Here is a 113,554-nt window from a genome sequence, read left to right as displayed (position 1 = left end):
GGCGTTCGCCTACGAGATCGCCCACATCATCGACAGCGGGCTGCAGCGGATGTACGGCGAGCACGCCGAGAACATCTTCTTCTACATCACCATCTACAACGAGCCCTACGTCCAACCCGCCGAGCCGCAGAACCTCGACGCCCAGGCGCTGCTACGCGGCATGTACCGCTACCGCGCCGCAGCCGAGCCACGCGCCAACACCGCCCAGATCCTGGCCTCGGGTGTCGCGATGCCCGAAGCCCTGCGGGCGGCCGACCTGCTCGCCGAGCAATGGGATGTGGCGGCCGACGTGTGGTCGGTGACCAGCTGGGGCGAGCTCAACCGCGAAGGTGTGGAGATCGAACGCCACCGGCTGCGCCACCCCGACAAGCCGTCGCTGACCCCGCACGTCACCTCCTCGCTGGCCGACGCGGCGGGCCCGGTCGTGGCGGTGTCGGACTGGATGCGTGCTGTGCCCGAGCAGATCCGGCCCTGGGTGCCCGGCACCTACATCACCCTGGGCGCCGACGGGTTCGGCTTCTCCGACACCCGCCCGGCCGCGCGCCGCTACTTCAACACCGACGCCGAGTCGGTCGTGGTGGCCGTGCTCGAAGGGCTCGCCCGCGACGGCAACATCGACGCCTCGGTAGCCGCCGACGCCGCACGCAAGTACCGCATCGACGACGTGTTCGCCGCCGCGGTGTCCTACACCGACACCGGCAGCGCCTAGCGTTCCCCGGCGAGCAGACACGGCGGTACCCGAAATGCCGCGTGTCGCGTACCCGAGTGTCTGCTCGCCGGAAAGCCGTTTGGAGGAATCCCCCAGAAGTTCGGCGTAGCTTTTAGGGATGCCCGACAATCGGTTCGTCCCGCCGAAGACCACGGTCGAGGTGCTGGAGGCGGTGCCGGACTCGACGCTGCGCCGCCTGAAGCAGTATTCCGGCCGGCTGGCCACCGAGGCTGTGCACGCGATGGAAGACCGTTTGTCGTTCTTCGCCGAGCTCGACGCGTCGCAGCGGGCCAGCGTGCAACTGGTGGTCCAGACCGCCGTCGTCAACTTCGTGGAATGGATGCGCAACCCGCAGAGCGACGTCGGCTACACCGCGCAGGCCTTCGAAGTGGTGCCGCAGGACCTGCGGCGGCGGATCGCCCTGCGGCAGTCGGTGGAGATGGTGCGCACCACCATGGAGTTCTTCGAAGAGGTCGTGCCGCTGCTGGCCCGCTCGGAGGAACAACTGACGGCACTGACGGCAGGCATCCTGCGGTACAGCCGTGACCTGGCCTTCGCGGCTGCCAGCGCGTATGCCGATCAGGCCGAGGCCCGCGGCGCGTGGGACCGGCGGATGGAGGCCAACGTCGTCGACGCCGTGGTGCGCGGCGACGTGGGGCCTGAGTTGCAGTCCCAGGCCGCGGCACTGAACTGGGATGCCACCGCTCCCGCGACGGTGATCGTCGGGCTGCCGCACCCGGACCGCATAGATATGGCCAGCGACGACGTGCGCGACGTCGTGCAGCGCCACGACCGAGCCGCCCTTTCCGACGTGCACGGCACCTGGTTGGTCACCATCGTGTCCGGTCCGCTGTCGCCGACCGACCGGTTCCTGACCGATCTGATGACGGTGTTCGCCGACGGCCCGGTGGTGATCGGCCCGTTGGCGCACACGCTGACGGCCGCGCACCGCAGCGCGACCGAGGCGATCTCAGGGATGAACGCCGTGGCCGGGTGGAGCGGCGCGCCGCGGCCGGTCCCGGCCCGCGAGCTGCTGCCGGAACGTGCACTGCTCGGGGATATGGACGCAATCGCGGCCCTGGCGACGGAGGTCATGCGGCCGCTGTCCGATGCCGGACCCGCGCTGACCGAAACCCTTGACGCCTACCTCGATTCCGGCGGCGCGATCGAGGCCTGCGCCCGCAAATTGTTCGTTCATCCAAATACCGTCCGGTACCGGCTGAAACGGATCGCCGACTTCACCGGGCGCGACCCTGCGGTGCCCCGGGATGCCTACGTGCTGAGGGTGGCGGCGAGCGTCGGGCGGTTGAGCTCGCAGCCGTCTCAGTCGAGCACGTCAAACAGCATCGCCAAGGCGGTTCCCGCCGTCGGACCGGCCGGCGGAAGCGGGCGTCGGGCCTGGTAGCGGCCGTCTTGCCAAAAACCTGTGTCGCGGTCGGGTATCGGCAATGTCGCATAACGTGCACTTTTGTAGACATCCCACAAAAACCTAAGACAAGGTTCATAATCTCTTACACGGCGCAAAACCAACTTCACAGTGTTCTCTTAATGACGTGCCTCAAGGACCCGTGCTCGCATTGCTCGCCCCCGGACAGGGCTCGCAGACACCCGGCATGCTCAACCCGTGGTTGGAGCTGCCCGGTGCCGCCGACCGTCTGTCGGCCTGGTCGCAGATCAGCGGCCTGGATCTGGCCCGCCTGGGCACCACGGCAACCGCCGAGGAGATCACCGACACCGCAGTGACGCAGCCGCTGGTGGTGGCCGCCACCCTGCTCGCCCATGAGGAACTCGTCCGGCGCGGCGTGCTCGACAAGGTCGCTGCCGCCGAGACCATCGTGGCAGGGCATTCCGTCGGTGAGATCGCCGCCTACGCGATCGCCGGCGTGATCTCCGCCGACGACGCGGTCAAGCTCGCCGCCACGCGCGGTGCCGAGATGGCCAAGGCCTGCGCGGTCGAGCCCACCGGCATGTCCGCCGTGCTCGGCGGTGACGAGGCCGAGGTGCTGGCCCGCCTTGAGTCGCTCGACCTGGTCCCGGCCAACCGCAACGCGGCGGGTCAGATCGTGGCCGCAGGCGCCGTGTCGGCGCTGGAGAAGCTGGCCGAGGATCCGCCGGCCAAGGCCCGGGTGCGCCAGCTGGCCACCGCAGGTGCCTTCCACACCCACTACATGGCTTCCGCACTCGACGGCTACGCGGCCGCCGCAGCCTCTGTAACGACAGCCGAGCCCACCGCGACACTGCTGTCGAACGCCGACGGACAACCCGTCAGCTCGGCCGCCGATGCGATGGAGAAGCTCGTCGCTCAGCTGACCAAGCCGGTGCGCTGGGACCTGTGCACCGAAACCATGCGTCAGCGCCAGGTCACCGGGATCGTCGAATTCCCGCCGGCCGGCACGTTGGCCGGCATCGCGAAGCGGGAACTCAAGGGCACCCCGACGCGCGCCATCAAGTCCCCTGAGGATCTCGACTGCCTCACCGAGCTCTAGACCATCTCCATCCCCGAACGTTCCAAAGAGTCCTCCGCACCCGGGGGACGCAAAACACCAATAGAAGGAGCCATAGTGGCCGCCAGTCAGGAAGAAATCATCGCCGGTCTCGCCGAGATCATCGAAGAGGTCACCGGCATCGAGCCGTCTGAGGTGACCCCCGAGAAGTCGTTCGTCGACGACCTGGACATCGACTCGCTGTCCATGGTGGAGATCGCCGTGCAGACCGAGGACAAGTACGGCGTGAAGATCCCCGACGAGGATCTGGCCGGCCTGCGGACCGTCGGTGACGTCGTCGCCTACATCCAGAAGCTCGAGGAAGAGAACCCCGAGGCCGCCGCCGCCCTGCGTGAGAAGTTCTCGGCCGACCAGTGACCAGGCCTTCCACTGCTAATGGCGGTTTCCCCAATGTTGTGGTGACCGCCGTTACGGCGACGACTTCGCTCGCGCCGGACATCGAGAGCACGTGGAAGGGCCTGCTGGCAGGCGAGAGCGGTATCCGCGTCCTCGAAGACGATTTCGTCGAGAAGTGGGATCTTCCGGCCAAGATCGGTGGGCACCTCAAGGAGCCGCTCGATCCGCTGATGACCCGCCTTGAGATGCGTCGCATGTCCTACGTGCAGCGCATGGCCAAGTACCTCGGCAACCAGCTGTGGGAGAACGCCGGTAAGCCGGAGGTCGACCCCGACCGGTTCGCAGTGGTCATCGGCACCGGCCTCGGCGGCGGCGAGAAGATCGTCGAGACCTACGACGCCATGAACGAGGGCGGGCCCCGCAAGGTGTCCCCGCTCGCCGTTCAGATGATCATGCCCAACGGTGCAGCCGCCGTCGTCGGCCTCGAGCTCGGGGCCCGCGCAGGCGTCATCACGCCCGTGTCAGCATGTTCGTCGGGGTCGGAGGGCATCGCCCACGCCTGGCGGCAGATCGTCATGGGCGACGCGGACATCGCCGTCTGCGGCGGCGTCGAGGGTGCCATCGAAGCGCTGCCGATCGCGGCGTTCTCGATGATGCGTGCCATGTCGACCCGGAACGATGACCCTGAGGGTGCATCACGTCCGTTCGACAAGGACCGCGACGGGTTCGTCTTCGGCGAGGCCGGTGCGCTCATGGTCATCGAGACCGAAGAGCATGCCCTGGCCCGCGGCGCCAAGCCGCTGGCTCGCCTGATGGGCGCCGGCATCACCTCCGATGCTTTCCACATGGTGGCTCCGGCCCCCGACGGTCTGCGCGCCGGTGCCGCAATGAAGCGTGCCCTGGAGACCGCCGGTCTGGACGCCAAGGACATCGACCACGTCAACGCTCACGCCACGGCAACGCCGATCGGTGACACCGCGGAGGCCAACGCCATCCGTGTCGCCGGTGTGCAGAACGCCGCGGTGTACGCACCGAAGTCGGCCCTGGGCCACTCCATCGGTGCTGTCGGCGCACTCGAGTCCGTGCTGACAGTGCTGGCACTTCGCGACGGCGTCATCCCGCCGACGTTGAACTACGAAACACCAGATCCTGAGATCGATCTCGATATCGTTGCAGGTGAGCCTCGGTATGGCGACTACCAGTACGCCATCAACAACTCGTTCGGGTTCGGTGGCCACAATGTGGCCCTGACCTTCGGGCGGTACTGAGGCACGAGAGGAAAGAACGCACCAAATATGGCGGGATTGTCCACGGGTAACGGTCTGCCCAACGTGGTTGTCACCGGCGTAGCCATGTCGACGGCGCTGGCAACCGATGCCGAAAGTACCTGGAAGAAGTTGCTGGACGGGCAGAGCGGCATTCGCACGCTCACCGACCCGTTCGTCGAAGAGTACGACCTGCCGGTTCGCATCGGCGGTCACCTCCTCGAGGACTTCGATCATGAGCTGACGCGTGTCGAGCTCCGTCGCCTGTCGTACCTCCAGAAGATGTCGACCGTGATCGGTCGGCGCGTCTGGGAGAACGCGGGCACTCCCGAGGTCGATCCCAAGCGGCTGATGGTGTCCATCGGCACCGGCCTGGGATCTGCCGAGGAGTTGGTGTTCGCCTACGACGGCATGCGGACCAAAGGTCTGCGTGCGGTGTCACCACTCGTTGTGCAGATGTACATGCCCAATGGCGCTGCCGCCGCCGTCGGACTCGAGCGCAAGGCCAAGGCCGGGGTGAGCACCCTGATCTCGGCCTGCGCGTCGGGTTCCGAAGCCATCGCGAATGCGTGGCGCAATATCGTGCTCGGTGAAGCCGATATGGCCATCTGCGGTGGTGTGGAAACCAAGATCGAGGCCGTGCCGATCGCCGGCTTCGCCCAGATGCGCATCGTGCTGTCCAACAGCAACGACGATCCGCAGGGCGCGTGTCGCCCGTTCGACAAGGATCGCAACGGGTTCGTCTTCGGTGAGGCCGGCGCCATGCTGGTCATCGAAACCGAGGAGCACGCCAAGGCCCGCGGCGCCAACATCCTGGCCCGCATCATGGGTGCCAGTGTCACGTCCGACGGCTACCACATCGTGGCGCCCGATCCCAACGGCGAGCAGGCGGGTTACGCCATGACCCGGGCCATCGAGTTGGCCGGCCTGCAGCCCTCCGACATCGACCACGTCAACGCGCATGCCACCGGCACCAGCGTCGGCGACGTGGCCGAGGGCGTTGCCATCAACAACGCGATGCGCGGCCACAAGCCCGCGGTCTACGCGCCCAAGTCCGCGCTCGGCCACTCGGTCGGAGCGGTCGGGGCGGTGGAATCCATCCTCACCGTCTTGGCGCTGCGCGACGGCGTCATCCCACCGACACTTAACCTGCGCAACCTCGATCCGGAGATCGATCTGGACGTCGTCGCCGACGAGCCGAGGCAGGGCAACTACAAGTACGCAATCAACAACTCGTTCGGATTCGGTGGGCACAACGTCGCGCTCACCTTCGGGAAGTACTGAAACCCACCGTATTCCCGTAAGGCTGGCCGGCATCCGACAGCTACAAGGAGGTTTGTATGACCATCATGGCCCCCGAGGCGGCTGCCGAGTCACTCGATCCGCGCGATCCACTGCTCCGGCTCAAGACGTTCTTCGACGACGGCTGCGACATCGAACTGCTGCACGAGCGTGACCGTTCCGGTGTGCTCGCCGCCGCAGGCACCGTCAACGGTGTGCGGACCGTCGCCTTCTGCACCGACGGCACCGTCATGGGCGGCGCGATGGGTGTGGACGGCTGCGCCCACATCGTCAACGCATACGACACCGCCATCGCGGACCAGAGCCCGATCGTGGGCATCTGGCACTCCGGCGGTGCCCGGCTGGCCGAGGGTGTGCGGGCGCTGCACGCCGTCGGCCTGGTGTTCGAGGCGATGATCCGTGCGTCCGGCTACATTCCGCAGATCTCTGTGGTCGTCGGCTTCGCGGCAGGCGGCGCGGCCTACGGCCCGGCCCTGACCGACGTGATCATCATGGCCCCGGACAGCAAGGTGTTCGTCACCGGTCCGGACGTGGTGCGCAGTGTCACCGGCGAGGACGTCGACATGGTGTCGCTGGGCGGCCCCGACGCTCACCACAAGAAGTCCGGCGTGTGCCACATCGTCGCCGACGACGAGCTCGACGCCTACGAGCGCGGCCGCCGCCTGGTCGGATTGTTCTGCCAGCAGGGTCATTTCGACCGCACCAAGGCCGAGTCGGGTGACACCGACCTGCACGCGCTGCTGCCGGAGTCGGCCCGCCGCGCCTACGACGTGCACCCGCTGATCACCGCGCTGCTCGACGAGGGTGTGCCGTTCGAAGAGTTCCAGGGCAAATGGGCCCCGTCGATCGTCGTGGGCCTGGGCCGGCTGGCCGGGCGTTCGGTCGGCGTGATCGCGAACAACCCGCTGCGTCTGGGCGGCTGCCTGAACTCCGAAAGTGCCGAGAAGTCAGCACGTTTCGTGCGGCTGTGCGACGCCTTCGGCATCCCGCTGGTGGTTCTTGTCGACGTGCCCGGCTACCTGCCCGGTGTGGATCAGGAATGGGGCGGTGTCGTGCGACGCGGCGCCAAGCTGCTGCACGCCTTCGGCGAGTCGACGGTCCCCCGCGTCACGCTGGTGACCCGCAAGATCTACGGCGGCGCCTACATCGCGATGAACTCGCGGTCGCTCAACGCCACCAAGGTGTTCGCATGGCCGGACGCCGAGGTCGCCGTGATGGGCGCCAAGGCCGCAGTCGGCATCCTGCACAAGAAGAAGCTGGCCGCCGTCGAGGACCTCGCCGAGCGCGAGGCCCTGCACGAGGAGCTGGCGGTCGAGCACGAGCGCATCGCCGGTGGTGTCGATTCGGCCATCGAGATCGGCGTGGTCGACGAGAAGATCGACCCGGCCCATACCCGCAGCAAGATCACGCAGGCATTGGCTGAGGCGCCGCACCGCCGCGGTCGCCACAAGAACATCCCGCTGTAACTCGCGTTTCTCCGCGAGCAGACGCAGAATAGCCCATTATCCGCGGGAAATGGGCGATTGTGCGTCTGCTCCGCACTCAACGCGTGGTGTAACCGCCGTTGGCGAAGATGGTCTGCCCGTTGATCCAGTGCCCCTCATCGGCAAGGAACACCACCAGCGGCGCGATGTCGGTGATTTCGGTCAACCGGTTGCCCATGGCCTGCGACTTGTGGAACTCGACGCGCTCAGGGGTCTCCTGCGGGTAGAAGAACGGCGTGTCCATCGGCCCGGGGGCGACGTTGTTGACGTTGATGCCGCGGACCCCGAACTCCTTGGACGCCGCGCGGGTGAAGTGTTCGACCGGGCTCTTCGAGCCCGCGTAGGTCGAGTAGCCGTCGGTGTAGGCCGCCAGCAGTGCGGTGACGATGGTGACCACCGAACCGTTGTCGGCCAGGCGCTTGCCGGCCTGCTGCAGGAAGAAGTAGGCCGCCTTGGCGTTGATGTCGAACATCGAATCATATTCGGCCTCAGTCGTTTCCACGAACGGTTTGCGCAGCACCTTGCCCACGGTGTTGATCGCGATGTCGACGCCGCCGAACGCGTCGACGGCCGCATCGAAGAGCTTCTCGACATTGGCGGGCACGGTCAGATCGCCTTGCACCTTGATGGCCTTCACGCCTGCGTCCTGCACCGCCGCCACCGTCTTGTCGGCGTCGGCCTCGGTGGACGCGCTGTTGTAGTGGACGGCGACATTGACGCCGCGCTCGGCGAGTGTGGTGCTGATCAGACCGCCCAGGTTCTTGGCGCCTGCGGCAACGATCGCGGATTTACCTTCGAGTTTGCTCATGGTTCCGAGGCTAGCCAGCAAACCCACAAATGGGTAAAGCAAAAATTCGGTCTTTCAACAAGCATCACTTGTGAATAGGCTCTGCGTGATGAGCGAGCGGATCCCCGACCTGCGGCGTTTGCGCCATTTCATCGCCGTCGCCGACGCCGGGGGCTTCACCCGGGCCGCCGATGAGCTGCACCTGAGCCAGCAGGCGCTCAGCAGCTCGGTTGCTCAGCTGGAAAGAGAGCTCGCCACCACGCTGTTCGTCCGCGAGGGCCGGCGGGTCACCCTCACCCGTGCCGGCGAGTTGCTGCACAGCGAGGGCCGCGTTCTGCTGGCCGCCGCCCGCACGGTCTCCGAGCGGGTACGGCACGCTGCAGGCACCGACGAGGTCTACGTCGTCGGGCATACCCCGGCCCTCAGCGGCGCCGAGGTGTACACGAGGCTCGAACGGGCCATCACAGCCTACGGCGACACGTCGTTCACGTTCCGGCAGCTCTACCCCGATCAACTGGTCGACGCGGTGCTCGACGGCACGGTGGCACTGGGCCTGCGCCGCGCCGTGGTGCCGACGAGCGAATTGGCCACCGCCGTCGTGGGTTACGACCAGGTGCGACTGGCGGTGCCGGCCGAGCACCCGCTGGCAGTCCGCGCGGCTGCCGACATCGCCGAGGTGGCCGGCGAGCGGATCGCCCTGTGGGCACCGCCGGGCGCGTCCTATTACAGCGACTTTCTGATGGGCGCCTGCCGCCGCGCCGGATTCGAACCCGACTACGTGGTGAGCAGAGTCCAGGGAGCCGCCACGGTCGCCGCGCCGCTCACCACCGGCGCGGTCGCGTTCGTGACGACACCGGCCGGTCCCGCCATGGGAGGACGAGTCGCGGTCATCGACCTGGACCCACCGCTGCTGGTGCCCATCCAGGCGCTGTGGCAGCGTCACACCACCTCGGAGGTGCGCGACGCCATCCTGGCCGACGAACCGCGATCAACGGTCGAGAATCGCGGAAAGTGATTGCTGTAAAGCGGTTTTCGGATCCGAGGGCAGGGTCTCGGTACGCCAACCGACGAAGTCGTCGGGCCGCACCAACAGCGCACCGCCGGCACCGAGTCCGGTGTGCGCCACGCCGTCGTCGCCCAGCGCATACACCGTGACCTCCACACCGAATCTGGCCGCCGCGTGCGCGGCCGCGGCTGTCCATGCCGCCGGATCCCCCGCGGTGAACAAGGCGAAACCCGAGCCGATCACGTCCAGCGTGGATACCCGGCTCCCGTCACGGGATAGCCAGATGTGCGGCATGCGGGTGCCCGGTTGGCCGGTCAGCTCATCGACGAATGTCACCGCGCCGGCCGGCGCATCGCCGGAAGCCACTGCGGCCGAGTGGTATTGGTAGCCGAGCACCATGGTGAACAGCGGCGCCTCCTCCCCCTTGTCCAGGCCGGGTGACGCACCCTGCAGCTTGAGCAGGGCCAGCGGTGGCCCGATGAGCGACTGGCGGGCGGCGAACCGGCCGATCGGATACCGCTCGTCGTGATAGGTCGCGAGCAGGCCGGGGCCCGCGATGCCGTGATGGACGGCCGCCAGCTTCCACGCGAGGTTGTGTGCACTCTGGATCGCGGTGTTCGCGCCTCCGGCCTTGAACGGCGGCATGGTATGCGCGGCGTCGCCCACGAGATATGTTCGTCCCGTGCGGAATTGATCGGCCACCCGTTCATAGGGCTGCCAGGGCGCCACTTCGATGATCTCCACCTCGATCGGTTCGCCGATCGCCGCGATGAGAACGTCCCGGCAGTGCTCGGGCGTGAACTGCTCGGCGGATTCCCCGCGCTCGGGCAGATAGGTGGTGATGAACATGCCGCGGTCGCCCTCGACGACCAGGAAGATGCCGTCCGCCTCGGAGTTGCGCACCTGGATCGCGTCGCCTTCACCCAGCTCGGGCACGATCGACCGCCACGGAGCCCGAAAGTAGATGAACACCACGAAGATCGGCAGTGCCCCGTATCCCGTGGTGCCGGTGCCGAGCATGCTCCGGACCGGGCTGTGCACACCGTCGGCACCGATCAGGTACTCGGCGCGCACCGTCTGGGTGCCGGCCTCCGAGCTCAGCTCGGCAATGATCCCGTCCACCTCCTGGGTGAAGCCCACCAGGCTGGTACCGTACCGGACCTCACTACCGCGCCGACGAATGTCGTTGAGCAGCATCGGTTCCAGGTGACTCTGCGGGCAGTACTGGGCCACCGGTTCTGGGCTCAGTCCATCGAATACCGCGAAGATCGCGTCGACGTCCATCGCAGGCTCGGCCAACGGACTGTTCAGTGTCGGTTTGAGCACCACACCGGTGACGCCGTCGGCCACCGCGTGCACCTGGTCACTCAAGCCCAGCGACCGCAGGATCTCGAGCGTGCGGAAGGTGATGTTGCGGGCCTTCGGGTAGACGAACGCTTCCCGCCGCTTTTCCACCAGCATCGATTCGACGCCGTGCTGAGCCAGCAGATCCGCACAGGCGAGCCCCGCCACCCCCGCGCCGACGATCAGCACCGGAACTCGAACGTCGTTCATGGCCTCACCTCCACACGGAACTATTCAGTTCCGTATAGATTCACTGTGGCACTGCGGGCCGCGCACCGCAACCACTAAAGCGTCGGTGCACCGGCGAGCGGCAGGATCACGTCTTCGAGCACGCGTCGCACAAAGACCCGGTCGATGGGCCGTCCGGTGATCACCCGCACCACGTTGAGGCCAAGCGCCACGTCGGGTATCAGGCTCAGGTCGCGGCCGGGTGGGATCTCCCCACGTGCCTGCGCATGGTCGAGCAACAGCCGGATCATCTGCCGCGGCGGGGAGAGCACGAGGTCGTCGAGGGCAGCGGCGAGGACAGGATCGTGCATCGCGGCCGTCGCGACCCCGACGATCACTTGAATGGTGCTCAGTCCAGCATCGTCGAATTCGGGCACCGCAGCGACAATCGCTTCGATGTCGCCGCGCAGGCTTCCCGTGTCGGGCGGTTCGACCGAACCCTGACGGCGCCGCCAATGCGCGATCGCATCGGCGATCACGACGGGCTTGGACGGCCATCGCCGATAGATCGCAGCCTTACCCACGCCGGCCCGCGCCGCAATGTCGTCCATGGTGAGCCGGTCGTACCCCAGTTCGGCCACGCCCCGCAGGGCCGCATCGAGGATCTGCGGGTCACGCGAGCGGTCCAGGCGTCCCGGACTGCGCCGCGGGTTCGATGTCGACGCGGCACCTGCCATGACGGACCATCCTGTCGATACGGATCAGTTCCGCCTCAATATACCTGCGGTCACAGCCGCGCGAGGAACTCCGCGGCAACCTCGGCGGCCCGGGCCCGGTCGTCGGCGACCAGTCCGATGCGGGTGCGACGATCCAGGATGTCGTCGACGGTCAGCGCGCCTTCGTGCGTCACCGCGTATTCGAACTCCGCTCGCGTCACGTCGATTCCGTCGGCCACGCGCTCGGTCGGGCGGTCGCATCCGGCTTGCGCGACGACGTTGGGCGCCTCGGCTCCATAGCGGGCCACCAGGGACAGCGGCAGCTCCATCGGCGCTCGCAAGGTGGAGACCGGATTGGCCGGGGCGCCGACGAGAGGCAGGTTGCGGGTGCGGCAGGCAGTGGCGGGCAAGCCGCGCAGCGCGACCGCGCGGTCGAGGACGTCCTGGGCCATGTATCGGTATTCGGTGAGCTTGCCGCCGATGACACTCACAACACCAGTGGGCGATTCGACGACGGCGTGCTCGCGAGACACGTCGGCGGTCCGGCTGGCGTTCCCCGCGTCCGCGGTACCCTCGATGAGTGGCCGCAGCCCGGCATAGGCACCGCGCACGTCGCCAGGGGTCAGTGCCGTGGCCAATGCGCCGTTCACTGTGTCCAGCAGGAAGTTGACCTCACTCGGAGTCGGTTGCGGCACATCGGGTATGGGGCCAGGGGCGTCTTCATCGGTGAGTCCCAGGTACACCCTGCCGAGTTGTTCGGGCATCGCGAACACAAACCGGTTCAGCTCCCCCGGAATCGGAACGGTCAGCGCCGCAGTCGGATTGCCGAAGACCGAGGAATCGAACACCAGATGCGTGCCGCGGCTCGGCCGCAGCGTGATGGACGGGTCCACCTCGCCCGCCCAGACGCCGGCGGCGTTGATCACGGCACGGGCCTTCACGTCGAACGTCTCACCCGTGACCTGCTCGGTGAGGATGACCGAATCACCTTGCGCGCCAGTCGCGGCCAGCCGCGTCAGGATCTTGGCACCGTGTTGGGCAGCCGTGCGCGCGACGGCGACCACCAGCCTGGCGTCGTCGATGAGCTGACCGTCGTACGCCAGGAATGCGCCGTCCAGACCTTCGGTGCGCACGGTGGGCGCCAATTCGATCGCGCGGGCGGCGTCCACGCGCCGCGACCGGGGCAATACGGTGGCGGGAGTTCCGGCGAGCCTGCGCAACCCGTCCCCGGCGACGAACCCGGTGCGGACCAGCGCCCGCGACGGGCGGCTCATCGAAGGCAGCAGCGGCACCAGCTGCGGCATGGCCGTGACGAGGTGAGGAGCGTTGCGGGTCATGAGGATTCCGCGTTCGATGGCACTGCGCCGCGCGATCCCGACGTTTCCGGTCGCGAGGTAGCGCAGCCCGCCGTGCACCAGTTTGGAGCTCCACCTGCTGGTGCCGAAGGCGAGATCGTGTTTTTCCACCAGGGCCACGCTCAAGCCGCGGGTGGCGGCATCCAGTGCGATGCCTGCGCCGGTGATGCCACCACCGATGACGAGCACATCGAGCTGTTCACCTTCGGCCAGCGCGGCGAGTTCGTTCACGCGACGGGCGCGGTTGAGTGCAGCGGAGCGGCTCATGGTGCAAGGTATCCGTTCAGTGCGAGGGTCAGTTCACGCGCGAGCGCGTCGGCGTCCAGGATCGGCTCGACCATCTGCGCCGACTGGATCGCCGACTGCGTGATCAGCAGGCACATGGTGGCGAGTTGGCGTGGGTCGCCTCCGCGTACGCTGCCGTCTTCTTGTGCGAGTTTGAGCTCTCCGGCCACCGCGTCGATCAGGATCTGTTGACTGGTGCCCAGTCGCTCGGCGATGTACACCATGGCCAGCTCCGGTGCGGTGTGCAGCACCGCCATGATCACCTCGTCGTGCCGCAGACGCTGCGCGACCTGCACGATCCGCGCCACCAACGGCTCTCGCCCGGGTCCCGTGCTGTCGACGTCGTCGAGCACGTGCACGATCCGCGCGGTGAGCAGGGCAGCCAGGATCGAGCGGGTATCAGGGAAGCGGCGGTAGACGGTCGGTCGGCTGACGCCGGCGCGGCGGGCGATTTCGGCCAAGGTGACCCGGTCGATGCCGTAAGCGAGTACGCAGCTGGCGGCCGCATCGAGGATCCGGTCCCCGAGAGCCCCGCCCGCTCCGTCGTTACTGATTGACATCATGTGTAATACTGTAACGCATGACGCGCCCGGCTGAGCAGCTCCTGCCCCCGATGAAATGGAATGCCTGGGGCGACCCCCAGGCGGCCAAACCGCTGTCCGACGGAATCCGGGCACTGTTGCACCAGGCCCTCGGCGTCGCCGAGACCCAGGTCGCCGAGGTCACCGCCGAGCAGGTCCGGCTCCGGCCGTCGACGCTCGACGAGGCGCACCGCGCCGCGCTGGCGGCGATCGTCGGCGCGGCGTACTGCACCACCGAAGACACGTCACGGCTGCTGCACGCCGGCGGAAAGTCAACTCTGGATCTGTTGCGGCGCAAGGATTCCGAAGCCCAGGACGCCCCCGACGCTGTGCTGCTGCCCGGCTCCGAGGACGAAATCGCCGAGCTTCTCGCCTACTGTTCAACCCAGCGCATCGCGGTCGTCCCGTTCGGCGGCGGCACCAGCGTGGTCGGCGGGCTGGATCCGATCCGCGGTGATTTCACCGCCGTCATCACACTCGATCTGCGCCGCCTGAACCGGTTGATCAGCCTCGACGAAGTGTCCGGCGAGGCCGAGTTGGAAGCCGGCGTCACCGGCCCGGATGCGGAGCGACTGCTCGGCGCACAGGGCTTCTCGCTCGGCCACTTTCCCCAGAGCTTCCAGTTCGCGAGCATCGGCGGGTTCGCCGCGACCCGCTCCTCGGGTCAGGACTCGGCCGGCTACGGCCGATTCGACGACATGGTCCGCGGGGTGCGGGCGGTGACGCCGGTCGGCGTGCTCGACCTCGGGCGTGCCCCCGCGTCTGCAGCCGGACCGGATCTGCGCCAACTCATCGTCGGCTCGGAAGGCGTGTTCGGGATCATCACCAGGGTGCGGGTGCGGGTCCACCCTGTTCCCGAGTCCACCCGCTATGAGGCGTGGTCGTTTCCCGATTTCGCCGCAGGAGCGGCCGCGCTGCGCGCCGTCACCCAGACCGGAACCGGTCCGACCGTGATCCGGTTGTCCGACGAAGTGGAGACGGGCGTCAACCTGGCCACCACGGGAAGCATTGGCGAGCAGAGCATTACCGGCGGCTGCCTGGCCATCACGGTGTTCGAGGGCACCGCGGCCCATGCCGAGAGCCGTCATGCCGAGACCCGCGCACTGTTGGCACAACACGGCGGGACGTCACTGGGCGAGGCGCCGGCCCGAGCCTGGGAGCACGGCCGGTTCGGCGCGCCATACCTGCGGGATTCCCTGCTGTCCGCCGGTGCGCTGTGCGAGACGCTGGAGACCGCGACCAACTGGTCGAATGTCGCGGCGTTGAAAGCCGCAGTCACCGAAGCCTTGACGACCGCGCTGGCGCCGGCTCTGGTGATGTGCCACATATCGCACGTCTACCCCACCGGAGCCTCCCTGTATTTCACGGTCGTCGCCGCCCAGCACGACGATCCGATCGAACAGTGGCGGGCCGCGAAAGCCGCGGCCAGTGATGCCATGGTGCGTACCGGCGGCACCATCACCCACCATCACGCGGTCGGTGCTGATCACCGGCCGTGGATGGGAGCCGAGATCGGCGGTCTCGGCGTCGAGGTGCTGCGGGCCGTGAAGAGCACGCTGGATCCGGACGGAATCCTCAACCCGGGCAAGCTGATTCCGTGATGCGCACGCTGGCCCACGTCACGGTGCTGACCAATCCGCTGTCCGGGCATGGCAACGCGCCGCATGCCGCGGAACGTGCCGTCGCCCGGTTTCAGCGGCAAGGCCTTGATGTGTGCGCCATCGTGGGCACCGATGCCGATCACGCCCGCCGCCTGGTCCGCGACGCGCTCGATACCGGCACCGACGCGCTCGTGGTGGTCGGCGGGGACGGCGTGATCTCGCTGGCTCTGCAGGAGTTGGCCCAGGGCAGCGTGCCGCTCGGCATTGTCCCGGCCGGCACCGGGAACGATCACGCCCGCGAATTCGGCCTGCCCACAGGCGATCCCGAAGCCGCTGCCGATGTGATCGTCGCCGGCCGCACCGAGACCGTCGACCTGGGCCGCATCGTCGACGGGTCCGGCGTCGTGAAGTGGTTCGGCACCGTGATGGCTGCCGGGTTCGACTCGCTGGTCAGCGATCGCACCAACCGCATGAGCTGGCCACACGGCCGGATGCGCTACAACGTGGCCATGGTCGCCGAATTGTCGAAACTGCGGCTGCTGCCGTTCCGGTTGGCGTTCGACGACGGGCCCGAGGTCACCACCGATCTGACCCTGGCGGCGTTCGGCAATACCCGCAGTTACGGCGGCGGCATGCTGATCTGCCCGGGCGCCGACCACTCCGACGGCTTGCTCGACATCACCATGGCCCATTCGGCCTCGCGTACCAAGCTGATTCGCTTGTTTCCCACGGTATTCAAGGGCACGCACGTCAACCTGCCCGAGATCACCACCAAGCGGGCCGCGACGGTGCACGTCGACTGCCCCGGCATCAACGCCTACGCCGACGGGGATTTCGCGGCGGCGCTACCGGTCACGGTATCCGCGGTACCGCAGGCACTGCAGATTCTCGTGCCCTAGTCCGCGCCCTGCGACGAGCCCATCACGGCCAGCAGTTTGGCGAGGTGACCGAACGCGTCGGTCATGGGCCGCGTCGGGACGGACGGATCGACAGCACGCTGAATCCCCAGCCCGATACCGGCACTGAGCAGAAGATTGCCGAGGTCCTCGAGGCTGGCCGCTACGTCGCTGCCCGCCAGCTGCTCCTCGGTGAATCCGAGCTTGGCCGACATCGATTGCAGCACTTCGACGATCATCGTCGCCGCTTCGTTGCGCAGCGCCGTGATCATCTCCCCGAGTTCGGGGTTGTTGCGTGAGAGCACCACGAATTCGAGTTCGAGCATGGTCCAGCCGACATCACCGGCGGTCCGCTCCAGCCACGCGCTGACAGCGGCTACCCGAGCGTCCAGTTCGTCGTCGGAGGTGGCGAGTTGGGCCATCTCGTCGAACTTCTCGCGGTGAATGAGCTCAAGCACCTCGCGGCAGAGGTTGGGCTTGCTGCCGAAGTTCGAATACACCGCGCCCTTCGAGAAGCCCGCATCGTCGGCGATGTCGTCGAGGCTGGTGGCGGCGTACCCGTGGCGCAGGAAGCGATGCTTGGCGGCCTGCAACAGCTCGGCCCGCGTCCGTTCCTGGCGTTGCGCCCTGGTCAGCCGCGGCATGCGCTGATGATAGTTCGAGGTGAACTCCGGGTATTGAATTTACTCAGAGTATTCGGATACCGTCAGTATTTGAATGCTCGTGAGGTGACCCATCGGGAGGCATGACGTGCAGTTTTCCTGGAAGAACCCATCGGTGGCCGGATCCGTGGCCGTCATCACCGGCGGTGCGCGCGGTATCGGCGCCAAGACCGCCGAACTGTTCTCGGCCGCCGGCGCCACGGTGTGGATCGGCGACGTGGATGCCGACGTCGCCGCGGCGACGGCCGCGGGCATGCGGCGCTGTCGCAGTGCCCACCTCGATGTCACCGACCGCTCGTCGTGGGACCGGTTCATCGCCGAGGTGCTCGACGCCGAAGGCCGCATCGACATCCTGGTCAACAACGCGGGCGTGATGCCGCTGGGCGCGTTCGAAGCCGAACCCGAGCCCACCACCGACCTGATTCTCGACGTGAACGTTCGCGGCGTGCTCAACGGTCTGCGCGCGGTGGTGCCGACCATGATCGGCCAGGGCGCCGGGCACATCGTGAACGTCGCATCGATGGCAGGCATGATCCCGATCCCCGGCATGGTGACCTACAACGCCAGCAAGTTCGCCGCGCTCGGCGCCTCGCTCGCCGCGCGTCGCGAGTACGCGGGAACCGGCGTCACGGTGTCGGCGGTGCTGCCCTCGGCCGTACGCACCGAGTTGTCCTCGGGCGTCCAACTCGGCGGCGGGTTGCCGACAGTGGATCCCGACGACGTCGCCCGCGCCATCCTGCGCACGCTGCGCACGCGGGCCGCACGTACGTCGGTGCCCGCCTGGGTGGCCCCCGGGTGGGCACTCGTCGACGCATTGGTCCCCGAATTCATCGAACGCGCAGTACGTTCCAGGATCGACGACCGCCGCGCCCTCACGGCGATCGACGCAGCCGGACGCGCAGATTATCTGCAGCGACTCGACCGACAGACGAAAGCTCATGCCGGCCAAGCAGATTCGAAGGTGGCACGATGAGCACCGCACTGGTCATCGGCTGCGGCGGCACCATCGGCGGGGCCTGGACTGTCGCCGCTCTGCACGCGCTCGTCGAGCAGACCGGCTGGGATCCCGCCACCGCCTCGGTGTTGCAGGGCACGTCGGCGGGCGCCGAGCTCGTCACGATGCTCGGCGGCGGCGCATCGGTGGACGACCTCGTTGCGATGCACCTGGGCACCAGCACCGACGAGCGATTGCGCCGCCACATCGCCGACACCCCGGGCAGCTTCCCGCCGATCCCGTTGCCGGGGTTCCTCAATCCGCGACTGCTCCGCACCCAGCGGGGGCTCGCCGCGGCGACAGGCGTGGCGCCAGTTGGGCGCGGCGACGCGAGCTGGCTGCAACGCCTGGCCGACGGCTTCACCGGCACGTCCGGGTGGCCGCATCCGGGGGTACGCATGGTCGCCTTCGACTACCGACGGGGGGAACGTGTCGCGTTCGGCTCCCCTGGCGCAACACACGCAGAACCTGGCGAGGCGCTGCGCGCATCCTGGGCCATCCCGGGCTGGATGCCGCCGGTCACCATCGGCGGCCGGCACTTCGTCGACGGCGGTGCCGCGTCGACCGCATCGGTCGACCTGATCGGCCGCGACGAGGCCGACCTCATCTACGTCATCGCCCCGATGTCCTCCGAGCGTGGCTGCCGGGCACCGGGTTTCGGCGGATTCTTGGAGGAATTGCTGTTGCGCAGGCCGATGTCGCAAGGGCTCGACCGCGAGGTCGCTGCCGTGCGGGCACGCGGCACACAGGTGGTGGTCATTCGCCCAGATCATGCCGACCTCGCCGGGCTGGGCGCACACTTCATGCGGCGCGACCGTCGCCGTGCGGCTTTCGACGCGGCACTGCGCACCGCGCCGGCCACGGTCGAACGGGCGCTGGCCGTCAGTGAGGAGGTCCGATGAACCGCGAGCTTCGGATCGTCATCGTGGGCGCGGGGATGGCCGGGATCGCCACGGCGTACACGTTCACCCAAGCAGGCTTCACCAATTTGACGATTCTGGAAAAAGGATCTGACGTCGGCGGGGTCTGGCACTGGAACCGCTATCCCGGCCTCACCTGTGACGTCCCGTCGCAGATCTACCAGTTCTCGTTCGCCCCCAAGCCTGACTGGGGCCATCTCTGGGCCAGCGGCACGGAGATTCAGCAATACCACCGCGACGTCGTCGAGCGCTTCGGGTTCCAGCGATATCTCCGCTTCGACACCGAGGTCACCGAGATGCGCTATGACACAGCCGATTGCACCTGGTCGGTGACCACCGGCGCGGGTGACACACTGACCGCCGATGTCGTGGTCTGCGCGACCGGGGTGCTGCATCATCCGTTCGTGCCCGATTTCGCGGGCATGGACAGCTTCCAAGGCCCGATCGTGCACACTGCCCGTTGGGACCCCGACGTGGTCACCGCGGGACGACGCATCGCGGTCATCGGCACGGGATCGACCGGCGTGCAGGTGGTTTCGGCCCTGCAGCCCGATGCCGAGGCGATCACCCATTTCGCCAGATCTCCGCAGTGGATCCTGTGGGCTCCGATGGGGCTGCGGCAGCCGAAGGTGCTCGCCCGGATGATGCGTCGCTGGCCTGCCCTGCACGACGCCGCGTATCGAAGGTTGCTGTGGGCATCGGGCATCCTGGCTGACATCGTCACCACGCCGTCCTGGCGCCGTACCCTCGTGCAGTCCTACGCGAGATGGAGTCTGCGGGCCCAAATCCGGGATCCGCGGTTGCGCGCCGAGCTCACTCCGGACTACCAGCCGCTGTGCAAGCGGCAGGTGGTGTCGGGCAGTTACTACCGCGCCATCACCCGGCCCAACGCGAGACTGGTCACCGATCGCATCGACGCGTTCACCGCGACCGGTATCCGTACCACCTCCGGCGAACACCATGACATCGATGTCGTGGTCCTGGCCACCGGATTTCAAGCCCACAACTACATGCGGCCGATGCGGATCGTCGGCCGCGACGCAATGACGCTCGACGACGCCTGGGTCAAGGGCCCGCGGGCCTACCGGATGACCGCAATCCCGGGATTTCCCAACCTGTTCACCGTCCTCGGTCCGAACTCGCCGACCGGCTCCATCCCACTGCAGTATTCGGCAGAGTTGACCGCGCGCTACATCGTGAAGTGGCTACGCCGGCTCGCCGCCGGTGAGGTGACCGAAGTGGAGGTCACCGAGTCGGCGACCGACGAGTTCAATGCCGCAGTGGCGGAAGCGCTCGGGCCCACCGTGTGGAACACCGGCTGCAACTCGTGGTACTTCACCGACAACGGCACCATCGATCTGTGGCCGTTCGACCGTGCCACGCTCACCGACATGCTCTCCGAACCCGATCCGGCGCATTACCGGACGGCCTGACTTTCGCGCGTTCTCGGCGGTGCACTCGATCGCACACGGTACGTTTCGACGGGTTGGCGGATCGATTCGTCTGGAGCCTCATGGATGTAAGCAAGCACATCGGGCGTGCCGGTGCGCTGGCCACCGCGCTCGGCGTGGTCGTCGTCCTCGGCACAGGCTCCCAGGCCCGCGCCGATCCGGAGCCCGGCCCGCCACCGCCGCAGGCCGGCTCGGCGTGCGCCGACAATCTCGACGGTGCGCTGACGGCCCTGCCCCAGCCTGCCGCAGATACCGGGACCGCCAAGGATCTCCTGCAGTGCACTGGTGGCGCGTGGCAGCCGTACCTCGATCCGTATCCCACATCCGATCGCTGGCTGACCACCGGGTCCGAGCTGATCCTGCACGGTCAGGGCCGACGGAATCCGGAAGTGCACGCCGGTGTGTGGACCGGAACTCCGCAGATCGGTGAAACAGCGTGCCGCGCCGAGGTTGTCGATGTCCTGGCCCCCGGCGAGACGTCATCGCCCGAGTTCCATGCCGCCGACCCGGGCGTGCCCCTGACACTCGAGGTCGGCGACCACCTGTTCATGGCCAAGCTCACCGGCTACTGCCTGTGGCAGCGCGGCTGACGACCGCCTGCCTCAGCCGACTCCCCTGTTGAGCCAGCTGACCTCGCCGGTCTCGCCACCGTCGCGGTAAGGCTCCAGCGATTCGTCCCAGGCCGTGCCGAGCACGGAGTCCAGTTCGGCGGCGAGCATGTCAGCGCCACCGGCCATGAGGGTGCGCAGCCTCTGCTCGCCGACCATGACATCACCGTTGGCGCTCATCGCCCCGCTCCAAAGACCGAGTTGCGGGGTGTGGCACCACCGGTGGCCGTCGACGCCGGCGCTGGGGTCCTCGGTCACCTCGAATCGCAGCACAGACCAGGAGCGCAGGGCGTTGGCCAGCTGCGCTCCGGTGCCGACCGGGCCGACCCAATTGGTGACGGCACGTAGCTGCCCCGGCATTGCCGGCTGGGGCGTCCACTTGAGGTTCGCCCGCGCCGACAAGGTCGACGACAACGCCCACTCGACATGCGGGCAGACCGCCGCGGGTGAGGCGTGGATGTACACCACACCCGTCGCCGCGTCGGCGAACTGGTTCGACGCACGCATCTGCTTCTCCTTCGGCTTCACGAGGGACGTCTTCCCCAACGACCTAGCGATACCGATCGAGTAATGCAGTTGTGTCGCGCGTGTCTATTGTGCCTTGTGTGGCCTATGTTGCGCTAGTCTGGCCCGATTTCTCTCAGGACACCATCAGATATTGCGGGCCACAGCGGATACGTCCACTCCCCGAAGTTGCGGTCGGTCAGCACCACCAACGCCACATCCGCATCGGGATCCACCCACACAAACGTTCCTGACTGGCCGAAATGACCGAACGTCGACGGCGAGTTGGCAGCGCCGGTCCAATGCGGCGATTTGCTGTCGCGAATCTCGAAACCCAGTCCCCAGTCATTGGGCCGCTGCGCGCCGAATCCCGGTAACACGCCGGAGAGACCGGGAAACTGCACCTCGGTCGCGGCCCTGTGCATCTCCGGCGAAACCAGCGCCGGTCGCAGCAGCTCACGAGCGAACTTCGCCAGGTCGGCGACCGTCGACGTGCCCCCGAATCCGGCGGCCTCGGCCCCTCCCGACAGCGTCGACGCCGACATCCCCAGTGGTTCGAACACCGACTCGGCGAGGTACTGACCGAACTCGATCCCCGACTCCTTCTCGATCGCCTGCGCCAACAACGCGAATCCGGTGTTGGAGTAGATGCGCCGGGTACCGGGCTTGGCGAGGATCTCGGTCGACAACATGGCCACACCGGACGTGTGCGCGAGCAGATGGCGGATCGTCGAGCCCGGCGGCCCGGCCGGTGTGTCGAGTTCGACGACGCCTTCCTCGATGGCGATCTGCGCAGCCCGCGCCGCCAGTGGTTTGGTCACCGACGCCAGCGCGAACGGCTTGGCCGTGTCGCCGTGCGTGGCGCGCACTCCGGACAGCCCGACCACCGCGGCGGCCGCGGTCGGCACCGGCCAGTCGTCAAGGACCTGCAGAACATCCGCAACGCTCACAGAGCGCCAATCTAGCCGGTCCGCCCCATCCCACGGGCGAGCAATCCGTCGGCCAAACCGGCCGCGACGGCGTCCACTTCGGCGACCAGCCGGCGCAAGTCGACACCGCGCCGCATCAACTCGGCGGTGTCGGCGCTCGACTCCACCGAGAGCTGGTACACATCGCAGATTGCGCGGTAGGCCGATGGCGAGGCCTGCGTGGATTCGCACCACTGTTGCATCGACCGAGCCCAGGACCGCAGCCGCTCCCGGTCGGCACGACGTTGCGCCAGGCTCAGCACCCGCCGGTAGACGTCACCGGCCCACTCGATCGGCACCCGCTCGTCGAGCATCGGCACCAGGACGTCGTCGAGCGTCTCCATACCGGCGGCGTCGCCTGCCGCAACGGCGCTCAGCCCCTCGAGCACGCGCGCCAGCGTCGTCACGGCCACGTCGTCGATGCGCTCGGCGATACCCGTCAAGGTCCGCGCTGCCTCGCCGAGCTGACTCGTTTCGTCGGCATCGGCCGCCATCACCCCGATGAGATACGTCACATAACCGTGTGCGCCGACCTCGGGAACACCGCGCAGCAGCACCTCGGCGCGCTGAGCCCAATTCCGGGCCAGCGCGAGATGGCCGCGAGCCAGCCAGGCGAGGCCGAGCTCGGCCGCCTTCATGGCAGCTTGAACCGGGTCTGTGCGCAACAAGCGGGTGTGGACACGTTCGTTGATTCGCACGGCTTCTCCGCCGTGGCCCTGCCGCCAGGCCACCGCGGCGAAAACCGCGAGATCGTCCGTGTCGAGCGTTTGCACACCCTCCACACGACTGAAGGACTCGTAGCTGGTGCGCCAGTCGTTTCGCCGGTACGCCGACCGCGCGACGACGAGGAGTTCGGTTCGATCGTCGACCACAACCAACGGTATCGCGAAGGTGCGCATGCGGCCGACGGTTCGGTTCCCTAAGTACTACGTTATGGGCATGAGCCAGACTGTCCGTGGCGTCATCGCCCGTAGCGCCAAAGCTCCCGTCGAGTTGGTCGACATCGTCATACCGGATCCCGGTCCTGGCGAGGTCGTGGTGGCCATCCAGGCCTGTGGGGTCTGTCACACCGATCTGACGTACCGGGAAGGCGGTATCAACGACGAATTCCCTTTTCTGCTCGGACACGAGGCCGCAGGCGTCGTCGAGTCGGTGGGTGAGGGAGTCACCCACGTCGCCGCCGGCGACTTCGTGATACTCAACTGGCGCGCGGTGTGCGGGGAATGCCGCGCGTGCAAGCGCGGCCGCCCCCATCTGTGTTTCGACACCCACAATGCGAAGCAAAAGATGACACTCACCGATGGCACCGAACTCACGCCCGCCCTGGGCATCGGCGCCTTCGCCGACAAGACTCTGGTGGCCGAAGGTCAATGCACCAAGGTGGACCCTGCCGCTGACCCTGCTGTCGCCGGGCTGCTCGGCTGCGGTGTCATGGCAGGCATCGGCGCCGCCATCAACACCGGGGCGGTCACGCGCAACGACACCGTCGCCGTCATCGGGTGCGGCGGAGTGGGCGATGCCGCCATCGCCGGCGCAAACCTCGTCGGCGCCAAGACCATCATCGCCGTCGACACCGACAACGCGAAGTTGAACTGGGCCCGCGACTTCGGCGCAACCCACACCATCAACGCCCGAGAACTCGACCCAGTCGAAACCATCCAGGACCTCACCGACGGCTTCGGCGTCGACGTCGTGATCGACGCGGTCGGCCGCCCCGAAACCTGGAAGCAGGCGTTCTACGCCCGCGATCTTGCCGGCACCGTGGTGCTGGTCGGTGTCCCGACGCCCGACATGAGGCTCGATATGCCGATGATCGACTTCTTCTCCCACGGTGGATCATTGAAGTCCTCGTGGTATGGCGATTGCCTACCCGAGCGCGACTTCCCCACCCTGATATCCCTCTATCTGCAGGGCCGCCTGCCCTTGGAGAAGTTCGTCACCGAACGCATAAGCCTCGACGCCGTCGAAGAATCCTTCGCAAAGATGCACGGCGGTCAGGTGCTGCGATCGGTGGTCGTACTATGAGCGCCATGAGCGCGATCCAGCGAGTGGTCACCTCCGGTACCTTCTCCCTCGACGGCGGCACCTGGGACGTCGACAACAACATCTGGCTCGTCGGCGACGACACCGACGTCGTGGTCTTCGATGCCGCCCACACCGCCGCCCCCATCATCGACGCCGTCAACGGACGCAACGTGGTCGCGGTCGTGTGCACCCACGGGCACAACGACCACATCACCGTCGCACCCGAACTGTCCAAGGCCCTGGACGCGCCGGTGCTGCTGCACCCCGCTGACGAGATGCTGTGGCGAGAAATCCACCCGGACAACGAGTTCCGTCCCGTCGCCGACAATCAGGTACTGCGAGTCGGCGGTATCGAACTGCATGCCCTGCACACCCCCGGACACTCCCCCGGCTCGGTCTGCTGGTCTGCACCCGAGCTGGGCGCCGTGATCTCCGGCGACACGCTGTTCCAGGGCGGCCCCGGTGCCACCGGGCGCTCCTACTCCGATTTTCCGACCATCCTGGAGTCCATCAGCACAAGGCTCGGCGCACTGCCCGGAGAGACCGTGGTCTACACCGGACACGGTGACACCACCACCATCGGCGGTGAGATCGTGAATTATGACGACTGGGTGGCGCGCGGCCACTGACGATGCACCGGCGAGGGACGAGCCGGTGAGGCTTTGCGATCACGCTGAGCCTGTTGCTTAACGCCGAGCGGCGGTGCGCCCATAGTCGGTGCCATGACGACATCGAGCGGGCGCTCCGCTGCCATCATCGGAGCCGGCCAGACCGGGGTTACTGCCGCACTGGGTTTGTTGGACAACGGGTTTGACGTCACGTTGTACAGCGACCGGGATCAGCGCAGCCTTCGCGACGCCGTGCCGGCGACCGGGACGGCGCTGATCTTCGGCACAGCCCAGCGCGCCGAGGAGAGCCTTGGCCTCAACACTTACCTGGCCACCGCTCCGACCTCGACCGGCCAGAGCGTGCGGGTGGTCAACGGTTCTGATCCGGCTCGTCCCGAGGAGGTCGCGTTCGATGCGTCGTTCGACGGCTTCGTCGGGGTCGCAGTCGACACCCGACTCAAGGCCGACGACCGGCTCACCCTGTTCCAGCAGCGCGGTGGGAGGTTCGTCGTCGACACGATCGACCCGGCCCGCCTCGACGGCATCGCTGCCGGCGCCGACCTCACCCTGGTGGCGACGGGCCGCGGTGGACTCTCGTCACTGTTCCCGATCAATCCCGAGCGGACGGTGTACGACCGTCCGCAGCGCAGGCTGCTGGCCCTGACGGTAACCGGACTGCCCTACGGGCCAGAGGTTTTCGCGCACCGCAGCGCTGCAGGCGGCAGACACAGCGCCTTCACCGTCATCAGCGATCAAGGCGACTCGTGGTTGGGTCCGTATCTGCACAAGGACGCTGGTCCGTCCTGGGCTTTCCTCGGTTGGGCCCAGCCGGACAGCGACTGGGACCGCCGGTTCGCCGGGGTTGACAGCGCCAAATCAGCACTGCGAACCATCACCGAGTTGCACCGCGACTACATCGACTGGGATCTGCCCGAGGTCAGCGAATTGACGGTGATCGACGACGACCCGCATTCGTGGTTGACCGGCGGGGTCACCCAGGTGGTGCGCTCGGGGGTCGGCCACACGGCCGGCGGGCATGCGGTCGCGGCGCTGGGCGACACCGCGGTGGCGTACGACCCGATCGCCGGGCAGGGCGCGCAGGGCGGCCTCGTGCAGGCCGCGGCACTGGTACGCAAGGCCGCGGCACACGACGGCCCGTTCGACACCGCATGGCTGACAACAGCGTTCGAGGACTTCTACCGACACCGTGCTCGCGCTGCCCAGCTGGTCACTCGGCTCTTCCTGTCGGATCCCGAGTTCGCGGAGTACGGCAACCTGTTCTTCGCAGCGGCGAGCTCCAGCGACCGGTTCGCGTCGAAACTCTTTGGTCTGCTGGATGATCCGACGCCGGTGGAGCGACTCACCTCCCAGCAAGCGGCGTACGAGTTGATCGCCGATTTCGCCGGAGAACCTGCCGAAGCGGTGCTCGGCCGGTTCGTGCCTGCGGGTCGGTTCGACCGGTCGCGGTTGGCGTCGCGGGCGGCGTGACGGTCAGCTGTCGAGGATGCGGCGCTTCTCGGCCTTGAACTCGGCGTCGGTCAGCGCACCCGAATCACGCAGCGCCGCCAGCGTCTTCAGCTGTTCGAGGCGCACGCCCTGATCGGTGGGTGGATAGCTCGGCGGTGCGGGAACATAGCTCTGCGACGTGTACGTCGGCGCATCCGCCGTTCCGAAGACCGGGAATTCCTGCGGTCCGACGGGGCGGGGCCGCTTCGCTGTCCGCGCCGACCACCAGAGGGCGACCACGAGTTCGACGAGGCCAAGCACGAACAACCCGACGAACAACCACACCACCCAGCCGTACTGACTGCCGTGACCGAACGCCAGCCGCGGACTGATGTAACCGTTCACGTCGCCGTCGGTGACCACGTGATAGCTTCCGGCCTCGGCCACCTGAGCCACCCATACCCGGACCCGAGCGTCATTGTTCACCGTCGTTGTGCCGCCGGGACTTTCGGTGACGACCGGCTCGGGCGACCCTTCCGGGGGAACGAGCTGTAGTTTCAAACTCGGCACAGGCACGCCCCCGCCCGACCCCGTGGTGAGCGTGTGGAAGCTGATGGTGACCTCACCGGCGGGCAACTGGACCGTGCCCGATCCTGGGATCGGCACCTCTCCGTACGCGTCGTACTCGTCGAGTACGAACGCGTTGAGGACCAGGGCCACGATGAACCCGATGACCCCGACCACCAGGGACACGATCGCGGCGGCCACCATCGGTGCCGCGATTCGCCGGCTGCTCATAGCGGGAAGTGTGCCATGGTCGCCGCAGCAACGACTACCGTCGTGGCATGCCTCGCGACGAGACCGAAGCGAACCCGTCGGTCGGGCCGGTGCGCCGGTTGGCGATGCGGTACTGGGTGGCGCTGATCCTCGTGGCGCTGGCCGCGCTCTTCGTCGCGCAGAACCGTGACCGGGTCCGGGTGCACGTGCTGTGGGTGACCGTCGAGTCGCCGATGTGGTCGATCTTGGTCATCATTTTCGTCGTGGGACTACTCATCGGACTGTTGCTGCGGTGGCGACGGAGTTAGACATGCCGGAATCCAGCTTCGTCGTGCGCCCGGATCCCGGCGATGATCGAAAGCAGCCACCGAGTTCCCGGTTGCAGGCAGCCGGATTGAGTTCGGCGATCGCACTTTTCGCGGAGGCCGCTCGCACCGTGCCGCTGCCGAGCCCGCCGCAGCCGATCGTCGTCGCCGATTACGGTGCGGGTACCGGGCACAATGGCCTGCTCGCGCTCGCGAACGCGGTCAGCGTGCTGCGGGGGCGCACCCGCCCCGAACATTCGGTGCTGGTGACGCACACCGACACCCCGGACAACGATTTCACCACGCTGTTCCGCACGCTCGCGGATGACCCGGCCTCCTATCTGCGTACCGACGCGGCGGCGTTCAGCTCCGCGGTGGGCCGGTCGTACTACAGCCAGATCCTGCCGTCCAACAGCATCAACCTGGGCTGGTCGGCGTGGTCGATTCAGTGGCTGGGGCGGGTCCCGATGCCAGTGGGCGATCACATCGCGGTCGCCTACAGCGCCGACAGCCACGTGCGCGCCGCCTATACGCGGCAGGCGGCGTTCGACTGGCACGAGTTCGTGGCCTTCCGGGGTCGCGAGCTGTGTCCCGGCGGCAAACTCGTGGTGCTGACGATGGGACTCGCCGAGGACGGCGACTTCGGTTATCGCCCACTGCTGTCCGCCCTCACCGACACGCTGCGGGAGCTCGTCGCCGACGCAGTCATCAGCAGCGACGAGCAGCATCGGATGTCGCTGCCCGTCATGGGCCGCGCCGCAGCGGATTTCGCGGCCCCGTTCGCACCCTCCGGCCGTCTCGAACGGCTCTCCATCGAGCATCTCGAGGTGTTCGACGCCGAGGACCGATTCTTCAATCAGTACCGCACCGACCATGACGCAAGGGCTTTCGGCGCCCAGTGGGCCGCGTTCTGCCGGTTCGCCTTGTTCGGCGCGCTGGCCAAAGCGCTCGACGACGCACGCCGCCACGCGGTGTTCTTCGACCGGCTCGAGGCCGGCGTGGCTGCCCGGCTGGCCGCCGCCCCGCAACAGATGCGGATCCCGCTGGCCGAGGTGGTCCTGCACAAACGACTGAAGAGCTAGCCCGACAAGCCTGGCACCGCAGCGTCGATCAGGTGCGGGCCCGGCTCGGCGAGCGCGGCGCGGAACTGCTCGGCGAGCTCCTCGGCGGTGGTCGCCCGCGTGGCAGGAACCCCGAATCCCTGTGCGATGGCGACAAAGTCGATGTCCGGGCGGCCGAGGTCGAGCAGCGAGCGGGACTGCTCACCGGCTGCTGCCGCGCCGACGCGCTGCAGTTCCAGTTGCAGGATCGCGTAGGCATGGTTGTTGAGGATGACGACGGTGACGTCGAGCCGCTCGCGGGCCATGGTCCACAGCGCCGAGATGGTGTAGAGCGCACTGCCGTCGGCCTGCAGCGCGATCACGGGCCGGTGCGGCGCGGCAACGGCGGCACCGACAGCGACCGGGAGTCCTTGGCCGATCGCACCACCGGTCAGCGTCAGCAGGTCGTGGGATGCCGAACCCGCAGTCGCGGTGGGCAGGAAGAAGCCGCTGGTGTTCGCCTCGTCGGAGATGATCGCGTCCTCGGGTAGCAGCGTGGCGATCACCTGGGCCCAGTTCTGCGCGTTGAGCGGACCACTGGGCAGTGCGGCGAGCTCAGCGGGGTTGTCGACATAGGGCGCGGCTCCGAGGTGATCGGCCAGCTTCTCCAGGTCACTGGGGGCCACGGCATGCACGGTCGTCCCGGGCGGTACGAGGTCGCCCGGCTTGCCCGGATATGCGAAGAACGTGACGGGCGAACGTGCCCCGACGAGAATCAGATCCGTTGTGCCCGAGAGTTGTTCGGCCGCCTGCTCGCCGAGGTAGGCCAACCGGTCGAAATGCGGCACGCCGCGTCCACGGGCCACGCGGGCCGGGAAGGTCTCGACGAGCGCCCGCGCTCCGGTCGTGGCCGCAATGCGCGCCGCCGCGATCAGCCCTTCCGCGGAGTTGGCCGCGCCTCCGAGCAGCAACAGCGCGTGCGCGCCGCGTTCACGTAGCAGCGCCGCTGCGGCCTCGATCGGCATCGCAGCGGCCGCAGGTTGCCGTTGTGCCGGCACCGGCACGCCGGCCTCCGCTGGGCCCCACGAGAAATCCGCGGGCAGGATCACCGTGGCCACGCGGCCGGGTTCACCGGTCGCGCTGTGGACAGCGCTGTCGACGGCTGCGGCAATCTCGTCGGGCGTCGCGGGCCGGTGCACAGATCCGTTGGTCCATTCGGCCAACGCCTCGATGTCGGATTCCAGTGGGGCGTCGAGGGTTTTGTGGTACGTCGCATGGTCGCCGACGATGTTGACGACCGGACTGAAGGCGCGTCGCGCGTTGTGCAGATTGGCCAGACCGTTCGCCATGCCCGGTCCGAGGTGCAGCAGCGTGGCGGCCGGCCGCGCAGCGATGCGCGCATAGCCGTCGGCCGCCCCTGTGGCCACGCCTTCGAACAGGCACAGCACGGGCCGCATCTCCGGCGCCGAGTCGAGTGCCGCGACAAAGTGCATCTCCGAGGTGCCCGGATTGGCGAAGCACACGTCGACTCCCGCGGCGAGCAACCGCGCGATGACCACCTGCGCACCGGTGCTCGTGCTCATCGGCCGGCCCGCATCAGCATCAGACCGTCGACTCCGATTTCGTGTTGATGCCCGTTGTGCCGCACGCACCCATAGTGGTCGGCAATCGGGCCGGACGCCAGAGCAGGCCCGGCTGAGACGACCGGATGTCTTGACTGATTATCAATCAATGTGCGACGGTGAAAGTGGCGGCAAGCGGAAGTGGACCGACAGCAAGAACGGCGACACTCATGCGAAGGCAACGAATGAACCTGCGCGGCAAGCGAATTATTGTGACAGGCGCATCGAGCGGCATCGGTCGAGAACTGAGCCTGGCACTGGCAGCCCGGGGTGCCACACTCGTGCTGGCGGCCCGACGCCACGATCTGCTCGACGAGCTCGCCGATCAGATCGCCCCGTCAGGGCAGCCCCGGCCGATCGTGATGCCGACCGATCTGGCCGAACCCGGTGCTGCCGCCACCCTCGGTCGCGACGCCATCGCCGCGCTCGACGGCGTGGTCGACGTCGTGATCAACAACGCGGGTGCCAACCTGACCGGCGCACAGTCCGTGGTGGCCGATACGGCTGCGGCCCGCGCAATCTTCGAAGTGAACCTGTGGTCCCCGCTCGCGCTGACCGCCGCAGTGCTGCCGGCGATGCACGCCGCGGGGCGCGGCACGATCGTCAACGTCACCTCGACAGTGCAAGCCGTGCCACTGCCGCTGCTCGGGTACTACGCCGCATCCAAAGCCGCCCTCGCCCAGGCCACGCGATCCCTGCGACTGGAACTCGCCGAAACTCCACTTCGGGTGCTCGAAGTGGTACCCGGCGCCACCGACACCGCGCTCCGGGATATCGACGAACTCCCTTGGAAGACAACGGCTCCCACAACCCTGCCGCCGGTACCCCCGGAGGCCACGGCAGCGGCCGTCGTCCGCGCGCTGCAACAGGGCGACGCCCGGGTGGTGTATCCCCGGTACTCGCTGCTGCCACTGGAGATCCCGGCCATCGGCCGCCTGGTCGCAGCGATCGCCGGCAGACGCGTGAACACCCGCGGAGCCCTCGAACTGCAAACCCAAGCCGAACAACCCCGTTAGCCTGAACCGATGTCTGCCAAACCGGCCGTCGCCGACCGGCGTCAGGCGATCATCGACGCGGCCCGACACCTGTTCGCCACCCGCCCATACGACCGGGTCACCACATCGGAGGTGGCCAAGAACGCCGGCGTGGCCTACGGGCTGATCGCGCACCATTTCGAGAACAAGCGTGGGCTCTACCTCGCGGTCATGAACGAGATCGCAGAGGAGATCGCAGCTGTCCAGCTGAGCCTGCCGCCGGCGGATGGCACGCTCGTGGACCAGCTGCGCCACGCATTGCGCAGCCATATCGCCTATATCGACTCGTACTCCGGCAGTTTCGTCGCGCTGCTGCGCGGCGCGTTGGGCGCCGACACCGAACACCAAGAGGCCGTCGAGCGCCTGCGCTGGATCGGTGCGCAACGAATCCTGTTGGCGCTGGGCATCGCTGACCCGATCCCGCCGGTTCTGCGCGCGGCCATGCACGGCTGGGTCGGATATCTCGACGAGATGATGATCGATCGCATCACCCATCGGGACATCGACGCCGACGCTCTCGTCGAACTCGCGGCAGCCGCGCTGGTGACGACTCTCAAGACGACCGCGGCGATCGAGCCGTCGATCGTCTACTCCCCCGAAGTCCTCGACGCGTTCGAGTCCTTCGGTTGATCGCTAGCCGCCGTGGCCGTGCCCGCCGCCGGGAGCAGGCACCCACGGCAGACCCGGGATGGTCGGGTACGGCGCCGCGGGGGTCCACGGCGTCTGGGTCGGCGTCGACGGAGCCGCACTGGTCGGCGTGTCGGTCGTCGCAGGCGCTGCGGTCGTGGGGGTGTCGGTCGCGGGCGGTGGCGCGTCGGGCGTCTGAGGCGGGGGTGGCGCATCCGCGGGGGGCGGTGGCGCGGTCTGCGTCACCGTCTGCGCCGGGGCCTGCTCGATGACCGTCTGCGGAGCCTGCTGCTGTTGCTGCTCAGGTGCCGACGCGCCGGCGGGCGCTCCTGGCGCCGGTGCCTGCGCGGGCGCCGACGTGGTGGTCATCCCCGTCGACGTTGATGCCGGTGCCGGGCTCTTGTCCGAGCCTTGGTGGGTCAGCAGGAGCACGGCCACGACGGCGACGAGTGCCACCGCGCCTCCGGCGCCCGCCAGCAGCGCGGGTTTGCGGTACCACGGCAGTGCGGCGACCCGGTCGTGGTCGGTGAGCTCGGCCTCGCCGAATTCCAGCTGCGGCCGCGCGCTGGTGAGCCCGATGCGGGCGGGCTCGGGTTCGGCATAGCCCAGCTCGGTGGCCGGGGCGACATCGGGCACGTCGGCGGCGTCCGACCAGGCCAGCGCTTGCGGGGCCGGCGGCGGTTCGGGGGCCACCACCGCGGCCGCCTGCGTGAGCGGCGCGGCTGCCGACGCGGGTGCCAGCGCGGTCATGCTTTCCTCGACCGTGCCGCGCACCGCTGTGATGCCCGATCCGATGGCCGCGGTCAGCTCGGGTTGAGCCCCGGTGATCACCGGCACCCGCAAACTCTGCGACAGCGCGGTAGTGATGGCCGGGATCCTGGCCCCTCCGCCGATGGTGGCGACAGCGACGAGATCCCCGGGCCGCAATCCGGCGCGGTCCACGGTGTCCTGCAGAACCGCGACGAATTCGTTCAGCGGCGCCTGCATGGCGTCGTCGAGCTCACGGCGGTTCAGCCTGACGTCACTGCGATGGCCCGGCAGTTCGGCGGTCAACGAGGTCACCGACTCGGTGGACAACCGTTCCTTGGCGCGGCGGCACTCACTGCGCAACCGGCCGAGTGAGCCGATCGCCGACGTGCTCGCCAGGTCGATGGTGCCCGCCGACGACAGTTCGTTGACGATGTGCGTGAGCAACGCCTGGTCGATGAGGTCACCCGACAGATCGGAATGCCGGACCGTCGGGGCGATCGGCTGGTAGCCGTTACCGGCGTCGGCGAGCGTGATGCTGGTGCCCGTACCGCCGAAATCGCACAGCGCGATCACGCCGCGGGTAGGCACCCCGGGCTTGTCCTGCAGAGCGGTCAGCGCCGCCGTTGCGTCCGAGAGCACCGTGGGTGAGGCCGCGCCCTGGAACTCCGGGACCGCATCAAGGGCGGTGCGCAGCGCCGCGACCTGGTTGGGCCGCCAGTGTGCGGGGTGCGTGATGGCGATCGGGTCAGCCGCGGGCCCGCCGCGGGTGAGGGTGTGCAGCAGCGCGCCCAGCGCGTCGGCGACGAGCACCTCGCCGCGATGGGACGAGCCGTCGGGGGCCAGGATGCCCACCGGGTCCCCGACGCGGTCGACGAAGTCGGTGAGGATCAGCCCCCGTTCGTTGAGGTTGGGGTTCTCGCTGGGCACCCCGACCTCGGATGGGCGATGCGGATAGAGCGTCAGCACAGGTGAGCGCGTCACCGCGGTCCTGCCCACCACCACCGCCGTCAGGTTGGTCGCACCAACCGACAGCCCAATTCCGTCAGCCATGTCACCCCGTCTCGAGAGAGCACTATCCGGTAGTGCATCTCAGTTAACGGGGCGAATGTTACTCAGCGAATATTGCCGCAACCTGTGATGAGCGGTAAGTCCAGCGGTGTCACCCATCCTGGCAAATGATCATTGACTGCGGGGACAGCATTTAGCGCACGTAGGCCGGTGGCCAGGCAGCCCGCCGCGGCCGCATCGCGACCCGAACCGTCGGTGAACCGGAACGCGGTTTCCTGGGAAATGCTGGGTGTGCCGTCGATGTCGACGCGGTACACGTCGTTGTCGTTGCCCGACGGCCAGTCCGGCGCGGCGTCCAGGCCGATGCGGTTGACGTGCTCGAGTTGGATGCGGGTCTCGCCGCGGTACACACCGTTGATGGTGAACCGAACCGCGGCCACGTTGCCGGGCGCGATGATCCCCTTGGCGGTCTTGCGTTCATCGGGGGTGATCCACTTGTCCCAGGTTGTGGTGATGGCGTCGAGTTCGATGCCCGCTGCGTAGGCGATCATCGGAACGGTTGCGCCCCAAGCGAATACGAGGATGTCGGGAGTTTCCAGCAACGCCCGGTGTTCGGGCGGCCTGCCGATGCCCATCTCGAACTCGTAGTCGCCGGTGTAGTTGGTGTAGTCCAACAGTTCCGACGCCCGGACCCGTCGGATCTCCGAGCACAGACCCATCAGCGTCATCGGAAACAGGTCGTTGGCGAACCCGGGGTCTATCCCGGTGGTGAAGCATGACGACCCACCCGCCTCACAGGCCTCGGTGACAGGCTCGATCCAGTTCGGTGGGTTGAGGTGCATCTTCGGCCACACCCAGGGCGTCATCGCCGTCGAGCAGACGTCGATGCCTGCCCGCAGGAACCGGGTGATCAGGTCGATGTTGGCGTCGGCATGCGCGGCGGTCGGGCCGTAGTGGACCAGCGCGTCAGGCCTCAGCGCGATGAGCGCATCGACATCGTCGGTCGCGGCCACTCCGATCGGGGCGCCGAGCCCGCAGATGTCGCCGACGTCGCGGCCGACCTTGTCGGGGTTGCTGACCCCGACACCGACCAGTTCGAACAGTGGATGCTTGACGATCTCGGCGATCACCATGCTGCCCACAAAACCGGTGCCCCAGACCACCACTCGCTTCGTCACCGCATCACCATATGCACAGATATCATGTGCGCGGGCCGGTTCCGGGCCAGCCGGCCAGCGCCAAATCCGCCACCGCATGCAACTCGGCCCGGCTCGCGCCGCTGCGCGCCTGCACCGAAATCCCTTGACACACAGCCGAGATCCACCGGGCCAGCAACATGGTGTCAACGTCTGCCAGTTCGCCGGTGGCCACCGCGGCGTCGAATCGCCTGGCGATGTCTTGCACGTCGGCACAGCGCCGCTCGGCGAGCCCCTCACCGTTCCCGACCAGCAGGCAACCTCGGGGCTCGCCGGTGGTCGCGTCCGCGGCACCGTGGACCATCGCCTCGGCAACGTCGCGGGCAGTCGCGCGGGTCAAGGCCTCGGCGGCGTAACCGCCGGGGCCGGTGACGTAGCGCTGCAGTGCCCGTTCGAAAAGTTGTTCCTTGGAGCCGAATTCGGCGTAGATGCTGCGGCGGTTCACACCGGTGGCTGCGGTCAGATCGCTGATGGACACCGAGTCGTAGCCGTGTTCCCAGAACAGTTTCATCGCGGCGTCCTCGACCTGCTCGGGATCGAACTCCCGGGGCCTGCCTATCGCCATCGCGAACCTGCCTCCCGCCCTGCTGTGATACCGGTCACAGCGGGAATCATTACCCGCACCTGCGCCTTGACCTCAGCGTACTTAGTAACCAACCGGTTCGAAAAACATTCCGGAAGGAAAATCCCATGAGCTCAGCACCCCTGACCGGCCGCCGCGCACTGGTAACCGGCGGTTCCCGCGGAATCGGCGCACAGATCGTGCGCAGACTGGCCGCCGACGGCGCCGACGTGGGCTTCACCTACGCGGCCTCGGCAGCCGAGGCCGACAAGCTGGTCGCCGAAGTGACCGCGGACGGCGGCAAGGTGGTGGCCATCCAGGCCGACAGCGCCGATCCTGTACAGGTCGCCGCATCGGTCGAGCAGACAGTGGCAGCTCTCGGCGGTCTCGACGTCCTGGTCAACAATGCCGGTACCGCCTACATCGCACCGATCGAAGAATTTCCGCAGGAGCAGTTCGACCGGCTGGTCGCGATCAACATCGGCGGTGTCTATGCCGCGATCCGCAGCGCGGTCGGCCATCTCGGCGAGGGCTCGCGAATCATCAACATCGGCAGCATCAACGCCGACCGGGTGCCCGTGGCGGGACTTTCGGTGTACGCGATGACCAAGGGCGCGGTGTCCTCACTGACCCGGGCGCTGGCCCGCGATCTCGGTCCGCGCGGTATCACCGTCAACAACGTGCAGCCCGGCCCGATAGCCACCGACCTGAACCCCGACGAGGGCGAATTCGCCGATTCCATAAGGCAGTCCACCGCACTCGGCCGCTACGGCGACACGTCCGACATCGGAGCGGTGGTGAGCTTCCTGGCGGGCTCCGAATCCGGCTTCGTGACCGGGGCGAACTGGAACGTCGACGGCGGGTTCACCGCCTGAGCTAAAGGTTGATCGGATCCGCCGGCCGGGGTGCCTGGCTGGTATCCCTGAGCTGGGCCTTGAATTGCATTGCCCGGTAAGGCCATCCGGTATCGGTGCGCCACTGGGACACCACCAGGCCGACGCCGCCCTGCACGTCGAAGCGGGAGCCCGGCAGCAGGTAGCCACCGTAGAGCTGGGCCACCCTGCTGTCGGCGGGGTCCTCGTCGGCCCACGATGAGCCGACGACCGGGATCTGCAGCGGCGTGGTGTACATGTTGGCCACCGGCGAGTTGACGACGCGGTAGCCCAGCGCGTACTGCGACGCCAAAAACCCGCCGAGAACCCATGTTCCGGCTGCCACCCGGCGGAATGTCAACTCGCCCCACTGTTCTGCGGGCGGCGTGATCGGCGTGCTCTGTTGACCCCAGCCCCAGCTGCCGTTCGTGAAACCCCAGCAGCTGTACTGCGAACGCTGCCCGATCTGGTCGGGACGCACCCGCATCAGGATGATGCCCTTGTTGCGCTGAAACCCGGTGGCCACCACGTAAACCCAGCCGTCGTCGGGATCGTAATCCCACGACCAGCACTGCGCGTAGCCGCCCTGCAGATCGCCCGGGAACTTGGCCTGCTCCCCCATGTGGGTCCACGAGACACCGCTGTCGTCCGAGCGCCAGATCTCGGTCCACATCACATTGCCGAAGCCATGGTTGACGATGGCGTGCAGATAGATCGAATCCCCTACCCGCAGCAGATCCGACGGGATCACGGTACTGATGCCGCCACGGCTCCATCCGCTCGACGCGTCGTCGTGGATGTAGAACCACAGCTGATGCGCATAGTTGGGATCCGGTCCGGCCGCGCGCTCGTAGACGATCTCGTGATCGGCGTCGCCGCTGCCGATCAGCGCCACCGGGGAACGCCAATCACCCTGCCCCACCATGGGGCCCGAGAAGGTATCACCGAACACCGAGACCAACTTGCCGTTGGGGGCCACCACCGAGGCACCGAGATCGGTTGCCGTCACCCCGAATTGGTCGGTGCGGCCCGGACCCGTCAGGTCGACGGCCTTGCCGTTGAGCATCGGCAGTGCCGGAGTCTGGTCGCCTTGCAACGGGCGACCGGCACCCCCGCCGACACTCACGTGCACAACCGCAAGCCCCAGGGCTCGCAGTCCAGCGGATAGACCTTGACCGGCATGGGCAACGGCTCTTTGTACGCCAGCTTGAACGGCACGCTCTGCTCGCCGGGCTGCAGTCCGCAGACCGCATTGTGGAACACCGATCGCGTACCCGTCATCGCCACGTCATCGAATTTGTAGACCTCGGTGGTCGGGGCCCAGCTGCCATCGGGACACTGCATGCCCTCGGCCGTCGTCGTCGAATATGTCCACAGCCCGCCCGTCAACCGGGCATCTCCGCCCTTGAGCTCGGAGCTCGTCGCGACGTGCAACCGGCACGCCACCGCCAGCTCCAGCGGCTCGCGCAGATCCCCGACCACCGGCACGCACGACGGGTACACCGTGAAGGTCTGCGGGTCGAGTCCGTCCTGGGTGTAGGTGTAGACACCCTGCATCACGGGGTCCGCCTGAGCCGGGCCGGCAAACCCCAGGCTGAGTCCGATTCCGAGGGTCCAGGCCAGGGCGGTCGCGGCAGCCGTGCGCTTGAAGGTCACAATGGGTGAGTATCGCAGTCTTCATCAGCGTCGTCACCGGTATGGTCCACCGACGTTTCGGTCGGGCCCGGCGACGGCCCCAGCGGGTGAGCGTACTGACGGATCGCCCGCGGTGATCCTGGAGAGATCGTGACCACACGACCAGTGGTGAGAACGTTGAGCGCGGTGACAGCCGTCCTGGCGCTCGTACTGTCGGCCTGCTCGGCCGGCAGCCGCGTCGACCTCGGCGGCGAGGCGTCGGGCTATCTGATCGCCGCCATCGCCGGTGAGCCCGACCAACTCGACCCGCAGCGGACCAGTGCGTACTTCTCGTTCGAGGTGCTGGAGAACGTGTTCGACACGCTGGTCGAACCGGACGCGAATCTGCAGATGGGACCGGCGCTGGCAACGTCGTGGGAGGTCAGCCCCGACCAGTTGACCTGGACGTTTCACCTGCGCCCCGAGGTGACCTGGCACGACGGCAGCCCACTGACCGCCGAGGACGTCGTGTACTCGTATCGGCGCATCATCGACCAGAAGCTGACCAACGCGGACAAGTTCAGCGCGGTCGCCGCAGTCGGCGCGGTGGATCCCGCGACCGTGCGGATCACCGTCAAACATCCGACGCCCAATCTGCTGACCAATCTCGGTGGCTTCAAGGGCATGGCGATCGTGCAACGCAACAACGTCGAAAGCGGGCAGATCGCCACGCATCCGATCGGCACCGGGCCGTTCTCGTTCGTGTCACGCAAGAGCGGCGACTCCATCACGTTGAAGGCCAACCCGCGCTACTGGGCCGGAGCACCCCCGGTGGCCGGGGTGACGTTCCGGTTCATCTCCGAACCGTCGACCGCACTCTCGGCACTGCAGGCCGGTGAAGTCGACTGGACCGATTCGATTCCCCCGCAACGCGTCAGCGAACTGCGCGAAGACGATTCGCTGCATCTCGCGGTCACACCCAGCAATGATTACTGGTACCTGGCGCTCAACGAAGCCCGCAAGCCGTGGAACGATGTCCGGGTCAGGCAGGCCATCGCCTATGCGATCGACCGGGATTCGATCACCGCGGCCACCACGTACCGCACCGCGACCACCAACCAGCTCGCCATCCCGCAGGGCAACGCGTGGTACACCGACTATCACCGCTACCGCCACGATCTCGATGAAGCGAAACGTCTGCTGCAGGAGGCGGGTGGCGCACCGAAGGACCTCGACATGCTGGTCACCAGCGAGTATCCCGAGACCGTGACTGCCGCCCAGATCATCGCGGACAACCTTGCCCCGCTTGGTATCACAGTGCACATCCGCCCGGTCGACTTCGCCACCTGGCTCGACGAACAGAACAACGGGCATTTCGACATGTTGATGATGGGCTGGCTCGGCAACATCGACCCTGACGACTTCTACTACGCCCAGCACCATTCCGGCGGCACCAGCAATGCGCAGAAGTTCTCCGATCCCGAGGTCGACCAACTCCTCGACGCCGGGCGGGTCGAGACCGATGTCGCCACCCGAAAATCCATCTACGCCAGGGCGGCAACCCGCATCGCCGACGAGGTCAGCTACATCTACCTGTACAACCCGTCGGTGATCGAGGCGTGGGCAACGAATCTGTCGGGGTACGACGCGCGGCGCGACGGAGCCGTCCGGTTCCGCAGCGCAAGCCTGAATCGGGGTGGGACGACATGAATGTGGGCAAGTTGGCAGCCGATCATCCGGTCGTGGTGTTCCTGGCACGGCGTCTGTTGCACTCCGCGGTGGTGCTCGTCGGCGTGCTGATCGTGGTGTTCGCGTTGGCGCACCTGGTGCCCGGTGATCCGGTCCGGATCGCGCTGGGCACGCGCTACACCCCTGAGGCCTATGCGGCGCTGCGCTCGGCCAGTGGGATGGACCGGCCGATCGTCGAGCAGTTCTTCACCTACCTCGGCTCGGCATTCACCGGGAACCTGGGGGTCAGTTTCCGCAACGGTGACCCGGTGACCGTCACACTGCTGGAACGACTTCCGGCCACGGTGTCACTTGGCCTGGTCGGCATCGGCATCGCCCTGCTGATCGCCTTGCCTGCCGGCATCTGGTCGGCCCTGCACGAAGGCAGGGCCAGCGACGCGATCGTGCGCATAGCCAGCCAGTTCGGCGTGTCCATTCCCGATTTCTGGATGGGCATCCTGCTGATCGGGGTCTTCGCGTCGACGCTGGGCTGGCTGCCGACGTCGGGATACCGCCCGCTGTTCAGCGACCCGGGTGGCTGGCTGCGGCACATCATCCTGCCCGGGCTCACGGTGGGACTGGTCGCCGCCGCGATCATGACCCGCTACGTGCGGTCGGCGGTCCTGGAGGTCACGGCCATGGGGTACGTGCGCACCGCGAAATCGAAAGGCCTTGCGCCACCGGTGATCACGTTTCGCCACATCGTGCGCAATGCGCTGCTACCGGTGCTGACCATCACCGGTATCCAGCTGGCCACCATCCTCGGCGGGGTCATCGTCGTCGAGGTGGTGTTCGCCTGGCCGGGGCTGGGTCGGCTCGTGTTCAATTCCGTTGCGGCCCGCGACTATCCGGTCATCCAGGGTGCGGTGCTGCTCATCGCGGTGTTGTTCCTGCTGATCAACCTGATTGTCGACGTGTTGTACGCGGTGGTCGACCCGAGGATCCGGCTGTCATGACAGTCACCGAGGGTCGGGTCTCCTCCTGGCGGCTGCTGCTGTCCAATCCTGTGACCGCGATCAGTGCCGTCGTGCTGCTGGCCGTCGTGGTCATCGCGGTCGCCGCGCAGTGGATCACCCCGTTCGGCATCAACGACATCGACGTGCCCGATGCGCTGCAGCCGCCCAGCGGATCGCACTGGTTCGGCACCGACGAGCTCGGCCGTGACGTGTTGTCGCGCGTGCTGGTGGCGGTGCAGGCATCGATGCGGGTCGCGGTGGTGAGCGTGGCGTTCGCCGCAGTCGTCGGGGTGACGATCGGGGTGGTCGCCGGCTATCGCAGCGGCTGGGTGGACGCTGTCGTGATGCGGGTCGTCGACGTGATGTTCGCATTCCCCGTGTTGTTGCTCGCGCTGGCCATCGTGGCGATCCTGGGGCCGGGCATCACCACCACCATGCTCGCCATCGGTGTCGTCTACACGCCGATCTTCGCGCGCGTCGCGCGGGCCAGCACACTGAGCGTGCGCGTCGAACCATTCGTCGCGGTATCCCGGACCATGGGCACGGGCGACGGCTACATTCTGACCCGCCACATCGTGCCGAACATCGCCGGGCCGCTGATCGTTCAGCTCTCGCTGTCCCTGGCCTTCGCGATCCTCGCCGAGGCGTCATTGTCGTTCCTGGGCTTGGGCATCCAGCCACCGCAACCGTCTCTGGGCCGGATGATCTTCGACGCTCAGGGCTTCGTCACGCTGGCTTGGTGGATGGCGGTGTTCCCCGGTGCCGCCATCTTCGTGACGGTGCTTGCGTTCAACCTGTTCGGCGACGGGCTTCGGGATGTGCTGGATCCCAAGCAGCGCACCATGATCGAGGCCAGAAGGGCGGGCAGGCAGTGACCCCTGCGGTATTGAGCGTGACGGATCTACGCGTGACGATCGGCCGCCGCGAGATCGTGCGCGGGGTGTCGTTCGACGTGGCACGCGAGCAGACCGTCGGAATCGTCGGCGAATCCGGATCCGGCAAGTCGATGACGGTACTGGCCGCCACCGGGCTGCTCGACGCGCCGGGCGCTGTGGTGACCGGCAGCACCACCTTGGCCGACGGCACCCAACTCGTCGGGGCATCCGCCCGCACGTTGCGCCAAGTCCATGGTGGCCGAATCGGATTCGTGTTCCAGGATCCGGGCACGTCGCTCAACCCACTGCTGACGTTGGCGCGCCAGATCACCGAAACACTCGAAACCCACCGCAACATGACCCGGCGGCAAGCCCGGGCCCGGGCCGGCGAGCTGCTCGACGCCGTCGGCCTGCCGACCGAGCGGCTGGACGCCTATCCCCACCAGCTCTCGGGCGGCCAACGGCAGCGCGTGATGATCGCCATCGCGCTGGCGTGCGATCCCGAACTGCTGATCGCCGACGAACCGACCACGGCACTCGATGTCACCACCCAGGCCCAGATCATCGATCTGGTGGCCGACCTGCAACGCGACTTCGGCGCCGCGGTGGTGTGGATCAGCCACGATCTCGGGGTCATCGGCCAGGTCGCCGACGACGTGACGGTGCTGCGTGAGGGCGAGGCGGTGGAACAGTCGCCCGTCCTCGACGTCTTCGACCACCCACAGCACCCGTACACCCGCGAGCTCCTCGAGGCCCGGCCCCGCATCGACGGCGACGGTCCCACCGAGGTCGAGGACACCCCGGTGTTGTTGGATGTCAACGGACTTGACGTCCGCTACGGCGACGTCACCGCGGTAGAGAATGTGTCGTTTCGGATTCGGCGCGGCACCACGCTGGGACTGGTCGGCGAGTCCGGTTCGGGAAAATCCACGGTGGCCGCCGCGCTGACCGGTCTGGCCGAACCGGCGGCGGGGACGGCAACCCTGGACGGGGTCGACGTCTTCGGTGCCGGCCGGGACCTGCGGCGGCGGATCAGCCTGGTGTTCCAGGATCCGTTCGCGTCGCTGAACCCGCGCGCTCGGGTGGGCGCGGCGATCGGCGAACCCCTGCGGGTGCACCGGCTGGTCAGAGGCCGCCGAGCCAGGGCGGAGCGCGTGGCAGAACTCCTCGAGCGGGTCGGGCTGCCTGCGGAGTTCGCGTCCAGATATCCGCACGAACTCTCGGGCGGACAGCGCCAGCGCGTCAGCATCGCCCGGGCCCTGGCCACCGAGCCCGACCTGCTCATCCTCGACGAATCCACGGCTTCCCTTGATGTTTCGATCCAGTCGCGGGTGCTGGACCTGTTGACCGAGCTACAGCGGGACCTCGGCCTGTCCTACCTGTTCATCGCGCATGACCTGGCTGTGGTGCACCGCATGTGTCACGACGTGATGGTGATGCGATCGGGCGAAGTCGTGGAGTACCGCCCGGCGGCGCAGCTGTTCGCCGCGCCCGAGCAGGATTACACCCGCACGCTGCTCGCCGCGATCCCTCCCAGCCGGCCACGCGCCGGGATCTGACAAGGTCTACGGCATGAGTCAGCTGAGCGGCAAGGTCGCATTGGTCACGGGTGCATCGTCGGGATTGGGCGCCGCAGTATCGCGGTTGTTCGCCGAGCGGGGAGCTTCGGTGTTCGGCGTCGCCCGCGACGCCGCGCGGATGACCGAGGTGTTCACCGAGGTACCCGGCGGCACGTACGCGTCGGTGGACATCGCCTCCGCCGAGGCTTGCAACCAGGCCGTCGCCCGCTGTGTCGAGGAATTCGGCAGGCTCGACGCACTGATCAACGTCGCGGGTTTTCACCAGATGCGCCACACCATCTCGATGACCGACGAGGACTGGGCCAAGGATCTGGCCGTCAACCTCAACGGCCCGTTCTTTCTCTGTCGGGCGGCCCTGCCGCATCTGCTGGAGACCGGCGGCAACATCGTCAACGTCGCGTCGATCGCCGGGATCGAGGGCGAGGTCTATTCGGCGGGCTACTGCGCTGCCAAGCACGGCCTGGTCGGGCTGACCCGTGCGCTCGCGATCGAGTTCACCTCCGAGCGCCTGCGCGTCAATGCGGTCTGCCCCGGCGGCATGCTGACCCCGCAGACCACCGAATTCGCCGCACCCGAGGACGCCGACTGGAATCTGATCATGCGCATCGCCGCGCCCCGCGGAATGATGGATGTCGCCGACGTCGCCAAGACCATCGCATTTCTCGCCAGTGACGACGCCGCTGCCGTGCACGGCGCGGTGTACATCGTCGACGCCGGAAAGACCGCGGGATAAGGGTTCCGCATCGCCATCGGTGCGCGCACGATGGAAGAGTCCGCCGAGTAGGCGAAGGGAGCGGACGATGAAAGCGCATGTCGGCGATTTCCTGGTTGTGAAAGGCACAACCACCGACCAGCACGAGCAGCACGCCGAGATCATCGGGGTCCGCGCCGAGGACGGCTCTCCCCCGTACGAAGTCCGGTGGCTCGGAAACGGACACGAAGCGACGATCTATCCCGGCACCGATGCGTTGGTCGTATCGGCGGCTGAACACGCGCGGGCGGCCGACCGCGCGAAACACTAGGTACTCGATGTGCCCAGCGAGGTGCGCATCAACATCACGCTGTAGTCAGACCAGCGCGACAGCGTGAAGTACAGGTCGCTGCCGGTGGACCACGGGTGGATATAGGGCGCGTAGATGCCGCCGGGCACCGCGGTCGAGCTGACGATCGTCTTCGCCTGGCTCCACGGCCCTTCCGGCTTGTCGGCGGTGCGCATCACCACGGCCGAGGTCGTGTTGGTGTACAGCATGACGAACTTCTTCAGGTAGTCGTTCCACGCCACCGACATCTCGCTGCCGGGTGCCCACACCACCTGCACGGCCAGGAACGGGAAACCTCTGAGCCAGCCGAACGGCGTGTAGTACTCGTAGGCGGACTTGTCGGCGACCGCGCTCTCCACCACCCGCGACAGGAACGGCATCCCGCCGCGCCCCGCCCCGGTGCCGTAGGCGTAGACGTACCCACCGCTGCGCAGGTAGGCGCCCATCTGGAAGTTCTGGTCACCCCAGGTGAACGCGACACCGGGGACGGTGTTGAACCAGCTCGGCCGGATACTCGTCACCGGCACCGTCCACGTTTCGCCGTTGTCGTTCGACACCGCCACGGCAGAGAAGTTCGTCGACCACTGTCCGGGAGAACCCCACTGGCTGACGGACATGAAGTTCACGTACTGCGTTGTGCCGACCGAGATTCCGGCGGTCGGAATGATGGTCACCTCGGTGGCCGCGAGGCCGAGGCTCTGGATCACCTGGCGCGAGAAGTTGGGGCGGGCGGCGTCGACGGGTGAGCCGGCATACACGTTGCCGGGCACCGGGTTCGGGATCGTCATGCCGTCGGCGAGGTTGCGGTCGAAGCTGCGAAACAGCGTGTTCTTGCGCCACTCCTGATCTGGCACACTGCAATTGCCGAAGGTGTCACCGAATGCCATCAACACTTGATTGCCTGCGCCGGATTGCCCGTTGTCCCACATGATTCCGAGGTCGGCACCGGAGATTCCGAACCGGCTGTAACTGTCGCTGCTCGGCCCGGTGATCCACCCCACGGTGGCTGCGGGCGACGCCGACGGGGCGGCCGCGGCGCGGGCAGCGGTGTTCGGGGCGACGGCGGTGTCCTTCGCTGCTTCCGGGGTGCTGGCCGTGCTGACCGGTTTGCGGCCGATCGGCAGATGCAGGATCGGCAACGACGGCAGTGCCGGGGCCGCGGAGCGTGCCGATGGCGTCGAGGTCGGCATGGAGCACGGGTCGGCAACCGCGCGCGGAAGCGGTACGGCGAGAGTGATTGTCGCGGCCGAGGCAGCCGCCATCGCCGCCAGCCGACGTGGTGTCGTCATGTCCTACCTTCCGGCTAACGCCTAACGCCTGTGACAATAGTTGCTACAGCGGCGCGCGTGGTTTGCCGTCAAACGTTCCGGTATCCATCTGTAACCGAGTCGAGACCGTGCCAGAAATTCAGATGCGCTGGCGGGCGGCCGTGGTTACCGTGCCCGAATGAGAATCGTCTCCGGCAAGAAGATCCGCGATGTCGACGTCGGGTGATTCGCCGACCTGACGACCGGGTACCAGAAGCTACTGATCGATCTCGGGACGGGTGACGGCAAGGCCGTGCTGGCCGCGGCCGCGGCCGACGACAAGTGTTTGGCGGTCGGCATCGACGCCAACGCCGCAGGCATGGCGGAGGCGTCCCGCCGCGCCGCGCGACCTGGCCCCCGCGGCGTGTCGAACGCATTGTTCGTCACCGCCGCGGTGGAGCGATTGCCCTCCGAGCTGACCGCTACCGCCGACGACGTGACGGTCAATTTTCCCTGGGGTTCGTTGCTACGTGGATTGCTGGTACCCGACCCGACGGTGCTTCAGATGGTGGCACGCATCATGAAATCGGGCGCACGACTCCAGATGGTGTTCTCGGTGATCGACCACGACGGCGCCTCCGGCCTGCGTGCTGTCGGGCGTGCCGATGACGTCGCGCATCTGGCGAAACCGTATGCCGCTGCGGGACTGCGGATCGATGGGGTGCGCCCTGCCGAGGAGGCCGCCATCGCATCGTCGAGTTGGGGCAGGAGATTGCGAGCCGGCTCTCAGCGGCCCATGTGGCTGCTGAGAGCCGAACGCACATGAGATCGGGCGGCTACGCACCGTTGCGTACCCGCCCGATCGTATTTCGCCGCGATCAGCTCGGTTCGAGCGCGGCGGGCACCTCCTGGGCCGAGGGGTTGCGCCCCGGGATATGTTGGGGGCCATAGACTTCTGCGCGGTCCGGCCAGATCCGATGGATGATCGGGCAGCCGATCAGCGCGACCAGGCCCGACGCGACCAGGCCGCCGTCGATACCGCCGATCATCGGCGCCAGTGGGCCGGTATATGCGTCGTTGACCGAGAACAGCATGCCGACCACCGCCGCGATGCACCAAAGGGTCAGCGTCGGGGGATTCAATCCTCCTATGTACCAGTAGATCCCACCACGAAGCCGACGATTGAACACCTGCAGATCGTCGACGTCGTAGTAGCCGCGCCGTTTCACGTGCCCGTAGACCACGATCACGACCCACGGAATGGAGAAGCAGACCAGCAGCTGTAGGTAGATCGACATGCCGCTTTCGATCTTGTCGTAGAAGTGGCCGATGTAGACCAGCACAGTCGCGAGCCCACAGGCCAGCAACGTCGCCTGAACCCGGTTGAACCGCGGGATGATCGCACTGGTGTCAAGCCCTGTGCCATAGGTGTTGATGACGGCCTGTGTGGTGCCCGAGGCCAGGCCAAGGTACAGCAACGCCGGGATGTACCACAGCGGCACCACGTTGACGATGCCGAACACAAACGGGGTATCCGCGCCGGCCGCTCCGGTATTGAAGGCCGCCGCCGAGGTGAAGGCACCCCACAGGAAACATGCCGCCATTCCGAACGTGCCACCGAGGAACAGGGTGAGCACGATCCGGCGGTCGGAGTACTTCGACGCCGGGATGTGCCGGGTCCAGTCCCCCGCGTAGGCCGCATACGACGACACGGTGGCTGCACACAGCAACGCCGACACCAGCCAGGTGCTCGATTGCGAGCCGAACGCATAGTGTCCGGTTCCGGCGTAGGAAGCGCTGAAATCCCCGCTGTAGACGAACAATCCAACAACCATGCACAATCCGGCGGTCGGCAGAATGAACTTCAGCGACGCCATCATGCTGTGATGCCCATAGACGGAAATGACGGTGACGATGATGCTCAGCACGGCATAGGCGACCAGCCGGACCATCTCGTTGTCGGGCATGTCGAAGAACCGGATCAGCGCCGAGGCGAGTGCGTCGCCGCCGGTCCATATCGAGATGGCGGCAAACGCCAGGCTCGCCGTTCCTTCGAGGATTGATCCGATCAACCGGCCGGCCACCCCGAAGTACGCGCCACTGGACACCGGATTGTTGGTACCCGAATGCGGCCCCATCAGACCGGAAAGGCCCAGGAACACGGCACCGACGGCGGATCCGGCCACGATAGAGGTCGCCGCCGACCACCAGCCGAGACCAAAGGCGATCGGGTACCAGCCGATGATGAACAACCCGAACGTCATGCTGCCGCCCAGCAACAGAATGAAGAGGTTGCTCGGCCTGGAACGCCTTTCGTTCTCGGGGATGTAATCGATACCGTGTTGCTCCACACGCGGGAACGCACGACGGGAAGCGCCGGCCAGGTGCTTGTCGAAGTCCTTGTCTACCATGCGGTTTGTCACTTTCGGACGAGCCATTCGAACGGCTTGAGATGTGCTGGGTCTTCGGTGTAGATGAGCTCCGGATGCCATTGGACCCCGAAGCAGTTCTCACCTTCGATTGCCTCGACGACTCCGTCGGGGCTCCACGCGGTCGCGGTGAGCGATCCGGTGTCGGAAACAGCCTGATGATGTTGGGAATTCACTTCGGTCAGGTGGCCGAACAACTCGCCTGCCAGTGAGCCTTCCTTGATCTCGACGCCGTGCCGGATCGAGGCGTAGCCACCGTCGACGGTGTCGGCCATGTGCTTGCGCACACCGTAGGCGACCAGATCCTGGTGCAGCGCGCCGCCGTGCGCCACCGCGAGCATCTGCGCACCGCGGCAGACCCCGAAGGTCTTGACGCCACGCCGGATCGACCGCTCGAGGATCGCGAGTTCGACCTGATCGCGCGCTTCGTCGACCCCCATGAGCGTGGCTTTGGTGGGCTCGCCGTAGCGGCGGGGATGGATGTCCCCGCCGCTCAGCAACAACAGCGCGTCGATCCGGTCGGCCAGCCGCAGGGCCCGCGCCGGGTCGAGCGTGGCGGGGATCAGCACCGGTACACCCTCGGCCCGCGCGATCGCGTCGATGTAGTTCCGGTGGCTCGCCAGAAAGCCATCGGAACCCAATCCACAGACAACGCCGACGACTGTCATAGCTCCAGCAGGTACCTTCTGCGTTCGGCATCGGAGACCAACAGGTGATCAGACTCCCACTCCTTGAGTTTCATCTCGGTGTACTCACTGACGAACGCCGGAGAAAACGTCTTGTGCACCAAGGGATCCGCGTGGAACGCCTCGATGGCCTCCAACAGCGTGCGCGGCAGCACCGGCGCATCCGAGTCATGCGAAGCCCGTTCGAGAGGCTGCCCCGGATCCAGGCCCTCGCGGATGCCTTCCAGGCCGGCGGCGATCATCAGCGCCGACGCGAAGTAGTAGTTCGCAGCGCTGTCCGCGGCCCGGTACTCGATGCAGGCTCGGTTCTGGGGCAACCGCACCGTGCACGAGCGGTTGTTCGAGCCGTAGCTCACCCGTGTCGGGGCCCATGAGATCTGGCCGTCGGCCAACCGTGGCGTGAGCCTGCGGTACGAGTTCGTGGTGGGGTTCCCGAGCGCGGTGAAGGCCGGCGCATGCTTGAGAACGCCCGCGATGAACTGGTAGGTGGTCTGCGTCCACTCCCCCGCGGCATCGCCGACGCGGAACGCGTTACGCCCGGTCTCCAGGTCCACCAGGCTCATGTTCAGGTGTGCGCCCGAACCCCACATGCTGGCGTACGGCTTGGGCATGAAGCTCGCGAGCAGGCCGCATTCCTTGGCGATCTGCTTGACCGCGAAGCGGAACAGCGTCATCCGGTCGGCCATCTCCAGTACCGGAGCGTGCCCGATGCTGAGTTCGTACTGGCCGTCGCCGCCCTCGTGGCCGAACGCGTAGACGCCGAAATCCAGTTCGCCGAGGTAGCCCACGAGCTTGTCGAGGAATTCCGAAGCATCCAGGGTTGCCTCGACGTCGTAGGCAGGCGACGGCTTGAGCGATCCGCTGCGCGCGACGGGAACCAGCCGGTCACGCTCGCCCGCGAGGAATTCGGGCCGGAACACATAGAACTCGGGTTCCACCCCAAGGTGCACCGAATAGCCCTGCGCCGCAGCGGCTTCGACCTGCGTGCGCAGCGCGTTGCGGGGACACAGCGCGAACGGTTCGCGGCCGCCGTAACTCATGTCGGCGATCATCCACGCATACCGGCGATCCCACGGCAGGATCTTGAGAGTGCTCAGGTCGGGAACCCCGACCACCTCATCCTCGGTGGGGTTCATGTTGCCGATCCCGCCGAAGCCGCGGGGGGTGTACCGCTCGGCGCCCGCCACCAGGTCGGCGAAGTGCGTCATCGGGACGACCTTCGATTTGGGTCTGCCGAGGACATCGATCCAGTTCGCCATTGCGTACTTGACGCCTTGGGCGCCAAGCTCTTTCGCGACGCGCGTGTGCTCGGGGTCGAGGCTGTACAGCGTGTCGTTGCGTTCGAAGATGGTGTCGGTCATGCGTTTCTCTCCTTTGTGAGGTGGGTGAGTTCTTCGGCGGCGCGCAGGAACGGTTCGAGCGGTGCGCGGGCCACCCCGCCGCCGATCTGCCCGCCGCCCACACCGGCGATGCCGATGTCGAGGTAGGGTGCGATTCCGGTGGCGGCGATCCGGTGCACGTCGAACCCCACCGGGGTGCCGCGGTAGTCCAGGGCCGGAATGCGCAGGTCCGGGTGTTCACCTGCGCAGATCTGGTACATCTGCACGGTGCGGGCGATCATGGTCGCGGCATTGCCCCCGCTGGACCTCTGTAACGGCAGCGCCGCGGCCTGCGCCACTCCCCCGAGTCCGACGACTTCGGTGATGACGCTCTCACCGCCCATGAACTCGATGTCGCTCTCGGTGAAGCCCGGGTAGAGGCGTACCGACTCGAACGTCGGCAGCGGGCCACAGATCCAGCTGTCTCCCAGCCCTGCGACCTGAATGCCGAACTCCTTGCAGGAGAACGCCATCGACGTCACGAGGCTGCTGCCGCCGAAACCACGCATGCCGTCGGCCATGACCTTGGCGGCGGCCATCGCCAGCCGCAGGAAGAAGTAATCGCCCCCGGACAGATAGTCGGCCAGGGTCCCGGCGTCGTCCCCGTTCGTCTTGGTGATCGCGGGCAGTAACGCACGGGTGAACAGCGTGGTCGCCGCGGTGTTGCGACTGTGCAACTCGTCGCCCATCGTCAGTGCCCGCTGAATGATCGGCTTGAGCGGCACCCCGCCGTGGCTGTGCACGGCCCGGTCGAGTGCCGGACCCACGCGGTCGCGCAGGAAGTCGAGGTTGACGCGGGTCGCGTCGGTGTAGGTGCCGTAGTTCAGGCGGTCGGCGGTGTCGCCCTCGTAGAGCGTGCAGTAGGCCCGGGCACCGGTGTGCGGATCCTCGACGACGAGGACGGGCATCGACGCCGTCGTCACGCCGGCCAACGAACCCACCACACCGAGCGTCTGGCAGCCGGCCACGGTGACTTCACCACGCTCGAAGGCCCGCTCGGCGCCGGCTCGATCGGTGGCGAACCCTTCGTAGATCGCGGCCCCGAGCAGGCCGTCTCGCTGTCCGCCGGTGTACGCCGGGAACGGCAGGGACGGCCCCGACGTCAGGATGAGATCCCGGCGCATTCCCGCGACCGCGTCGATCGCCGGCGCGACCCCCACAAGGCGTGGTTCAACGGCGAACAGGTTCTCCAACGCGGCCGTGTTCGCATCGCTGCGGGTCACCGGCGGTTGCGCGGTCTGGCTCATTCGGTTGTCCTTTCTGGATAGGAAGCAACTGCAAAAAGGTTTTGGCATATGATGGCCAGCGTGAGCCGAACAAACAGACTTTCCCGAGTGAGATGCGGGACATGAGTGGGAAGTCGGTTTGACAAAACGTTTTGGCGTATGCTGGTATGGAACCGTAGCGCAGTGGCTCGCGACGGGTCAAGGGTCAAAGTGATCGCTTGGCACAGCAGGGCTTTCGGGCCGGGAGATGGAGCAGCGCAGTGGCAAACATCAAGGACGTGGCGCGCTACGCCAACGTGTCCCCGACGACGGTGTCGCACGTCCTCAACGGGCGCGGGCGCGTCGCCCAGGAGACCCGGGACCGGGTGCTGGAGGTCGCCGAGCGGCTCGGCTACACCGCGAGCGCGCAGGCCCAGCAGCTGGTCACGCGCCGCAGCCGCATCATCGCCATCCAGATGCCAGACCTCGACGCAAGCGGCCACGGCACCGCACTGGTGCCCAAGTCCGAGTCGGAGTACTTCTTGGAATTGATCAACGGTGCCGCAGCCGCGGCAACCGATGCGAAGTACGCCCTCATCGTGGTGTCGCCGGGGGTCGACGAGTCGTCGATGCGCAGCTTCGGCGTGGATGGCATGATCATCGTCGACCCGAAGGGCTCCGAGCAGTTCCTCCAGTCATCGTTTGCCGACCAGTATCCCGTGGTGACCACGGGCGAACCGGTCGTCGCGGCGGGCCGCCCCTGCTTCGTCGTCGACAACGATCACGAGGCGGCCGCCCGCGAGATCTTCGATCACTTTGCCGCCCAAGGCTGTTCACAGCCGGCGATCATCACCGACACCACGTCGCGGTCCTATATCCGCGACATCCAGCACGCATACGGAGAATGGTGCAGCGCCAACGACGTTCGGCCCGCCGCAGTCGCAGTGGCCGAGGCCTCGCCCGCCGAGATGGGCAAGGCGCTGGCCTCACTACGCACCGGCCCCTCCCCTGCCGACGCCATCTACACCAGCTCGGATGAATGCGCTATCGCGCTGCTCGATGCGGCACGTGACGCCGGGGTCTCGGTGCCGGGCGAGCTGGCGCTGGCAAGCGCAGTAGACAGCTCGATCCTGCGCGTCACCAATCCACCGGTGACCGGAGTCTTCCTGCACCCCAGAGATATCGGGGCGCGGGCAGTGGAAAGTCTGACCGATCTGATCGCACGGAAAGATCCCGATTGCCAACTGCCACCGTTGGAGAGCACACGAACCCTGATCCCGACGCGTGTGGTGGTGCGCGCGTCAACAGCCACGGAAGAGAATCGATGAAAGTTCTGGTGATCAGCGCGAGCCCGCGTGAGGATGGCAATTCCCACCTGCTTGCCGAAGCTGCTTGTGCGGGTGCACAATCGGCCGGCCACGACGTGGAGCATGTGTTCCTCGACGAGTACGTGGACCGCATGCTCGACAATTGCAGGCGCTGCCGCATGGCCACCGGCTTCTGCTCACTCGACGATCGCTACGAAACCCTGCTGCTCGACAAGATGCTGCCCGCTGACGGCATCGTGTACGCGATGCCGCTGTACTTCTACGGCATGCCGGCCCGGCTCAAGACGGTGTTCGACCGGCTGTTCTGCTACACCGCCAACAGCGCCCCGCAGCAAGAGCAGGTAGTCGGCGGTATCACCGACAAGACCGTGGGCGTGCTGATCTCGTGTGAGGAGAGCTATGTCGGTGCCACGGCGGGTGTCATCGCTCAATTCCAGGAACTGACCCGGTATCTCGACCAGTGCCTGGCCGGAGTCGTCGTGGGCAACGCCAACAGCCGCGGCGAGATCACCTGCGACCCAAGCGATCCGATTTCCCGAGCCCAAGATCTGGGGGCACGGTTGTTCGACATCAGGGTTACCGATTACCGGTTGACCACAATGCGCTCGAACAAGGTGTGGGATCCGGTGGGCTGCTGACGGCGCCGATGCGCTTCAGCCGCGCGGCAGTGGCACCATGATCGCGACCTCGGTACCCGCGTCTGTCGCGTGCGCATCGAACCGCCCGCACGAGGCGAGGACCTTGGTGCGGATCGAGGCCATGCCGATGTGGCCTTCGGCGATGCTCTTCGCCAGCCGCGCATCGGAGATGCCGACACCGTCGTCGATGATCCGCAGTTGCGCCTCCCCGTCCTCACGGCGCAGCTCGATGCGCAGCGTGGTGGCGTGAGCATGTTTGATGACGTTGGTGGTGAACTCGCGCGCGGCGCTGTAGAGCAGGTGGTCGGCATCGGTGCGGAGATCGGCAGGCCAGGTCGAGGAATCCAGGTCGACCGCGAGATCGTCACGCGCAGAGATACTCTCGGCCAATGCCTCGATCGCGGCCTTCAGGCCGGCCCGGTTGAGGATCTCGGGATGCAACTCGCGCACCGCGTCGCGCAGCAACCCCGAACATTCTTTGAGAGCGGTCTCCACCAGATCCAGCGCCGCGACCGATCCGGCCCGCACATCCTCGAGATCGCCTCGCGCGACGAGGACGTACTGCAACGGCCCGTCATGGAGGCGCTCCGAGAGCGCTTGTCGCTCGCGCTTCTCCAAACCCAGCACGTCGTCGAGCAATTGCGTTCGCTGCCTGGCCAGTTCCTCGATCGTCTCGACCTTCGACCGCTGGATCCGCGACAGTGCGACCGAACCGGCGGCCAGCCCGGACAACACCGTGGCGTTCAACAGAATCGACGACCACGGCTCTTCGTTGCTGTTCTGCCCGATCCAGCTGACCACGACGTACGCCGCGACGGTCGGAATGGCCGTGACGCCGCTGAGGAACGGATCCAGCTGTGCCGCTGCGATCACCGGAATCAGAAACAGCCCGGTGCGCAACACATCCGACGTCCAGTTGTCGGGTGAGTGCAGTCCCGTGAGCACCGACAGCAGCGATACCAACGCGACGTCTGCGGCGAGCATGAACAATGCGGGCCGCCGGCTGGTGATGTCTTTCGACGCGGGCCCTGTCCGCAAGACCCACCAAGTCCACGCGGCGAACGCGGCCAGGTAGCCGGCCAGCGTCAGAATGCAGAACCACAAGTCGCGGTCCGGCGGCTGCAGCAACAGCGTGATGGCGATGTAGCCCACCAGCACCAGACGTAGTGCCCACTGCAGGACGAGGCCGTAGAAAGCCGGGCGCCGAGTCGAATCCGGCGGCAACTGCAGCTCAGGTGCGTTCGCCGCGCGCTCGTCGTGTCCGGCCATGAGGGCTCCTGTCCCCGCAAATGCGTGGACAGAGTATAGGGCGGCAACCGATGTCGCCGTCGCTGCTCAGCAGGTCACCGTCACGGTTTGGCGCCGGACACGACCTTCTTCACGGCATTCTGCACACCGTTCGTCACGCCGCTCACCGTCGAATTGAGGGCGCCCGCCACCTTCTGTACAGGGTTTGACCCACCGGTCGACTTCAGCGACTTCCCCGGATTGGGCACCACCTTGTTGCCCGAGGTCAACGCGGACAGACCGGATGCTCCGGGCACGCCGGTCGACGACAACGACGACGTCGGCAGGTTGCCCGTGACGATCTTGGCGGTGCTGCCTGCCTCGTCGAGCGGCCCGGTCACCAGGGTGGTCGGCGCGGAGATGTCCTGGCCGGCGGTCGCCGCAGCCTTTGTCACCCCGGCCTGCACATCGCCGGGCAGAGCGCCGACGGTCTCGGTCATGTCGGATGCCGGCGGCAACAGACCGACCGGACGGGTCTTGGAGGGATCCGTCGGAATGGGCTGGTTGTCCTGATAGCCCGCGTTGACGATGTCGGTGAGCGCTGGTTCGACGGCGTCGGCCACGATGTTGCCGCCGGGCACCAGCAGCAGCGGCCGCACCAACGGGAGCCGGTCGGTCGTGAACGTCACGTAGGTGACATTGGTACCGGACAACGGAATCGCGGTATACGAGCCGTCCGGATTCACGATGTAGTGGTAGCCCGGTTTCAAGTTGACCGGATCATCCGGCAGCTTCGCACTCGACTGCGCGCCATACCCATAGGCGTAGGCCGCCAACGAATTCGCGTCGGCGACGAGGTTGAGCGGATAGGTCGGGGCATCGGAATTGATGTTGTATTCGTAGGCGGTGTCGATCACCGGCATCGACAGGTCACTGGGTTCCGGCGCCGCCGACGTCCCCAGTAACGGCGCGAACATCCAGTAGGTGGTCCAGAATCCGCCACCGGCGCGGTTGGTGTTGTTGTCCAGGATGACCAGTTTGACGTTGTTCAGCGCCGGGTCGTGGTTCGCTTCCATCTGGGCCAGCGCGAGGCCGGTCTGCCCGGCTCCCCACCCCGACGACACCACGACGAGGTTCGGGTCGGCGCTGTTCTGGTCGATCGCGTCGACAATGCCTTGTGGCCCTAGGAAAAACGGGACCACCTGCTGCGGCGGATTCGACTTCGCGTAGTCGGTCCCGTAGTAGGTCGAGCCGGCGAAGATCTGCGCCGTCGAGTTCGCCGGGGTGACGGCCGCCGCCAGGGCCACGGCGGGCGCGGCGAACGTCGTCGTCGTTCCCGTGACCACCGCGGTCGACAGCCCCGTGACACTGACCGCGGCCGCGGTCAGTCCGGGTACCCAGCGCCTGCTCGCGGATCGCGTACGCGACAGCTTGCGATGTCTACCGGACATGAAGGCCCTCCACCCTCGTCATGCGCACGACACCGCCCCGCAGATGCGCACGAAACCTCAAACTTGGCAAAAGCTAGCATGCCCGGTCAGCCGGGATAACCCGGTTGAAAGCAAAACTCCGGTGAAATCATCCGAACGGCCGACACCGACCAAATCAGGGCTTTGCAGCGATCGAGTAGCGCACTACGCTAGTCGGCCCCCGTCGGTGTCAGCAGGCTTTCGGTATGGACGTGATCGCTGCGGACGCCGGTGAGGCACTCCGCTGCACCACGTTCAAACGGTGGGTGTGGGGAGCGGCCGCCGTCAGCATCTCCGGCGGGGTGACCGTCGGGGCATTCCTGGCGTTCGCCGCCCCGATCGTGCTGAGCCCGATGGCCACCGAGCGGTTGCTCATTCGCGGCGGTACCGCACTGGTCGCATTCCTCGTCGTCGCGATCCCGGTGATGTTGCGGGTACGGCGGCACCGGTTCGCCGCGAGTACCGCGTGGCTGCGGGAGAACCGACTCCCGACCGCCGCCGAACAACGGATGACACTGGGTGCACCCGGCGAGGCGGTGCGGATGTCGGTCATCGTGTGGGGTGTCGGAGCGGTGGTCTTCGGTTCACTGGCCGTGCCTGATGCATTGTCCACCGCGCTCTACATCTTCTGTGTGGTGACGTTGGGCGGAATGTCCACCAGCGCAGTGTGGTACCTGATTTCCGAACGCGTCATGCGGCCCATCTCGGCCCGCGCGCTCAGTGGCGGTGCGCCCGAACGCCGCGTCGGCCCGACGATCCAACGCAGGCTCACGATGGCCTGGACGTTGGCCACGGGTGTGCCACTGCTGGGCGTCGCGATGTTGGCGCTCGGGTATCTCGCCGACACCGACTACCGAACCCAGCGCACCATCGGAGCCATCCTGGTGCTCGTGGCGGTGGCATTCGTGGTGGGGCTCTTCGCGATTCTGGTGGCGGTGCGCTCGGTGGCCGAACGCGTGCGGGCACTGCGCCACGCACTGGCACGAATCCAGAACGGCGACTTCGAAGCTCGCGTCGAGGTCGACGACGCGAGCGAAATCGGCCGACTGCAAGCCGGTTTCAACACCATGGCAGCGGGTTTGGCCGAGCGCGAACGCATTCGGGCCGCATTCGGCACATACGTGGATCGGGATGTGGCCGAACACATCCTGTGCGCGGGCGGACCGCTACAGGGCCAGGAGGTCGACGTCACCCTGATGTTCGTCGATGTCCGCGGTTTCACCACCTTCGCCGAGCAGCTTCCGCCCGCCGATGTGGTCGCCACACTCAACCGCCTGTTCGAGCGGATCGTCCCGCTCGTGCATCAACACCACGGGCACGTCGACAAGTACGCCGGTGACGGTCTGATGGCGGTGTTCGGCGCGCCCAGGCACCGGGCCCGTCACGCCGACGAGGCGCTCGCGGCCGCCCTGCAGATCGCCGATGCCGTGCACGTCGAGTTCGGTGGACGGCTGTCGGTGGGCGTCGGGCTCAACTCCGGTCCGGTGGTGGCCGGAAATGTCGGCGGCGCCGGACGTTTCGAGTTCTCGGTCATCGGCGACACGGTCAACGTGGCCGCCCGGGTGGAGGCAGCCACCCGGCAGACCGGCGACGCCGTCCTGCTCACGGCCGACACCCTGGAACTCCTCACCGACCACCGCGTCGCGTTCGCCGAACGTCCGGGCCTGACACTCAAGGGCAAGACCACTCCCGTGCAGCTCTACGCGCCCGCGTGACGCGCGCGGCTAACCCGCCGAGTACTGCTGCGCCGGCTCCTCGGAATCGACGTGGCCGTTGCTGATGATGGTGAGGCTGTCGGGGCGGATCTCGTACTGGGCGCCGTCGGCTGGGTTGGTGGCGTTGAACCCGTCACCGGATCGTTGAGCCGAGGCGATTTCTAGGTGGGCACCGTCGCTGAGGCGTTCGCCGCGGTAGTAGTAGCTGTCCGGCCCGCTCTGGCAGATCACCGCGATGGACGACGCCGTCTTGATCATCGCCGCCGGCGTGCTGCCCGAGTCGCAGCGGGCGGTATGGCCCACGAAGCCCTGGGCGTCGGCCCCGGAGATGGGCGCCGCGGCCGATCGCGACGTGGATGTCTTCGTCGTCGTCGTTGTGGTGGTGTCGGTCGTCGACTCGCTCGTCGAATCGTCGGGTGCACTCGTACTGGTCGCCGAGGGCGGCACTGCCAACGGCGTCTTGGGCGTCGTCGCACCACGGTCGTTTCCGCTGAGCGCCAAGATCGCCGCCAGGATCCCGGCGACACCGAGCAGCAGCACCGTCGCAATCACCAACCGCACCTGCCCTGGTGTCCAGCGCCGGCGCCGGACCTGAGCCACAGGGGCATGGACCGGGGGTGGCGGCGGATACGGCGCCTCGCCGCTCACGGTGGGCGTCGGGTAGACCGACGAGAACTCCCGCGTGCTCGGCGGCGGCGTGGGGCGGGGAGCGACCGCCGGTTCCGGAACCGGCGGCGGGGGCGGAGCGAGGGCCGGCGTCCCCGAGAGCGCATCCCGGGCTGCTCTGGCCAGCTCCCCGGCCGATGCGTACCGGTGGGTGGGGTCCTTGGCCATGCCGCGGGCAATGACGTCGTCGAATGCGCGCGGTATGCCGCGGCGCATGATGCTCGGCCGCGGCGGAGCGGAGAACATGTGGGCGCTCATGAGCTGGCGGAGATCGCCGGTCTCGAACGGCGGGCGACCGATGAGGCATTCGAAAAGCAGGCAGGTCAGCGCGTAGATGTCGGCAGGTGGCCCCACCGTAGCGCCGGAGAACCGCTCCGGCGCCATGTAGGCACTGGACCCGATCAGCACGCCCGTCATGGTCACGGTCGCCTCGCCGCCGATGTGGGCGATGCCGAAGTCCACCAGGTAGGCGAAATCGTCGCCAGTGAGAAGGACGTTCTCCGGTTTGATGTCGCGGTGCACCAGACCGTCGGTGTGTGCGGCGTCCAGGGCCGACGCCACCTGTGTGACGATCGACACGGTCCGCGCGGGATCGAGCGGACCGTCGGTCCTCAGCACTTCTTTGACGCTGGCGCCTTCGACCAGGCGCATGTCGATGTAGAGGACACCATCGATGTCGCCGAAGTCGTGCACCGGGATCACATGCGGTTCCTGCAGCCGTGCGGCTGCCCGCGACTCGCGTCGAAACCGCGCCTGATAACTCCGGTCGGCGGCCACCTCGGTACGGAGCAGTTTCACCGCGACCATCCGGTCCCTGACCGTGTCGTAGGCGCGGTACACCTCGCCCATCCCCCCGACGCCTATCAGCGACCTCAGTTCATACGGCCCGAACCGGGTGCCGACGCGCGAGGCGTCGTGGGGGGATGCCATTCCACGATCCTTTCGGCCGCCTGGACACGGTCTGCGACCACCATCCAGGCACACGACCGAAAGGTCGCCGGTGCACCAGGCGTCGCGGTATCCAGGCGGAGCGGTCGCGCGACGCGGTTTCACCGAGCCCGGGCGGGACGCGGTGGTCTCGGGAACGAGGATAGCCGGAGGTCGTCAGTTGAACGACGAGTGCGGCGCTCCGATGCCCGGGTCGATCGTGACGGGCCCCGATGCCGAGGGCGTAACCGGGAAGTCGAAGATGGCCGTCGGGATATACACCGTCGCACAGGCATTCGGGATGTCCACCACGCCCGATAGCCGACCCTCGATGGGCGCGGCGCCCAGCAGCAGATACGCCTGCTCAGGGCTGTAGCCGAACTTCGACAGATAGTCGATGGCGTGCAGGCAGGCGCGCTGGTAGGACAGATGCGAGTCCAGGTAGCGCTGCTCGCCGTCGAGGGTGACCGAGGTGCCGGAGAACGCCAGCCACTCGGAGTACTGCGGATCGGTGTTGCCGGGCATGAATATGGCGTTCTCCCCGACGCCGTAGGTTTCCATGCCGCCCGGGATCACGTCGACGCGCAGATCGATGAAGCCGCCCATCTCGATGGCGCCGCAGAAGGTGATCTCGCCGTCGCCCTGGGAGAAGTGCAGATCGCCGACCGACAAGTTGGCTCCGTCGACGTATACGGGATAAAAGACCCGGCTGCCCTTGGTGAGGTTCTTGATGTCCTGGTTGCCGCCGTTCTCCCGCGGCGGGGCGGTGCGGGCGGCCTCGGCGGCGGCCTTGCTAAAGGCGTCGCCGGTGAGGCCGCCGAGGATCGCATCACGCGGCTCGGGTGGCAGCGCCAGCGGCGGAACCCGGTCGGGGTCGGTGGCGATCAGCGCAGCCTCGCGGGTGTTCCACTTCGCCAGCAGGCCGCTCGACGGCGCGGTACCCATCAGGCCCGGGTGCACGATGCCGGTGAACTCGACGTGGGGCACGTGGCGCGAGGTGGCCTTCTGCCCGGAGAAATCCCAGATGGCCTTGTAGGCATCGGGGAACTGGTCGGTGAGAAAACCGCCGCCGTTGAGCTTGGGGAAGATGCCCGTGTAGCCCCACCCCTGACCGGCCAGTGGACCCGAATCCTCCTGCGGGATGGGTCCCACGTCGAGGATGTCGACGATCAGCAGATCCCCGGGCTTGGCACCTTCGACCGCGATCGGACCGGACAGCACGTGCACCGTGGTCAACGGCGCGTTGAGGATGTCGTCGGCGGAATCGTCGTTGACGATCGCGCCGTCGAACCACTCACGACAGTGCACGCGGAACGAATCACCCTTCTTGACCGTGACCGCGGCCGGAATGTCCGGGTGCCACCGGTTGTGCCCCAGCTTCTCCTGATCGGTGAACTTCTTGGTCGAATCGAGCGGGAACACAACTTCGGGCATTGATCCTCCTTCAGGGGCGGGGCAATTTTTGGTGAAGCGGGTTGCGCGAGACCTTCTGCCGCCGAAGCGACGGTGAGGGCGAGCTGACGACGGCAGGGCGGTCGGCGGTGGCGCGCGTCGAGTCCTGCAACGCCATCGCAGCCTTGTCGGCGCGGCCGAGGTTGGGTGACGACATCATCCGGCGGGCCGCACCGCTGCAGCTCGGGCAGTCGATCACGTCGGGTCGTGCGTTCATCGCAAACCGTCGTTCGGTGGTGCCGCAACCGGAGTCGCATCGAAACACGTACAGAACCAACGGCTTTCCTCACCATCTCCGGAACTGCGATCGAGTCATGAGCCACCCTACCCACGGATGGCACTGTGCGCGCGACACTTTGACAAAAAAATTTCCATCTGGAATTGATTTGGGCGCGAGCCGACGGCTGCGCCGAAACTCAGGTGCCCGGTGTCCTCTTATCCGTAAAGATGGCCGTCATGGACCACATCACCTTCGTGCCGACCGTCGAGCAGATGAACTACACCTTCGGCGGCGCCGAACCCGTCATGCGGATCAAGCCCGGGACCGTGTTGACGCTGTGGGCCGAGGACGCCTTCGGCGGACGCATCACCAGCCTCGACTCTGTGGCCACCGTCGCGCTGGACACCGAGGACCTCAATCCGCAGACCGGTCCGTTCTGGATCGAGGGCGCCGAGCCCGGTGACACCCTGGCGGTCCATCTGGTCGATCTCACGCCGGCCCGCAGCTGGGGTGCGTCGACCCTGATCCCGTTCTTCGGCGGGCTGACCAGCATCCCGGTCAGCCCCACCCTGCAGGACCCGCTGCGGGAGCGCACCTGGATCTACGAATACGACTCCGCCGCACGCACAGTCGGCTTCTCGGCCCGGGGCAGCGATTTCGAGGTGACGTTGCCGGCCAACCCGATGCTGGGCACCGTCGGAGTTGCTCCCGCGCGCCGCGAGGTCCGCAGCTCTCTGGTGCCCGACGCGTTCGGCGGCAACATGGACTCGCCGGACATGACCGCTGGCGCCACCTGTTATCTACGCGTCAACGTCGAAGGCGCGCTGTTCTCTCTCGGTGACGGGCACTACCGCCAGGGCGAAGGCGAAGCATGCGGCACCGCCGTCGAGGGCGCCATGAACATCACGGCCATCGTCGACCTCATCAAAGGTGGCGGCGGCCCGGCGTGGCCGCGGCTGGAGACTGACACCCATCTGCTGGCGATCGGTTCCGGGCGGCCACTGGAAGAGGCGTGGCGGGCCGGTCAGGTGGAGATGATCACGTGGCTCGGCGAGCTCTACGGACTCGACCGGCTCGACGCCTACCAGCTTCTGACGCAGATCGCGCTCGCACCGATCGCCAATGTCGTCGACGTCAACTACAGCTCGGCGACCAAGATCGACAAGCGGCTGCTGCCGCCGGCGGCTGCCTACGGCGGGATTCATGCGGAGCTGCGCAGCGCCGCACGGGCACTGGGCGCGATCTCCTACTCGTAGGGGGCTCACTAAACGACCGCTCAACCGGATAGGGTCGGCGCAGCCCTGCCCGCATCCGATACCAAGGTTTTCTCCAGATGGCCGAGCCCAGCAAATCCACGACGACCCACACCGGGATCGCACGTTGGATTCGCCGACTCGCCATTCCGATCATCCTCGGGTGGATCGGCCTGGTCGTGGTGCTCAACATGACCGTGCCTCAGCTCGAGGCCGTGGCCCAGATGCGCTCGGTGTCGATGAGTCCGGACGAGGCGCCGTCGGTGATCGCGATGAAACGCGTCGGGGTGGTGTTCGACGAGTTCCACTCCGACAGCTCCGCGATGATCGTGCTCGAAGGTGACAAACCGCTCGGCGACGATGCGCACTACTTCTACAACGACATGGTCGCCAAGCTGAAGGCCGACACCAAGCATGTCGAACACGTCCAGGATTTCTGGGGCGATCCGCTGACCAAGGCCGGGGCCCAGAGCAACGATCTCAGAGCCGCCTACGTACAGGTCTATCTCGTCGGCAACATGGGTGAGACGTTGGCCAACGAGTCGGTGGAGTCGGTCCAGAAGCTGGTCAAAGGGCTGTCCCCGCCGCCCGGGGTGCAGGTGTATGTGACCGGCCCGACGGCCCTGGCTGCCGATCAGCAGATCTCCGCCGATCGCAGTGTCCAGTTGATCGAGATGGTCACGTTCGCCGTGATCATCACGATGCTGCTCCTGGTCTACCGGTCGGTGATCACCGTGATCATCGTGCTGGCCATGGTGGTCCTGGAGTTGTCGGCGGCGCGCGGCGTGGTCGCGTTCCTCGGCTATCACAATCTGATCGGGCTGACACCCTTCGCCACTCAGCTTTTGGTGACCCTGGCGATCGCCGCCGCCACGGACTACGCGATCTTTCTCATCGGCCGCTATCAGGAAGCCCGCGGCAACGGCGAGGACCGAGAACAGGCCTACTACACGATGTTCCACGGCACCGCGCACGTGGTGCTGGGCTCGGGTATGACGATCGCGGGCGCGACGTTCTGTCTGCATTTCACCCGCTTGCCGTATTTCCAGTCGCTGGGCATCCCGATGGCGGTCGGCATGGTGGTCGCGGTGTTCGCGGCACTGACTCTCGGGCCTGCACTGGTCACGGTCACGAGCCGGTTCGGGCGCACACTCGAGCCACGGCGGGCCATGCGGATCCGGGGTTGGCGACGCCTGGGAGCATTCGTCGTGCGCTGGCCGGGTCCGGTGCTGCTCGGCACCATCCTGCTGTCGTTGGTCGGGCTGCTCACGCTGCCGGGCTACCGGACCAATTACAACGACCGCAACTATCTGCCCGCCGATCTGCCCGCCAACGCGGGATACGCCGCTGCCGAACGCCACTTCTCGCCGGCCAAGATGAACCCCGAGTTGCTGCTCATCGAAACCGACCACGACGTCCGCAACTCGGCCGACTTCCTGGTGATCGACAAGATCGCCAAGGCCATCTTCCAGGTGCCCGGCATCGGCAGCGTGCAGGCCATCACCCGTCCGGACGGCAAACCGTTGAAGTTCAGCACGATTCCGGCCCAGATGAGCATGGGCGGGGTCATGCAGACCATGAACCGCAAGTATCTGACCGACCGCGCCGACGACATGCTGCTGCAGGCCGACGACATGCAGAAGACCATCGACATCATGGACCGGATGATCACCCTCATGGAGGAGATGAGCGCGACGACGCACAGCATGGTCGGCAAGACCCACGACATGGTCACCGACGTCGCCGAATTGCGGGACAGCATCTCCGATTTCGACGACTTCCTGCGACCGCTGCGCAACTACCTGTACTGGGAACCGCACTGCTACGACATCCCGATGTGCTGGTCGATGCGGTCGGTGTTCGACGGACTTGACGGCGTCGACACGATGACGGCGGCCATTCAGGAGTTGCTGCCCGACATGGACCGGCTCGACGCGCTCATGCCGCAGATGGCGGCGATGATGCAGCCGCAGATCGAGACCATGAAGAGCACCAAGACGATGATGCTCACCATGTACCAGACCCAGAAGGGTCTGCAGGATCAGATGGCGGCCATGCAGGACGGCCAATCCGCCATGGGTGACGCGTTCAACGATTCCAAGAACGACGACACCTTCTATCTGCCACCAGAGACCTTCAACAACAGCGACTTCAAGCGCGGCATGAAGAGTTTCATCTCCCCCGACGGAAAAGCCGTGCGGTTCATGATCTCCCACGAGGGCGACCCGCTGACGGCCGACGGCATCAAGCTGATCGACGGGATCAAGCAGGCAGCCAGGGAAGCCATGAAGAACACCCCGTTCGAGGGGTCCAAGATCTACCTTGGCGGCACCGCGGCGACCTTCAAGGACATGCAGGAAGGCAACAACTACGACCTGATCATCGCAGGCATCTCGGCACTGTCGCTGATCTTCATCATCATGCTGCTCATCACCCGAAGCCTGGTGGCCGCGGCCGTGATCGTCGGGACGGTGCTGGTCTCGCTCGGTACCTCGTTCGGCTTGTCCGTGCTGGTGTGGCAACACCTGATCGGGATCGAACTGCACTTCATGGTGATGGCGATGGCGGTCATCGTGCTGCTGGCCGTAGGCGCCGACTACAACCTGCTGCTCGTCGCGCGGCTCAAGGAGGAGTTACCGGCCGGCATCAACACCGGGATCATTCGCGCCATGGGCGGCAGCGGGTCGGTGGTCACCGCGGCGGGCCTGGTGTTCGCGTTCACCATGATGTCGATGGTGGTCAGTGAGATGACCGTGGTGGCGCAGGTCGGTTCGACGATCGGGTTGGGTCTGCTGTTCGACACCCTGGTGATCCGGTCGTTCATGACCCCGTCCATCGCCGCGCTGATGGGTCGCTGGTTCTGGTGGCCGCAGATGGTGCGGCAACGTCCGGCGCAGGGCGTGGTGGCGCGAGCACTGGAACGCTCGCCCTCCGCGAGCTGACGTTCGCGAGTGTGCGTTCGCTGCGAAATTCTGCCCGATTTTTCGCAGCCGATTCACAGTCGCGGCGCGTCCACGACCGACGCGGCGATCAGGAGTTCGGCGGCGGCGTCGACGCGTGACCGGTCCTTGGTGACCAGCATGTCCTGGCACAGCCCGCGTAGCCCGGAGACCACCAAAGTGGCACGCGCGCAAGCGTCCTCGTCGACGTACCCGATGGTGCTCAGCGCAGCGGTGATCGGTCCGATCATCACGTCGACTGCCGTGCGGGCCGATTCGCCGTAGGTCTCTGGATCCGTCACGGCCAGGCTGAGGACCTGCAGGAGCAGTCGGACGTTTCGGCGCTCACCCCCGCGGGTCAGCTCACGCCACATCGTGCGGGCCGCGTCGGCGAACTGCTCCGGGGTGGTGACGTCACTGAACATCTCCCCCAGCTGCGGGCGGCTGGCGTCGAGGGCCTGGGTGAGCAACTCTGCACGGTCGCCGAAGTAATACAGCAGCATGCGTTTACTCGTGCCCAGCGCCTGCGCCATGGGGGCCAGCGACATGTCGCCGATGCCACGCTGTTCGAGATAGGCCACGACCGCCTTCAACAGCTCTTCACGTTTGACGGGATCTGCGGTGCGGGCCACCCCTTGACTGTACCGATCGGTACGTTTATAGTCAATCTTGTATCGATCGGTACACATATTGCGGACGAAGGAGAATCATGACCGGCCTGAGAGTCGCCGTCATCGGCGCAGGTATCGGCGGACTGACCACCGCGATCGCGCTGCGCGCCAACGGCATCGATGCGAACGTGTACGAACAGGCACATGAGCTCAAGGCGCTCGGCGCCGGCGTCGCCATCGCGACCAACGGATCGCGCGTTCTCAACCACCTCGGCGTGGGTGACGCACTGGCGAAGGTCGCCGGTCCCGTGACGCACTACCGCTTCCGCACCTGGCAGGCCGAGCCCATTGCGGGCGAACCCTCCACGCTGTCCTTCGGGGATCCGACCCGCACCTGGTTTCTGCACCGCGGGGAATTCCAGCAGGTTCTCGCCGACGCACTACCCTCCGACGCGCTGCGTCTGGGCCGAACCTGCGTCGGCGCCACCGAGCACGCCGACGGAGTGCGTGTCGAGTTCGCCGACGGCACAACGGTCGACGCCGATCTGCTCGTCGGCGCCGACGGTATCCATTCGCGCCTGCAAGGCAAGGTGACCACGCCTGCTGCACCTGTCAGCGAGGGAATCATGGCCTACCGCGGGCTGATTCCCGCCGAACGGGTAGCCGGGATCGCCGACATGCGCGCAAGTTCCATGTGGCTCGGGCCCCGGCAGAGCTTTCTCGCCTACCCCGTCTCGGCCGGCCGGCTGCTCAACATCGTGGCGTTCGTGCCGACCAATCTCACAGTCGCCGAATCCTGGACCGCGCCAGGCGATGTCGCCGAGCTCGCAGCAGCCTACCGCGGTTGGGATCCCCAGGTGAGTGCGATCATCGCTGCAATGGACTCGACCTTCCGGTGGGGCATCTACGATCGTGAACCACTCGACCGCTGGTCGTCCGAGCGCATCACCCTGCTGGGCGATAGTGCCCACGCAGTCACCCCGCACCTCGGGCAGGGCGCCAACCAGGCCATCGAAGATGCCGCGACCTTGGCGGTGCTGCTGCGTGGCGGACAACCCCACGAATTACCAGAGCGGTTGCGCCGCTATGAAAATCTGCGGATGACGCGCACCGGCCGGGTCCGCTCGCAGGCTCGCGCCGCCGGGCGTATCTACCGGTCCACGGAGCTGGCGCCGCGCGCACAGGCCGAACAACTGCAGGCCATTCTCGACAGTGTCGCGATCAACACCTACGACGCCCAACAGGTGGCCGAGACCGCGCTCGCCACCGCGTGAGGCACTATCTGCGGACCAGTTCGAAGACGGGGATGACCCGATCGGTACGCGCCTCGTACTCGGCGAATCCCGGTGCCCGCTGCTTGACGATCTCGTAGACGGCGTCGCGCTCCTCGCGGGGCAGTTCGCGCGCGGTGACCGCCGCAGGGCCAGCGGTGCCGATCTCCACAGTGACGTCAGGGTGCGCGCGAATGTTGAAGGCCCACGAGGGATCCCGGTCCCGGCCTGCTGACGAGCCGACGATGTAGATTGCCCCGTCGATATCGAAGTAGGCAACCGGATTGACCCGCTGGGCCCCGCTCTTGGCGCCCGTGGAGGTGAGCAGCAAGAGCGGAAACCCCTCGAACTGCCCACCTACCTTGCCGCCGTTGGCTCGGAACTCCTCGATGTTGCGTTGGTTGAAGTCGCGTTCGCCCTGATCCGTCATGGCTTCATGGTGGCACGCGTGCGCGCCTACCGGCCCAGAGCGGCGAGTTCCTGTGGGGTGACCAGACGTTCCTGCTCTGCGGGATAGCGCCGGCTCATGACGGGGCGACGGATCAGCAGGAGGGCGATCCGCGCGGTGCGCGTGTCGAACGTTCGGCTCATGTTCACGGTTTCACTCCATCCCTCTGATCGTCCGTCGAATACACGACGTGTGGGACCGCCAGGTTCACCAGGAAGGTGACATCGCGCCCTTCGTGCACTCATATCACTCTGATAACACTGAACCTCTTCTGTCACTTTTTGAACACGACTCCGTCACGACTCGCACCCTATGGCGCGCCTTGAGCCTTTCCGGTAAGCAACTGTGAGAAAGTGCCGGACCCACCGAAGCCCACAGCTTCGGCGCGCACGCTTCAACACCGGCCGAATAGGCCGCAGACTGCTGAAAGCGTTACGGCAATACCGTTTTCATGAGCATCACGTTGTACGCCGACCACAGCGACAGGTTGAAGTACAACTCCTTGCCCGTCGACCACGGGTGCAGGAAGGGCGCATAGATGCCGCCTGGGAACTGCATCGAGGACACCAGCATCTGCTCCGGGCTCCACGGCCCTTGCGGTGCAGGCGCAGTGCGCGCGACGACGTCGTTGGCGCCGTTGCAGTACAGCACCAGATACTGCTTGAGATAGGTGTTGTACTGGGCCGACATTTCCCCGACCGGGCCGGGGATCACCGGGGTGGCGGCGGCGGGATTACCGGGGACCCAGGAATTGCTGTCGCCGTTCCAGTACTCGTAGCGTCGTTGATCCGGCACAGCGCCCTGGGGAACCCGGGCGATGTAGGCCGATCCCCCACGCCCTGACGGCGTGCCGAACGTGTAGAGGTACGGGTCACCCGGGCCTGGCTTGAGGAATGCCCCCATCTGGAAGTTCTCGTTGCCCGGCACAGCGGCAAGCCTCGGCACGGAGTCACCGACGGCGCGGATGCTGCTGGGATACACCCCCCAGTTCTCGCCGTTGTCCTGGGACACCGCGATGCCCGAGAAATTGGTGTCCCAGAAGCCGTTGTCGCCCCAGCGCTTGATGGACATGAAGTTCAAGTACTGGTTTCTGCCGACGGAGACGCCGGACGTCGGGATGATCCCGACTTCGGTAGGCGCCCACTTGATGCTGTTGACGATCTGCTTGGAAAGCCCCGGCGCCCACACCGGCGAGCCCGAATACCGGTTGGCCTTCACGCCATTGGGCACGGAGACGGTCTGCGACAGCGAACCGTCCTGACTGCGGAACAAGGTGTTGTAGCGCCATTGCTGTCCACGGACGCTGCAGTAACCGTAGGTGTCGCCGAATGCCATCAGCACCTGATGCGCGCCGGGATCACCGTTGTCCCACATGATCCCGAGGTCTGTGCCCGAGATCGCGAACCGCTGGATGGTGTTGTTGGGGCTGTCCGGCCCGGTGACCCATCCCACGAGCGAGGTCCCGGGCGGAGCGGGTGCAGGCGCGGCCTCCGGCGCCGGGGCCGGCGCCGCGTTGGGCACGGGCTGAGCCACATTCGGCGGGGCGGGGTTGTTCGGAACGACGGGTCGCGGTGGGGGCTCTACCGCGGCCTGCTGGCGCACCGGCGCGGAATGCTGGGTCAACGGCGAGAGCGCGTTGAGGAGCATCTTGGGTAGCTGTCCCAACCTGGGCAGCGGCGCACTGTCATTCGCCCCGGCGGGCCGGTGACCTGTTGGCGGACGGTTGAGCCCGGGCAACGCCGGAGTTGCCACGGCGTTGGCGGGCGGCTGGGCAGCAGCGGCGGCTCCGGTGCACGGTTCGGCGGCCGCGGGAGGTGCGGCGCCGATTGCGACGACGAGCCCCATAGCGGCCGCCGACGCCACCGACAACGATGCGATTCGAGGACGCGGCGACATCTCACCCCTTCCAGAGGGCACGACGTCCCATTGACGTCACTAGCTGACTGATGTGACGATAGTGACCGAAGTGAAGGTTGCTGCTCCTGATGCATTGATAGGTATGCTTCTGTGACCGTGTCGCAACCGTCAGCGTCCGGGCCCAAGGCCTCCGGTGTGGTATTTCGGTCCATTTCCGGGCGCATGGCGAATTCGCGACAGGTGTGCGTATTGTGCTGCCCGCAAACAGGATTCACCGCCCCAGAAAGCAGCGTCCGGGGGTTCTCAACAGGTGAACACCAATAAAATGTCGTTCAACTGGCGCGCGCACATCGTCGCGATGTGTCAGCATGTGTGCGTGGAGGCACGCCACGTTGTTGTTCTGATCGGCGCCGCGACAGCGGTGCCGACCATATTGTTCGGCGCACCAACGTTATCCGCGCAGGCGGCCAACTGCCCCGACGCCGAGGTGATCTTCGCCCGCGGAACCACTGAAGACCCGGGCCTCGGCCCCACGGGCGAAGCATTCGTCAATTCCGTGCGGTCGCGCCTCCCCGGCAAAACCGTTGGCGTATACGCCGTCGACTATCCGGCCACGATGGACTTCCCGACCGCTGTCGACGGCATCTCGGACGCCCGCGCACACGTCCTGGCAACCGCGTCGAACTGTCCGCGCACCAAGATGGTGCTCGGCGGGTTCTCCCAAGGCGCCGCCATCGCAGGTTTCGTCACCGCCAGTGTGATTCCCGACGGCGTTCACGCCACGGATGTGCCGACCCCGCTGCCACCCGACATCTCCGATCATGTCGCGGCCGTGGCGCTCTTCGGCAAACCGTCGACACGGTTCATGAAAGCCATCAGCGAGCCACCGATCGCCATCGGCCCGCTGTACGCGGCCAAGACCATCGACCTGTGCGTCGACAACGACCTCGTCTGTGCATCCGACGGTCGAAGCTTCTCCGCGCACAATCAGTACGAAGAAGCCGGCATGGTCGACAAGGGCGCTACATTCGTCGCCAACCAGCTCCAGTCGAGCTGGGCCGCCGACGCCATCGCGAATCCTCCGGCGACCGGTCCCGCACCAGGCCCGGCCCCGGCGCCCGCCGCGCCCGCGACCTTGACACCGTTGCCTGCCGCACCCGGCCCCTCGCAGCATCTTCCGGCGACGGGCGCAGCACCGGGTCCGGCACCCGCGGCGACGCCCTCCCCTGCACAGCGACCGGCTCCGGCACCTATTGAGCCGCTCACTTAGCCGGTAACGCGCATCAGCGCTGACGTACTGTAGGCGCGCAATGCGCTGTTGATTGGGCCGCAGCGGATCCGGGCGGCATCACGGCCGCCCCCCAGGCCCACGGCGCCAGGTTGCGGAATGGGTCGCCTGCACGGATTTCCTGCAACTCGGCCAGGTCGGATTCGAGTGTCGACTTGGTCTTCGCCCGGATCGTGGCCACCCAGTCGTCGGCCGCGACATCCGCCGGACGTGTGGTGTCGATGGGCGCGGAGAACCGGGCGTACAGGCGCTGCGGCCGCGGCACCAGGGTGGGACCGATACCGCGCATCAGCTGGATCGCCATATCCGTTCGCCCACTGAGCAATTCGCTGGCACGCCCGCTGACGCGCGACCACACTCCGTCTCGCGTTGTCAGGATCTTGTACACGTCGTCGCCACCCACCACGGCCGCCGTCACGATCGGGTAGTCGTGCTCGGCCGCGAGCCGGGCGAATCCGGCGCGGTCTCCCCACAGCAGTGTGTAGAGCTCGTCTTTGGCCTTGGCGATCTCGCGGCCACCACCGGGGAACACCAGGATGGGCTCGTTGGCCGACATCAACTCTCCCGCGGCGCGCGGTTCACCCACGATGCCGCCACCGGCCGCGACGAACTCGGCGGGAAGTCCCTTGAGCTTGCCGAACTGTCGATCCATCAGCGCCCGGACACGAATACCCAGATGGCGTTGCACCTCATAGAGAATCAGCCCGATTTCCGTCGACGCCACGGCGGTGTGGTTGCCCACGATGAGGAATCTCCCATCGGCAGGCAGGTTTTCGAGCCCGTCGACATAGGGTTTATACACCGGCCGGACGTGGTCCCACTTTCGCGCGGCCGCCAGGATGCCATTTTCGAGCAGGTCGACCCGGGCCTGTCTGTCGTTGAGCCACTTCATGATTGACCTTCCATGACGGCGTGCATCCGCACGGCGATGTGATGGACGTGCGGTGCCGGGGAATCCGCCCCCTCGGGCCCGGGTGACGTGGCCATCCACCGGTCCATACCGAGGCGGACAGCGGTGACGGCCAACGCGGCAATCACCGTGGGGTCGTCGACGTCGTCGATGCGGTCCCCGGCCCGTTCGGCGATGGTGTCGGCGATCTGTTGCGCGAGATGGTCGACCCGTGCGAGGAACGCTGCCAGGACGCTGGGATGCCCGGAGGCCACCGTCAGCGCCTCCTTCATCACCTCACGCTGAGGCGGCAACTCAGCCATGTTCTCCATCAGCAGGTCGATGACATCGGTGAGCATCTGCCGGGGGCTGCAGGGTCCGGCGGCGACGAACGTGAGCACTCGATCGGCCGCGAGCTCGAACGGCCCGTGTACGAGCGCCGCTTCCTTGCTGGAGAAGTAATTGAAGAAGGTGCGCTGCGAGATCCCGGCGCGGGCACTGATCGCGTCCACAGTCACCTTGTCGAAGCCCTCATCGCGGGCCAGTTCCAAGGTGGCGCGGTGGATCTCCGTCGCCGTCTCACGGCGCCGTCGTTGACGTAGTCCTTCGGCTTCCACATCAGAATTATTGCACAGTCTGCAAATTTTGCACATTCCGCAGACATGCTGGCGGCCGCTTTCCTTGACTGCAGCTGTTTGCTCAGTCAACGACAACCTCGTCCACCGCCTGCGATTTTCGGGTGGTTTCCTCGTTTGCCCAGATCAATTGCTCACACGTTGCTACCGTGCGGCCAGACGAGAGGAACACTCATGCGTGTCACCCCGAACACCTGTGCTCTTGCAGCCCTCGCGGTTGCCGTCGGCCTCACGGCCTCCGCGTGTAGCGGCTCGACGGAATCGGCAGCCCAGACCACGACTCCTGCCGCGGCTCCCGCAGGTGTGGACTTGCAGTCGCTCATCCCGGCGCCTGCTGACACCCAGCAGACCAAGGGTCCCAATCAAATCGCCGACAACGGCATCCACATGTTCTACCAAGTCAACGGCGCACCCAACGACGTCCTCAACGCCTATAAGTCGGCGCTCGAAGGCAAAGGCTGGCAAGTGACGACCATCGTGACCTCCGCCGGCGGCAGCTCTGGTGGCGGCGCCACCTACACCGGAACGCACGGTGACGCATACGGCGTTTTCGACGGCGGCGGGTTCAACACCAGCACCTTCATCGACGTCTGCACATGGCCGTCCAAGCCGGCGAACCCGAATTGCAGCCGTAGCGACCGGTAATCGCCGCGCCCATTTTGCCCACCGATCCCACCGCCGGCGACACCGGTGCGAGCGCTACTTGCGCCCAACAGGTTTGGAACTGACGAAACTGGCAATTCCTCCTCGCGACAGATTTTCCGTTGCTACCTAGAGGATCGGACTGACCATGATTGTGCTCGGCATCATTCTTCTCTTGATCGGCTACTTCACCGGGTTGTCGATCCTGTACACGATCGGCGGCATCCTCGTGGTGATCGGCGTCATCCTGTGGATTCTCGGCGCCGTCGGCCGCCCCGTCGGCGGTCGCAAAGTCTGGTATTAGGCACGCGCGACGGCCTACTCGGCCAGCAGCGGAATCACTCCGCCTGCAAGCACGGCCATGACCTGGCGCTGTGACAGTCGGTGAGACAACGCGACGTCGCAGCGCCGGGTTTGGTCGTGGGCCACAAGGGGTGTCCCCGCCCGCAGCGCGTCACGTACGCCGTCGATGCGCAGCACGTCCCCTTGCGCGATCTGGTCGTAGTCGTCCGGGCTTTCGAACTCGAGCGCGAGAATGCCGAAATTCGCCAGGTTCTGCCAGTGAATGCGGGCGAACGACTTGGCGATGACCACCCGGAGACCCAGATATCGCGGGGTGATGGCGGCGTGCTCACGCGACGACCCCTGACCGTAGTTCTCTCCACCGACGATCACATGCCCGGCGCCCGAGGCGTTTTCAGCCGCGCGAGCCGGGTACGTCTCATCGATCTGGGTGAAGGTGAACTCGGCGAGCTTGGGGATGTTCGACCGAAATGGCAAAGCACGACCGGCCGGGGAGATTTCGTCGGTGGAGATGTTGTCGCCGACCTTCAACAACACCGGTGCCTCGATGAGGTCGGGAATCGGGTCGAAGTCGGGTAGGCCGGAGATGTTGGGTCCCTTGACCAACTCCACCTGCTGCGCTTCGGATTCGGGCAATGGCGCCACGAGCATGGCGGTGTTCACCGATGCGTGGGCAGGCAGATTCAACTCCGGGTAGGCCATACCAAGCTCGTCGGCCAGATCACGGGGGTCGGTGATCCGGCCTGTCAGTGCCGCGGCCGCGGCCGTCTCCGGTGAACACAACCACACCGCATCTTCGCGGGTGCCGGATCGACCAGGGAAGTTTCGGGGCATGGTGCGCAACGAGTTTCGGCCCACCGCGGGCGCCTGTCCCATCCCGATGCAGCCCATGCACCCGGATTGGTGGATCCGCGCCCCGGCACGGATCAATTCGAACGTCGCCCCCATCTTCGTCAAGTCCTCCAGGATTTCCCGCGACGACGGGTTGACGTCAAAGCTCACCGCGCTGTCCGTTTGGCGACCGGTGACCATGGCGGCAACGATGGCGAAGTCGCGCAGCCCTGGGTTCGCCGATGATCCCACCACCACTTGGGCAACCGGTTCCCCGGCAACGTCGCGGACCGGCACCACGTTGTCCGGTGACGTCGGTTTGGCGATCAGCGGCTCGAGCGTCGACAAGTCGATCTGTTCGGCTACGTCATAACGCGCGCCCTCGTCGGCCAGCAACTCGGTGTAGTCGTCCTCGCGGTCCTCTGCGCGCAGGAACTGCCGGACCGCGTCGTCAGCGGGGAACACCGAGGTGGTGGCACCGAGTTCAGCGCCCATGTTGGCGATCACGTGGCGGTCCATTGCGCTCAGCGTGGCGACGCCCGGCCCGTGGTACTCGATGATGCGGTGCACCCCACCTTTGACTCCGTGCCGGCGCAGCATGTCCAGGATGACGTCCTTGGCCGAACACCACTGCCGCAGTTCGCCGGTCAACTCGACACCCCAGATCTCGGGCATCCGGATGTAGAGCGGCCGACCGGCCATGGCGAGCGCAACCTCCAACCCTCCGACGCCGATGGCCAGCATGCCCAACGCTCCGCCTGCCGGCGTATGCGAATCCGAGCCCACCATGGTCACGCCCGGTTTGCCGAACCGCTGCATGTGGGTCGGATGTGAGACGCCGTTACCGGGTTTGGAGAACCACACGCCGTACCGCCGACACGCGGACAACAGGAATTCGTGATCCTGTGCGTTCTTCTCGTCGGTCTGCAGCAGGTTGTGATCGATGTACTGGGCGCTGAGCTCGGTGCGCACGCGGTCCAGCCCGAGGGCTTCCAGCTCCTGCATCACCAGGGTGCCGGTGGCGTCCTGCGTCAACGTCTGATCGATCCGCAACCCGATCTCCTCGCCGGGGCGCATCTGCCCGTCGACGAGGTGCGATCCGATCAATTTGTCTGCGAGGGTGTAGGGCCCTTCCTTACCGGGAAATTCTGTCGGCATCTCAACTCCTGCCAGGTACCTGTCCGCCGGTCGACGGACGCTACCTGTAGGGATTCCCATTCAGCCGCGCGGCTAATAGCGCTTGGCGCGATTACCGGGGCCCCCACGCAGGAATCCGCACGAGCGATCGGCGGGGCCAGGGCCACATGCCCGCCACCCGTGCCGAACTCCTGTCAGCCCGAGCCTACGGTTTCTGCCACGGCGGCTTCTCGACCCGTGCGGCAATCTGCTGGGCGATCTTGACCGCCGTATCTCCCGGGTTCGCACTGCACGTGTTCACGTCGACCACGACGTTGTTGTGCGCGGTCAGCGCCCGACCACAGGCCCACCCACCCGCCTGCGCGTTGGACTGGGTGCTGACGGTGCTCAGCATGCCGTCCTTGTCCGATATGGGTGCCACGTCCCACTGGGTGCCGGACTGCGTGTGGCTGTAATGCGTGCACGCCGGCCACTGTTTGGCCGAAGCGTCGTAGAACGCCTTGGCCTGGTCGGCGTTGCCGTAGAGAACCACCGCCTGGTGCGCGTAATGGACGAAGGTGTCGGGCTCCCTCATGGTCACATCGAGCACGTTGGTGTAACCGCTGTCCGCATATATGGGCGCCTGCACCGCACCATCGATGGCGAGACAGTTGCGAGGCTCCATCGTCGCGCTGTCATCGGACATTTCGGTGTTGGTCGCCGTGACGACCATCCCCCCTGCCGCCATGGTCGCGTTGATCTCCTCCGGCGAAAGCAGCAAGGCGGGCAGTATCTTTGGGGCGAGCGGCAGCGGAGCGAACGACGTGATCATCGGCGTGGTCGGCGTTTTCGCGGCCGGTTGCTCCTGTGACTGGCCACAGCCCGCCGCAAGAATGCACACAGCACTGACGGTGATCGCGGTTGCCACAAAGCGCATATGTCGTCCCCTATGTCTGCGCCAGCACATCTGAGTCGCGGTGACTATTTTCCTACCCTGGATGACTCCAGGGAAACAGCAAAGCCGTTTTCACCGCGGGACATCCCACCCGCCATGTGAAGACTTTGCCAAACCGTTACCGAATCACCATCACCCGGCGCGTGCCGGGTGTGCTCGTGCAGCCGCCAGTTCACTGCTCGTAAAGGCGCGCTTCGGACATCGGACTGCGACACCCGACGAACGGAAACCGTTCCGGCTCCTCGCCTTTACGGTTCGCAAACGAACGTTGGCGAGGACGTCCAGGTAGCGGTGGAGCCAGGGTGCGTCGTGTCATAGGTTGTGCCTGACGCGGTGCCGTCGCCTCTCACATTGCCCTCATAGTGTCCGACCGAGCCGTTGTCCCAGTACACGTCCATGAAGATAAAGTTCCCATCGATGCGGCCTTTGGGGGAACCGTGCATCCTGGGCACAGGGTCATTTGACGGCCGACCGATCGCTGTCCCAGAGGGAGTTCGGGGGAAATTGACCGGGGCACCGCTGAAACTCATCGTCCAACCGTTGGACTGGTAGAAGTCGTTGCCCTGACCGAAATCCCACTGTGCGCAATCGTCGGCATGGGCGAACGGACCGCTTGTAGTCAACGCAAGAACACTTGCTCCCATCGTGCAGGCGGCCCGCGCCGCGGTGGCCAGCTTCTTGCGGGTAGGGGTATTCATGATGTGTTCCTCCGTTGAGTCTCAGACTCGCTCGCATCCAGGAGCAGGACCCCGCGGGGTGTCCTACAGCAAGACTGGCACCGACAAGGCCGTCTTGATATCGGTTCGGACAGAAGTTCTGGGTTGGCTCAGCGGTGAGAGGCGGGACGCCTGCACAGGCAGGCATCGACCGCGCGGCCCAGCACCCCTACGACTAAAGTGCGTGCCGTGTCCGATGACCTCTGGGCTGCCGCAACCCAACACGTTTTTCTGGAGGCCGTCCGCGACGGCACCGTTTCCAACTCGGCATTCGATCGATGGCTCGCGCAGGACGCGTTGTTCGTCGCTGATCTGCTGGCCTTTCAGGCTCGGCTGCTGGCGCGGGCGCCCCGGTCGGCGCAGGCGGTCTTGGTCGGCGGGTGCGCGGCATTGGTTGCCGAACTGGACTGGTTCGAAAACCAGGCCTCGCGGCGCCACATCGACCTGCCGGCCAAGCCACTGCCTGCGACATTGGCCTACCGGGAGCTGCTGCAACGGCTCGACAACCAACCCTTCGACGCGGCAGTCACCGCGCTGTGGGTCATCGAGCGGGTTTATCTGCTGGCCTGGACGCACGCGGCATCGCCGACCTCGCCGTTCGGAGAGTTTGTGGAGCACTGGACGGTGCCGGAATTCGCCGCCTACGTCGAAGGTCTCGCCGCGCTCAAGGCCGACGGGCACGACTCGCTGGTGGCCGAGGTCCTCCAGCTCGAAGTGTGGTTCTGGGATATGGCGTTGGAAACGCCGTGACGAGGCTACGGCTTACGGAGAGTTGGCGCGTCGTCTGACTCGGGCATCTCGGGCGGCGGTGATTTGTCTGTCAGCGGACCCATGGGCTCGGTTGCCGGCTGTTTCGAGTCCGGGCCGTCCCGCAAGGTCGGCGCCTGATCGGACGCAGGACCCGAAGGAAGCTCTGATGGTTCAGCACCTTGCGCCCCGCGCCCCTGTCGGACCGTTGGAGGCCCGGAGTCAGGCGCGGTGAGCACCGCAGCATCGGCCCTGGCTCGAAGGGCGTCTGATTCTGCGTTCACTTGCTTCATGACAGGGTCGAACCGCGCCTGCACCGCGTAGGCGTCTCTCTCTTCCGGCAGGGTCTTGTAGCGCTGCTCCCAACCGAATGCTGCATCGCGGGCGTCGTTCATCTCTTTCTCAGCGATCTCGACAAGTTGTTTGGAGGCAGGAGGTTTGCGGCCCAGTATCTCGTCGAGTTGCGCGTTGAGCTTTTGCCACCGCGCTGTGGCGTCGTCCATCTCCTGGTAGATGCGCTTGCGTTCCCCGGCTCCCGCACCGAAGATGCTCTCGTACCATTCCCGCGCTGCCTTCGACTCGGCACTGCCCGCTGCCAGTGGCTCGTTCACTGCCTGGTCCGCCACCATCCTGGGAATCCGGAGTTCGTTCACGAGCTCGATGGGCTCCAATCCCTCGGCGGCCTTCATGCGCGCCATCATCCAGAACTGCTCGGCGTGGCGAGCCTCGTGATAGACACAGCTCACCACGTCCTCGAATTCGGCATCGGTCAGTCTTTCCTTGGCCAGCAGCTTGCCGAGAACCTCAACGTTCCAGGGGCCCTTGTCAAATGCCATGTATCCCTTGTTGTCGAAGATGGCCATCGCGGCGGGGATACCCTTCTCTTCCAAGACCGGATTAACGATGCCCACCAATGCGTTCAGCCGTGTTCGCGCGTCGGCCGGTTCGAGGAAGAATTTCTTGACGCCAACGGCAAGTCGGGCCGTCTTCTCCATCGTGGCCATCTCACCGAGTGCAAGTCCCAGGATCTCGTCGGCCGCCCCGCCCCCGATGCCTGCGCGGCTTCCCAGGAAGTTGCGCGCCGCCTCGACGTCCTCGGCTGCCGTCGACGACGCTGCCGACGCCCGTCGTTGGCGCATGAAGCCCTGTAGGTCGTCCACGACGTCAGAACGCCAATTCTCCAGCCGCCGAACGCTGGCCGTGTTGACCGCCTTCGATTCGACTGTTGCCCAACCGCCTGCCCGCTCAATGGTTTTCGCCGGTCCGAGAACCTCGATGCCTTGCGACAGCGCCTGGTCGGCGTCAGTGGGGGCCAGCGTCGCCAGCTTCGCGAGGGTGGCACCGACGTCATCTGCACTCTTTGCACCGCCGGCGGCGATGAACGCGTTGATGCTGCGGCCGGCGGCCGTATCCTTGCCCACGATGGTCAGCAAGTCCTCGGCCTTCTGCCCGGAGCGAGCCACGACGGAGCCGACGCCGTCGCGCTCGATCGCCTGGCCCACCACGGTGACGCGCTCCTCGGCCGACAGTGCCGAAAGCCTCGTCAACTTCGCGGTGATCTCTTCTGCGGCCATGAGCCCGGCGACGCGCGCTGCCGCCACCCCCGACATCGCGGCGTGCCCGAGCATGAACACGTCCAGAAGTGCTGCGGCGGTGTCCAGCGCGGCCGTGGTCTCTGCGTCATTCGCTTCCTCTTTGCTCACCACCGCGCTGTCGTCGTTGAACCCGGTCTTGCTGGCGGCGCCCTGCTGAAGCGCCTGATCCCACGAGTTGGCGGCGACGGCGCCCGACGATGCAGCGCCGATCAGCGCTCCGATGACGGGTGTGGCGGCGCCGCCGGTGCCGATCTCCACGGCGATGATCAGGGCCATCGTGGCGAAGCCAAGCGCCGCTTTCATCGACTCCTCGGAGCCCTTTTCATCGACGACGTATGCCTTCAGGAACTCGCGGTCGAACGCGTTCGGATACTTGGAGCCGTAGAGCTTTTCGTGGACCGGCAGAAGGTGTTGAAATCCGAGCGATTGAGTCGTGATGTTTGCGCGGGTCTCTTTGATGTTGTCCAAGATCTTCGTGAAAGCTCCGTGGATCTGTACGCGGGCCTCCTCGAGGCTGTGACCTTGCGTCGCGGGCTGGCCCTGGGCTGCGGGTGCTCCAGAGCTCACTCCGCTGACATCGCCTCCGATCGAAGCGAGGGCGTACAGCGCCGGATTCTGGTTGAGGATGCGGTTGATCGCCTTCTCCAGGCCGTTGTACGCCGCCTGCACCTGCTCATTGTTGGCCATCGGTGACTGTTCGTTACCGTCCGGCGTAAACGGTGGCTTCTCGCCCGGCTTGAAGGTGAAGTGCTTTCGCAACTGCTCCTGAGTTCCGGGAGCCCCGGCCGGAGGGGCACTGTCCGTCGGCGTCTCCGGGGCCGGTACCGGCACCGGGCCCTCGGCGTAACCGACATCCAATTTGAGCAGGTTCTGCATCGACTCCTTCAGGTCGGTGACACGCTTGGCCAGTTGTTGTTGCTCAGCCATCGCGGCGTCCTGCGCGGCGGTGGACTGACCAGGAGGACCACCGTCGACGGCGACGCCAAGCCGCCCCGCCTCGTCGGAGATGTGCTTGGCGTTGTTCTCCAGATTTCGGTCAGCAAGATCTCGTGTCGCCCACGCGAAATCGGACTCCATGATCTTCATCCATGGGACATTGTTGATTTCAGCGCCGCGGTCTTCGCATCGTTTCCACATGTCGTAATCGGCTTGCGTCATCGCCGGTTGGTGACCGTAGGCCTTCCACGCTTCTTCGAGTGTTCTCTCGTCGTCTGGGCCAACCCATGCGTTGGTGAGGACGATGTTGCAGATCGACAGCAGTTGTTGGGAATTGATCGGCGGGAACGGCCGGAAAGGCTTGAGGCTGTCGGAGTCTCCTGTCTTGATAGCCTCGTCGAGCGTCTTGGGATCCCCTTCGGCGCGCTGGACCGCCTGAGTCTCGTTATGGCCGGCCAACATCCGACTGACAGCCAGATTGCCCGCAGTGCGCTGCAACGCCATCAAGCTGGCCGGCACCGTCCTTGGGTATCCCGTGGAAAGACTCGACGTCTCCTGCTTGCGAGTCGGCCTCGCGGTGCTCGCGCCGGCCGCTTCTGCCTGTGGCAGGTGGTGTTCCACCGGTTGATCGTATGTCGACCCAGAGTGCCCAAAGGCGCAGTCTTTTGTTCCCTGTCAGCCGCTCGTACAACGAAAACCGTTCAGCTGGAGTCGGTTCAAATATCCCACAGCTTCCACCATCATTCGCAGTGCTCTGCAACTCACCGTCATGACCAACGCGCTCGGCGCCGATCCGGCGCGAGACGTCCTTGCATCGGCGAGCAGACGGTGATCTTCCCATCGTCAGGTGACAAGCTCCGCGATCCGGACACCTTCGGCAAGAGGTCGCCGACTTCCGTCGACTCACAACCCTTGATCTTGAAAAATAGGCTCTGAAGTGGGGCGGGCGGGGCTCGAACCCGCGACCAATGGATTATGAGTCCACGGCTCTAACCGACTGAGCTACCGCCCCGGGCGCAGCTGCGCGGTACCTATGGTCGCATACCGTCGGTAGGCGGCGCCCAGAGGCCAGACCCGAGGGTTCAAATCGCCGTTCCCGCGCCCCGGACGCCACGACGGGCGACCATGATGCATGACCGCATTGCGGCTCGTCCTGGCGGCGTGCCTGACCGTGGCAATCGCCGGGTGCTCGGCGGCGCACACCACGGCGCTCAAGACCATCGACCCGGCCCAGTTCCAACGGGTCGTGCAAGACGCGGCGGCCAAGCTTCAGGTGCCCGGTGCACTGGTGCTGGCGCAGACTCCGCAGGGCACCTTCACCGCGACGGTCGGCACCACCGAACTCGGCGCGCAGACACCACCGCAACCCGATACGCATTTCCGGATCGCCTCCAACACCAAGACCATGACGGCCGCGCTGATCGTGCTGCTTGCGCAGGACGGCAAGCTCACCCTCGACGCGCCGGTATCGACCTACGTCGCGGGTGTGCCCGCCGGCGAGAAGATCACGCTCGCAGACCTGTTGACGATGCGCAGCGGGCTCTACTGCTACACCGACGCGCCTGAGCTCTCGACAGCGCTCGACACCGACCCGGCGAAGGCGTGGACACCGCAGGAGGTGCTGGCGATCGCGTTTGCGCACCCGCCGAGCGCACCGCCGGACAGCACCTACGAGTACTGCAACACCAACTACGCCCTGCTAGGTCTGGTTGCCGAGAAGGCCGGCGGGCGCCCGCTGGCAGAGCAGTTGCATGACCGCCTGTTCGCTCCGTTCGGTATGCCGGGCACCACACTGCCCGCCACAAACGACACGACGCTTCCCGAACCGTATGCACACGGCTACATGTACGGAACGACGCGCTACGCCATGGTCGATGAGGATTACCCGGCCGACGTGGTCGCCGCAGCACGGGCCGGCAGCCTCAAGCCCGTCGATTACACGCAACAGAATCCGTCGTACGCCGAGGCGGCCGGCGGTGCCATCTCCACCGCCGCCGATCTCGCGACCTGGATGCGTGCCTTGGTGACCGGCAAGGTCTTCGATGCCGACTACCACCAGCAGTGGCTGAACAGCCTGCGGCCCGAGGACCCGGCCAAACCGGACGGTCAGCGGTACGGCTACGGCATCAGCCACCAACGCTACGGACCGCACGCCGCGATGTACTACCACGGCGGGGAGATGCCCGGCTTCAACTCGTTCATGGGGTTCGACCCGGACAACGATGTGGCGCTGGTCATTTGGACGAACCTGACGCTGTCCCCGGATGGCAGGACGACCGCCAACGCTCTGGTACCCACCGCGCTGAACGAGATCTACGCGGGCCTCGATCTCGGCTGAACACCTGGCTGCGCCGACACTACGGTTTGTGGCGCGAAATCGTCGAAATCGCGCCACAAACCGTAGTGTCGCCGGGCCCGTAGTGTCGGGGGGCCTCAACCGTAGATCGGTTGTCCGTCGTCGCCGAGCCGATACTGCTCGGTGCCCTCGGCCACGCGGGCCCCGTCCGCGCCGAGCGCCACGGCCACCTTGTTGTATCCGTTGCGCATCACGTCGAGGGTGAGCTCGATGGCCTCCTCGCGGGAGAAGTGTTGCCGCAGTTCGTCTCCCGATACCTTCGAGGGTGTCCAGATCAGCGCGTCGACATATCGCAACGCGGCCTTGTGTCGGGCGGACAGATCGGATTGCTCGTAGTGGTCGATCTCGTCGTACACCGACTCGCTTCCGCCGGCCTGCAGCGCGACGGTATCGCGCAAGGACCGGCACAGCCGGCAGTTGTGCTGGCGGGCCCCCCGTAACCGAACGATCTCTGAAGTCACCGGGTCGACCGCGCGCATCCGCCCCACGGCGGGCAGGAAGACGTTCATCACGAAGTCGGCCGGTTGGGTGTCGTGGTCCCAACTTGCCGGCTCAAGCGGCACGTCGACGCCGAACGAGCGCAGCCCGGCGTGCACCCGCGGCACGAAGTCCGCGATGTAGATCAGGGTGGTCACGGTGAAGACCTCGGAGCCCAGCAGGTCCACGATCGCAGCCCGCTGGGCGTTGCTGATCCCGGTCACGTCCACGCTGAACTGCTCGGCGAACTCACTCACCATGGGATCGACTGCACCGCCGGTGGTTTCCGCGGGCAAGGGCGCCAGCCCGACAGTCATGGCGCACACATCGCGAATATCGGCGTTGATGTCGGCCAGTCCCGGCGGCGACAGCGCCACCAGACGTGTCAATTCACTGCACACACCGGCAGTATCCATCACCGGTGCCGCCGCCACGCCGGAATTACTGAGCCTGGCTTACTGACGACATGTGGAAGTCGGGGATCCGCAGTGTCGGCATCGCTGCCCGAGTGGCCCAATCGCCCCATTCGCGTGGCAGTGTCACCTCGCTGACGCCGGCCTCGGTGGCCCGCCGCAGCAGGTCCAGCGGACTCTCGTTGAACCGGAAGTTGTTGACCGCCGCGGTGACCTCGCCGTCCTCGATCAGGTAGACGCCGTCCCGGGTCAGCCCCGTCAACAGCAGCACGGTCGGGTCCACCTCGCGGATGTACCACAGCGTGCTGAGCAACAGCCCACGCTCGGTGCCGGCGATCATGTCGGCCAATTCCGCCGATCCCCCGGTCATGAGCAGGTTGTCGGCGGGTGCGGCCACCGGGGCACCGTATTCGGCGGCGACGGCACGCGGATACGCCAGCGCGTCGATCACCCCGTCGCGGATCCAGTCGACCCGTTCGATGTCCATCCCGTTGTCGAAGATCGACGTCCGCTCCGATGAGCTGGGGACTGCCACAAACGGTTGGCACGCCAGCGATTCGGCGTACGGGTCGGAGTAGAGCGTCAAACCCAGGTCGGTGAGCCGCTCCCCCACCCGGGTGCCACCGGGCGCCGAGAGCGCGGTGCGGCCTTCCTGCGCGCCACGGCCGTCCATGGTCCAGGTCAGGTAGATCATCATGTCCGCGACCGTGGACGGCGGCATAATGGTCTCGTAGCGCCCGGCAGGCAGTTCAACGGTTCGTGATGCCCAGCCGAGCCGCAACGCCAGGTCATCGAGCAGCGAATCGACCGGGACCGCAGCGAAATCCGGCGTGCTGAGGCCGGCCCAGGCACTGGCCCCGTCCCGCTTGGCGTTGATCTCCACCGAGCCGGTCGGCTGGGTGTAGCGACGACGCAACCCGCCGGAGGTCGCCACGAACGTCGTCTCCACGACGTGCCGGGCGTAGCCGTAGAGCCGATCGGACCTGCCGAAGCCACGCGCCAGGTCGACGGCAACGCCGGCGAAGACCTGTGCGCCGGTTCCCGGGACGGGCTCATCCCAATCGGCGGGCCCGCCGTCGGGTGGCAATGGAGGCGCCGCGTCGCGAGCTGGGGGCGCGGCCTGCGCGGCGGCCTTGGCCGCCGAGACCAGATCCGGGATCACCGCCGGATCCACCTCGCTGGACTGCACAGATCCGACATGCGCCTTGTCCCCTTGGCGCACAATCGATATCACGGTGGTGGTGCGGCTGATCGACTCCCCGTTGGTGGTCATCGAGTTACCCGCCCAGCGCAGCGCCGCGTCGGCGCGGTCGGTGACCAGCACGACGGTTTCGTTGTCCTGCCCCGCGGCGGCAAGCGCGATGTCGACGACCTGTTGTGCGCCGATCATCGGCCTGCCTCCGTCCGGGTGTTGAGTACGTTGATGCCACGGAACAACGCGCTGGGGCAGCCGTGACTGACTGGCGCGACCTGACCGGGTTGGGCCTTGCCGCAGTTGAACGCCCCGCCCAGGCGCCAGGTCGACGGTCCCCCAACGGCTTCCATCGAACCCCAGAAGTCGGTCGTGGTGGCCTGGTAGGCCACGTCCCGCAGCTGTCCGTCCAGCCGGCCGTCGCGGATTCGGTAGAACCGCTGCCCGGTGAACTGGAAGTTGTACCGCTGCATGTCGATTGACCAACTCTTGTCGCCGACGACGTAGATGCCGTCGGACACCCGGGCGATCAGGTCGTCGGTGCTGAGGTCTTCGGCGCCGGGCTGCAGTGACACGTTGGCCATCCGCTGGATCGGCACGTGGTGCGGCGAGTCGGCATACGAGCATCCGTTGGACCGCGCCTGGCCGAGCCTCGGTGCGAACACGCGGTCCAGCTGGTAGCCGACGAAGATGCCGTCGCGCACCAGATCCCAGGATTGCGCTCGCACCCCCTCGTCGTCGAAACCGACCGTCGCCAAACCGAATTCCACGGTGCGGTCGGCGGTCACGGTCATCACCTCCGAGCCGTAGCGCATGGTGCCGAGCTTGTCAGGGGTGGCGAACGAGGTCCCGGCGTAGGCGGCCTCATAGCCGATCGCCCGGTCGTATTCGGTGGCGTGCCCAATGGATTCGTGAATGGTCAGCCACAGATTGGACGGGTCGATCACCAGGTCGGTGGGACCGGCGACCACCGACGGCGCCTTGGTCTTCTCGGCCAGCAGGGCCGGAAGCTCGGCCAGTTCACCGGTCCAGTCCCACACCTCGTCGCCGGCGACCGCTTCCCACCCACGCGCGGTGGGCGGTGCGAGCGTGCGCATGGTTTCGAAGGAGCCCACGGCAGCGTCGACGGCGATGGCTTCCAGGCTGGGCAGCACCCGCACCCGCTGCTGGGTGATGGACGAACCGAAGGTGTCGGCATAGAAGGTCTGTTCCTTGACCGCGTGCACGCCCGCGGACACGTGATCGACGCCGTCGGCGGCCAGCAACCGCCCGGAGTACTCGTCGAGCAGGGCGATCTTCTCGGCGGACGGCACGAGGAACGGATCGACTCCGTAGCTGGACACCCACGTCACGTCGCTGTAGACGGGTTCGGGCGCCAGCTCGATGCGTTCGGCGTTCAGCGGCGCGAGCGTCGTCGCCACGGAGACCGCCCGCCGCGCCGTCTCCGCCGCCACCGCCGGATCCAGTTCGGCGTGCGACGCGAATCCCCAGGTACCGTCCACGATCACCCGCACGGCCAGGCCGACCTCACGGTTGACCACCGCCGTCTCCAGCTCTGCGTCGCGGAGCTGGATGATCTCGGTGGTGATGCGGTGGATCCGCAGATCCGCATAGGTAGCACCGGCGGCCAGCGCCGCTGACAGGGCGGCATCGGCCAGGGCGAACCGGGGCAACTCCAGAAAGTCGGCATCGACACGTCGCTGAGCTGTCACCGCTCCACGGTATCGACCCACTCCGCCGCCCAGGATCGGCCCCTAATGTGGCCTCTATGACACAAGTCAGTCGGCGGGCGGTTCTGGGTGGCGCAGCGGTGGCCGGTGTGGCCGCGGCAGGACTGGGAGGTTACGAATTGCTGCGCAGGCCGGAAGCCGCGTCGGGCAGCCGGCCCAACATCTTGGTCATCCTGGTCGACCAGATGCGAGCACCGCAGTGGTTCCCCGACACTGCACAGCTCGCTGCAATGCTGCCGAACCTCGATGCCCTGCGGGTCCGTAGCACGTCCTTCGCCTCGCACTACACCGCGTCCAACATGTGCACCCCATCGCGGGGAGTGCTGACCACCGGGCTGTACTCACACCAGACCGGTTGTCTGTACACCGGTGAAGGTCCCACCGAGTCGACTCTGGCGGCCCGGTTCCCGACTTGGGGAACCATGCTGCGCGACGCGGGATACCGCACGTGGTGGTGGGGCAAGTGGCACCTCGGTCACGAGGCCGACAACACTCCCGACGGGTTGGACGTGCACGGATTCTCCGGCGGCACATACCCGTCGCCCAACGGCGCGCCGAATCAGGGTCTGCAGCAGGACCCCTCGATCGTCGACCAGTTCGCCGGCTGGTTCGACGCCAACGCCACCGACGGCCCGTGGTGCACGACGGTGTCGCTGGTGAATCCGCATGACATCTGTTGGTGGCCGAAAAACCCTCTGCCCGAGGATGTCCCGCACTTTTTCAGCGCCAAGCCGCTCAATTTCGAGACCGCCGACGATCTGCGGCGCCGCGGTAAGCCCCAGTTGCAGATCGACTACATGAACTTCATGTCGCCGTTGATGACCGGTGCGCTGGACTACTCGGGGCCCGACGCGGCCGCGCAGTGGGCCAGGTGCCTGGACATGTACCTGTGGCTGCACCAGCAGGTGGACATCCAGATCGGCCGGGTGCTCGACACGCTCGCGGCCCGGCCGGACATCGACAGCAACACCGTCGTCGTGTTCACCTCCGACCACGGCGAGTACGCCGGCTCGCACGGTCTGCGCGGCAAGGGCGCCGCCGTCTACGACGAGAGCATCCGGGTGCCGCTCTATGTCAGGGATCCGTCCGGGCACCTGACTCCGACTGCGGGCCAGGTGCGGACGCAGCTCACGTCCAGCGCGGACCTCGCGCCGCTGCTGCTGACCATCGCGCACGGTGGTGCGGGCTGGCGCTCCGATTCCCGGTACTCGTACCTGTCGAGTCGTGCGGACATCGCACGCATCGCCGCCGACGCCACCGCACCCGGCCGACCGTGGGTCGCACACGCCACTGACGACATGTCGGTCGAGGAGATGGCAGCGCTGCTGAAATCTCCGCTCGCACAGAAGGTTTTCGGTGCCGGCGGTCCCCCGACGAACATTCCCACCTCGGCACCCAGCCACATCGTCGCCGTGCGCACGCCCGACGCGAAACTCGGCATGTACACGTACTGGAAGCCCGGCAGCATGGACCTCGACACGTCGCGGCCCGTCCATCACGAGTTGTACGACTACGCAACGCCTTCGGGTGTTCAGGAGCTCGACAACCTGGCCGGACACAGCCCCAAGCAGGCCGCGCTGCAGGGCCTGCTCGACCATGAGGTGCTGCCCGAACTGCGAGCGCCGTTGCCTGACTTCCTCGACGACGCGCAACAGCAGGGATTGGCGAACATGAAGGAACTTGCTGCCCTGCGCGGAGGCTGACGCGCAAAGCGCTTCCCGGCGGCGTCGGACGTACTAGCGTCGTTGCGACGATCGTTGCTCGCTAGGAGGTTGGCGCATGCGCGTGTTGGTCACCGGCGGCACCGGATTCGTGGGCGGGTGGAGCGCGAAGGCGATCGCCGACGCCGGACATTCCGTGCGATTTCTGGTGCGAAAGCCCGAGCGCCTGCACACCAGTGTCGCCCGACTCGGCGTCGACGTTTCCGACCACGCCGTCGGCGACATCACCGATCGCGACTCGGTCCTGCGCGCGCTCGACGGCTGCGATGCCGTCCTACACAGTGCCGCCCTGGTCGCCACCGACCCCGGCCAGACCGACCGCATGCTCAGTACCAACATGGCCGGCGCCCGCAATGTGCTGGGCGGGGCCGCGGAACTCGGTTTGGACCCGATCATCCACGTGTCGAGCATCACCGCGCTGTTCAACCCCGATGTGGACACCCTGCATGCCGACCTGCCGGTGTTCGGCGGGAGCGACGGCTACGGCCGGTCAAAGGCCCAGGTCGAGATCTATGCCCGCGGCATGCAGGACGGCGGCGCACCGGTGAACATCACCTACCCCGGCATGGTGATGGGTCCGCCGGTCGGCGACCAGTTCGGCGAAGCCGGCGAGGGCGTGGCCGCCGCCCTGCAACTCGGAGCGATTCCGGGACGCAGCGCAGCCTGGACAATCGTCGACGGCCGAGACCTGGCCGCCCTGCACGTCGCACTCCTGCAACCCGGGCGTGGGCCGCGCCGCTACATGGCCGGCGGCCATCGAATCCCGGTGGACCGACTCGCGAAACTGCTGACCGAGGTCAGTGGCAAGACGATGCTCGCCGTGCCGGTTCCCGACACTGTGCTGCGGGCCGCGGGCCAGGTGCTCGACCGACTCGGCCCGTTCCTGCCGTTCGACAGCCCCATCACCGAGGCCGGCATGCAGTACTACACCCAGATGCCTGCGTCGGACGATTCGCCGAGCCGACGCGACCTCGGCATCACCTACCGCGATCCACGAATCACCCTCGCCGACACCGTCGCCGGGCTCCGCCAACTCGGCCGGTGAGGCGCCGCTGCAGCGGCCAGAATATTGCTGGCCAGGAGCCATTGAGCGATAGCAACGCAGGCAGCACGTATGCAGTGGCTCCATTCGGCGTTTGCCACGGCATATTCGACCGCAGGCCACCGCCGGCAGGCGATTGGCGCTCGTTGCCTCGTCACAATATGTTTCTGGGGTGATTTCCTCTGCTGCCGGTGCAGTCGCGCGTTGGATAGTCCCTTCCCTGGCAGTTGCGGCCGTAGCCTGCGCGGCTCTGGCAGCCGAGACGGCTCCCGTCGGCAGCCCCGCCGTGCGCCTGGCCAGCGACGGCAACCCGCTGGCCGGGCAGACCTTCTACGTCAACCCCGACTCCAAGGCCATGCGGGCCGCCAAGGGCGCGGGCAGTCCTGAGCTCGACGCCGTCGCCAACACCCCGACGGCCTACTGGATGGACAACGTGTCGAGCCTCGCGGTCGACTCGAAGTACATCGCAACGGCGCAGGCGGCGGGCACCATGCCGATCCTGGCTCTCTACGGCATCCCGCATCGCGACTGCGGCAGCTACGCCGCGGGCGGGTTCGGCTCGGCGGACGCCTACAAGGGCTGGATCGACGGCGTCGCCGCCGCGATCGGCAGCGGACCCGCCGCAGTCATCCTCGAACCCGATGCGCTGGCCATGGCCGACTGCCTGTCCGGTGCCCAGCGCCAGGAACGCTTCGACCTGATGGGCTACGCCGTCGATACCCTGACCCGCAACCCGGCCACCGCGCTGTACATCGACGCCGGGCACTCGCGCTGGGTGAGCGCCCCTGAGATGGCCAACCGGCTCAACCAGGTCGGTGTTGCCAAGGCGCGGGGCTTCAGCCTCAACACCGCGAACTTCTTCACCACTGACGAGGAAATCGGCTACGGCGACGCGATTTCCGGGGCTGTCGGCGGCAAGCCCTACGTCATCGACACCTCGCGCAACGGCGCCGGACCCGCCGGCGGCGACATGTACTGGTGCAACCCCAGCGGTCGTGCGCTGGGTGTCGCACCCACCACGGCAACCGGAAACGGAAACGTCGACGCCTTCCTGTGGGTGAAGCGGCCCGGTGAATCCGACGGCTCGTGCGGCACAGGCGAACCGTCCGCGGGCACCTTCGTCAACCAGTTCGCCGTCGACCTGGTGCGCAACGCGGGGCACTGAGAACGCGAACAGGAAACCCATGCTCTGGGTTACCCGTCGACGAAGGTAACCGTCTCGTCGAGCGGCGCCCGGCCGGTCCGGATGTAGTCGACGCCGACATCCTCGTATCCGATCGACATCCCGCAGAACAGCATGAGTTCGGCTGGGGGCGAGACGATTTCGGCGACCGTTTGGTGAACCTGCGACCAAGCCATCTGAGGGCAACTGTGCAGCCCCTCGGCGCGCAGCAATAGCATGACGCTCTGCAGGTACATCCCGACGTCCGCCCACTGCGCCAGGCCAAGGTCGCGGTCGATTAGCAGAACAGTGCGGCGGGCGCGCCGAAACAATCCCAGTTGGCAATGGCGGCTCGCTGACGTGCCTCCCAATCCTCCCGGGCGATCCCAAGTGCGCTGTAGCGCTCGTTGCCGAACGCCGATCGGCGGTCCCGGTACGGCGACTTCATTGCCGGCGGGTACATCACGTATTCGCGGTCGTCCCACAGAACGCCGTCGGCCACCCGCCCGGTGGCGCGCTTCTTGAGTTCCGCCAGCGGCTCGCCAGTCACCACGAAGTTGTTCCACGGCTGGATGTTCGATCCGGACGGTGCCCACGATGCGGCGCTCAGCACTCGCTCCAGCGTCTCGCGCGGGACCTCTTTGCCAAGGAAGCCCCGTACCGCCCGTCGGCTCGTCACCGCCTCATAGACATCCACGATCGGCCGCCTTCCTACCGAGATCGCCTCCTCCGAGCCTTCTCGCTCACGGCCGGTATGCGCACCCTTGACTGTTCGTAGTCGCTCGTCGTCGGCACGGCATGGCACCATCGGTGAGCGTGACGTCGATGCAGCGGCCCATGCCGCCACTGAACGCTGATGAGCGCACGACGCTGGAGAGTTGGCTGGACTTCTACCGCGCGACGTTGGCCGCCAAATGCGAAGGCCTCGACGACGAGCAGTTGCGGGTCGCCTCGGCGCCACCGTCAGCGTTGACCCTCATGGGCTTGGTGCAGCACGCCGCGGAGGTGGAACGCAATTGGTTTCGCCGCGTGCTCACCGCAGAGCACGTGCCTCCGATCTTCGGCCCACGGGATCACCCCGAGGGCCACGACGGCGGGTTCGACGTATCTCCGGAGTCGTCTTACCGCGCGGCATTTGAGATCTGGCAGGACGAGATTCGGCACGCGCGCAGCAACTGCGCGACGCGCGCGCTCGGCGACACCAGCCCATTCATGGGCGGCGAGGTGAGCCTGCGCTGGATCTACACCCACATGATCGCCGAGTACGCCCGGCACTGTGGGCATGCGGACCTGATCCGGGAACGTATCGATGGAGCGGCCGGGGTCTGAGCCCGCCGCGCTCAGCCGATCGCCGGGTGCACGAGCGCGACGCACTCGCCGAAACCGATGGTGACGAAGCCCGGCCGGCGGGCGTGTGCGGTCAACGTGATCTCGTCACCGTCTTCGAGGAAGGCGCGAGTTTCCCCGTTGGGTAGGGTGACCGGATCTTTGCCGCCATGGCTGAGTTCCATCAGGCTGCCCTCCGAGCCGGGGTGCGGACCGGACAGTGTGCCGCTGCCGAGCAGGTCACCGGGCCGCAGGTCGCATCCGTTGCTGGTGTGATGGGTGATCATTTGTCCCACGGCCCAATACATGTGCCGACTGGACGACCGTGCGAGCACGGCAGGCGCATCTCCCCTCTCGCGCATCCGCGCGGTGCGGATCCAGACCTCGAGGTCGACATCGAGGCCGCCGTGGTCACGGTAGTTTGGGCTGTCGAGATACGCCAGCGGCTGCGGATCATCGGCGGGCCGGCTCAGCGGAATCCGGAACGGCGCCAACGCTTCCGGCGTGATCACCCACGGTGAGACTGTGGTGCCGAAGTTCTTCGCCAGGAAGGGGCCCAGCGGCTGGTACTCCCAGGCTTGGATGTCGCGCGCCGACCAGTCGTTGAGCAGGCAGTAGCCGGCGACATGGGTTTCGGCGTCATCGAGCGGCACCGGCTCGCCGAGACAGTTGCCCGGCCCTACCCACACCCCGAGTTCCAGTTCGAAATCGAGACGACGGGTCGGGGCGAATGTGGGCGTCTCGGACAGCTTGAGCTGACCGCGCGGGCGGATGACCGGGGTGCCACTGACGCGGACGCTGGATGCCCGGCCGTGATAGGCGATCGGGATCCACTTGTAGTTGGGCAGCAGCGGCGCGTCGGGCCGGAACTGCGCACCGATGTTGCGCGCGTGGTGGATACCGACATAGAAGTCCGTGTAATCCCCGATGCGGGCCGGTAGCAGGACGTCTATTTCCGTTATCGGCGTGAGAAACTCGGCAACGGTCCGCTGGTGTGGAGAGCCTTCGACGAGCAGTGACCGGAGGTCGTCGCGCAGCGCGATGCGCGGTGCGGCACCGAGGGCGAACAACTCGTTGAGCGTGCCGCTCGCCGCGGCGCGGGCGGCGTCGCGGGCCGGCTCGGTGAGCAGTCCCGACGCCCCGAGGGCGCGCAGGTCGAGCACGGCGTCGCCGATGCGGACCACACCGTGAGGTTCGTCGCCCGCGCTCACCACCCCGAACGGGAGGTTCTGCAGCGGGAAATCACTGTCGGGCCCCGCGGAGGGAACCCAGCTTCTCGGCGGCGTCACGGCCGGCTGGGGTCGAATCGCTTGGTCAGGCCGCTCCAGCAGTCCGCATAATCCAGCTGACGTTGCGGAACATCGGCCGCATAACGCGTAACCCTCTGGGGGAAGCGGGTTTCGAACATGAACGCCAGCGTGTTCTCCTGTTTCACCGGCTTGAGCGTGGCAGTGCTGGCGGCTTCGAAGGCTTGGGAATCGGGCCCGTGCGGCATCATGCCGTTGTGCAGGCTGAAGCCGCCCGGCACAAAGCCATCCGGTTTAGCGTCGTACACACCGTGGACGAGTCCCATGAACTCACTCATGACGTTCATGTGGTACCACGGTGGCCGGAAGGTGTCCTCGGCGACCATCCACCGTTCCGGGAAACATACGAAGTCGACATTGGCGGTTCCGGGGGTCTCGCTCGGCGAGGTCAGGACCGTGAAGATGGACGGGTCGGCGTGGTCGAACAGCACCGGACCGACGGGCGAGAACCGCCGCATGTCGTACTTGTACGGCGCGTAATTCCCATGCCAGGCAACAACATCGAGCGGGCTATGGTCCAATTCGGTCTGCCACAGCGCGCCGCCCCACTTGACGTAGAGGATCGTCGGCACGTCGCGGTCCTCGTAGGCCGCAACGGGGGTCAGAAAATCGCGGGAATTGGCCAGGCAATTCGCACCGATCGGGCCCCGTTCCGGCAGGGTGAACGACCCGCCGTAGTTCTCACACAGGTAGCCCCGGGCCGGGCCGTCGGGCACCTCGACGCGCAGTTTCACACCGCGCGGGATGACGACGATCTCGGCGGGCTCGGCATCGATGATGCCGAATTCGGTCCAGAACCGGACACTCCCGTGCTCGAGGACGAACAGCATCTCTGCGTCACCGTTGTAGAAGCAGCTGTCCACCATCGAGCTGGTGATGCAGTAGATGCTGCAGGCGAAACCCGTACGCGTGCCGACGTCGCCACCGGTGGTGATCGTCCGCACCCCGGTGATGAACGTCGTGGTCTCATCGGGTATCGGCAATGCGTTCCAACGCATTTGGGCGATGGGCACGGGCGGGGCGTCATCGGGTGCGGTACGCCAGCGAGCGACTCCTTCGGTGGGGCTTCCGAGGTCGGTCGCCACCGCGGTGAACCGGCCCGAGTGGGCGACGCTGGGCCGGATCCGATACAGCCAGGACCGCTCGTTGTGAGCGCGCGGCGCGGTGAACGGTGAACCGCTGAGCTGCTCGGCGTACAGGCCGTAGGCGCAACGCTGCGGCGAGTTGCGGCCGACCGGTAGTGCCCCGGGTAATGCTTCGCTCTCGAAGGCGTTGCCGAAGCCGGACTGGTAGTCGGTCATCACAGATTGCCGCGCTTTTCCTGCTCACGCTCGATCGACTCGAACAGGGCCTTGAAGTTGCCCTTCCCGAAGCCGAGTGACCCGTGGCGTTCGATGAGCTCGAAGAAGACCGTCGGCCGGTCCCCCAGCGGCTTGGTGAAAATCTGCAGCAGATAGCCGTCCTCGTCCCGGTCGACGAGGATGCCACGCTTGTGCAGTTCCTCCACCGGGACCCGTACCTCGCCGATGCGGGCACGCAGCTGCGGATCCTCGTAGTAGGCGTCGGGGGTATCGAGGAATTGCACGCCGCGCTTGCGCAGCACATCGACGCTGTGCACGATGTCGTCGGTCGCCAGCGCCAGGTGCTGCGCCCCGGGCCCGCGATAGAACTCCAGGTACTCGTCGATCTGCGACTTGCGTTTGGCGACTGCCGGTTCATTGAGTGGGAACTTGACGCGGTGGTTACCGTTGGCGACGACTTTCGACATCAGCGCCGAGTAATCGGTGGCGATGTCATCGCCGATGAACTCGGCCATGTTCACAAACCCCATGACCCGGCGGTAGAAATCGACCCATTCGTCCATCTTGCCGAGTTCGACATTGCCGACGATGTGGTCCAGCGCCTGGAACAGCCGCTCGGAAGCGGCGCCGCCCTCGACGTGGGTGCTCGTGGCCGGTTGGTATCCCGGCAGGTAGGGACCGCTGTACCGAGCGCCGTCCACCTCGCGCTGGACGAGGGTGTGCCGGGTTTCCCCGTACGCCGCGATGGCCGCGACCCGCACGGCGCCGTGTTCGTCGGACAGATCGTGCGGTTCCTCCAGCACCGTCGCACCGGCCCTTCGGGCCTGTCCGATGCACTTGTCGACGTCCGGGACCTCGAGCGCGATGTCGACGACGCCGTCACCGTGCTTGGCTTGGTGGGCCACCAGCGGACTGTCGGGACTGACCGCCCCCTTCAGCACGAACCGGATGGAACCCGACCGCAGGACGAACGCCTTGTGGTCGCGGTTGCCGGTCTCAGGGCCCCAGTAGGCGACCAACTCCATGCCCCAGGTGGACTGGTAGTAGCTGGCTGCCTGGGTGGCGTTGCCGACGACGAAAACGATGGCGTCCCAGCCGTTGACGGGGAAAGGGTCATTGCTCTGGTCGTACTCGACGAGGCCCACGAGCTGTCTGAGCTGGTTGAGGTCGAGCTCAGCCTGCTTTTCCTGCTCACTCAAATCGATCTGGTCGGTCATGATGGCATCCGTTCCATGCACCATGGTAGTTCCGGAACAACCAGGGTGGGCGCAGGCGCGGCCGGGGCCGACGGTAGGCCGCCTCACCCGAGCGGCAGTCTCCACATCGGATAAAGCGCGGGGCTGTCGGAGACGATCAACTCGCCCATGGTTTCGTAGCCGTGCCGTTCGTAGAGCTTCCGATTCTGCGGCGATGACGCCTCGAGATACGCGGGCATCCCCTCCTGATCCGCCTGCCCGAGTGCCGATGCCAGTAGCGCTGACCCGAGCCCCTGTCCCTGCGCCGCGGGATCGATTCCCATGAAGTTCAGATACCAGCATGGTTCGGTGGGGTGGTGCGCGTCCAACGCCGCGAACAGCTCGGCCATTCTCGCCGTCGACTCCGCACCCCCCGTCGTCGCAAGCAGCCGTGCGGCGAGCGTCTCGGCGTCAGCAGGCGGAACCAAGGACACGCCGGGCGGAAGCCACAGTGCCGCCCCTTTGCCGGCACCGGCCACCCATATCTCTCCGTTACGCCAGAACGCCTCCACGAGCACCTCATAGAACAGGTAGCCGCAGCGGCGTCGTTGTTCGTCGTCGGGGATGATCCAGCGGAAGATCCGGTCGGCGAAGAATGCCTCGGACAAGACTCCCACGACAGTCGGGAGCTGGTCCTGCGTCGCCCGGTGTGTTTGGGTCGGATCCTTCGGCGTCACATCTGATCCTCCGACCCGCGGGCCCCGGTCCCGTGCGCTACCAGCGTATCGACCGACCGCGCTCAGGGGCGAGGATTCACCGCGGCTTCCTCCGGTGTCGACGCGAGCTCGCCACTGATCGGGTCGGGTTCGACGAGGGGCGGTACATGCTCGCCGGCGAGGACACGGCGCATCCGGTCCTTGTCCAGCTGGCCCTCCCAATTGGCGACGACGAAGGTGGCCACACAGTTGCCCAGCAGGTTCACCGATACGCGCATCGAGTCCATGATGCGGTCGGCGCCGAGCAACAGCGCCACCGCGCCAACCGGGATGGCGCCGTGCCCGATCGCCGCGACCGTCGCTGACAGCGCCAGGAACGACGAACCGGGAACCCCCGCCATCCCTTTGGAGGTGAGCATCAGGACCAGTACCGCGGTGATCTGCTCACCCAGGCTCAGGTCTACGCCGAGTGCCTGAGCCAGGAACAGCACGCAGATCGACAGGTACAGAGTCGCGCCGTCCAGATTGAACGAATATCCGGTCGGCACAACCAGACCCGTGGTGGTGCGCGAGCAACCGGCGTTCGTGAGCTTGGTCATGATCCGGGGTAGCACCACCTCGGTGGAGGCGGTACCCAACGCGAGGAAGAACTCATCTTTGATGTAGACGAGAAATCGCCACAGGTTCACGCCGGCGAACACCTTCGCGATCACCGCGAGTATGACGATGAACAGCACCGCCGCCAGGTAGCAGGCGGCGATCAGCTTGCCGTAGCTCGCCAGCGAGGCGATGCCGTACTGCCCGATGATGTAGGCCATCGCACCGAAGGCGCCGAGCGGGGCCAGCCGCATCACCCAACCGATGATGGTGAAGAAGATGTGGCTCATGTGATCGACGAATTCGAGGATCACCGGCGGACCGGACTCGCCGAACTTGGCCAGTGCGAGGCCGAACAGCACTGCGAAGAACAGCACCTGCAGCAGCGCGTTCTCGGCGAAGGCTGATACGACCGATGTCGGGATGATGTTGAGCAGGAATTCGACGGTGTGCGGCAGCTCGCCGTTGCTCGTCTTTTTGGCGACCGCTTCGGCGCCGGTCACCAAGGTCTGCGGATCGATACTGAAACCGGCGCCTGGTTTGACGAGATTACCGACAACCAAGCCGAACAGAAGCGCGAAGGTCGTCACCGCCTCGAAGTAGACGAGCGCCTTCACTCCGATCCGGCCCACCGACTTCAGATCTCCGACGTGCGCGATGCCGAGCACCACCGTGCAGAAGATGATCGGCGCGATGAGCATCTTGATCAGCTTGATGAATCCGTCGGCCAGTGGCTTCAGCGCGCCGCCGGCGTCGGGCCACAACCAGCCGATGAGGACACCTGCGACGATCGCAACCAGCAGCTGGAAGAACAGCGATGTGTACCACGGCGGCCTGTTTGCCAGCCGGACCATCTCACTGTTCGGCGGATCGATCGTATGTGTCATTCGCGAAAAGCTAGATTTGCGTTGTTATCCCGACGTTAAGCCGTCGCTACCCCGCTGTACCGATCAAGAGATATTCCGCATCGGAGACAATCAGACTGAAACATCGGCGACCCCTTGCCGCAACACCGCGGATCTACCCTCGCGGTCATGCGGCCTCGACGGCGTTCGGCCCTGCTCGAACACTTGGCGGCTTTACAAGGTGGCCCGTCGCAGCAGGCCGTCCTCGATGAGCTGCGCCGCACGATCGTCTCCGGCGGGGTACCGCCAGGAACGTCGATACCGCTGGCCGAGGTCGCCAATCTGTTTGGGATCAGCCAGATCCCGGTGCGCGAGGCGCTGAAGACCCTGATGGGCGAAGGTCTCGTCGCCCATAGGCGAAACTCCGGATACACAGTGGCCCTGCTGACAGCCCAGGAGTTGCACGAGATGTACATCGTGCGCGAAACGCTGGAGTCCGCGGCACTGCTGGCCGCGATGGCCAACGCGAGCGACACGGATCGAGCAGTTGCTGTCGCGGTGAACCACCTGCTCGCGCAGGCAGTCGCCGACAACGACGCGGTCGCCTATCACCGACAGAGCCGGCACTTTCATGCCGCGCTGACCCGTCCCTCTCGCATGCACCGATTGCTACATATGCTCGAAACGGCGTGGAACGTAACCGAACCCGTGCAGTCGATGGTCCACGTCAGCCCCGCAGCCCGAAAGCAACTCCACGCCGACCACGGCGCGATGCTGGACGCGTTTCTCGCCGGGGACGCCGAGCGCTTGGTGGCCGCCGCTGAGGTGCATGCCGCGCGCCTCAACGCCGTCATCTCGACCCTGCCGTCGAACTCCGGGCTGCTGGCCTGAGTGCCGAATATATCTTTCCCGCAATTGCGGCATAGCCCAGTGGAAACAGCAGGGAAACAGTTCATTCCTACCGTCGGTCCATGACTGAAACCGCTGTACCTCAGACGACAGGCGCAGTACCGCCCGGCACTGCGGTGGGATCCGGGGATCTCGTTGAGGCGGCCGGGCATCCGGTCGGCAGCGGTGAGATCAAACCGGGGTACGACCCACGGCTCACCAACGAGGACCTCGCACCGCTACGCAAGCAGACCTGGGGTTCTTACAACATCTTCGCGTTCTGGATGTCCGACGTGCACAGCGTCGGCGGATATGTCACCGCCGGCAGCCTGTTTGCTCTGGGACTGGCCAGCTGGCAGGTCCTCGTGGCACTGCTGATCGGCATCACGATCGTCTACTTGCTGTGCAACCTGGTCGCCAAGCCAAGCCAAGCCGCGGGCGTTCCCTACCCGGTCATCTGCCGGACGGTATTCGGCGTGCTGGGGGCCAACATCCCGGCCGTCATCCGTGGCCTGATCGCCGTGGCCTGGTACGGCATTCAAACGTTCCTGGCCTCGGCTGCGCTCGACATCGTTCTGATCAAGCTGTTCCCGGCGCTCGCGCCGTACGCCGTGGTCTCCGACCATGGATTCGCCGGACTGTCGTTGCTCGGCTGGGGCAGCTTTCTGCTGCTGTGGGTGCTGCAGGCCTGCGTGTTCTGGCGCGGCATGGAGTCGATCCGCAAGTTCATCGACTTCTGCGGCCCGGCCGTCTACGTGGTGATGTTTCTGCTGTGCGGCTACCTGATCTATCACGCCGGTTGGGGCGCAATCGATCTGAACCTCGGTGGGGTCACCTACACGGGCTGGTCCGCGGTGCCGGTCATGCTGGGTGCCATCGCACTGGTGGTGTCGTACTTCTCCGGCCCGATGCTCAACTTCGGCGACTTCTCCCGCTACGGGCGGTCGTTCGCGGCGGTGAAGAAGGGCAACCTGTTGGGTCTGCCGGTCAACTTCCTGGTGTTCTCGGTGCTGGTGGTGGTGACCGCATCGCTGACGCTGCCGGTGTTCGGCGAGCTGATCACCGACCCGGTCCAGACCGTGGCCCGCATCGACTCCACGTTCGCAATCATCTTGGGCGCGTTGACGTTCACGATCGCCACCATCGGCATCAACATCGTCGCCAACTTCATCAGCCCCGCGTTCGACTTCTCGAACCTCAGCCCACAGCGCATCAGCTGGCGCGCCGGTGGCATGATCGCGGCCGTCGGTTCGGTGTTGATCACACCGTGGAACCTCTACAACAACCCCGAGGTCATCCACTACACGCTGGAGACCCTCGGTGCGTTCATCGGCCCGCTGTTCGGTGTCCTCATCGCTGACTACTACCTGGTGCGCAAGCAGAAGGTGGTAGTCGACGACCTGTTCACCATGGACACGTCCGGAAAGTACTGGTACCGGCGCGGTTACAACAGAGCCGCAGTGATCGCCACGGTGGTCGGCGCCGTGTTGGCCGTCATCCCCGTGCTGCTCGGCGGATCGGTTGCCGGCATGCACACGGCGGCGCAGTACAGCTGGTTTATCGGCTGCGGTGTGGCGTTCGGACTGTACTACGTGTTGGCCAAGCGGGACCGTATGGTCGACGCGTCGCTGTAGGCGAGTGAGATTGCCTCACATGGTGCGGCTCTTGAGGGCTCCCAGCACCTCGAGAGTCGCGCCGGGCGCCAGGGCCACCACGTCGGCAGCGGTGAAGGCGCCGCAGTCCAGTCCGCGCAGCACCACTGCGGCCAGTGCCTCGGCGGTCGCCGGCTCGTCGACGATCGACCCGCCGCGACGGTCCAGATAGGCCTGCAACCGCGGTGCCGCCGCCGTCATCGCGGCGCGGAAAAACGTGAATGTCGCGAGCCATCGGGTGACCAGGTGACCGGGATGCATGTCCCAGCCCTGGTAGAAGCCGCGCGCCAGCGACCGGGTGACCAGGCGGTGATGACGCCGGATCGCCTGGGCCACTTGGTCGTCGGAGCCGACCGGGGCGACCTGTGTCGAGCCGTCGCATACCCACACGCCAGTCTGTGCCGCCGCGACCTGCATGACGGCCTTGGCATGGTCGGCCACCGGATGGTCGAGCGCCTGATGCTGTGGCGCGATACCACAGGCCGCGCTGTAGTCATAGGTGCCGTAATGCAATGCGGTGCAGCGGCCGTCAGCACGATGGATCGCCTGGGCCACGGTGGCGGTGCCGTCGGGGCCGAGCACAGCCTGTGGGCTCTCGATCTGCAATTCGAAGCGCAACGTGCGCTCCGGCAGGCCATGGGCTGATTCCAGGGCCTCGCACAGCCATACCGCCGCGGTAACCTGCTCGGCCGCACGAAGTTTGGGGATCGTGAATACGAACCCGTCCGGCATGCCGCCGTCGAGCACACGCTCCAAGGTCCGCACAGAGCGCGGTCGCTCGGTGACGGTCAGCCCCTTGATCCGGATTCCCGCGCTGTCCAGGCCGAGCGCGTGCAGCGTCTGACCGGCCCGCACCGCGTCGGCGTCCTCGATGTCGTCGGGGCGGCGGCCGTAGCCGTCCTCGAAGTCCAGCCTCAGGTCCGCGATGGGCGCCTCAGTGAGCCGCTGCCGCACCAGGGCCAGTTCGTCGGGGTCGCCCAGTTCGGCGAATACCGCGGCGTGACGGTCCAACAATTCGAGCGCGGCCGTCCCCCACTGGCGTGGGGTGTCCGGTGAGGCGTCGGATGCGCTCAGGTAGACGGTGTGCACGGGCTGGATGTCACCGCGGTCACCGGGAAACCGGCTCGCCAGCTCCGCGTCGACCGTGGTGAGCAGCGCGTCGACGCGGGACAGCGTGTCCTGGTCAATCCGTGGACGGTGTTGTGCCGGCATCGTCATATCGTTGCGCGTCGACGCGTTCGGAGATACGAGAACACGCCGTATCTCCGCAGACCACTTGTCAGGCAGTTACTGCAGTACGCCGACCGAGACGACGGGCGGGCGGGCGATACTGTACGTCTGGCCTATAGCTCGACAGCAAAGGAGCGTGAAACCGATGTCGTTCACCCATATCGTGACGTTCAAATGGCAGGCGGATGAGTTCGATGATCAACCGGTTGCCGATGCACTCAACGGGCTGGTCCCCAGTCTCCCGGGCGTGCAACGCTACGTGTGCGGGGCGGATATCGGCCTCTCCCCCGGCAGCTACGATTTCGCGGTCGTCGGCACCTTCGACAGTCGTGAACACTTCATCGCATACCGGGATCATCCGGAACACCGGCGCATCATCGACGAACTGATCGCGCCGAACGTTGAGACGAGAACTGTTGTGCAGCTGGAGGACTGATGCGTGTGGTACGCCGTCTGCCGAGTAACCGGGGCACCAGCATCGGCACCGTCTCACGGTAGGCGGCGTAGCGCGCGCCCAGCGACCCCACCAGGTCGCGTTCCTCCAGTTGTATCGCCAGCAGAATCCAGCCAGTCGTGACGGTGGCGAAGAGCAGGTGCGCCACCGTCATCGTGGGCGCCGCCCAGAATGCGACGATGAAGCCCAGGTTCAACGGATGCCGTACGACGCGATAGAAGAGCGTCGTCCGGAAGCCCGTCTCGGACTGTGATCGCGCAGTGTTGAAAACCTGTCGCAGCCCGAACAATTCAAAGTGGTTGATCATGAACGTCGACGCCAGCACGATTCCCCAGCCCAGCCAGAACAGCGCCCACACCGTGATGCGGGCCGGCGGCCAGTCTATGTCCCACGCCACCGCCGGTATCGACCGCCACTGCCACATCAGCAACGCCAGCGCCGAACTGGCCAAGAGCACATAGGTGCTGCGTTCCACCGCCGTGGGTACGTAGCGGGTCCACCACTTTTTGAATCCAGGGCGTGCCATCACGCTGTGCTGGGCGGCGAACAGCGTCATCAGGAGCACATCGACGACGACCGCGACAACTACCGGCGCTGCGACGGCGTCATCGACGCTGCGCGGGGTCAAGCCACCCACGAAGCCGATTGCGTAGACGAACACGGCCAAGAACAGTGCGTAGCTGATCGCGCCGTACAACATTGCGAAATAACGGTTCATGACCACAAGCGTGACGCCGGCGGCGCACCCCGAAATGGGGCATTTGCCTCAACTTCCGAGTCCGTCGACCAGCCCGCGCTCCAGCGCGTACATGCTGGCGCCGATCCGGTTCGAGACGCCGATCTTGGCATACGTGCGCTCGACGTGATTGCGTGCGGTCTTCTCGCTGATCACCAGTTTTGCGGCGATCTCCTTGTTGCTTGCCCCTCGGGCGACCAGTCGCAGCACGTCGATTTCGCGCGCGGTCAGCCCACCGGGACGCAGCGCGGCGCGTCGGCCCCGGTGCCCCGCCGCATGCAGGACCGCGTCGACGGCGACCTGGTCGAGTTCACCGTCGCGCACCCGGCTGTGCAGGCGGCGCACAGCGCCCTGCGTCGACAGCGGCTCGCGATACGGCCTGGGCTCGACGGCTGACTGATACGCCACCGCGGCAGCGACCAGCCGATCGGGCATGGTCAGCTGCCGCGCGGTCAACCCCCGCGGATAGCCGCGTCCGTTGAGGTACTCGTGATGGTTGGCGGCCACGGAGGCTACGCGCTGCAGGCCGGGGATGCGGTACAGGATCCGCTCGGTCAAATACGGGTGCAGACGTACCCGCTCGAATTCGGCCAGCGTCAAAGCGCCTGGCTTGGACCAGATTTGATTTGACACTCCGATCCGTCCGATGTCGTGGATGTGCGCCGCCCGGCGGGCGAGCGTGACCTCGCCGGTGTCGAGCCCCACTGTCGTGGCGGCTTCCGTCGCCAGTTGTGCGGTGGCACGCGAATGACCAAGGGTGAAAGGGCATTTCAGGTCGACGAAGTCGCCGAGCGCCGTCAGCAGCTCATCGAGTGCGGCCGCATCGAGCCAGGCTTTCCGATCGGGCGCCTGGTGCAGCGCCATCGCCCAGATGTCGCCGTTCGTCGGGATGCCCAGCAGCGCATCCGCGTCGGCAACGAACGCGTCGACCACCGCCGGGTCGAACTGGCCCCCGCGGCGGCTCCGCGCCATCGCCACCGCGCCGCCTGTGCCGTACTCGCGGTCGTGCACTTCGACCATGTCGGCCAATTGCGCGACCCGCATCTCGATCGGAATCGCCTCGCCCGCCACCCCGCCCGGCAGACCACCGCCGTCGAAACGTTCGAAGGTGTACCGCAGCGCCGTCTGCACGTCCGACGCCAGGCCGATCCGCTCGGCCAGCAGGGCCGCCGATGTGCAGTGCGAGTGGATCAGGTTTGAGATGTGGCCACGCGCATCGAGGTACAGCGTCGAGATGGTCTTGAGCCGCTGCAACAGCGACGTGCCCTGGCCGACATTGCTGAGCAGGAAACGCTGATAGGGCAGACCCGACCAGTCGACAAGATAGGCGCTGCGGCGCACCGCGATGTCGTCGCCGAACCACCGGGTGTATTCGTGCGAGTCGGCGTGGCATCCGATCCACATGATCAGGGTCGCGTAGTAGACGCAGTCACGCTGAGACGGCGGGAGACCGAGTCGGTCGGCGAGCCGGGTGGCGATCACCGCCGACCGCAGCATGTGTTCGGTCGGTTGACCGAGGCCCAGGTCGATGGCCACCGACAACGCCGCGAGAACCTCGGCACGCGTCGGAAGCTCATCCGGGCAATCGGCAGTCACGTGCTGATTGTGCGCTCTGGCGCCGTTCGGGTCAGCGAGACAGCTGGAGTCGGTCACACCGGTGCCTGCCGACGTCCAACGTCTCGAAGCAGCCATGGCCGACGACGCAGATGCCTCGCTGCGGCAGCCGGAAGTCTCCCAGGGAGGCTTGTTCGGCCAGCGGCCTCGGCGCGCCCAACTCCCGACCGTGCAGTGTGGCTCTCGAATTACTCACGGCCCAGACCTTTTTGGGCGTGATCCGATACCACTGACCGTTCGGTAGCGTTCCGCCGAGCTGCACTCGACCCATGCCGAGCAGCGGGCCGACGGCGCGACTCATCGCCGCCAGTGTGGCCGCACTGCGCCACGCCGACGCCGGCAGGGCCGAGCCTATGGCCGATGCCAGCCGGGTTGCCGTCGTGCTGTGGATGTCGACACGCCAATCCAGCAGCCCGGCGATGGAAATCTGAAGGGACCACGGAGTGACCCAGGACGACCTGATGTCGCATTGGACCGGTGCGATCGGGGTGGCCGAGCTGAAATAGCGCGAGCAGCTCTGCGCACCCGGCGTCGTGGCGTAGAACGTCCAGACTCCGTCCGGGTCCCGGTGCCACACCGACCGGTAGCTCGGCGCAAACGAGCTGACCGGGAAATCCCGGAAGGCCAGGTAATGCCCACTGGCGAACGGCAGGCCCATCACGCCGAAACCGGCGACCCGTTCATCGTGGCCGGATGGCAGGCGAAGGTGTTCGGCAGCGGATTCGGGGTCTGGTCGGACCAGTGTGCGTCTTTGAATCATGACCAAGAGCGTCACCGGTCAATCCGGCCTCGCACATGGGGCATCTGCCTCACAAACAGGTCGCACGCAGACCATCAGACGTGGCAATTTGGCAAAGTTAGAAGATATTTGGGTTGCGAGCCTCTCTGCACCTGTTGGACAGTTTCTCGCATAGTTCATGCCACTCGTGAGCCATCCCGCGGATCCGAACCGCAGACAGGAAGCCTATGCCGACTGTGCAAGCACTAGCTGCAGGCTGCTCGCTACTACGCCGCCACTTCAACGCTCCAAAAAAGGAGTGCAGCCGTCCGCGCGCAGGACTGCACGCAAGCAAGTTCGTCGCTCTGTTGCTCATCGTTGCACTAACCGCACTTGGGTGCAGCAACGGACGCCAGACGTTGGCTCGTGATACTCCCGCAGCGGAGTCGACGAGTAGCACGAAAGCATGGTGGCGGCCAACGGGTACGCCGACCTGGCAATGGCAACTCAATGACGAACCGATCGATGCGACGGTCGACGCGGAGGTGTTCGACATCGACCTGTTCGATAACTCCGCGGCCACGGTTGGCTCTCTTCATGCCCAGGGTCGACGCGTGATCTGTTATTTCACCGCGGGTTCATGGGAACCGTATCGGCCGGACAGCCATGCATTCACGCCAGATCTCTTGGGCGGGCAGGTCGAGGCTTGGCCGGATGAGCGCTGGTTGGACATCCGCCGGGTCGACGCACTGCGTCCACTCATGGCCTCACGCTTGGATCTCTGCCGTGACAAGGGATTCGATGGTGTGGAGCCCGACTGGCTCGATAATCATCGTCAGCGCACCGGGTTCGACATCACCCCGGAGGACCAGTTGCGGTTCAATCGGATGCTCGCCGCCATGGCCCACGAGCGCGGCCTGGCTATCGGGTTGAAGAATGATCTCGATCAGACGGTGCTCCTGGCCGATTTGTTCGACTACTCAGTCGTCGAGCAGTGCGTGGAGTTCGACGAGTGCGCAGCGCTCAAGCCGTTCACCGACCGGGCCAAGCCGGTATTCAGCGCGGAATACCATGTGACCCGCGACGTCGCCTGCCCGCAGGCTGAGCGTCGCGGTCTGTCCATGGTCCTCAAACGTGTGGAACTTGATAGCTGGCGTGAAACATGCTGAAAAGACGGGATTACTGAGCGTCAAAATCACTGTGCCCGAGGAATTTCCGTGACATCTCTACGGCCGATCCGGACAAAGATGTCGGGCCGCTTCGCTCGATAGAAGAGGCCGAGCGCGACCCCGACGAGGCCACTGCCCCAGACCGCGGCCTGCAAGATCACCGCGTAGATGCCGGAGCCACCGGTAAGCGTCGAGAAGTTCATGATTCCCAGGATCAGCAGCACGCTCATTGCCACCAGTGATACCGCCGGAGCTACCACGGACACCCACCGATTGACCGAGTGCGCTCCTCGCTCACGCCTGAAGTAGGCGAGGACGGCAAGACTCACAAGAGCGAACAAGATGAGGTAACCGTAGCCACCGGTGCCACCCATCTGACCGTAGACGAGCGACGGGTCCGAACCCGTTACGACGAAAGGCAGCAGCGCGATCAGAAACAGCACGCCCGCGGCGAAGGACGCGTTGTGCGGCGAGTGGTGTTTGGGATGGACGGCTCCCAGCTGCCCCGGGAGGACTCGGTCGACGCCGAGTGAGTAGATGTAGCGCGCCAGGATGCTGTAGATCGAGACGGTCGCCGCGAAGATCGACGTCAAGAGAAGGACGTTGGCGACGTCGACCAACCATGTGCCGACCGATGCACCCAGTGCAGTCGTGAACATGCTGACCGGGTCTGTATTGGCGAGTTCCTCAGCCTTGTCCGCCCCGAAGTACGACACGATGCCCCACGAGGCGATGCAGTAGAAGACTCCGACGAAGCCGACCACCAACAACGTCGCCCGCCCGATGGTGCGAGCGGGATTCCTCACCTCTTCACGAAAGGCCGCCGTACCCTCGAAGCCGTTGAAGAACAAGATTGCGAACAGCAGCCCCAGGCCCCACGATGCACCCGCAAGCGAACTCGACGAGAACGGTTGGAGAGACACACCGCCCGTCTCGGATACCCTGCCGCCCCCGAAGATCGCCAGATCGAAGATGAGAACGACCACGACCTCCAGTGCCATCGCGACCAGCAGAACCTTCGCCGACACCTCGACGTGCAGGTACCCGAAGACGCCCACAATGACCAACAGCGTCAGCGTGTACCAGTACCAGTTGATTTCGGGACCGTGCAGTTCGCTCGAGACGAAGTGCGCGGCGGCCACGCCGAAGAAGATGAACGACGACAGTCCGAGGAAGATGTAAACCGCGATCGCGACGAATCCTGCGCCAAGTCCCATCACGCGCCCGAGGCCGGCCGCGACATAGGAGTAGAAGGCACCAGGGTTGGGCATGTGGTGCCCCATCGCCACGAAGCCGAGCGAGAAGATCGTGATCAGCACGGCGGCCATGAGCATCATCGCCGGAGCGGCAGGACCGCCGTACGCGATCAGGATGACGAGCCATCCCGCGACCGTCACCAACGGTGAGACGAATGCCATCACCAGGGCGAACAGCCGGAACGTGCCCATTGATCCGCTCAATCCGGCAGCGTGTGAAGTGGAACCGTTTTCCACCGACACACTTGAGACATTGGTTGTGTTTGGGTTCATTGCCCCGCCTTAGCTTGTGAAGGCACATCCACAAGATGACATGCCATGGTCGAAATATCGATCGGATAGCCGCTTATCTCCGGCGCCTAGACGGTTGAGGGAAAGCGACGGTGAAGATCCGCCACGTCCTCCTCCCCCAGATACGCGGGCGAGCGGCCCGCCAGCAGCAAGTACAGGCGCGCAGTTTCCTCGATCTCCTCCACCGCATCTACCGCACTCTCAAGCGACGTTCCCGCGGCGAGCGACCCGTGGTTACGCATCAACACCGAACGCGAGCGCTCCGACGCTCGCGAGACCTGTTCCTCCAACTCGACGCTTCCCGGTGTCGCGTAGTCGATCAGCGGCAGCCGGCCGACGCGCATGACGAAATAGGGCGTGATCGGCGGCAGCGCGTCATCGGTATTCAGGTCCGGCAGGCAGGACACGGCGACGGCAGAGGTCGAATGCAGGTGCGCCACTGCAGTACACGTCGGGTGGTGGCGGTAGAGCGCCCGGTGCAAAATCAGCTCCTTGGACGGCCGGTCGCCCGCGATGTGCTGCCCGTCCAGCGTCGTCACCGCGAGCCGCGTCGCGTCAAGGCAACCCAGACAGGAATCGGTCGGAGTGACCATGATCTGGTCGTCCGCTCGGACGCTGAGGTTTCCGGTCCGGCCCGGCGTCAGGCCCCGGTTGTACAGTGCTGCACCGAGCCGCACCATCTGGATCCGCACTGCGTCATCGAAATTCGTGTCGGCGGTACTCATGCTCCGGCAGCCTCTACGGCATCACGGAAGAACGACGGACCACCGAAGTTCCCCGATTTGAAGGCGATGGCCAGGCCGCTGTCGTCGGCCACGAGCCAAGGGACGCCAACGCTGATGTCGGGGCCTATGCGGGCTGATCTCAGGGCGAGCGCCTCGGCCACTGCGCCGGAGGTTTCCCCGCCTGCGACGATGAACCTCCGGACGCCGAGCCGCTGGAGCCCAATCGCGATGCGGCCCATGGTCAGTTCGATCCGGCGCGACACCTGCGCCGGGCTCAGGCCGGTCGCGCCTGACCGAACGCCGATAGCGTCGTGGTCTGTGGTGATCAGCAGCGGGCTTCCGGCGAGGTGGCGGTCGGCGAAGTCCAGCGAGCGGCGCACGGCATGGTCTCCATCGACGAGGTCGATCACCCCGAGGGTCAGCGTCGGTCCGTCGAACGCCTGTACCTGTCCGCGGGTTGCCCGCGAGAGACTGCCTGCCAGGATCGCGGCCGGCCCCGGCGGTGGCACCGGTCGGCTCGCGCCGACCTCTCGTGGGCGGCAAGCACGTACGTGGGCCGCCGCGGCGAATGCGGCGCCGTACGCGGCACCACCTGCGGCGAGCCGATCGTCAGCCGTAGCCTGCGCGATGGTGTCGAGGTCCATGTCCTTCACGGCGTCGGCGATCACATGGTGGGCCCCGGCGGCGTGGCAGGCAATTTCGTTGAGGCGCAAGGTGACGGCATCCGCGCCCGCGTCGACCGTTGGCCAATCAAGGAGTGTCACGCCGCGTGGCGTCTGCTCGGCCAGCACGCGTTGCAGCCGCGGATCGCGCATCGGGGTGAGCGGATGGTCACGCAGCGGGGACTCGCTGAGCAAGTCGTCACCGACGAACAGGTGACCGCGGTACACCGTCCGGCCATTGGCCGGGTACGCAGGACAATGCACGACGCGGCGAGAGCCCGTCACGTCGATGAGTGCGTCGGCGATCGGCCCGATGTTTCCGTCGGCCGTCGAGTCAAATGTGCTGCAGTACTTGGAGAACAGTTGCTCTGCACCGGCCGCGCGGAGCGCCGCAGCGGCCTCGATCGCGGCCGCGCGTGCCTCGGATGCCGGCACACTGCGGATCTTGAGGGCGACGACGATCGCGTCCCCCTCGGCGTCTGCGACCGCGGCGCTGCCGAAGGCCAGCCAAGTGTCGAGACCGCGCGCCGAGACCGCACTGGCAAGATCAGTGGCCCCGGTGATGTCGTCGGCAATGAAGCCGACCGGCCGCACCCCCGCACTCGTGTGGCCATCGTCCGACATGCGAAAGACTCCCTGGTTCATTCGTGAATTCAACTGGCTCGAAAGCGAATTCAGGTGAGGTTCAGACCGCCGTCGACGAGCATGTCGACACCGGTGGTGTACGACGACTCGTCCGAGGCCAGGAAGGCGATCGTCTTGGCGATCTCGGCCGGGCGTGCCATACGCCGCATCGGGATCTTCGCCACGTCGTTCGCGACCCGATCCGGCTCCGTCTTTTCTGCGTACTCGACCTGAGGTGTTCGGACATAGCCCGGCGAGACCGAGTTGACGCGGATACCGTGCCGGCCGAGGTTCATCGCGGCGTTCCGGGTGATTCCCAGCACTGCGGCCTTGGTCGCGACGTAGGCGATGAACCCGTTCTCTGTGCCGCCTCGATGTGCCCAGGACGACGCGACGTTGATGATGGATCCCGAGCCGCGCTCCATCATCCCCGGGATGACGGCCTGCATTCCCAGCAGGATTCCGGTCTGATTGATCGCAACGACGCGATTCCACTCGTCGAGACTGACGTCGGCGACAGCTGCCGGCGAGCTGATACCCGCGTTGTTGACCAGGACATTGACCGGGCCCCAACTGGGGTCGACACCGGCGACCACCGATGCCCAGTCCTTCTCCGACGCGACGTCGAGGTGCCGGTAGACGACCTGCAAGCCCTCTGCATCGAGTTGCTCGGCGAGCGCCTCGCCCTGCTCGTCGAGCACGTCCGTCGCGATCACCCGCGCGCCCTGCCGTGCGAGCAGATCCGTGTGGGCGGCTCCTTGCCCCTGGGCGGCGCCGGTGACCAGCGCAACCTTGCCTTCCAGTCGATTAACCATGGCGCTCAGCCTTCCGGCCGCCTGCACGAAGCACCATTGTGTGCGGACATGAATTGCCAACGGCGCGTTGGCCCGAGATCTAGGAGCTGTACGCATCGACAGCCAAAGGCCGGATGTTTGAGGTCGGCATCAATTGTCCGTACGCGATTACTCGCCGACCTTGGAGAGGTACCGCAGAACCAACGACAAGGAATCGAGCGAAGCCATGGATCTTGGACTCTTCAGCCCACCGTATGCGCAGGAGTACGTCGCCGGCCGGCGCACACTGCAGGAGGTGATCGAGTGGGATCTCCAAATCGCAAGGTGGGCAGATGAATACGGCATAGACGAACTCTTTTTCGCGGAGCACCACACCATCGGCCACGAGCCGAACCCGGCTCCGGACCTGACGATCGCCGCGGCTGCGCGCGAGACCCAGCGGATCCGGCTCGGCGCTGCGGCTCACCTGCTGCCCTACCACAATCCCATCGCCCTCGCGGACCGCCTCATGTACCTCGACCACATGACGGGCGGGCGCTACATCGCGGGCTTTGCGCCCGGCTCGTTCCCGACGGACGGCCAGCTGTTCGGTGTTGGACAGGGCAACGCCAGGATGATGGACGAGGCCATCGACATCATCGAGGCAATCTGGACCCGCTCCGGGCCGTTTCGCATCGACGGCGAGTTCTGGACCGTCGACATGCCTGCGCACTCCGACCAGTGGAATGGACCGCACCTCAAGCCTTTCCAGCGACCCCACCCCGAGGTTGTGATGACCGGCGTCCAACCCACGTCACCCACGTTCGCAGACGCCGCCCGGCGCGGCTTCTCCCCGATGAGCCAGCAGGTCGGCATGGTCGCGCTTCGCCAGCAGTGGCAGACGTACTCGCGGGCCGCGGCTGAAGCCGGCCGTACACCCGACCGGGCGAGGTGGCGCATCATGCGCGACGTGTTCGTCGCCGAGACGGACGACGAGGCCCGCAGGCTGTTCCTCGAGGGGCCGGCCGGCCGCACCTGGGATGAACTCGTGCTGCCCACCTTCCGCGTCGTGCGCGACCGCGGCGGCAAGCCGTATGCGCTCGGCGAACTGCTCCTCGAGCCCGGCATGACGATCGACGAGCTGACCCTCGAATGGATGGTCGACCACTTCTTCATCGTCGGTTCACCCGACACCGTCGTCGAGAAGATCGCCCAGTTCAACGAGGATCTCGACGGTATCGGCGCCCTGCTCTCCTTCACGTTCGACCACAGCCGGGACCCCGAGCCCTATCGACGCCACCTCGAGCTCCTGGGGCGTGAGGTCGGCCCGCGGATCGCAACGCTCGGCGCCCGTGCTGTGACCGTCGCATGACCGGCACCACCATCCCGGAGATCGTCTACGACGCCGCGCCCGGCGCCCTGGAGCTGACCGTCCTCGGCCCGCGCATACCCGCGCTCGCCGGGGCGCCGGTCGAGTCGGTCCATGTGCTGCACAGGAATGTGGCCGGGCGCAGCGGCATCTGGGAGTGCACCCCGGGCCGCTTCGACTCCGCTCGCAACGGCGACACGGAGTTGATGCACTTCATCGCCGGGGCGGGAACCATCACCACCGCTGACGGTACGGTCCACGACATCCGCCCGGGTGTCGTGCTCGTCGCGCCGGACGGCTGGCGCGGTACCTGGGATATCCGTGAGACCGTGCGCAAGGTGTACACGATCTGGGCCACGCCTGACGAATAGCGTTCTCTCACAACGAAACAATGAGCGGCGTCCGATCCGGACGCCGCCCATTGTGTGCGGTGCTCAGACGGTCGCCGGGACCGGCGCCTCCTCGTAGTACCGCACCTTCTTGAATTTGCCATCCTCGATCTCGACGAGGATCACGCCATCCAAGGTGAATCGCGCACCGGTCGTGTCCTTCAGCCGCGCACGGAATTCGAAGGCGGCCGACGACTCACCGTTGGTCCACTCGCCCAGGACGTCGATCGCGAGTTCGGGAAACGACCGGTAGAAGTCCTCGGTCATCCGGCGGATGGCCTCATGGCCGCGTTGCGGAGCCTGGCCGTAGGCATAGAACGTGGCATCGGGGAGGAAGTGGTCCAGCAGCCCGTCGAGGTCGTGGCGGCATTCGGCATCCCAGGCAGACTCCTGGAGCGCGCGTGCAGAATTCATGGGTCTCCTGTCGTATTCGGAAATCGTTGATATGGAAGGGATCAGTGCTGTGCCAGAATTGCCGAGAGCCGGCCGGCGGCGGTGGTGCCGGTTGCGACCGCACCCTCCATCCATCCGCGGAAGGCATGGGCGATATCGGATCCGGCGAACACCAGGCGTCCCTCGGCGGCCTCCAGCGCGGAGGCGTATTTGGACAGCAGCCCGGCGGGCGCCGCGCACCACGTCCCCTTGGCGTACGGGTCGGCAAGCCAGTCGTGGCCGTCGACCTTCACCACGCCCGCTTCCGGCACGTAGCGCCGTATGGCCACTTCCATGTCCTCGCGGTCCAAGATGTCGAGCGGGCGCTCCTGCGTCGAGAATCCGACGACGAGGTCGCCACCCAGGCCGGTCTCGTCGGCCGGGAAGTCGGTGAAGAAGACGTCGATCGGCTCGTCGTGCCCGCCTACGCCGAGGAGTTTCGGCGGCAGGTCCGTGACGAGCGCCCACAACTTCTTGGCCGCGCCACTCTGCCCGATCGCCGCACCCGCGGTCTTCGCCTGCGACAACGCCGGGGTGAAGCTGACATCCGTCAGACAGTTCAGCGGCAGGGCGATCACCGCGCCGCGCGCGCGGAGTATCTCGCCGCCTTGGGTGCGCACCTCGACGTGCTCGGCCGACTGCGTCACCGCCAGCACCGGTGTCGAGAGCCGCAGCTCGGCACCCGAGTCGTCGAGCATTCGCTGGAGCAGGTCGATCGTTCCGGCGGCGAAGCGGTGTGTCGGCGTATGCCCAAGTGCCAGAACATTATTGTTCAGATTCGGGATCCACGACATCAAATGCAGCGCGGAAATCTGCGACTCGTGGCAGCCCGTGTTCTCGCGGGTCCACGCACCGACAAGTTCACGCACCGGGGTCGCGAGCCCGAATCCGTCGAGGTAGGAGTCGAGCGGGACGTCGAGGTCGGCGACATCCTGCTGATCCAGCGGCAACGACGAGTCGATCCGGCGCACGTCCACGAGGACCCGCTGGGCCAGCTGCTCCAGGGCGCGTTGCTCGTCCTCGGTGATGGGACAGGCGGCGTGGCTGAGGACGCCCTCGAGCCGGGAAACGTGGTTCTCTGCCTGCGGGCTGGTCGAAAGCTCGACCCCGTAGCGCTCGACCTCAGTCATCAGCGCAACGTTGCCGTCAATGTCGATCCAGTTGCCGCCCAACTCGATAGAGAAGCTGGTATCGGCGAACGGCCGGTACCAGGCCCGCCCACCGATGCGATCCCTCGCCTCGACGATCAGCACCTTCTTGCCGTCCTTGGCGAGATCGCGCGCAGCCGTCAACCCCGCGAACCCCGCGCCGATCACCAACGCGTCGTAGGTCACACCGTTCATCTCCGAATTCCTTCACCTAGTCGCCGGCCACGTCAGCACAGCCGTCGTTCTTGAACACAGTCCTGGTCAGCTCAGGCCAAGGGCAGGTGCAGCGGCGCCCCACGGACCCCGGGGTCGCAGGCGGTCACGACCAGCGTG

The 113,554-nt window shown here is 66.4% G+C and carries 105 protein-coding genes, 1 tRNA gene and 1 pseudogene (2 of these 107 running past the window's edge); 50 read left to right on the top strand and 57 right to left on the bottom strand.

Annotation, left to right across the window (positions count from 1 at the left end; genetic code table 11):
- The 7 genes from aceE to BST13_RS01720 form a co-directional block, all read left to right on the top strand.
- Positions 1 to 709 carry the end of a pyruvate dehydrogenase (acetyl-transferring), homodimeric type gene (gene aceE / locus BST13_RS01750; protein WP_083159952.1) on the top strand. It extends 2,081 nt beyond the left edge of the window, so the window shows 709 of its 2,790 coding nt (coding positions 2,082–2,790); its start codon lies off the left edge, out of view; its stop codon occupies positions 707 to 709.
- Positions 710 to 827: 118 nt separating this feature from the next.
- Positions 828 to 2,114: a PucR family transcriptional regulator gene (locus BST13_RS01745; RefSeq protein WP_083159950.1), complete on the top strand. Its 1,287-nt coding sequence runs from the start codon at positions 828 to 830 to the stop codon at positions 2,112 to 2,114.
- 163 nt (positions 2,115 to 2,277) lie between these two features.
- Positions 2,278 to 3,195 (top strand): ACP S-malonyltransferase, encoded by a 918-nt coding sequence (locus BST13_RS01740; protein ID WP_083159948.1) that lies wholly within the window; start codon positions 2,278 to 2,280, stop codon positions 3,193 to 3,195.
- Positions 3,196 to 3,270: 75 nt separating this feature from the next.
- Entirely contained in the window at positions 3,271 to 3,570 is a 300-nt protein-coding gene (acpM, locus tag BST13_RS01735; protein WP_018599434.1) for a meromycolate extension acyl carrier protein AcpM, read from the top strand.
- Positions 3,567 to 4,817, top strand: coding sequence for a 3-oxoacyl-ACP synthase KasA (gene kasA / locus BST13_RS01730; protein ID WP_064941448.1), 1,251 nt, complete (start codon positions 3,567 to 3,569; stop codon positions 4,815 to 4,817). Before acpM ends, kasA begins: the two co-directional genes overlap by 4 nt.
- Positions 4,818 to 4,844: 27 nt before the next feature.
- Entirely contained in the window at positions 4,845 to 6,098 is a 1,254-nt protein-coding gene (kasB, locus tag BST13_RS01725; protein ID WP_083159946.1) for a 3-oxoacyl-ACP synthase KasB, read from the top strand.
- 56 nt (positions 6,099 to 6,154) lie between these two features.
- Complete coding sequence (locus BST13_RS01720) at positions 6,155 to 7,582, top strand: acyl-CoA carboxylase subunit beta (RefSeq protein ID WP_083159944.1); 1,428 nt, start codon at positions 6,155 to 6,157, stop codon at positions 7,580 to 7,582.
- Positions 7,583 to 7,658: 76 nt separating this feature from the next.
- On the opposite strand, the gene BST13_RS01715 is transcribed toward BST13_RS01720, so the two are convergent.
- Positions 7,659 to 8,408, bottom strand: coding sequence for an SDR family oxidoreductase (locus tag BST13_RS01715; RefSeq protein WP_083159942.1), 750 nt, complete (start codon positions 8,406 to 8,408; stop codon positions 7,659 to 7,661).
- An 88-nt stretch (positions 8,409 to 8,496) separates the two neighbouring features.
- Here BST13_RS01715 and BST13_RS01710 point away from each other — a divergent pair, with 88 nt between their 5' ends.
- On the top strand, positions 8,497 to 9,402 hold the full coding sequence (locus tag BST13_RS01710) for a LysR family transcriptional regulator (protein WP_083160096.1): 906 nt from the start codon (positions 8,497 to 8,499) through the stop codon (positions 9,400 to 9,402).
- Here BST13_RS01710 and BST13_RS01705 read toward each other — a convergent pair.
- The 4 genes from BST13_RS01705 to BST13_RS01690 all read right to left on the bottom strand — a co-directional run bounded on the left by BST13_RS01705 (position 9,376) and on the right by BST13_RS01690 (position 13,824).
- The gene (locus tag BST13_RS01705; protein WP_083159940.1) at positions 9,376 to 10,947 is read right to left on the bottom strand and encodes an FAD-dependent monooxygenase; all 1,572 of its coding nucleotides are present in this window, start codon (positions 10,945 to 10,947) and stop codon (positions 9,376 to 9,378) included. The genes BST13_RS01710 and BST13_RS01705 overlap by 27 nt on opposite strands.
- A 74-nt stretch (positions 10,948 to 11,021) precedes the next feature.
- Positions 11,022 to 11,642, bottom strand: coding sequence for a TetR/AcrR family transcriptional regulator (locus BST13_RS01700; protein ID WP_083159938.1), 621 nt, complete (start codon positions 11,640 to 11,642; stop codon positions 11,022 to 11,024).
- A 50-nt stretch (positions 11,643 to 11,692) separates the two neighbouring features.
- The gene (locus tag BST13_RS01695) at positions 11,693 to 13,243 is read right to left on the bottom strand and encodes a glycerol-3-phosphate dehydrogenase/oxidase (RefSeq protein ID WP_083159936.1); all 1,551 of its coding nucleotides are present in this window, start codon (positions 13,241 to 13,243) and stop codon (positions 11,693 to 11,695) included.
- Positions 13,240 to 13,824, bottom strand: a complete 585-nt coding sequence (locus BST13_RS01690) for a TetR/AcrR family transcriptional regulator (RefSeq protein ID WP_083159934.1) — start codon at positions 13,822 to 13,824, stop codon at positions 13,240 to 13,242. Before BST13_RS01690 ends, BST13_RS01695 begins: the two co-directional genes overlap by 4 nt.
- A gap of 50 nt (positions 13,825 to 13,874) precedes the next feature.
- On the opposite strand from BST13_RS01690, the gene BST13_RS01685 reads away from it, so the two are divergent.
- Positions 13,875 to 15,443 carry an FAD-binding oxidoreductase gene (locus BST13_RS01685; RefSeq protein ID WP_083160094.1) on the top strand — a complete coding sequence of 523 codons (1,569 nt, stop codon included), beginning with the start codon at positions 13,875 to 13,877 and terminating at the stop codon, positions 15,441 to 15,443.
- Positions 15,443 to 16,342 (top strand): diacylglycerol kinase, encoded by a 900-nt coding sequence (locus BST13_RS01680; protein WP_083159932.1) that lies wholly within the window; start codon positions 15,443 to 15,445, stop codon positions 16,340 to 16,342. Before BST13_RS01685 ends, BST13_RS01680 begins: the two co-directional genes overlap by 1 nt.
- Here BST13_RS01680 and BST13_RS01675 read toward each other — a convergent pair.
- Positions 16,339 to 16,983: a TetR/AcrR family transcriptional regulator gene (locus BST13_RS01675; RefSeq protein WP_083159930.1), complete on the bottom strand. Its 645-nt coding sequence runs from the start codon at positions 16,981 to 16,983 to the stop codon at positions 16,339 to 16,341. The genes BST13_RS01680 and BST13_RS01675 overlap by 4 nt on opposite strands.
- A gap of 106 nt (positions 16,984 to 17,089) precedes the next feature.
- On the opposite strand from BST13_RS01675, the gene BST13_RS01670 reads away from it, so the two are divergent.
- From BST13_RS01670 to BST13_RS01655, 4 genes are all read left to right on the top strand, one after another.
- The gene (locus BST13_RS01670) at positions 17,090 to 17,974 is read left to right on the top strand and encodes an SDR family oxidoreductase (protein WP_083159928.1); all 885 of its coding nucleotides are present in this window, start codon (positions 17,090 to 17,092) and stop codon (positions 17,972 to 17,974) included.
- Complete coding sequence (locus BST13_RS01665) at positions 17,971 to 18,897, top strand: patatin-like phospholipase family protein (RefSeq protein WP_083159926.1); 927 nt, start codon at positions 17,971 to 17,973, stop codon at positions 18,895 to 18,897. The genes BST13_RS01670 and BST13_RS01665 overlap by 4 nt, the downstream gene beginning before the upstream one ends.
- Entirely contained in the window at positions 18,894 to 20,348 is a 1,455-nt protein-coding gene (locus BST13_RS01660) for a flavin-containing monooxygenase (protein WP_083159924.1), read from the top strand. Before BST13_RS01665 ends, BST13_RS01660 begins: the two co-directional genes overlap by 4 nt.
- A gap of 80 nt (positions 20,349 to 20,428) precedes the next feature.
- Positions 20,429 to 20,956, top strand: coding sequence for a hypothetical protein (locus tag BST13_RS01655; RefSeq protein ID WP_245839255.1), 528 nt, complete (start codon positions 20,429 to 20,431; stop codon positions 20,954 to 20,956).
- A gap of 12 nt (positions 20,957 to 20,968) precedes the next feature.
- Here the strand turns inward: BST13_RS01655 and BST13_RS01650 are convergent, their stop codons facing one another.
- The 3 genes from BST13_RS01650 to BST13_RS01640 all read right to left on the bottom strand — a co-directional run bounded on the left by BST13_RS01650 (position 20,969) and on the right by BST13_RS01640 (position 23,345).
- Positions 20,969 to 21,481, bottom strand: coding sequence for a DUF3145 domain-containing protein (locus BST13_RS01650; protein ID WP_036424776.1), 513 nt, complete (start codon positions 21,479 to 21,481; stop codon positions 20,969 to 20,971).
- Positions 21,482 to 21,594: 113 nt separating this feature from the next.
- Positions 21,595 to 22,428 carry a serine hydrolase domain-containing protein gene (locus BST13_RS01645; RefSeq protein WP_083159922.1) on the bottom strand — a complete coding sequence of 278 codons (834 nt, stop codon included), beginning with the start codon at positions 22,426 to 22,428 and terminating at the stop codon, positions 21,595 to 21,597.
- 11 nt (positions 22,429 to 22,439) lie between these two features.
- Positions 22,440 to 23,345, bottom strand: a complete 906-nt coding sequence (locus BST13_RS01640) for a chemotaxis protein CheY (RefSeq protein ID WP_083159920.1) — start codon at positions 23,343 to 23,345, stop codon at positions 22,440 to 22,442.
- Between the two features lie 40 nt (positions 23,346 to 23,385).
- Here BST13_RS01640 and BST13_RS01635 point away from each other — a divergent pair, with 40 nt between their 5' ends.
- The 3 genes from BST13_RS01635 to BST13_RS01625 all read left to right on the top strand — a co-directional run bounded on the left by BST13_RS01635 (position 23,386) and on the right by BST13_RS01625 (position 26,567).
- Positions 23,386 to 24,471, top strand: coding sequence for an S-(hydroxymethyl)mycothiol dehydrogenase (locus BST13_RS01635; RefSeq protein ID WP_083160090.1), 1,086 nt, complete (start codon positions 23,386 to 23,388; stop codon positions 24,469 to 24,471).
- 5 nt (positions 24,472 to 24,476) lie between these two features.
- Positions 24,477 to 25,100 carry an MBL fold metallo-hydrolase gene (locus BST13_RS01630; RefSeq protein WP_170064246.1) on the top strand — a complete coding sequence of 208 codons (624 nt, stop codon included), beginning with the start codon at positions 24,477 to 24,479 and terminating at the stop codon, positions 25,098 to 25,100.
- A 93-nt stretch (positions 25,101 to 25,193) separates the two neighbouring features.
- On the top strand, positions 25,194 to 26,567 hold the full coding sequence (locus tag BST13_RS01625) for a styrene monooxygenase/indole monooxygenase family protein (RefSeq protein ID WP_083159916.1): 1,374 nt from the start codon (positions 25,194 to 25,196) through the stop codon (positions 26,565 to 26,567).
- Positions 26,568 to 26,570: 3 nt separating this feature from the next.
- On the opposite strand, the gene BST13_RS01620 is transcribed toward BST13_RS01625, so the two are convergent.
- Positions 26,571 to 27,323 (bottom strand): SHOCT domain-containing protein, encoded by a 753-nt coding sequence (locus BST13_RS01620; protein WP_083159914.1) that lies wholly within the window; start codon positions 27,321 to 27,323, stop codon positions 26,571 to 26,573.
- 47 nt (positions 27,324 to 27,370) lie between these two features.
- Between BST13_RS01620 and BST13_RS01615 the strand changes: the two genes are divergently transcribed.
- Both BST13_RS01615 and BST13_RS01610 read left to right on the top strand, forming a co-directional pair.
- A complete protein-coding gene (locus tag BST13_RS01615) occupies positions 27,371 to 27,610 on the top strand; it encodes a lipopolysaccharide assembly protein LapA domain-containing protein (protein ID WP_083159912.1) in 240 nt (79 codons plus the stop codon).
- Between the two features lie 2 nt (positions 27,611 to 27,612).
- Complete coding sequence (locus BST13_RS01610; RefSeq protein WP_083159910.1) at positions 27,613 to 28,689, top strand: class I SAM-dependent methyltransferase; 1,077 nt, start codon at positions 27,613 to 27,615, stop codon at positions 28,687 to 28,689.
- Here BST13_RS01610 and BST13_RS01605 read toward each other — a convergent pair.
- Positions 28,686 to 30,230 carry an acetolactate synthase large subunit gene (locus tag BST13_RS01605; RefSeq protein WP_083159908.1) on the bottom strand — a complete coding sequence of 515 codons (1,545 nt, stop codon included), beginning with the start codon at positions 30,228 to 30,230 and terminating at the stop codon, positions 28,686 to 28,688. The two genes, BST13_RS01610 and BST13_RS01605, sit on opposite strands and share 4 nt — an antisense overlap.
- 251 nt (positions 30,231 to 30,481) lie before the next feature.
- Between BST13_RS01605 and BST13_RS01600 the strand changes: the two genes are divergently transcribed.
- Positions 30,482 to 31,285, top strand: a complete 804-nt coding sequence (locus tag BST13_RS01600) for an SDR family NAD(P)-dependent oxidoreductase (RefSeq protein ID WP_245839253.1) — start codon at positions 30,482 to 30,484, stop codon at positions 31,283 to 31,285.
- A 9-nt stretch (positions 31,286 to 31,294) separates the two neighbouring features.
- On the top strand, positions 31,295 to 31,933 hold the full coding sequence (locus BST13_RS01595; protein ID WP_083159904.1) for a TetR/AcrR family transcriptional regulator: 639 nt from the start codon (positions 31,295 to 31,297) through the stop codon (positions 31,931 to 31,933).
- A gap of 3 nt (positions 31,934 to 31,936) precedes the next feature.
- On the opposite strand, the gene BST13_RS01590 is transcribed toward BST13_RS01595, so the two are convergent.
- The 3 genes from BST13_RS01590 to BST13_RS01580 form a co-directional block, all read right to left on the bottom strand.
- Entirely contained in the window at positions 31,937 to 33,730 is a 1,794-nt protein-coding gene (locus BST13_RS01590) for an Hsp70 family protein (RefSeq protein ID WP_083159902.1), read from the bottom strand.
- A 62-nt stretch (positions 33,731 to 33,792) separates the two neighbouring features.
- Positions 33,793 to 34,821, bottom strand: a complete 1,029-nt coding sequence (locus BST13_RS01585) for an NAD(P)H-dependent amine dehydrogenase family protein (RefSeq protein WP_083160088.1) — start codon at positions 34,819 to 34,821, stop codon at positions 33,793 to 33,795.
- Positions 34,822 to 34,888: 67 nt separating this feature from the next.
- On the bottom strand, positions 34,889 to 35,449 hold the full coding sequence (locus BST13_RS01580) for a TetR/AcrR family transcriptional regulator (RefSeq protein WP_083159900.1): 561 nt from the start codon (positions 35,447 to 35,449) through the stop codon (positions 34,889 to 34,891).
- 125 nt (positions 35,450 to 35,574) lie between these two features.
- Between BST13_RS01580 and BST13_RS01575 the strand changes: the two genes are divergently transcribed.
- Positions 35,575 to 36,321 (top strand): 3-oxoacyl-ACP reductase family protein, encoded by a 747-nt coding sequence (locus BST13_RS01575; RefSeq protein ID WP_083159898.1) that lies wholly within the window; start codon positions 35,575 to 35,577, stop codon positions 36,319 to 36,321.
- A 1-nt stretch (position 36,322) separates the two neighbouring features.
- Here BST13_RS01575 and BST13_RS01570 read toward each other — a convergent pair whose 3' ends face one another.
- Complete coding sequence (locus tag BST13_RS01570) at positions 36,323 to 37,384, bottom strand: glycoside hydrolase family 183 protein (protein WP_083160086.1); 1,062 nt, start codon at positions 37,382 to 37,384, stop codon at positions 36,323 to 36,325.
- Positions 37,385 to 37,440: 56 nt separating this feature from the next.
- Positions 37,441 to 37,974, bottom strand: coding sequence for a hypothetical protein (locus tag BST13_RS01565; protein ID WP_083159896.1), 534 nt, complete (start codon positions 37,972 to 37,974; stop codon positions 37,441 to 37,443).
- A gap of 147 nt (positions 37,975 to 38,121) precedes the next feature.
- Here BST13_RS01565 and BST13_RS01560 point away from each other — a divergent pair, with 147 nt between their 5' ends.
- From BST13_RS01560 to BST13_RS01535, 6 genes are all read left to right on the top strand, one after another.
- Positions 38,122 to 39,642 carry an ABC transporter substrate-binding protein gene (locus BST13_RS01560; RefSeq protein WP_170064252.1) on the top strand — a complete coding sequence of 507 codons (1,521 nt, stop codon included), beginning with the start codon at positions 38,122 to 38,124 and terminating at the stop codon, positions 39,640 to 39,642.
- Positions 39,639 to 40,616, top strand: a complete 978-nt coding sequence (locus tag BST13_RS01555; RefSeq protein ID WP_083159883.1) for an ABC transporter permease — start codon at positions 39,639 to 39,641, stop codon at positions 40,614 to 40,616. Before BST13_RS01560 ends, BST13_RS01555 begins: the two co-directional genes overlap by 4 nt.
- Positions 40,613 to 41,491 (top strand): ABC transporter permease, encoded by an 879-nt coding sequence (locus BST13_RS01550; protein ID WP_083159881.1) that lies wholly within the window; start codon positions 40,613 to 40,615, stop codon positions 41,489 to 41,491. The genes BST13_RS01555 and BST13_RS01550 overlap by 4 nt, the downstream gene beginning before the upstream one ends.
- Entirely contained in the window at positions 41,488 to 43,050 is a 1,563-nt protein-coding gene (locus BST13_RS01545) for an ABC transporter ATP-binding protein (RefSeq protein ID WP_083159879.1), read from the top strand. The genes BST13_RS01550 and BST13_RS01545 overlap by 4 nt, the downstream gene beginning before the upstream one ends.
- Positions 43,051 to 43,063: 13 nt before the next feature.
- The gene (locus BST13_RS01540) at positions 43,064 to 43,804 is read left to right on the top strand and encodes an SDR family NAD(P)-dependent oxidoreductase (RefSeq protein WP_083159877.1); all 741 of its coding nucleotides are present in this window, start codon (positions 43,064 to 43,066) and stop codon (positions 43,802 to 43,804) included.
- 67 nt (positions 43,805 to 43,871) lie between these two features.
- Positions 43,872 to 44,093 (top strand): DUF1918 domain-containing protein, encoded by a 222-nt coding sequence (locus tag BST13_RS01535; protein ID WP_083159875.1) that lies wholly within the window; start codon positions 43,872 to 43,874, stop codon positions 44,091 to 44,093.
- Here BST13_RS01535 and BST13_RS01530 read toward each other — a convergent pair.
- On the bottom strand, positions 44,090 to 45,400 hold the full coding sequence (locus BST13_RS01530) for a glycoside hydrolase family 183 protein (RefSeq protein WP_083159873.1): 1,311 nt from the start codon (positions 45,398 to 45,400) through the stop codon (positions 44,090 to 44,092). The two genes, BST13_RS01535 and BST13_RS01530, sit on opposite strands and share 4 nt — an antisense overlap.
- 214 nt (positions 45,401 to 45,614) lie before the next feature.
- Between BST13_RS01530 and BST13_RS01525 the strand changes: the two genes are divergently transcribed.
- Complete coding sequence (locus tag BST13_RS01525; RefSeq protein WP_142282703.1) at positions 45,615 to 46,184, top strand: class I SAM-dependent methyltransferase; 570 nt, start codon at positions 45,615 to 45,617, stop codon at positions 46,182 to 46,184.
- 52 nt (positions 46,185 to 46,236) lie between these two features.
- On the opposite strand, the gene BST13_RS01520 is transcribed toward BST13_RS01525, so the two are convergent.
- Genes BST13_RS01520 through BST13_RS01505 form a run of 4 tightly spaced genes read right to left on the bottom strand, consistent with a single transcriptional unit; the run spans position 46,237 to position 51,099 of the window.
- Entirely contained in the window at positions 46,237 to 47,769 is a 1,533-nt protein-coding gene (locus tag BST13_RS01520) for a purine-cytosine permease family protein (protein ID WP_158087082.1), read from the bottom strand.
- A gap of 8 nt (positions 47,770 to 47,777) precedes the next feature.
- The gene (locus BST13_RS01515) at positions 47,778 to 48,455 is read right to left on the bottom strand and encodes a gamma-glutamyl-gamma-aminobutyrate hydrolase family protein (RefSeq protein ID WP_083159867.1); all 678 of its coding nucleotides are present in this window, start codon (positions 48,453 to 48,455) and stop codon (positions 47,778 to 47,780) included.
- Entirely contained in the window at positions 48,452 to 49,834 is a 1,383-nt protein-coding gene (locus BST13_RS01510; RefSeq protein ID WP_083159865.1) for a glutamine synthetase family protein, read from the bottom strand. Before BST13_RS01510 ends, BST13_RS01515 begins: the two co-directional genes overlap by 4 nt.
- The gene (locus BST13_RS01505; protein WP_083159863.1) at positions 49,831 to 51,099 is read right to left on the bottom strand and encodes a YlbE family protein; all 1,269 of its coding nucleotides are present in this window, start codon (positions 51,097 to 51,099) and stop codon (positions 49,831 to 49,833) included. The genes BST13_RS01510 and BST13_RS01505 overlap by 4 nt, the downstream gene beginning before the upstream one ends.
- A gap of 239 nt (positions 51,100 to 51,338) precedes the next feature.
- On the opposite strand from BST13_RS01505, the gene BST13_RS01500 reads away from it, so the two are divergent.
- A complete protein-coding gene (locus tag BST13_RS01500) occupies positions 51,339 to 52,385 on the top strand; it encodes a LacI family DNA-binding transcriptional regulator (RefSeq protein ID WP_083159861.1) in 1,047 nt (348 codons plus the stop codon).
- Positions 52,382 to 53,023 (top strand): flavodoxin family protein, encoded by a 642-nt coding sequence (locus tag BST13_RS01495; RefSeq protein WP_083159859.1) that lies wholly within the window; start codon positions 52,382 to 52,384, stop codon positions 53,021 to 53,023. Before BST13_RS01500 ends, BST13_RS01495 begins: the two co-directional genes overlap by 4 nt.
- Before the next feature lie 15 nt (positions 53,024 to 53,038).
- Here BST13_RS01495 and BST13_RS01490 read toward each other — a convergent pair whose 3' ends face one another.
- Complete coding sequence (locus BST13_RS01490) at positions 53,039 to 54,292, bottom strand: sensor histidine kinase (RefSeq protein ID WP_083159857.1); 1,254 nt, start codon at positions 54,290 to 54,292, stop codon at positions 53,039 to 53,041.
- A gap of 80 nt (positions 54,293 to 54,372) precedes the next feature.
- The gene (locus BST13_RS01485; protein ID WP_083159855.1) at positions 54,373 to 55,701 is read right to left on the bottom strand and encodes a PE-PPE domain-containing protein; all 1,329 of its coding nucleotides are present in this window, start codon (positions 55,699 to 55,701) and stop codon (positions 54,373 to 54,375) included.
- Positions 55,702 to 55,925: 224 nt separating this feature from the next.
- Between BST13_RS01485 and BST13_RS01480 the strand changes: the two genes are divergently transcribed.
- Positions 55,926 to 57,434, top strand: a complete 1,509-nt coding sequence (locus BST13_RS01480; protein WP_083159853.1) for an adenylate/guanylate cyclase domain-containing protein — start codon at positions 55,926 to 55,928, stop codon at positions 57,432 to 57,434.
- Positions 57,435 to 57,443: 9 nt separating this feature from the next.
- Here BST13_RS01480 and BST13_RS01475 read toward each other — a convergent pair whose 3' ends face one another.
- The 3 genes from BST13_RS01475 to BST13_RS39415 form a co-directional block, all read right to left on the bottom strand.
- Positions 57,444 to 59,030 (bottom strand): serine/threonine-protein kinase, encoded by a 1,587-nt coding sequence (locus BST13_RS01475; protein WP_083159851.1) that lies wholly within the window; start codon positions 59,028 to 59,030, stop codon positions 57,444 to 57,446.
- Between the two features lie 174 nt (positions 59,031 to 59,204).
- Positions 59,205 to 60,461 (bottom strand): formamidase, encoded by a 1,257-nt coding sequence (gene fmdA / locus BST13_RS01470; protein ID WP_083159849.1) that lies wholly within the window; start codon positions 60,459 to 60,461, stop codon positions 59,205 to 59,207.
- Between the two features lie 10 nt (positions 60,462 to 60,471).
- Complete coding sequence (locus BST13_RS39415; RefSeq protein WP_158087081.1) at positions 60,472 to 60,696, bottom strand: zinc ribbon domain-containing protein; 225 nt, start codon at positions 60,694 to 60,696, stop codon at positions 60,472 to 60,474.
- 239 nt (positions 60,697 to 60,935) lie between these two features.
- Here BST13_RS39415 and BST13_RS01460 point away from each other — a divergent pair, with 239 nt between their 5' ends.
- Together BST13_RS01460 and BST13_RS01455 are read left to right on the top strand one after the other, a co-directional pair.
- On the top strand, positions 60,936 to 61,955 hold the full coding sequence (locus BST13_RS01460; RefSeq protein WP_083160082.1) for an acetamidase/formamidase family protein: 1,020 nt from the start codon (positions 60,936 to 60,938) through the stop codon (positions 61,953 to 61,955).
- 77 nt (positions 61,956 to 62,032) lie between these two features.
- Positions 62,033 to 64,894, top strand: a complete 2,862-nt coding sequence (locus BST13_RS01455) for an MMPL/RND family transporter (protein WP_083159847.1) — start codon at positions 62,033 to 62,035, stop codon at positions 64,892 to 64,894.
- Positions 64,895 to 64,947: 53 nt separating this feature from the next.
- Here the strand turns inward: BST13_RS01455 and BST13_RS01450 are convergent, their stop codons facing one another.
- Positions 64,948 to 65,523, bottom strand: a complete 576-nt coding sequence (locus tag BST13_RS01450; RefSeq protein ID WP_083159845.1) for a TetR/AcrR family transcriptional regulator — start codon at positions 65,521 to 65,523, stop codon at positions 64,948 to 64,950.
- Positions 65,524 to 65,609: 86 nt separating this feature from the next.
- Between BST13_RS01450 and BST13_RS01445 the strand changes: the two genes are divergently transcribed.
- Complete coding sequence (locus BST13_RS01445) at positions 65,610 to 66,776, top strand: FAD-dependent monooxygenase (RefSeq protein WP_170064251.1); 1,167 nt, start codon at positions 65,610 to 65,612, stop codon at positions 66,774 to 66,776.
- A 4-nt stretch (positions 66,777 to 66,780) separates the two neighbouring features.
- Here the strand turns inward: BST13_RS01445 and BST13_RS01440 are convergent, their stop codons facing one another.
- The 3 genes from BST13_RS01440 to BST13_RS01435 all read right to left on the bottom strand — a co-directional run bounded on the left by BST13_RS01440 (position 66,781) and on the right by BST13_RS01435 (position 69,117).
- A complete protein-coding gene (locus tag BST13_RS01440; protein ID WP_083159841.1) occupies positions 66,781 to 67,203 on the bottom strand; it encodes a nitroreductase family deazaflavin-dependent oxidoreductase in 423 nt (140 codons plus the stop codon).
- A gap of 26 nt (positions 67,204 to 67,229) precedes the next feature.
- Positions 67,230 to 67,370, bottom strand: coding sequence for a hypothetical protein (locus BST13_RS38945; protein WP_158087080.1), 141 nt, complete (start codon positions 67,368 to 67,370; stop codon positions 67,230 to 67,232).
- Between the two features lie 283 nt (positions 67,371 to 67,653).
- Positions 67,654 to 69,117 (bottom strand): glycoside hydrolase family 183 protein, encoded by a 1,464-nt coding sequence (locus BST13_RS01435; RefSeq protein ID WP_095533364.1) that lies wholly within the window; start codon positions 69,115 to 69,117, stop codon positions 67,654 to 67,656.
- Positions 69,118 to 69,436: 319 nt separating this feature from the next.
- On the opposite strand from BST13_RS01435, the gene BST13_RS01430 reads away from it, so the two are divergent.
- Complete coding sequence (locus BST13_RS01430) at positions 69,437 to 70,348, top strand: cutinase family protein (RefSeq protein WP_083160080.1); 912 nt, start codon at positions 69,437 to 69,439, stop codon at positions 70,346 to 70,348.
- Between the two features lie 13 nt (positions 70,349 to 70,361).
- On the opposite strand, the gene BST13_RS01425 is transcribed toward BST13_RS01430, so the two are convergent.
- Together BST13_RS01425 and BST13_RS01420 are read right to left on the bottom strand one after the other, a co-directional pair.
- Complete coding sequence (locus tag BST13_RS01425; protein WP_083159837.1) at positions 70,362 to 71,258, bottom strand: lysophospholipid acyltransferase family protein; 897 nt, start codon at positions 71,256 to 71,258, stop codon at positions 70,362 to 70,364.
- A complete protein-coding gene (locus BST13_RS01420) occupies positions 71,255 to 71,872 on the bottom strand; it encodes a TetR/AcrR family transcriptional regulator (protein ID WP_158087079.1) in 618 nt (205 codons plus the stop codon). Before BST13_RS01420 ends, BST13_RS01425 begins: the two co-directional genes overlap by 4 nt.
- A gap of 192 nt (positions 71,873 to 72,064) precedes the next feature.
- On the opposite strand from BST13_RS01420, the gene BST13_RS01415 reads away from it, so the two are divergent.
- Together BST13_RS01415 and BST13_RS38140 are read left to right on the top strand one after the other, a co-directional pair.
- Positions 72,065 to 72,535 (top strand): hypothetical protein, encoded by a 471-nt coding sequence (locus BST13_RS01415; RefSeq protein WP_083159835.1) that lies wholly within the window; start codon positions 72,065 to 72,067, stop codon positions 72,533 to 72,535.
- A 145-nt stretch (positions 72,536 to 72,680) separates the two neighbouring features.
- On the top strand, positions 72,681 to 72,836 hold the full coding sequence (locus BST13_RS38140) for a hypothetical protein (protein ID WP_095533362.1): 156 nt from the start codon (positions 72,681 to 72,683) through the stop codon (positions 72,834 to 72,836).
- 14 nt (positions 72,837 to 72,850) lie between these two features.
- Here BST13_RS38140 and BST13_RS01410 read toward each other — a convergent pair whose 3' ends face one another.
- From BST13_RS01410 to BST13_RS38595, 3 genes are all read right to left on the bottom strand, one after another.
- The gene (locus tag BST13_RS01410) at positions 72,851 to 74,824 is read right to left on the bottom strand and encodes an aconitate hydratase (protein ID WP_083159833.1); all 1,974 of its coding nucleotides are present in this window, start codon (positions 74,822 to 74,824) and stop codon (positions 72,851 to 72,853) included.
- Positions 74,825 to 75,008: 184 nt separating this feature from the next.
- Complete coding sequence (locus BST13_RS01405) at positions 75,009 to 75,719, bottom strand: sensor domain-containing protein (RefSeq protein WP_083159831.1); 711 nt, start codon at positions 75,717 to 75,719, stop codon at positions 75,009 to 75,011.
- A 266-nt stretch (positions 75,720 to 75,985) separates the two neighbouring features.
- Positions 75,986 to 76,435: a hypothetical protein gene (locus BST13_RS38595; RefSeq protein WP_142282702.1), complete on the bottom strand. Its 450-nt coding sequence runs from the start codon at positions 76,433 to 76,435 to the stop codon at positions 75,986 to 75,988.
- A gap of 207 nt (positions 76,436 to 76,642) precedes the next feature.
- Here BST13_RS38595 and BST13_RS01400 point away from each other — a divergent pair, with 207 nt between their 5' ends.
- On the top strand, positions 76,643 to 77,203 hold the full coding sequence (locus BST13_RS01400) for a TenA family protein (protein ID WP_083160076.1): 561 nt from the start codon (positions 76,643 to 76,645) through the stop codon (positions 77,201 to 77,203).
- A gap of 5 nt (positions 77,204 to 77,208) precedes the next feature.
- On the opposite strand, the gene BST13_RS01395 is transcribed toward BST13_RS01400, so the two are convergent.
- On the bottom strand, positions 77,209 to 80,250 hold the full coding sequence (locus tag BST13_RS01395) for a hypothetical protein (RefSeq protein ID WP_083159829.1): 3,042 nt from the start codon (positions 80,248 to 80,250) through the stop codon (positions 77,209 to 77,211).
- 419 nt (positions 80,251 to 80,669) lie between these two features.
- Positions 80,670 to 80,743, bottom strand: a tRNA-Ile gene (locus BST13_RS01390).
- 120 nt (positions 80,744 to 80,863) lie between these two features.
- Here BST13_RS01390 and BST13_RS01385 point away from each other — a divergent pair.
- The gene (locus BST13_RS01385) at positions 80,864 to 82,069 is read left to right on the top strand and encodes a serine hydrolase domain-containing protein (RefSeq protein WP_083159827.1); all 1,206 of its coding nucleotides are present in this window, start codon (positions 80,864 to 80,866) and stop codon (positions 82,067 to 82,069) included.
- Between the two features lie 95 nt (positions 82,070 to 82,164).
- On the opposite strand, the gene BST13_RS01380 is transcribed toward BST13_RS01385, so the two are convergent.
- Genes BST13_RS01380 through BST13_RS01370 form a run of 3 tightly spaced genes read right to left on the bottom strand, consistent with a single transcriptional unit; the run spans position 82,165 to position 85,881 of the window.
- Positions 82,165 to 82,980 carry a carboxymuconolactone decarboxylase family protein gene (locus BST13_RS01380; RefSeq protein WP_083160074.1) on the bottom strand — a complete coding sequence of 272 codons (816 nt, stop codon included), beginning with the start codon at positions 82,978 to 82,980 and terminating at the stop codon, positions 82,165 to 82,167.
- A gap of 25 nt (positions 82,981 to 83,005) precedes the next feature.
- On the bottom strand, positions 83,006 to 84,367 hold the full coding sequence (locus BST13_RS01375) for a metallopeptidase TldD-related protein (RefSeq protein WP_083159825.1): 1,362 nt from the start codon (positions 84,365 to 84,367) through the stop codon (positions 83,006 to 83,008).
- Positions 84,364 to 85,881, bottom strand: coding sequence for a TldD/PmbA family protein (locus BST13_RS01370; RefSeq protein ID WP_083159823.1), 1,518 nt, complete (start codon positions 85,879 to 85,881; stop codon positions 84,364 to 84,366). The genes BST13_RS01375 and BST13_RS01370 overlap by 4 nt, the downstream gene beginning before the upstream one ends.
- Positions 85,882 to 85,937: 56 nt before the next feature.
- Here BST13_RS01370 and BST13_RS01365 point away from each other — a divergent pair, with 56 nt between their 5' ends.
- The 3 genes from BST13_RS01365 (at position 85,938) to BST13_RS01355 (ending at position 89,827) form a co-directional block, all read left to right on the top strand.
- A complete protein-coding gene (locus BST13_RS01365; RefSeq protein WP_083159821.1) occupies positions 85,938 to 87,602 on the top strand; it encodes a sulfatase-like hydrolase/transferase in 1,665 nt (554 codons plus the stop codon).
- 76 nt (positions 87,603 to 87,678) lie between these two features.
- The gene (locus tag BST13_RS01360; RefSeq protein WP_083159820.1) at positions 87,679 to 88,665 is read left to right on the top strand and encodes an NAD-dependent epimerase/dehydratase family protein; all 987 of its coding nucleotides are present in this window, start codon (positions 87,679 to 87,681) and stop codon (positions 88,663 to 88,665) included.
- Between the two features lie 169 nt (positions 88,666 to 88,834).
- Positions 88,835 to 89,827 (top strand): glycoside hydrolase family 6 protein, encoded by a 993-nt coding sequence (locus BST13_RS01355; RefSeq protein ID WP_083159818.1) that lies wholly within the window; start codon positions 88,835 to 88,837, stop codon positions 89,825 to 89,827.
- A gap of 29 nt (positions 89,828 to 89,856) precedes the next feature.
- On the opposite strand, the pseudogene BST13_RS01350 reads toward BST13_RS01355, so the two are convergent.
- Positions 89,857 to 90,521: pseudogene (locus BST13_RS01350) on the bottom strand (nitroreductase).
- A 128-nt stretch (positions 90,522 to 90,649) separates the two neighbouring features.
- On the opposite strand from BST13_RS01350, the gene BST13_RS01345 reads away from it, so the two are divergent.
- Entirely contained in the window at positions 90,650 to 91,153 is a 504-nt protein-coding gene (locus tag BST13_RS01345) for a DinB family protein (protein ID WP_095533373.1), read from the top strand.
- An 11-nt stretch (positions 91,154 to 91,164) separates the two neighbouring features.
- Here the strand turns inward: BST13_RS01345 and fahA are convergent, their stop codons facing one another.
- The 5 genes from fahA to dctA form a co-directional block, all read right to left on the bottom strand.
- Entirely contained in the window at positions 91,165 to 92,439 is a 1,275-nt protein-coding gene (gene fahA / locus BST13_RS01340; protein ID WP_245839250.1) for a fumarylacetoacetase, read from the bottom strand.
- A complete protein-coding gene (gene hmgA, locus BST13_RS01335) occupies positions 92,436 to 93,758 on the bottom strand; it encodes a homogentisate 1,2-dioxygenase (RefSeq protein WP_083159814.1) in 1,323 nt (440 codons plus the stop codon). Before hmgA ends, fahA begins: the two co-directional genes overlap by 4 nt.
- Positions 93,758 to 94,975, bottom strand: coding sequence for a 4-hydroxyphenylpyruvate dioxygenase (hppD, locus tag BST13_RS01330; RefSeq protein WP_211295979.1), 1,218 nt, complete (start codon positions 94,973 to 94,975; stop codon positions 93,758 to 93,760). Before hppD ends, hmgA begins: the two co-directional genes overlap by 1 nt.
- Before the next feature lie 83 nt (positions 94,976 to 95,058).
- On the bottom strand, positions 95,059 to 95,670 hold the full coding sequence (locus tag BST13_RS01325; RefSeq protein ID WP_142282701.1) for a GNAT family N-acetyltransferase: 612 nt from the start codon (positions 95,668 to 95,670) through the stop codon (positions 95,059 to 95,061).
- 62 nt (positions 95,671 to 95,732) lie between these two features.
- A complete protein-coding gene (gene dctA, locus BST13_RS01320; protein ID WP_083159809.1) occupies positions 95,733 to 97,133 on the bottom strand; it encodes a C4-dicarboxylate transporter DctA in 1,401 nt (466 codons plus the stop codon).
- Positions 97,134 to 97,280: 147 nt separating this feature from the next.
- On the opposite strand from dctA, the gene BST13_RS01315 reads away from it, so the two are divergent.
- Positions 97,281 to 97,982, top strand: coding sequence for a GntR family transcriptional regulator (locus tag BST13_RS01315; protein WP_083159807.1), 702 nt, complete (start codon positions 97,281 to 97,283; stop codon positions 97,980 to 97,982).
- An 80-nt stretch (positions 97,983 to 98,062) separates the two neighbouring features.
- Complete coding sequence (locus tag BST13_RS01310) at positions 98,063 to 99,613, top strand: NCS1 family nucleobase:cation symporter-1 (protein ID WP_083159805.1); 1,551 nt, start codon at positions 98,063 to 98,065, stop codon at positions 99,611 to 99,613.
- 15 nt (positions 99,614 to 99,628) lie between these two features.
- Here the strand turns inward: BST13_RS01310 and BST13_RS01305 are convergent, their stop codons facing one another.
- Positions 99,629 to 100,843 (bottom strand): DUF6986 family protein, encoded by a 1,215-nt coding sequence (locus BST13_RS01305; RefSeq protein ID WP_083160070.1) that lies wholly within the window; start codon positions 100,841 to 100,843, stop codon positions 99,629 to 99,631.
- A gap of 163 nt (positions 100,844 to 101,006) precedes the next feature.
- Here BST13_RS01305 and BST13_RS01300 point away from each other — a divergent pair, with 163 nt between their 5' ends.
- Positions 101,007 to 101,297, top strand: coding sequence for a Dabb family protein (locus BST13_RS01300; RefSeq protein ID WP_142282700.1), 291 nt, complete (start codon positions 101,007 to 101,009; stop codon positions 101,295 to 101,297).
- Here BST13_RS01300 and mddA read toward each other — a convergent pair.
- The 3 genes from mddA to BST13_RS01285 are packed head-to-tail and all read right to left on the bottom strand — an operon-like array spanning position 101,236 to position 104,425.
- Positions 101,236 to 102,033: a methanethiol S-methyltransferase gene (mddA, locus tag BST13_RS01295; protein ID WP_083159801.1), complete on the bottom strand. Its 798-nt coding sequence runs from the start codon at positions 102,031 to 102,033 to the stop codon at positions 101,236 to 101,238. The two genes, BST13_RS01300 and mddA, sit on opposite strands and share 62 nt — an antisense overlap.
- Positions 102,034 to 102,081: 48 nt before the next feature.
- Positions 102,082 to 103,647, bottom strand: a complete 1,566-nt coding sequence (locus BST13_RS01290) for an HD domain-containing phosphohydrolase (RefSeq protein ID WP_245839242.1) — start codon at positions 103,645 to 103,647, stop codon at positions 102,082 to 102,084.
- A 31-nt stretch (positions 103,648 to 103,678) separates the two neighbouring features.
- Entirely contained in the window at positions 103,679 to 104,425 is a 747-nt protein-coding gene (locus tag BST13_RS01285) for a hypothetical protein (RefSeq protein ID WP_083160068.1), read from the bottom strand.
- Between the two features lie 206 nt (positions 104,426 to 104,631).
- Here BST13_RS01285 and BST13_RS01280 point away from each other — a divergent pair, with 206 nt between their 5' ends.
- Positions 104,632 to 105,552 carry an endo alpha-1,4 polygalactosaminidase gene (locus tag BST13_RS01280; RefSeq protein ID WP_083159797.1) on the top strand — a complete coding sequence of 307 codons (921 nt, stop codon included), beginning with the start codon at positions 104,632 to 104,634 and terminating at the stop codon, positions 105,550 to 105,552.
- Positions 105,553 to 105,578: 26 nt separating this feature from the next.
- Here BST13_RS01280 and BST13_RS01275 read toward each other — a convergent pair whose 3' ends face one another.
- The 4 genes from BST13_RS01275 to BST13_RS01260 all read right to left on the bottom strand — a co-directional run bounded on the left by BST13_RS01275 (position 105,579) and on the right by BST13_RS01260 (position 109,925).
- Entirely contained in the window at positions 105,579 to 107,012 is a 1,434-nt protein-coding gene (locus BST13_RS01275; RefSeq protein ID WP_158087078.1) for an APC family permease, read from the bottom strand.
- A 155-nt stretch (positions 107,013 to 107,167) separates the two neighbouring features.
- Positions 107,168 to 107,824, bottom strand: coding sequence for a 3-oxo-tetronate 4-phosphate decarboxylase (gene otnC / locus BST13_RS01270; protein WP_083159793.1), 657 nt, complete (start codon positions 107,822 to 107,824; stop codon positions 107,168 to 107,170).
- Positions 107,821 to 109,110, bottom strand: coding sequence for a 3-oxo-tetronate kinase (otnK, locus tag BST13_RS01265; protein ID WP_158087077.1), 1,290 nt, complete (start codon positions 109,108 to 109,110; stop codon positions 107,821 to 107,823). The genes otnC and otnK overlap by 4 nt, the downstream gene beginning before the upstream one ends.
- A 50-nt stretch (positions 109,111 to 109,160) precedes the next feature.
- Positions 109,161 to 109,925: an SDR family NAD(P)-dependent oxidoreductase gene (locus BST13_RS01260; RefSeq protein WP_158087076.1), complete on the bottom strand. Its 765-nt coding sequence runs from the start codon at positions 109,923 to 109,925 to the stop codon at positions 109,161 to 109,163.
- A 205-nt stretch (positions 109,926 to 110,130) separates the two neighbouring features.
- Between BST13_RS01260 and BST13_RS01255 the strand changes: the two genes are divergently transcribed.
- Together BST13_RS01255 and BST13_RS01250 are read left to right on the top strand one after the other, a co-directional pair.
- Positions 110,131 to 111,255, top strand: a complete 1,125-nt coding sequence (locus BST13_RS01255; protein WP_083160066.1) for an LLM class flavin-dependent oxidoreductase — start codon at positions 110,131 to 110,133, stop codon at positions 111,253 to 111,255.
- A complete protein-coding gene (locus BST13_RS01250) occupies positions 111,252 to 111,623 on the top strand; it encodes a cupin domain-containing protein (RefSeq protein ID WP_083159787.1) in 372 nt (123 codons plus the stop codon). The genes BST13_RS01255 and BST13_RS01250 overlap by 4 nt, the downstream gene beginning before the upstream one ends.
- 63 nt (positions 111,624 to 111,686) lie before the next feature.
- Here the strand turns inward: BST13_RS01250 and BST13_RS01245 are convergent, their stop codons facing one another.
- The 3 genes from BST13_RS01245 to BST13_RS01235 all read right to left on the bottom strand — a co-directional run.
- On the bottom strand, positions 111,687 to 112,055 hold the full coding sequence (locus BST13_RS01245; protein ID WP_158087075.1) for a nuclear transport factor 2 family protein: 369 nt from the start codon (positions 112,053 to 112,055) through the stop codon (positions 111,687 to 111,689).
- Between the two features lie 41 nt (positions 112,056 to 112,096).
- Complete coding sequence (locus tag BST13_RS01240; protein ID WP_083159783.1) at positions 112,097 to 113,416, bottom strand: flavin monoamine oxidase family protein; 1,320 nt, start codon at positions 113,414 to 113,416, stop codon at positions 112,097 to 112,099.
- A gap of 71 nt (positions 113,417 to 113,487) precedes the next feature.
- A protein-coding gene (locus tag BST13_RS01235) for an SMP-30/gluconolactonase/LRE family protein (protein ID WP_083159781.1) crosses the window boundary here: on the bottom strand, positions 113,488 to 113,554 show its 3' portion. It continues 794 nt past the right edge of the window; the window shows 67 of its 861 coding nt (coding positions 795–861); its start codon lies beyond the right edge, outside the window — the gene reads right to left on this strand; its stop codon occupies positions 113,488 to 113,490.

The sequence above is a fragment of the Mycobacterium aquaticum genome, from assembly GCF_002086485.1.
GTDB classification, from domain to species: Bacteria; Actinomycetota; Actinomycetes; order Mycobacteriales; family Mycobacteriaceae; genus Mycobacterium; species Mycobacterium aquaticum.
The sequence above is the reverse complement of the archived record's forward strand: the minus strand, read 5'-3'. Positions and strand labels throughout refer to the sequence as shown.

What these genes read in the sequence shown, in the direction of transcription:
- BST13_RS01515 (WP_083159867.1), bottom strand. Translation starts at nt 48,455, where the DNA reads ATGACAGTCGTCGGCGTTGTCTGTGGATTGGGTTCCGATGGCTTTCTG.
- BST13_RS01685 (WP_083160094.1), top strand. Translation starts at nt 13,875, where the DNA reads ATGAAATGGAATGCCTGGGGCGACCCCCAGGCGGCCAAACCGCTGTCC.
- BST13_RS01385 (WP_083159827.1), top strand. Translation starts at nt 80,864, where the DNA reads ATGACCGCATTGCGGCTCGTCCTGGCGGCGTGCCTGACCGTGGCAATC.
- dctA (WP_083159809.1), bottom strand. Translation starts at nt 97,133, where the DNA reads ATGACACATACGATCGATCCGCCGAACAGTGAGATGGTCCGGCTGGCA.
- BST13_RS01405 (WP_083159831.1), bottom strand. Translation starts at nt 75,719, where the DNA reads ATGCGCTTTGTGGCAACCGCGATCACCGTCAGTGCTGTGTGCATTCTT.
- BST13_RS01310 (WP_083159805.1), top strand. Translation starts at nt 98,063, where the DNA reads ATGACTGAAACCGCTGTACCTCAGACGACAGGCGCAGTACCGCCCGGC.
- BST13_RS01430 (WP_083160080.1), top strand. Translation starts at nt 69,437, where the DNA reads ATGTGTCAGCATGTGTGCGTGGAGGCACGCCACGTTGTTGTTCTGATC.
- BST13_RS01475 (WP_083159851.1), bottom strand. Translation starts at nt 59,030, where the DNA reads ATGGCATCCCCCCACGACGCCTCGCGCGTCGGCACCCGGTTCGGGCCG.
- BST13_RS01675 (WP_083159930.1), bottom strand. Translation starts at nt 16,983, where the DNA reads ATGCCGCGGCTGACCAGGGCGCAACGCCAGGAACGGACGCGGGCCGAG.
- hmgA (WP_083159814.1), bottom strand. Translation starts at nt 93,758, where the DNA reads ATGACCGACTACCAGTCCGGCTTCGGCAACGCCTTCGAGAGCGAAGCA.
- BST13_RS01745 (WP_083159950.1), top strand. Translation starts at nt 828, where the DNA reads ATGCCCGACAATCGGTTCGTCCCGCCGAAGACCACGGTCGAGGTGCTG.
- BST13_RS01690 (WP_083159934.1), bottom strand. Translation starts at nt 13,824, where the DNA reads ATGATGTCAATCAGTAACGACGGAGCGGGCGGGGCTCTCGGGGACCGG.
- BST13_RS01640 (WP_083159920.1), bottom strand. Translation starts at nt 23,345, where the DNA reads ATGCGCACCTTCGCGATACCGTTGGTTGTGGTCGACGATCGAACCGAA.
- BST13_RS01250 (WP_083159787.1), top strand. Translation starts at nt 111,252, where the DNA reads ATGACCGGCACCACCATCCCGGAGATCGTCTACGACGCCGCGCCCGGC.
- BST13_RS01660 (WP_083159924.1), top strand. Translation starts at nt 18,894, where the DNA reads ATGAACCGCGAGCTTCGGATCGTCATCGTGGGCGCGGGGATGGCCGGG.
- BST13_RS01605 (WP_083159908.1), bottom strand. Translation starts at nt 30,230, where the DNA reads ATGAGCACGAGCACCGGTGCGCAGGTGGTCATCGCGCGGTTGCTCGCC.
- BST13_RS01615 (WP_083159912.1), top strand. Translation starts at nt 27,371, where the DNA reads ATGCCTCGCGACGAGACCGAAGCGAACCCGTCGGTCGGGCCGGTGCGC.
- BST13_RS01435 (WP_095533364.1), bottom strand. Translation starts at nt 69,117, where the DNA reads ATGTCGCCGCGTCCTCGAATCGCATCGTTGTCGGTGGCGTCGGCGGCC.
- BST13_RS01375 (WP_083159825.1), bottom strand. Translation starts at nt 84,367, where the DNA reads ATGATCGGCGCACAACAGGTCGTCGACATCGCGCTTGCCGCCGCGGGG.
- mddA (WP_083159801.1), bottom strand. Translation starts at nt 102,033, where the DNA reads ATGAACCGTTATTTCGCAATGTTGTACGGCGCGATCAGCTACGCACTG.
- BST13_RS01550 (WP_083159881.1), top strand. Translation starts at nt 40,613, where the DNA reads ATGACAGTCACCGAGGGTCGGGTCTCCTCCTGGCGGCTGCTGCTGTCC.
- BST13_RS01710 (WP_083160096.1), top strand. Translation starts at nt 8,497, where the DNA reads ATGAGCGAGCGGATCCCCGACCTGCGGCGTTTGCGCCATTTCATCGCC.
- BST13_RS01520 (WP_158087082.1), bottom strand. Translation starts at nt 47,769, where the DNA reads ATGGTAGACAAGGACTTCGACAAGCACCTGGCCGGCGCTTCCCGTCGT.
- BST13_RS39415 (WP_158087081.1), bottom strand. Translation starts at nt 60,696, where the DNA reads ATGAACGCACGACCCGACGTGATCGACTGCCCGAGCTGCAGCGGTGCG.
- BST13_RS01455 (WP_083159847.1), top strand. Translation starts at nt 62,033, where the DNA reads ATGGCCGAGCCCAGCAAATCCACGACGACCCACACCGGGATCGCACGT.
- BST13_RS01530 (WP_083159873.1), bottom strand. Translation starts at nt 45,400, where the DNA reads ATGACGACACCACGTCGGCTGGCGGCGATGGCGGCTGCCTCGGCCGCG.
- BST13_RS01410 (WP_083159833.1), bottom strand. Translation starts at nt 74,824, where the DNA reads ATGCCGACAGAATTTCCCGGTAAGGAAGGGCCCTACACCCTCGCAGAC.
- fmdA (WP_083159849.1), bottom strand. Translation starts at nt 60,461, where the DNA reads ATGCCCGAAGTTGTGTTCCCGCTCGATTCGACCAAGAAGTTCACCGAT.
- BST13_RS01495 (WP_083159859.1), top strand. Translation starts at nt 52,382, where the DNA reads ATGAAAGTTCTGGTGATCAGCGCGAGCCCGCGTGAGGATGGCAATTCC.
- BST13_RS01630 (WP_170064246.1), top strand. Translation starts at nt 24,477, where the DNA reads ATGAGCGCGATCCAGCGAGTGGTCACCTCCGGTACCTTCTCCCTCGAC.
- BST13_RS01590 (WP_083159902.1), bottom strand. Translation starts at nt 33,730, where the DNA reads ATGGCTGACGGAATTGGGCTGTCGGTTGGTGCGACCAACCTGACGGCG.
- BST13_RS01380 (WP_083160074.1), bottom strand. Translation starts at nt 82,980, where the DNA reads ATGGATACTGCCGGTGTGTGCAGTGAATTGACACGTCTGGTGGCGCTG.
- BST13_RS01595 (WP_083159904.1), top strand. Translation starts at nt 31,295, where the DNA reads ATGTCTGCCAAACCGGCCGTCGCCGACCGGCGTCAGGCGATCATCGAC.
- BST13_RS38140 (WP_095533362.1), top strand. Translation starts at nt 72,681, where the DNA reads ATGATTGTGCTCGGCATCATTCTTCTCTTGATCGGCTACTTCACCGGG.
- BST13_RS01240 (WP_083159783.1), bottom strand. Translation starts at nt 113,416, where the DNA reads ATGAACGGTGTGACCTACGACGCGTTGGTGATCGGCGCGGGGTTCGCG.
- BST13_RS01480 (WP_083159853.1), top strand. Translation starts at nt 55,926, where the DNA reads ATGGACGTGATCGCTGCGGACGCCGGTGAGGCACTCCGCTGCACCACG.
- BST13_RS01365 (WP_083159821.1), top strand. Translation starts at nt 85,938, where the DNA reads ATGACACAAGTCAGTCGGCGGGCGGTTCTGGGTGGCGCAGCGGTGGCC.
- BST13_RS01460 (WP_083160082.1), top strand. Translation starts at nt 60,936, where the DNA reads ATGGACCACATCACCTTCGTGCCGACCGTCGAGCAGATGAACTACACC.
- BST13_RS38595 (WP_142282702.1), bottom strand. Translation starts at nt 76,435, where the DNA reads ATGAATACCCCTACCCGCAAGAAGCTGGCCACCGCGGCGCGGGCCGCC.
- BST13_RS01555 (WP_083159883.1), top strand. Translation starts at nt 39,639, where the DNA reads ATGAATGTGGGCAAGTTGGCAGCCGATCATCCGGTCGTGGTGTTCCTG.
- BST13_RS01260 (WP_158087076.1), bottom strand. Translation starts at nt 109,925, where the DNA reads ATGGTTAATCGACTGGAAGGCAAGGTTGCGCTGGTCACCGGCGCCGCC.
- BST13_RS01255 (WP_083160066.1), top strand. Translation starts at nt 110,131, where the DNA reads ATGGATCTTGGACTCTTCAGCCCACCGTATGCGCAGGAGTACGTCGCC.
- BST13_RS01580 (WP_083159900.1), bottom strand. Translation starts at nt 35,449, where the DNA reads ATGGCGATAGGCAGGCCCCGGGAGTTCGATCCCGAGCAGGTCGAGGAC.
- BST13_RS01440 (WP_083159841.1), bottom strand. Translation starts at nt 67,203, where the DNA reads ATGACGGATCAGGGCGAACGCGACTTCAACCAACGCAACATCGAGGAG.
- BST13_RS01485 (WP_083159855.1), bottom strand. Translation starts at nt 55,701, where the DNA reads ATGTCCGGTAGACATCGCAAGCTGTCGCGTACGCGATCCGCGAGCAGG.
- otnK (WP_158087077.1), bottom strand. Translation starts at nt 109,110, where the DNA reads ATGTCGGACGATGGCCACACGAGTGCGGGGGTGCGGCCGGTCGGCTTC.
- BST13_RS01315 (WP_083159807.1), top strand. Translation starts at nt 97,281, where the DNA reads ATGCGGCCTCGACGGCGTTCGGCCCTGCTCGAACACTTGGCGGCTTTA.
- BST13_RS01510 (WP_083159865.1), bottom strand. Translation starts at nt 49,834, where the DNA reads ATGACCGACACCATCTTCGAACGCAACGACACGCTGTACAGCCTCGAC.
- BST13_RS01245 (WP_158087075.1), bottom strand. Translation starts at nt 112,055, where the DNA reads ATGAATTCTGCACGCGCGCTCCAGGAGTCTGCCTGGGATGCCGAATGC.
- BST13_RS01665 (WP_083159926.1), top strand. Translation starts at nt 17,971, where the DNA reads ATGAGCACCGCACTGGTCATCGGCTGCGGCGGCACCATCGGCGGGGCC.
- BST13_RS01305 (WP_083160070.1), bottom strand. Translation starts at nt 100,843, where the DNA reads ATGCCGGCACAACACCGTCCACGGATTGACCAGGACACGCTGTCCCGC.
- BST13_RS01695 (WP_083159936.1), bottom strand. Translation starts at nt 13,243, where the DNA reads ATGAGCCGCTCCGCTGCACTCAACCGCGCCCGTCGCGTGAACGAACTC.
- BST13_RS01610 (WP_083159910.1), top strand. Translation starts at nt 27,613, where the DNA reads ATGCCGGAATCCAGCTTCGTCGTGCGCCCGGATCCCGGCGATGATCGA.
- BST13_RS01570 (WP_083160086.1), bottom strand. Translation starts at nt 37,384, where the DNA reads ATGCTCAACGGCAAGGCCGTCGACCTGACGGGTCCGGGCCGCACCGAC.
- BST13_RS01680 (WP_083159932.1), top strand. Translation starts at nt 15,443, where the DNA reads ATGCGCACGCTGGCCCACGTCACGGTGCTGACCAATCCGCTGTCCGGG.
- BST13_RS01715 (WP_083159942.1), bottom strand. Translation starts at nt 8,408, where the DNA reads ATGAGCAAACTCGAAGGTAAATCCGCGATCGTTGCCGCAGGCGCCAAG.
- BST13_RS01540 (WP_083159877.1), top strand. Translation starts at nt 43,064, where the DNA reads ATGAGTCAGCTGAGCGGCAAGGTCGCATTGGTCACGGGTGCATCGTCG.
- BST13_RS01625 (WP_083159916.1), top strand. Translation starts at nt 25,194, where the DNA reads ATGACGACATCGAGCGGGCGCTCCGCTGCCATCATCGGAGCCGGCCAG.
- BST13_RS01720 (WP_083159944.1), top strand. Translation starts at nt 6,155, where the DNA reads ATGACCATCATGGCCCCCGAGGCGGCTGCCGAGTCACTCGATCCGCGC.
- BST13_RS01585 (WP_083160088.1), bottom strand. Translation starts at nt 34,821, where the DNA reads ATGGTGATCGCCGAGATCGTCAAGCATCCACTGTTCGAACTGGTCGGT.
- BST13_RS01300 (WP_142282700.1), top strand. Translation starts at nt 101,007, where the DNA reads ATGTCGTTCACCCATATCGTGACGTTCAAATGGCAGGCGGATGAGTTC.
- BST13_RS01535 (WP_083159875.1), top strand. Translation starts at nt 43,872, where the DNA reads ATGAAAGCGCATGTCGGCGATTTCCTGGTTGTGAAAGGCACAACCACC.
- BST13_RS01620 (WP_083159914.1), bottom strand. Translation starts at nt 27,323, where the DNA reads ATGAGCAGCCGGCGAATCGCGGCACCGATGGTGGCCGCCGCGATCGTG.
- otnC (WP_083159793.1), bottom strand. Translation starts at nt 107,824, where the DNA reads ATGAGTACCGCCGACACGAATTTCGATGACGCAGTGCGGATCCAGATG.
- BST13_RS01575 (WP_083159898.1), top strand. Translation starts at nt 35,575, where the DNA reads ATGAGCTCAGCACCCCTGACCGGCCGCCGCGCACTGGTAACCGGCGGT.
- BST13_RS01635 (WP_083160090.1), top strand. Translation starts at nt 23,386, where the DNA reads ATGAGCCAGACTGTCCGTGGCGTCATCGCCCGTAGCGCCAAAGCTCCC.
- BST13_RS01425 (WP_083159837.1), bottom strand. Translation starts at nt 71,258, where the DNA reads ATGAAGTGGCTCAACGACAGACAGGCCCGGGTCGACCTGCTCGAAAAT.
- BST13_RS01360 (WP_083159820.1), top strand. Translation starts at nt 87,679, where the DNA reads ATGCGCGTGTTGGTCACCGGCGGCACCGGATTCGTGGGCGGGTGGAGC.
- BST13_RS01490 (WP_083159857.1), bottom strand. Translation starts at nt 54,292, where the DNA reads ATGGCCGGACACGACGAGCGCGCGGCGAACGCACCTGAGCTGCAGTTG.
- BST13_RS01280 (WP_083159797.1), top strand. Translation starts at nt 104,632, where the DNA reads ATGCCGACTGTGCAAGCACTAGCTGCAGGCTGCTCGCTACTACGCCGC.
- BST13_RS01285 (WP_083160068.1), bottom strand. Translation starts at nt 104,425, where the DNA reads ATGATTCAAAGACGCACACTGGTCCGACCAGACCCCGAATCCGCTGCC.
- BST13_RS01700 (WP_083159938.1), bottom strand. Translation starts at nt 11,642, where the DNA reads ATGGCAGGTGCCGCGTCGACATCGAACCCGCGGCGCAGTCCGGGACGC.
- BST13_RS01505 (WP_083159863.1), bottom strand. Translation starts at nt 51,099, where the DNA reads ATGAGCCAGACCGCGCAACCGCCGGTGACCCGCAGCGATGCGAACACG.
- BST13_RS01705 (WP_083159940.1), bottom strand. Translation starts at nt 10,947, where the DNA reads ATGAACGACGTTCGAGTTCCGGTGCTGATCGTCGGCGCGGGGGTGGCG.
- BST13_RS01655 (WP_245839255.1), top strand. Translation starts at nt 20,429, where the DNA reads ATGGATGTAAGCAAGCACATCGGGCGTGCCGGTGCGCTGGCCACCGCG.
- hppD (WP_211295979.1), bottom strand. Translation starts at nt 94,975, where the DNA reads ATGACCGACCAGATCGATTTGAGTGAGCAGGAAAAGCAGGCTGAGCTC.
- BST13_RS01345 (WP_095533373.1), top strand. Translation starts at nt 90,650, where the DNA reads ATGCAGCGGCCCATGCCGCCACTGAACGCTGATGAGCGCACGACGCTG.
- BST13_RS01415 (WP_083159835.1), top strand. Translation starts at nt 72,065, where the DNA reads ATGCGTGTCACCCCGAACACCTGTGCTCTTGCAGCCCTCGCGGTTGCC.
- BST13_RS01650 (WP_036424776.1), bottom strand. Translation starts at nt 21,481, where the DNA reads ATGCGTGCGTCGAACCAGTTCGCCGACGCGGCGACGGGTGTGGTGTAC.
- kasB (WP_083159946.1), top strand. Translation starts at nt 4,845, where the DNA reads ATGGCGGGATTGTCCACGGGTAACGGTCTGCCCAACGTGGTTGTCACC.